The sequence below is a fragment of the Candidatus Pelagibacter sp. HIMB1521 genome, assembly GCF_052047875.1.
Taxonomy (GTDB): Bacteria; Pseudomonadota; Alphaproteobacteria; order Pelagibacterales; family Pelagibacteraceae; genus Pelagibacter.
Genome location: NZ_JBNAIZ010000009.1, coordinates 1 through 87223, shown reverse-complemented (window position 1 = coordinate 87223; position 87223 = coordinate 1). Strand labels below are relative to the sequence as shown.

85 protein-coding genes are annotated in these 87223 nt (G+C 30.9%); 63 read left to right on the top strand and 22 right to left on the bottom strand.

The genetic code is table 11. The features are described from left to right. From ACTTA5_RS04920 to ACTTA5_RS04875, 10 genes are all read left to right on the top strand, one after another. A partial coding sequence (locus tag ACTTA5_RS04920; protein ID WP_440648380.1) for a DsbE family thiol:disulfide interchange protein occupies nt 1–455 on the top strand: 455 nt, incomplete at its 5' end. Beyond that, nucleotides 452–811, top strand: coding sequence for a cytochrome c-type biogenesis protein (locus tag ACTTA5_RS04915; protein ID WP_440648378.1), 360 nt, complete (start codon nt 452–454; stop codon nt 809–811). The genes ACTTA5_RS04920 and ACTTA5_RS04915, both read left to right, overlap by 4 nt. A gap of 6 nt (nt 812–817) precedes the next feature. Then, a complete protein-coding gene (locus ACTTA5_RS04910; protein ID WP_440613658.1) occupies nt 818–1330 on the top strand; it encodes an acyloxyacyl hydrolase in 513 nt (170 codons plus the stop codon). Nucleotides 1331–1339: 9 nt separating this feature from the next. Beyond that, nucleotides 1340–2491 carry an alpha-hydroxy acid oxidase gene (locus ACTTA5_RS04905; RefSeq protein WP_440648376.1) on the top strand — a complete coding sequence of 384 codons (1152 nt, stop codon included), beginning with the start codon at nt 1340–1342 and terminating at the stop codon, nt 2489–2491. Between the two features lie 73 nt (nt 2492–2564). After that, nucleotides 2565–3728: a pyridoxal phosphate-dependent aminotransferase gene (locus ACTTA5_RS04900; protein WP_440648374.1), complete on the top strand. Its 1164-nt coding sequence runs from the start codon at nt 2565–2567 to the stop codon at nt 3726–3728. Between the two features lie 3 nt (nt 3729–3731). Beyond that, nucleotides 3732–5228, top strand: coding sequence for an FAD-linked oxidase C-terminal domain-containing protein (locus tag ACTTA5_RS04895; protein WP_440648372.1), 1497 nt, complete (start codon nt 3732–3734; stop codon nt 5226–5228). Then, nucleotides 5182–6462, top strand: a complete 1281-nt coding sequence (locus ACTTA5_RS04890) for an FAD-binding protein (protein WP_440648370.1) — start codon at nt 5182–5184, stop codon at nt 6460–6462. The genes ACTTA5_RS04895 and ACTTA5_RS04890 overlap by 47 nt, the downstream gene beginning before the upstream one ends. After that, nucleotides 6462–7751: a glycolate oxidase subunit GlcF gene (gene glcF / locus ACTTA5_RS04885; protein WP_440613663.1), complete on the top strand. Its 1290-nt coding sequence runs from the start codon at nt 6462–6464 to the stop codon at nt 7749–7751. The genes ACTTA5_RS04890 and glcF overlap by 1 nt, the downstream gene beginning before the upstream one ends. Nucleotides 7752–7758: 7 nt before the next feature. Continuing rightward, nucleotides 7759–8712: a 2-hydroxyacid dehydrogenase gene (locus ACTTA5_RS04880; protein ID WP_075505843.1), complete on the top strand. Its 954-nt coding sequence runs from the start codon at nt 7759–7761 to the stop codon at nt 8710–8712. A 6-nt stretch (nt 8713–8718) separates the two neighbouring features. Continuing rightward, nucleotides 8719–9924, top strand: a complete 1206-nt coding sequence (locus ACTTA5_RS04875; RefSeq protein ID WP_440648368.1) for an MFS transporter — start codon at nt 8719–8721, stop codon at nt 9922–9924. Between the two features lies 1 nt (nt 9925). Here ACTTA5_RS04875 and ACTTA5_RS04870 read toward each other — a convergent pair whose 3' ends face one another. Then, a complete protein-coding gene (locus ACTTA5_RS04870) occupies nt 9926–10957 on the bottom strand; it encodes a GAF domain-containing protein (protein ID WP_440648366.1) in 1032 nt (343 codons plus the stop codon). A 200-nt stretch (nt 10958–11157) separates the two neighbouring features. Here ACTTA5_RS04870 and ACTTA5_RS04865 point away from each other — a divergent pair, with 200 nt between their 5' ends. From ACTTA5_RS04865 to ACTTA5_RS04800, 14 genes are all read left to right on the top strand, one after another. Further along, complete coding sequence (locus ACTTA5_RS04865) at nt 11158–12219, top strand: NAD(P)-dependent alcohol dehydrogenase (RefSeq protein WP_262589926.1); 1062 nt, start codon at nt 11158–11160, stop codon at nt 12217–12219. Between the two features lie 19 nt (nt 12220–12238). Continuing rightward, nucleotides 12239–13777 carry an extracellular solute-binding protein gene (locus ACTTA5_RS04860; protein ID WP_440635396.1) on the top strand — a complete coding sequence of 513 codons (1539 nt, stop codon included), beginning with the start codon at nt 12239–12241 and terminating at the stop codon, nt 13775–13777. 72 nt (nt 13778–13849) lie between these two features. After that, nucleotides 13850–14713 carry a carbohydrate ABC transporter permease gene (locus ACTTA5_RS04855; RefSeq protein ID WP_075505839.1) on the top strand — a complete coding sequence of 288 codons (864 nt, stop codon included), beginning with the start codon at nt 13850–13852 and terminating at the stop codon, nt 14711–14713. Between the two features lie 3 nt (nt 14714–14716). Continuing rightward, nucleotides 14717–15565 carry a carbohydrate ABC transporter permease gene (locus tag ACTTA5_RS04850; RefSeq protein ID WP_075505838.1) on the top strand — a complete coding sequence of 283 codons (849 nt, stop codon included), beginning with the start codon at nt 14717–14719 and terminating at the stop codon, nt 15563–15565. Next, nucleotides 15565–16644 carry an ABC transporter ATP-binding protein gene (locus ACTTA5_RS04845; protein ID WP_440648364.1) on the top strand — a complete coding sequence of 360 codons (1080 nt, stop codon included), beginning with the start codon at nt 15565–15567 and terminating at the stop codon, nt 16642–16644. The genes ACTTA5_RS04850 and ACTTA5_RS04845 overlap by 1 nt, the downstream gene beginning before the upstream one ends. After that, the gene (locus ACTTA5_RS04840; protein WP_440648362.1) at nt 16637–17710 is read left to right on the top strand and encodes an ABC transporter ATP-binding protein; all 1074 of its coding nucleotides are present in this window, start codon (nt 16637–16639) and stop codon (nt 17708–17710) included. Before ACTTA5_RS04845 ends, ACTTA5_RS04840 begins: the two co-directional genes overlap by 8 nt. Nucleotides 17711–17835: 125 nt before the next feature. Beyond that, nucleotides 17836–18996 carry a TRAP transporter substrate-binding protein gene (locus ACTTA5_RS04835; protein WP_262589921.1) on the top strand — a complete coding sequence of 387 codons (1161 nt, stop codon included), beginning with the start codon at nt 17836–17838 and terminating at the stop codon, nt 18994–18996. 76 nt (nt 18997–19072) lie between these two features. After that, nucleotides 19073–19657: a TRAP transporter small permease subunit gene (locus ACTTA5_RS04830; RefSeq protein WP_440648360.1), complete on the top strand. Its 585-nt coding sequence runs from the start codon at nt 19073–19075 to the stop codon at nt 19655–19657. Next, on the top strand, nt 19647–21008 hold the full coding sequence (locus ACTTA5_RS04825) for a TRAP transporter large permease (protein ID WP_262589918.1): 1362 nt from the start codon (nt 19647–19649) through the stop codon (nt 21006–21008). The genes ACTTA5_RS04830 and ACTTA5_RS04825 overlap by 11 nt, the downstream gene beginning before the upstream one ends. A gap of 6 nt (nt 21009–21014) precedes the next feature. After that, a complete protein-coding gene (locus ACTTA5_RS04820) occupies nt 21015–22343 on the top strand; it encodes an amidase (RefSeq protein ID WP_440648358.1) in 1329 nt (442 codons plus the stop codon). Then, nucleotides 22344–22520 (top strand): hypothetical protein, encoded by a 177-nt coding sequence (locus tag ACTTA5_RS04815; protein ID WP_179850415.1) that lies wholly within the window; start codon nt 22344–22346, stop codon nt 22518–22520. Nucleotides 22521–22537: 17 nt separating this feature from the next. After that, nucleotides 22538–23443 (top strand): DMT family transporter, encoded by a 906-nt coding sequence (locus ACTTA5_RS04810; protein WP_440648356.1) that lies wholly within the window; start codon nt 22538–22540, stop codon nt 23441–23443. An 85-nt stretch (nt 23444–23528) separates the two neighbouring features. Beyond that, nucleotides 23529–24245: an alpha/beta hydrolase gene (locus ACTTA5_RS04805; RefSeq protein ID WP_440648354.1), complete on the top strand. Its 717-nt coding sequence runs from the start codon at nt 23529–23531 to the stop codon at nt 24243–24245. Between the two features lie 49 nt (nt 24246–24294). Next, on the top strand, nt 24295–24858 hold the full coding sequence (locus tag ACTTA5_RS04800) for a hypothetical protein (RefSeq protein WP_440613676.1): 564 nt from the start codon (nt 24295–24297) through the stop codon (nt 24856–24858). Here ACTTA5_RS04800 and ftsY read toward each other — a convergent pair. Together ftsY and dapF are read right to left on the bottom strand one after the other, a co-directional pair. Next, entirely contained in the window at nt 24851–25768 is a 918-nt protein-coding gene (gene ftsY, locus ACTTA5_RS04795; RefSeq protein WP_440648352.1) for a signal recognition particle-docking protein FtsY, read from the bottom strand. The genes ACTTA5_RS04800 and ftsY overlap by 8 nt on opposite strands. Next, nucleotides 25768–26592, bottom strand: coding sequence for a diaminopimelate epimerase (gene dapF / locus ACTTA5_RS04790; protein WP_440648350.1), 825 nt, complete (start codon nt 26590–26592; stop codon nt 25768–25770). Before dapF ends, ftsY begins: the two co-directional genes overlap by 1 nt. A 166-nt stretch (nt 26593–26758) precedes the next feature. Here dapF and ffh point away from each other — a divergent pair, with 166 nt between their 5' ends. From ffh to atpC, 30 genes are all read left to right on the top strand, one after another. Next, on the top strand, nt 26759–28117 hold the full coding sequence (gene ffh, locus ACTTA5_RS04785) for a signal recognition particle protein (protein WP_262589911.1): 1359 nt from the start codon (nt 26759–26761) through the stop codon (nt 28115–28117). Nucleotides 28118–28134: 17 nt separating this feature from the next. After that, the gene (gene rpsP, locus ACTTA5_RS04780) at nt 28135–28623 is read left to right on the top strand and encodes a 30S ribosomal protein S16 (protein WP_440648348.1); all 489 of its coding nucleotides are present in this window, start codon (nt 28135–28137) and stop codon (nt 28621–28623) included. A gap of 14 nt (nt 28624–28637) precedes the next feature. Beyond that, entirely contained in the window at nt 28638–29324 is a 687-nt protein-coding gene (trmD, locus tag ACTTA5_RS04775) for a tRNA (guanosine(37)-N1)-methyltransferase TrmD (RefSeq protein ID WP_440648346.1), read from the top strand. 16 nt (nt 29325–29340) lie between these two features. Further along, nucleotides 29341–29895, top strand: a complete 555-nt coding sequence (gene rplS, locus ACTTA5_RS04770) for a 50S ribosomal protein L19 (protein WP_440648344.1) — start codon at nt 29341–29343, stop codon at nt 29893–29895. 11 nt (nt 29896–29906) lie between these two features. Further along, entirely contained in the window at nt 29907–31310 is a 1404-nt protein-coding gene (gene leuC / locus ACTTA5_RS04765; RefSeq protein ID WP_440648342.1) for a 3-isopropylmalate dehydratase large subunit, read from the top strand. After that, nucleotides 31311–31916, top strand: a complete 606-nt coding sequence (leuD, locus tag ACTTA5_RS04760) for a 3-isopropylmalate dehydratase small subunit (protein WP_440648340.1) — start codon at nt 31311–31313, stop codon at nt 31914–31916. Next, nucleotides 31909–33015: a 3-isopropylmalate dehydrogenase gene (gene leuB / locus ACTTA5_RS04755; protein ID WP_440613683.1), complete on the top strand. Its 1107-nt coding sequence runs from the start codon at nt 31909–31911 to the stop codon at nt 33013–33015. Before leuD ends, leuB begins: the two co-directional genes overlap by 8 nt. A 26-nt stretch (nt 33016–33041) precedes the next feature. Then, nucleotides 33042–34805 carry an acyl-CoA dehydrogenase family protein gene (locus tag ACTTA5_RS04750; protein ID WP_440648338.1) on the top strand — a complete coding sequence of 588 codons (1764 nt, stop codon included), beginning with the start codon at nt 33042–33044 and terminating at the stop codon, nt 34803–34805. 2 nt (nt 34806–34807) lie between these two features. Further along, on the top strand, nt 34808–36424 hold the full coding sequence (locus ACTTA5_RS04745) for an acyl-CoA synthetase (RefSeq protein ID WP_440648336.1): 1617 nt from the start codon (nt 34808–34810) through the stop codon (nt 36422–36424). Between the two features lie 8 nt (nt 36425–36432). Next, a complete protein-coding gene (locus ACTTA5_RS04740; RefSeq protein ID WP_440648334.1) occupies nt 36433–37209 on the top strand; it encodes an alpha/beta fold hydrolase in 777 nt (258 codons plus the stop codon). Then, entirely contained in the window at nt 37206–38315 is a 1110-nt protein-coding gene (locus tag ACTTA5_RS04735) for a dimethylsulfoniopropionate demethylase (protein WP_440648332.1), read from the top strand. Before ACTTA5_RS04740 ends, ACTTA5_RS04735 begins: the two co-directional genes overlap by 4 nt. 15 nt (nt 38316–38330) lie before the next feature. After that, nucleotides 38331–39338, top strand: a complete 1008-nt coding sequence (locus tag ACTTA5_RS04730) for an aspartate-semialdehyde dehydrogenase (RefSeq protein WP_440648330.1) — start codon at nt 38331–38333, stop codon at nt 39336–39338. Continuing rightward, nucleotides 39328–39711 (top strand): succinate dehydrogenase, cytochrome b556 subunit, encoded by a 384-nt coding sequence (gene sdhC / locus ACTTA5_RS04725; protein WP_440635419.1) that lies wholly within the window; start codon nt 39328–39330, stop codon nt 39709–39711. The genes ACTTA5_RS04730 and sdhC overlap by 11 nt, the downstream gene beginning before the upstream one ends. A gap of 1 nt (nt 39712) precedes the next feature. Continuing rightward, on the top strand, nt 39713–40039 hold the full coding sequence (gene sdhD / locus ACTTA5_RS04720) for a succinate dehydrogenase, hydrophobic membrane anchor protein (RefSeq protein ID WP_440633083.1): 327 nt from the start codon (nt 39713–39715) through the stop codon (nt 40037–40039). Further along, entirely contained in the window at nt 40039–41814 is a 1776-nt protein-coding gene (gene sdhA, locus ACTTA5_RS04715) for a succinate dehydrogenase flavoprotein subunit (RefSeq protein ID WP_440613691.1), read from the top strand. Before sdhD ends, sdhA begins: the two co-directional genes overlap by 1 nt. Beyond that, a complete protein-coding gene (locus ACTTA5_RS04710) occupies nt 41814–42593 on the top strand; it encodes a succinate dehydrogenase iron-sulfur subunit (protein WP_262589896.1) in 780 nt (259 codons plus the stop codon). The genes sdhA and ACTTA5_RS04710 overlap by 1 nt, the downstream gene beginning before the upstream one ends. A 39-nt stretch (nt 42594–42632) precedes the next feature. Next, nucleotides 42633–44126, top strand: coding sequence for a CoA-acylating methylmalonate-semialdehyde dehydrogenase (locus tag ACTTA5_RS04705; protein WP_440648328.1), 1494 nt, complete (start codon nt 42633–42635; stop codon nt 44124–44126). A gap of 10 nt (nt 44127–44136) precedes the next feature. After that, nucleotides 44137–45099 (top strand): malate dehydrogenase, encoded by a 963-nt coding sequence (mdh, locus tag ACTTA5_RS04700; RefSeq protein ID WP_440635423.1) that lies wholly within the window; start codon nt 44137–44139, stop codon nt 45097–45099. Nucleotides 45100–45101: 2 nt separating this feature from the next. Then, nucleotides 45102–46262: an ADP-forming succinate--CoA ligase subunit beta gene (sucC, locus tag ACTTA5_RS04695; RefSeq protein ID WP_440648326.1), complete on the top strand. Its 1161-nt coding sequence runs from the start codon at nt 45102–45104 to the stop codon at nt 46260–46262. After that, nucleotides 46263–47138 (top strand): succinate--CoA ligase subunit alpha, encoded by an 876-nt coding sequence (sucD, locus tag ACTTA5_RS04690; RefSeq protein ID WP_440648324.1) that lies wholly within the window; start codon nt 46263–46265, stop codon nt 47136–47138. Between the two features lie 36 nt (nt 47139–47174). Continuing rightward, nucleotides 47175–50093, top strand: coding sequence for a 2-oxoglutarate dehydrogenase E1 component (locus tag ACTTA5_RS04685; protein ID WP_440648322.1), 2919 nt, complete (start codon nt 47175–47177; stop codon nt 50091–50093). 6 nt (nt 50094–50099) lie between these two features. Further along, entirely contained in the window at nt 50100–51401 is a 1302-nt protein-coding gene (gene odhB / locus ACTTA5_RS04680; protein WP_440648320.1) for a 2-oxoglutarate dehydrogenase complex dihydrolipoyllysine-residue succinyltransferase, read from the top strand. Next, nucleotides 51402–52802: a dihydrolipoyl dehydrogenase gene (gene lpdA / locus ACTTA5_RS04675; RefSeq protein WP_440648318.1), complete on the top strand. Its 1401-nt coding sequence runs from the start codon at nt 51402–51404 to the stop codon at nt 52800–52802. A 137-nt stretch (nt 52803–52939) separates the two neighbouring features. Next, nucleotides 52940–53713 carry an L-iditol 2-dehydrogenase gene (locus ACTTA5_RS04670; protein WP_440648316.1) on the top strand — a complete coding sequence of 258 codons (774 nt, stop codon included), beginning with the start codon at nt 52940–52942 and terminating at the stop codon, nt 53711–53713. Nucleotides 53714–53847: 134 nt separating this feature from the next. Next, nucleotides 53848–55803, top strand: a complete 1956-nt coding sequence (gene priA / locus ACTTA5_RS04665) for a replication restart helicase PriA (protein WP_440648314.1) — start codon at nt 53848–53850, stop codon at nt 55801–55803. A gap of 108 nt (nt 55804–55911) precedes the next feature. After that, complete coding sequence (gene atpH / locus ACTTA5_RS04660) at nt 55912–56469, top strand: ATP synthase F1 subunit delta (RefSeq protein WP_440648312.1); 558 nt, start codon at nt 55912–55914, stop codon at nt 56467–56469. Then, a complete protein-coding gene (atpA, locus tag ACTTA5_RS04655) occupies nt 56470–58005 on the top strand; it encodes a F0F1 ATP synthase subunit alpha (RefSeq protein WP_440648310.1) in 1536 nt (511 codons plus the stop codon). A gap of 6 nt (nt 58006–58011) precedes the next feature. Then, on the top strand, nt 58012–58884 hold the full coding sequence (locus ACTTA5_RS04650) for a F0F1 ATP synthase subunit gamma (protein WP_440648308.1): 873 nt from the start codon (nt 58012–58014) through the stop codon (nt 58882–58884). A gap of 2 nt (nt 58885–58886) precedes the next feature. Next, nucleotides 58887–60305, top strand: a complete 1419-nt coding sequence (gene atpD / locus ACTTA5_RS04645) for a F0F1 ATP synthase subunit beta (protein WP_440648306.1) — start codon at nt 58887–58889, stop codon at nt 60303–60305. Then, on the top strand, nt 60305–60697 hold the full coding sequence (gene atpC / locus ACTTA5_RS04640) for an ATP synthase F1 subunit epsilon (protein WP_440648304.1): 393 nt from the start codon (nt 60305–60307) through the stop codon (nt 60695–60697). Before atpD ends, atpC begins: the two co-directional genes overlap by 1 nt. Here atpC and ACTTA5_RS04635 read toward each other — a convergent pair. From ACTTA5_RS04635 to metX, 12 genes are all read right to left on the bottom strand, one after another. Next, entirely contained in the window at nt 60690–61166 is a 477-nt protein-coding gene (locus ACTTA5_RS04635) for an RNA pyrophosphohydrolase (RefSeq protein WP_262589883.1), read from the bottom strand. The genes atpC and ACTTA5_RS04635 overlap by 8 nt on opposite strands. 1 nt (nt 61167) lies before the next feature. Further along, on the bottom strand, nt 61168–62304 hold the full coding sequence (locus ACTTA5_RS04630) for a S41 family peptidase (RefSeq protein ID WP_440648302.1): 1137 nt from the start codon (nt 62302–62304) through the stop codon (nt 61168–61170). Further along, a complete protein-coding gene (gene rsfS / locus ACTTA5_RS04625; protein WP_075506496.1) occupies nt 62301–62651 on the bottom strand; it encodes a ribosome silencing factor in 351 nt (116 codons plus the stop codon). Before rsfS ends, ACTTA5_RS04630 begins: the two co-directional genes overlap by 4 nt. A 17-nt stretch (nt 62652–62668) precedes the next feature. Next, entirely contained in the window at nt 62669–63196 is a 528-nt protein-coding gene (gene nadD, locus ACTTA5_RS04620) for a nicotinate (nicotinamide) nucleotide adenylyltransferase (RefSeq protein WP_440648382.1), read from the bottom strand. After that, on the bottom strand, nt 63192–64442 hold the full coding sequence (locus tag ACTTA5_RS04615; protein WP_440648300.1) for a glutamate-5-semialdehyde dehydrogenase: 1251 nt from the start codon (nt 64440–64442) through the stop codon (nt 63192–63194). Before ACTTA5_RS04615 ends, nadD begins: the two co-directional genes overlap by 5 nt. Then, on the bottom strand, nt 64443–65549 hold the full coding sequence (gene proB / locus ACTTA5_RS04610) for a glutamate 5-kinase (protein WP_440613704.1): 1107 nt from the start codon (nt 65547–65549) through the stop codon (nt 64443–64445). Next, nucleotides 65539–66522, bottom strand: coding sequence for an Obg family GTPase CgtA (gene cgtA / locus ACTTA5_RS04605; protein WP_440613705.1), 984 nt, complete (start codon nt 66520–66522; stop codon nt 65539–65541). Before cgtA ends, proB begins: the two co-directional genes overlap by 11 nt. A gap of 26 nt (nt 66523–66548) precedes the next feature. Continuing rightward, entirely contained in the window at nt 66549–66803 is a 255-nt protein-coding gene (gene rpmA / locus ACTTA5_RS04600) for a 50S ribosomal protein L27 (protein ID WP_075506491.1), read from the bottom strand. A gap of 14 nt (nt 66804–66817) precedes the next feature. Then, complete coding sequence (gene rplU, locus ACTTA5_RS04595) at nt 66818–67216, bottom strand: 50S ribosomal protein L21 (RefSeq protein ID WP_440613706.1); 399 nt, start codon at nt 67214–67216, stop codon at nt 66818–66820. A gap of 66 nt (nt 67217–67282) precedes the next feature. Continuing rightward, nucleotides 67283–68002 (bottom strand): hydroxyacylglutathione hydrolase, encoded by a 720-nt coding sequence (gene gloB, locus ACTTA5_RS04590; RefSeq protein WP_440648298.1) that lies wholly within the window; start codon nt 68000–68002, stop codon nt 67283–67285. Next, nucleotides 68003–68599, bottom strand: coding sequence for a methionine biosynthesis protein MetW (gene metW, locus ACTTA5_RS04585; protein ID WP_440619042.1), 597 nt, complete (start codon nt 68597–68599; stop codon nt 68003–68005). Then, nucleotides 68589–69719, bottom strand: coding sequence for a homoserine O-acetyltransferase MetX (gene metX, locus ACTTA5_RS04580; protein ID WP_440648296.1), 1131 nt, complete (start codon nt 69717–69719; stop codon nt 68589–68591). The genes metW and metX overlap by 11 nt, the downstream gene beginning before the upstream one ends. A gap of 192 nt (nt 69720–69911) precedes the next feature. On the opposite strand from metX, the gene hisC reads away from it, so the two are divergent. Next, the gene (hisC, locus tag ACTTA5_RS04575) at nt 69912–70994 is read left to right on the top strand and encodes a histidinol-phosphate transaminase (protein WP_440648294.1); all 1083 of its coding nucleotides are present in this window, start codon (nt 69912–69914) and stop codon (nt 70992–70994) included. After that, nucleotides 70995–71891, top strand: a complete 897-nt coding sequence (locus ACTTA5_RS04570) for a prephenate dehydrogenase (RefSeq protein ID WP_440648292.1) — start codon at nt 70995–70997, stop codon at nt 71889–71891. On the opposite strand, the gene ACTTA5_RS04565 is transcribed toward ACTTA5_RS04570, so the two are convergent. From ACTTA5_RS04565 to ACTTA5_RS04555, 3 genes are read right to left on the bottom strand one after another with little or no spacing between them, the layout of a single operon-like run. Next, nucleotides 71888–72631, bottom strand: coding sequence for a C40 family peptidase (locus tag ACTTA5_RS04565; RefSeq protein WP_440648290.1), 744 nt, complete (start codon nt 72629–72631; stop codon nt 71888–71890). The genes ACTTA5_RS04570 and ACTTA5_RS04565 overlap by 4 nt on opposite strands. Then, entirely contained in the window at nt 72621–73997 is a 1377-nt protein-coding gene (locus tag ACTTA5_RS04560; RefSeq protein WP_440648288.1) for an AmpG family muropeptide MFS transporter, read from the bottom strand. Before ACTTA5_RS04560 ends, ACTTA5_RS04565 begins: the two co-directional genes overlap by 11 nt. A 2-nt stretch (nt 73998–73999) precedes the next feature. After that, nucleotides 74000–75439: a TrkH family potassium uptake protein gene (locus tag ACTTA5_RS04555; protein WP_440648286.1), complete on the bottom strand. Its 1440-nt coding sequence runs from the start codon at nt 75437–75439 to the stop codon at nt 74000–74002. Between the two features lie 86 nt (nt 75440–75525). Here ACTTA5_RS04555 and ACTTA5_RS04550 point away from each other — a divergent pair, with 86 nt between their 5' ends. Genes ACTTA5_RS04550 through ACTTA5_RS04535 form a run of 4 tightly spaced genes read left to right on the top strand, consistent with a single transcriptional unit; the run spans nt 75526 to nt 79058 of the window. Next, on the top strand, nt 75526–77088 hold the full coding sequence (locus tag ACTTA5_RS04550; protein WP_440633065.1) for a lysine--tRNA ligase: 1563 nt from the start codon (nt 75526–75528) through the stop codon (nt 77086–77088). Then, nucleotides 77088–78140 carry a quinone-dependent dihydroorotate dehydrogenase gene (locus ACTTA5_RS04545; protein WP_440633064.1) on the top strand — a complete coding sequence of 351 codons (1053 nt, stop codon included), beginning with the start codon at nt 77088–77090 and terminating at the stop codon, nt 78138–78140. Before ACTTA5_RS04550 ends, ACTTA5_RS04545 begins: the two co-directional genes overlap by 1 nt. 52 nt (nt 78141–78192) lie before the next feature. Beyond that, nucleotides 78193–78504, top strand: coding sequence for a 50S ribosomal protein L28 (rpmB, locus tag ACTTA5_RS04540; RefSeq protein ID WP_440648284.1), 312 nt, complete (start codon nt 78193–78195; stop codon nt 78502–78504). Then, a complete protein-coding gene (locus ACTTA5_RS04535) occupies nt 78504–79058 on the top strand; it encodes a queuosine precursor transporter (RefSeq protein ID WP_440648282.1) in 555 nt (184 codons plus the stop codon). The genes rpmB and ACTTA5_RS04535 overlap by 1 nt, the downstream gene beginning before the upstream one ends. Here ACTTA5_RS04535 and speB read toward each other — a convergent pair. From speB to ACTTA5_RS04520, 3 genes are read right to left on the bottom strand one after another with little or no spacing between them, the layout of a single operon-like run. Next, nucleotides 79055–79930, bottom strand: a complete 876-nt coding sequence (gene speB, locus ACTTA5_RS04530) for an agmatinase (RefSeq protein WP_440648280.1) — start codon at nt 79928–79930, stop codon at nt 79055–79057. The two genes, ACTTA5_RS04535 and speB, sit on opposite strands and share 4 nt — an antisense overlap. Before the next feature lie 2 nt (nt 79931–79932). Further along, the gene (locus ACTTA5_RS04525; RefSeq protein WP_440648278.1) at nt 79933–80976 is read right to left on the bottom strand and encodes a 1,9-bis(guanidino)-5-aza-nonane synthase; all 1044 of its coding nucleotides are present in this window, start codon (nt 80974–80976) and stop codon (nt 79933–79935) included. Then, nucleotides 80976–82160, bottom strand: coding sequence for a type III PLP-dependent enzyme (locus ACTTA5_RS04520; protein ID WP_440648276.1), 1185 nt, complete (start codon nt 82158–82160; stop codon nt 80976–80978). The genes ACTTA5_RS04525 and ACTTA5_RS04520 overlap by 1 nt, the downstream gene beginning before the upstream one ends. Nucleotides 82161–82324: 164 nt before the next feature. Here ACTTA5_RS04520 and ACTTA5_RS04515 point away from each other — a divergent pair, with 164 nt between their 5' ends. Continuing rightward, complete coding sequence (locus ACTTA5_RS04515) at nt 82325–82888, top strand: ActR/PrrA/RegA family redox response regulator transcription factor (protein WP_440613721.1); 564 nt, start codon at nt 82325–82327, stop codon at nt 82886–82888. Here the strand turns inward: ACTTA5_RS04515 and ACTTA5_RS04510 are convergent. Continuing rightward, nucleotides 82881–83432, bottom strand: a complete 552-nt coding sequence (locus ACTTA5_RS04510) for a biotin transporter BioY (protein ID WP_440613722.1) — start codon at nt 83430–83432, stop codon at nt 82881–82883. The two genes, ACTTA5_RS04515 and ACTTA5_RS04510, sit on opposite strands and share 8 nt — an antisense overlap. A gap of 111 nt (nt 83433–83543) precedes the next feature. Between ACTTA5_RS04510 and polA the strand changes: the two genes are divergently transcribed. Next, nucleotides 83544–86318 carry a DNA polymerase I gene (polA, locus tag ACTTA5_RS04505; RefSeq protein ID WP_440648274.1) on the top strand — a complete coding sequence of 925 codons (2775 nt, stop codon included), beginning with the start codon at nt 83544–83546 and terminating at the stop codon, nt 86316–86318. A 56-nt stretch (nt 86319–86374) separates the two neighbouring features. Next, the gene (locus ACTTA5_RS04500) at nt 86375–87082 is read left to right on the top strand and encodes a response regulator transcription factor (RefSeq protein ID WP_440613724.1); all 708 of its coding nucleotides are present in this window, start codon (nt 86375–86377) and stop codon (nt 87080–87082) included. The last annotated feature ends 141 nt before the right edge of the window (nt 87083–87223 follow it).

Genomic DNA, 87223 nt, shown 5'->3' with positions numbered 1-87223 from the left:
ATAAAGGTTTGCAAAATACAAATATTTATACTCCCAAGTCAGAAATAAAAAAAGATATACCAATTTTTTCTAGTATTAAGTTTAACACTAAAGAAAATGTTAATTCATCAGAAATATTTAATTCAAATAAATTTTATTTATTAAACATATGGGCTTCGTGGTGTGTACCCTGTAGACAAGAACATTCTTATTTAATGAAATTAAGTGAAAACAATAAAGTAACTTTAATTGGATTAAATTATAAAGATAATTTTAATAATGCTCAAAATTTTCTAATAAAATTAGGAAATCCCTACGAAACAATTTTATTAGATGAAGATGGTACAATTTCAATAGAGTGGGGGGCATATGGTGTGCCAGAAACTTTTTTGATCCATAAAAATAAAATAGTTGCAAAATACATTGGACCATTAAATGAAAAATTAATTAACGAAATTAACTCGATAATAAAATGAAAATTTTAAAAATTGCTTTAATTATTTTATTATTAATTCCAAAAATATCATTTGCTAGTGATCAGCTTGAAAGAAATAAGATTACGAAAAATTTAAGATGTTTAATTTGTCAGGGTCAATCTGTGTATGATTCTGATTCAGATTTTGCAAATAGCATGAAAATTTTAGTTGATAAAAAACTTGAGGAAGGATTATCTGAAAACCAAATTTATGATTTTTTTAAAGAAAAATACGGAGAATGGATTTTGTATGATCCTGGTTTAAATAAAAATACTTATATTCTTTGGTTATTGCCAATATTGATATTTTTACTTGGAGGTGCAATAATCTTCAAAAAACTAAAATTTAAAAATTAATCCAAAATGCATTTAAAAAAAATTCTGATTTTACTTATATTTCTAGCGTTTCCGATTTCATCAAATGCAGAGGAAATTAAACAGAGAGATTTAAATACTGAGTTTAACGTTTATACTGGGATGTTTGATTTTAGTGACGATGGAAAAAAATCAGAATTAATTGGCTTTCAGCATCAAAATGAAAACTTAAATAGAGATACTTTTCTTGGAAATTTATCACCTATTACTGGTGCTCTTATAACTGCAGATAGTGCGGCTTATGTTTATACAGGAGTAGAAGCACAATATAAAATAGGTTCTTTAAATTTTAATCCAAGTTTTACTCCAGGATTATATCACGAAGGTGATGGAAAAGACTTAGGTCACGTTTTAGAATTTAAATCTGAGTTACAAATTTCTTTAGATATGTCTGAGAGCAGTCAATTTGGTTTTTCATATAATCATATATCTAATGCAAGTATAGGAGATAAAAATCCTGGGGCAAATAGTTATATGTTTAATTTCTTTAAAAGCTTCTAATACACTTTTATGAATTTAAATGATTGCTATAATTTTGATGACTTTAGAAAATTAGCCAAGAAAAAATTACCAGCACCAATATTTCATTATATTGATGGAGGTGCTGATGATGAAATAACTTTAAACAGAAATACAGATTCGTTTAACGACTGTGATTTAGTTCCTAATATTTTAAACAGTGTTGGAGAGCCAGATTTATCTACAACAGTTTTTGGTAGAAAAATTGATATGCCTCTATTTTTGTCTCCTACAGCGATGCAAAGTTTGTATGACCCAGAAGGTGATAAAGCTTCTGCTAGAGCAGCAGAAAAATTTAATACAATTTATAGTATGTCAACAATGGCATCATTCTCTATAGAAGAAGTTGCGAATGTTTCTAGCGGTCCAAAACTATTTCAACTTTATATCCATAAGGATAAATCAATTACTGATGATTTAATTGATAGATGTAGCAGAGCAAATTTTGACGGTATGTGCATTACTGTTGATACATTAGTTGCAGGAAATAGAGAAAGAGATCATAGAACTGGTTTTACTACTCCACCTAAATTTACATTAGATAGTTTATTAAGTTTTGCCATGAGACCTGGTTGGGTTTTTAAATATTTTACTAATAAAAAATTTGAGTTAGCAAATATTAAAAACAAAACCGACAAAGGAACAAACATATCTAAATCAGTAATGGATTATATTAATGAGCAATATGATCCAGCGATGAATTGGAAAGATGCAGAATACTGTATTAAAAAATGGAATAAACCAATGGCACTAAAAGGTGTAATGTCCGTTGAAGATGCAAAGAGAGCAATTGATATAGGCTGTACAGCGATAATGATATCTAATCATGGGGGAAGACAATTGGATGGATCGAGATCACCTTTTGATCAAGTTAAAGCAATTTCAGATGCAGTAGGTGATAAGTTAGAAATTATTCTAGATGGTGGAGTAAGAAGAGGAACGCATGTTTTAAAAGCTCTTGCAGCCGGCGCAACAGCTTGTAGTTTTGGAAAAGCATTTCTTTTTAGTTTGGGCGCTGGAGGACAACAAGGTGTTGAAAGATTACTAGAGAACATGCAAAAAGAAATTAGAAGAAATATGATTTTGATGGGCTGTAAATCTGTAAAAGATCTTGATGAATCAAAAATAATCTACAGAAATTAAGATAAATTAAGGAAATTCAAATTTTATCTTAATAGACAATTAACTTAATTTATGTATATTTTCCAACTTTATTATGAAACTAGCAGCGTCACTTGATAGACTTGGAACAGAAAGTGCTTTTTCAGTTTTAGCAGAAGCTAAAAAATTAGAAGCACAAGGAAACCCAATGATACATCTTGGGTTGGGTCAGCCAGATTTTAAAACACCTAAACATGTAGTTGAAGCTGCAAAGAAAGCTTTAGATGATGGTCACCATGGGTATGTTCTTTCAAACGGAATTTTAGAGTGCAGACAAGCGGTTACTAGATGGATCAAAAAGAGATATAACGCTGAAGTAGATCCAGAAAGAATTATCATAATGCCAGGTGGAAAACCTACAATGCATTATGCAATACAGTGTTTTGGTGAGCCAGGAGCAGAAATTATTCATCCAACACCAGCTTTTCCTATTTATGAATCTATGATTAATTATACAGGCTCTACTGCTGTACCTTATGATTTAACAGAAGATAAAGATTTAAAATTTAGTGCAGATAAAATTTTATCTTTAATCACTGAAAAGACTAGATTGTTAATTTTAATTAACCCTAACAACCCAACTGGAAGTTTTGTTGAGAAGTCTGAAATTGATAAATTAGCAGAGGGTTTAAAAAAACATCCGCATGTTACAATCCTAAGTGATGAAATTTACAGTAGACAAATATTTGACAATAAAGAAATGCCAACATTCTTTAACTATCCTGAGTTAAGAGAAAGACTAATTGTTTTAGAGGGCTGGAGTAAAGCTTACTCAATGACAGGTTGGAGATTAGGTTGGAGTTTTTGGCCTGAAAATTTAATTGAACATATTAATAAATTACTAATCAATAGTGTTTCTTGTGTTAATGCTGCGGCTCAATTTGCAGGAATAGCAGCGCTTGATGGACCAGACGATTCAATTGATTTGATGATGGAAAAATTTACACAAAGAAGAAAATTAATTCATGAAGGACTGAATAGTCTACCTGGAATAGAATGCAGTTTGCCAGGAGGAGCATTTTATGCATTTCCAAAAGTTATAGGGACTGGAATGGATGGTTCAGAGTTTTGTAAAAGAGCCATGCATGAAGCGGGTGTTGCTATTGTCCCAGGCACGGCATTTGGAAAAACATGCAAAGATTACGTAAGATTTAGCTTTGCTGCATCTCAGGATAACATTTCTAACGCATTGGAAAATATCAAAAAAATGCTAGGTTAAGCTATGTCTGAAATAGCTTTACCAAAAATTGATAGGTCTATTGTATCTAATAAATCTCAAATAGTAAAAAAACTATCAAGTCTAACTAATCCAGAAAATGTTTTAAGCGAAGCCGATGAATTGAGACCTTATGAAACTGATGCTCTTTCAGTTTATACCCAAACACCTCTAGCCGTGGTCTTGCCTGAAAACACTAGAGAGGTTAGCGAAATTCTTAAATATTGTAATGAAGAAAATATCAAAGTAGTTCCAAGAGGAGCTGGTACAGGTTTATCCGGTGGGGCATTACCTTTGCAAGATGCCATCCTTTTGGGTTTAGGAAAATTTAATAAAATTTTAGAAATTGATTATGAGAATAAATGTGTGATCACTCAACCTGGTGTTACTAATTTAGGAATTACTCATGCTGTAGAACATAAGGGTTTTTATTATGCTCCAGATCCATCTAGTCAATTAGCATGCTCAATAGGTGGTAATGTGGCTGAAAATTCAGGAGGTGTTCATTCTTTAAAATATGGAACCACTACAAACAATATTTTAGGTGTAGAAATGGTAATGATGGATGGAACCATTTGTAAAATTGGAGGAAAATCTTTTGATCAAGAAGGGTATGACCTTATGGGATTAATTTGTGGTTCAGAAGGATTATTAGGCGTTGTTACTGAAGTAACTGTTAAGATTCTGAAAAAACCAGAAGTTGTTAAAGCAGCTTTAATTGGTTTTCCATCTATTAAAGAAGGAGGAGATGCAGCGTCTGAAATAATTTCAAGTGGAATAGTTCCAGCTGGAATGGAAATTATGGACAAAGCTCTTATTGAAGCAACAGATAATTTTAGCAAAGCTGGTTATCCAAGAGATGCTGAATTATTATTAATCGTTGAACTTGATGGAACAGAGTCAGAAGTAAATGAGTTGATCAAAAAAGTTGAGATAATTTGTAAAAAAAATAATTGTTCAAGTTTAAAACTAAGCAAAAATGAAAAAGAGAGATTATCTTTCTGGGCTGGGAGAAAAGCTGCGTTTCCAGCATGTGGAGCGATGGCCCCAGATTATTATTGTATGGATGGCTCAATACCTAGAGGTAAACTCGCAGAAGCTTTACTTGAAATAAAAAAACTTTCAGAAAAGTATAATTTACCAGTGGCAAATTGTTTTCATGCAGGTGATGGAAATTTACATCCACTAATTATGTTTGATGGAAATGATAAAGAGCAGTTAAGAAAAACCGAAGAGTTTGGATCAGAAATATTAAAGACTTGCGTAAGACTTGGAGGAGTAATCACAGGAGAGCATGGAGTTGGTATCGAAAAAAGAGAACTTATGTGTGAGATGTTTAATGACGATGATATTCAACAACAGTTAGATATTAAAAAATCATTAGATGAGAAAAATTTATTAAATCCTGGAAAAGTATATCCTATTCTTAGAAAATGCGCGGAGGAAGGAAGGGTTCATGTCCACAAAAGCAAAGATAAATTCCCAGATCTTCCAAGATTCTAATAATATCTATTATCCAAAAAACGAGAGTGAAGTTTCAGAATTAATTAGAGAACTTTATAAAAAAGATTCTCCCACAGAAATAATAGGACATAATTCTAAAAGCTTCATAGGAAACAAAGCTCAATCAGCAAACACAATGTCGCTTTCAAAATTAACAGGCATAATAGATTACAGACCTGAAGAACTATATATTAAAGTAAAGGCTTGTACGCCAATAGAAGAAGTTGAAAAAATACTTGATGAAAATAATCAGGAATTAGCTTTTGAGCCTATTGATTTTGGTTATATAAAAAATGGTGTATCTAACAAAGGAACTATAGCAGGGTATTTATCCTGTAATTATGCAGGCTCAAGAAGGTTTAAAGTTGGAAGTGTTAGAGATCATGTGTTAGGTTTTAAAGGAGTAAATGGTAAAGGGGATATTATCAAATCAGGAGGTACTGTAGTTAAAAATGTTACTGGTTATGATTTGTCAAAACTTATAGCTGGATCCTTTGGCACCTTAGTAGCTTTAACAGAAATCACTTTAAAGGTTCTACCAAAAAAAGATTCTTCAAATACAATTGCAATTTATATTGATAAATCTGAGGAAATTTTTGATTTATTTATTAAATTATCAAGTTCCAGCAGTGAAATATCAGGAGCAGCGTATATTCCTAATAAATCAAAGGATGATGATTTTTTGAAGAAAAAAAATTCTGTATTTAAATTTAATGATTTAAAATCAAATACTTCTTTTCTAGCTTTTAGAGTAGAGGGAGATAAAATTTCAATTAAGGAAAAAATTAAAAATTTAAGTAAAGAGCTTGAACTTGATAAATTTGAAAATTCTACTTTAGATGTTTATCAATCAGAACCATTTTGGAAAAAAATCAATAATTTAGAAATTTTTGAGAATACAAAAAATAATTTAATTAGAATGGTTATTCCTCCAGCAAAAGGATCAAATTTATTAAAATTTTTAGATAATAAATATAAATATTTTGTGGATTGGTGTGGATCATTATTTTGGATAGAAGTTGATGAACATAAAGAAGAAAAAATAAAAGAGCTAAAAAAAATAGCTTTGGAATCTGGTGGTTATTTAACTGTAATAAAAACTTCTGCTGATTATGATTATGGAGAATCAATTTTTACAGTTGATGATATACGTTTGATGATTTCAGAAAAAATTAAGAAAAGTTTTGATCCAAAAAGAATTTTAAACCCTGGAAAAATGTATAGAGGAATTTAATGCAAACAAAATTTACTGAACAGCAACTTAAAGACTCTGATAATTTTGCTACAGAAAAAGTATTTAAAAAGTGTGTTCACTGTGGAATGTGTAATGCTACTTGCCCTACACATCAGCTGTTAGGTGATGAATTGGATGGTCCAAGAGGTAGAATTTATCTTATTAAGGACATGTTGGAAAATAACAGAAAACCAACTGAAAAAGTTGTTAAGCATATCGATCGTTGTCTTTCATGTTATAGCTGCATGACTACTTGTCCTGCTGGTGTGAATTACATGCACATCATAGATCATGGAAAAAAATATATTGAAAAAAATTATCAAAGATCTTTTTTTGATAAACTAATTAGATATTTTTTATCAATCACTTTACCAAATGTTAAAGTATTTAGACTCTCAAGTTTTTTTGTTAAATTGGCAATGCCATTTAAATTCTTAATGCCTACAAAGATTAAAGACATGATTGAATTAATGCCAACAACTTTTCCAAAAAAAACTTTACCTATTAAAGAGATTTACAAAGTTTCGGACAAGAAAAGAATAGCAAGAGTTGCTTTATTAACTGGATGTGTACAAAAAGAAATTTCACCTCAAATAAATGAAGCAACAATCAGATTATTAAATAGACATGGGGTTGAAGTTGTAGTTCCAAAAAAAATTCGTTGCTGTGGATCTTTAAATCACCATCTAGGAAAAGAAGAGGATGCTCACCAAGATTTTAAAAATAATATAAATACTTGGTATGAGGAGCATCAAAAGGGAAATTTAGACGCAATTTTATCTAATACATCAGGTTGTGGTACTACCATGAAGGATTATGGTTTTATTTTTAGAGATGACAAAGAGTTAAGTAAAAAAGCAAAAGTCATATCAGATCTTACAAGAGATATTTCTGAATATATTTTTGAAAGTTTAAAACTAAATATAAAATCTAAAGGAAAGAAATATAAAGTTGCTTATCACTCTGCATGTTCAATGCAGCATGGTCAAAAAGTCCATTCACAACCAATTTCATTACTTGAAAAAACTGACAATGAAATTATGGAAATTCCACAAGGACACATTTGTTGTGGATCAGCTGGAACTTATAATATTTTACAATCAAAAATTGCAAAACAACTACTAAAAAATAAGGTAAATAACATAGAAAGTTTAAACCCTGATTTTATTTCAACAGGAAATATTGGTTGTATTACCCAAATTTCTCATGGTACTAAAGTCCCAATTTTACATACAATTGAAGTTTTGGATTGGTACACAGGCGGTCCCAAACCTGAAATTTTAAAATAGGGGTTTTATGAAAAAAATTTTAATTACAAGAAGACTGATCCGAGAGAGTGAAGATAAAGCATCAAAATTATTTGAAGCTAAATTTAATTCAAATGATGAACTTTATTCACAATCAAAAATTATTGAAATGAGCGAAGGATGTGATGGAATTTTATCATCTTTAACTGAAAAATTAGATGCTGATACAATAAATAAACTTCCAGATAGTATTAAAATAATTTCAAATTTTGCAGTTGGTTTTGGAAATATTGATTTAGATGCTGCTAAAAAAAGAGGTATTGCCGTAACTAATACCCCAGAAGTTTTGTCAGATGCTACAGCTGAGATAGGAATATTGCTTATATTAGGAGCTTGTCGAAGAGCGTCAGAAGGAATTGAATCTGCGCGTGAGGGTGGATGGAAATGGTCCGCAGATTATTTAATTGGAAAACAGTTAACAGGAACAAGACTAGGAATTTTAGGTATGGGTCGTATCGGTCAAAAAATTGCAAATATTGCTAAATCTTTAGGCATGGTTATTCATTATCATAATCGTTCAAAATTAAGTGAAGATAAAGAGCAGGGCGCAATTTATCATGACAGTATAAAAAGTCTTTTTTCAGTTTCAGATGTTTTATCTATCTGTTGCCCAGCTACAAAGGAAACAGAAAACCTAATAAATAAAGAGACAGTTGAGTATTTCCCCAAAGGTGCTGTGATAACAAATGTTGCTCGAGGTGATATAGTTGATGATGAAGCTTTGATTGATGCATTGAATAGAAGAAAAATTTATGCTGCAGGATTAGATGTTTATAAAAATGAACCAAACTTAAATCCTGGTTATTTAAAAATCCCGAGTGTTTTTGTTTTGCCTCATTTAGGAAGCGCTACAAAAGATACTAGAATTGCAATGGGAAATTTAGCAATAGACAATATAGAAGAATTTTTTAGAACTGGTAATTGCGTTAATAAAGTTAACTAAATTTTAATGAATAAACCTGTTCTAGCTAAATCAAAAGCTATTATAATTTTTTTAGTTTTTGCTTTAGGATATTTTATTTCTACTCTCTTAAGAGCAATAACTGCAACAATTTCACCTGAATTAGTAAATGAATTTAATCTTTCTGCGGGAGAGCTTGGATTATTGGGAGGTGGATATTTTCTAGGATTTGCAAGTGTACAAATCCCTTTAGGCTATATGCTAGACATGAGAGGTCCAAGAAAAATTGTTTCATACTTTTTATCATTAACCATTGTTGGTTTATTAATATTTGCTCTCGCTGAGAATTTTTTAACTCTTTTAGTATCTAGAATTATTATAGGAGTTGGTGTTGGAGCTTGTTTAATGGGGCCTTTGACAGCTTATCGGATTTGGTATCAAGATGAAACCCAACAACGTGCAAACTCATGGATGTTAATGGTCGGTGCAATTGGTATGTTGTCATCAAGTTTACCAGTTCAATTTTTCTTACCTATAATTGGTTGGAGAAATATATTTTTGCTTTTAGCTTTCATAACTTTGGTTTGTATAATTTTGATAATTATTTTTATTCCTCAGTGGACTTCAAAAGGTAGTCAGAAAAACGATGATGCAAAATTGAGTATTGTTTGGCAAAATCAATTCTTCAGAAGTGTTATTCCAATGGGCTTTTTTAGCACTGGAGGATTATTTGCTATCCAAACACTATGGGCTGGTCCTTGGATGATAAAAGTATCTGGGTATACACCAGAGGAAAGTGCAAAAGGGTTATTTTTAATTTATTTTTTTATGCTGCTATCATTTTTAATATGGGGCTATTTTGTTCCGAAATTTTCAAAGAATGTTAATGATGCAATCAGATTGTTGAAATATGGTTCACCATTAAGTTTATTGGTATTGGGTGTAATTATTTATCTAGGTCCAAATACAGATTCAATTCATTGGGCATTATTCATAGTTTCAGCTGTATTTTTGTCTTTAATTCAGCCAGCAGTTGGGATGGCTTTTTCTGTTTCTAATGCAGGCAAAGCTCTAACTTCTTATAATTTGTTAATATTTATAGGTGCCTTCTTTCTGCAATGGATAATTGGCCTTATTATAGATTTAGGATTAAGTTTAAATTATTCTGAAATTGCTTCATTTCAATTAGCAATGTCTTTTGTACTAGTTACGTCTTTAACTTCTTATTTATATTTTTTAATAAAAAATAATTAATCTAATTTAGATGCTTATAAATTGTAGTTCTAGACACACCTAATTTTCTTGATACTGCAGAAATATTATTAGTTTCACTAAAAGTAGATCTAATTAAGATACACTTTTCTCTTTTAATTTTTGTATCCTCACAATTTTTACAAGCGTAAGTTTTGTTTTGTTTATCAGTTTCTATAAATTTACTTTCTTTAAAATTTTGACTTTTGACTACAAAAACAGATGAACCTAAATGATCTGTTATCTTTAGAGTTTTATTATTTAAGATATCTGATGCAATTGATGAAAATGAAGTTGTAAAAATTTTGTTAAAATTCTCATTTTTTAAATCAACTAGTCCATTAAGCATAATTTTTGCATTGTTGTTTGCACCTACAATTAATCCATCACCATTTATCGCCAGCATCCCAACACTAGTTGTAGTTAGATATTCTTGTCTTGGATGAAAAGAAATAATTAATTCGTTTTCAAACTTTTTAATAAACAATTTGGTTTCGATACTTCTAGTAGCAAGTCTTACTAAAGCTAGTGTATGTTGTTCTCTGGACATCGAGTCTGTTGAAGCATCTATAATACCAATAATTTTACCATCATAATTTATAATTGGACTTGCAAAGCACGATATATTTTCATGAGCAGTAAAAAAGTGTTCTTTACCTGAAACGATAGTTGGTTTTTTTAGTTCAACAGATAATCCAAGACCGTTTGTTCCACAAATTTTTTCTGCCCAAATTGATCCTGGTATTACTGTTTTACCAACGTCAGTTTGTAAACAAGATTTGTCATAAATTGTATCTAAGACTAATCCTTTCTCATCTGAGTAAGCTACCATAAAATTTGTTCCCGCTATTTGGGAATAAAGAAGTTCTAGTTCAGGAATAATTATTCTTCTGACAGCTTCGTTTCGCTCTTTTATTTCTTTTAGTTCGATTGATGAAATTACACTTTGTTTAGGATCATTAAACGGATCAAGGCCTTCACTGATACATCTCAACCAACTTTCGTTAATATCTTTTCCCATCTCATAAGAGCTCATATTCCTTTTGTGTAGGATATTTTTAAGTTCGCTGTTTGAGTGACTTAAGTTTGACATTTTAAAAGTTTATTTGTTTTTCTAGATACAACAACCAACCACAGGTTGTAATTGTTAACTTTTTGTACATATAAAGATGCCGTTGACTCCATTCTATATCAGAATTTTAATAGTGTTACTTAAATATTAAAGGAGAGATAATAATGAAAGCACAGGTTTTGCATAAATATGACCCTGAAATGAAAGAAAAGGTCTGGGTCACAGGTGAGGAGATGCCAGATCCTAAAATTGAAAAGGCGTCAGACGTTATAGTTAAAATTGGTGCTGCAGGAGTTTGCAGAACTGATTTACATATTATTGAAGGAGTATGGAAACATATCCAAGATCCAGATGGAAAATTATTACCATGTGTAATGGGACATGAAAATGCTGGTTGGGTAGAGGATGTAGGTTCAGACGTTACTGAATTTAAAAAGGGTGATCCTGTAATATTACACCCACTTATTTCTGGAACAGGAGGAACTTGTTTAGATTGTAGAAGAGGTAATGATATGCATGCTGAAGCAGGTGCATTTCCTGGATTAAGTATCAAAGAAGGTGGCTACGCTGAACTATTAAAAACTAGCGTTAGAAATCTAATTAAACTTCCAAAAGTATTAGCGCCTAAAGATGTTGCACCTTTTTCAGATGCAGGTCTTACAGCTTATAGAGTGGTAAAAAAAGCAACAAGACATTTGCTACCTGGTCAGAGCTGTACAATTATTGGCGCAGGAGGTTTAGGTCACATCGCTATTCAATGTTTAAAAGCTATGTGTGCAGCAGATATTATTATTGTTGAAAAATCTGAAGCAGCATTGAAACATGCAATGGAACTTGGTGGTGACCACGGAGTTTTAATTGATGGAAACGAAATTGAAAAAGTTCAAGAACTAACAAAAGGAAAAGGTTCTGAAGCTGTAATTGATTTCGTAGGTGAAAAAGGATCTACTGCCATGGGAATTCAAATGACTTCTAATGGTGGTTTTTACTACATAGTTGGATATGGAGAAGAAATTAAATCACTTGCAGTTGATTTAATTATTTCTGAGAAAACAATTGTAGGTAATTTAGTGGGAACGTGGTCTGAATTATATGAATTAATGGAGTTAGCTGACAGAGGTAAAGTTAAGCTCTCTATGCAGGAGTATAGTTTAGACGATGCTAATAAAGCACTTCATGATCTTAACGATGGTAAGGTTAAGGGACGAGCTGTTTTAGTTCCATAAAAAAAAAAGAGAGGTGATAATGAAAATAATAAAAACCTGCTTAACGGCTGTAATATCAAGTATGATGATATTTAGCCCTATGGCATATGCTGATAAGTGGAGTGATCAATTCCCACATATCAAAGCAACAGGAGATATTCCAGGTGATTGTTCTTATGAGGAAATGTCTAAGAAAAATTACAAAGGAAAAACTCTTAAAATAAATACTCACGCAATTCCAGTAATGGGAGAGCCAACAGCTCTTCATGCTGAACAGTTTGAAAAATTAACTGGAGCTAAAGTTGAAGTTACTCATACACCAGCGGGTGATTTGTATTCTAAAGCAATGGTTCCTTTTCAAGCTGGACAAGCACCTTACGATATTGTGTTTGGATTTTCTAACTTTATCAATGACTGGAAAAGATATTTAGCACCAGTTCCTAAGAAGTATATGAACTCAACAGAGATGAAAGACGTAACTAAATCTCATATGGGTGTATCATCTTGGGATGGAACTATGTACCAGTATCCAGTTGATGGTGACAGACACTATCTAAAATATAGAAAAGACGTCATTGATAATCCTGAAATGCAAAAAAAATATAAAGCAGAAACAGGAAAAGATCTAAAAGTTCCAACAACTTGGAAAGAATATGCTGAGATGGCAAAATTCTTTAATGGTTGGGACTGGGATGGAGATGGTGAGTTAGAATATGGTTCAGCTGAAGTTATGAAAAAAGACGACTTAATGTTCGCAGCTTTTTTCAGCAGATCAGTTGCATATGCTAAAAATCCAAGAACTCCAGGTGGTTTCTTTTTTGATTTAGAAACTATGAAACCAAACATTAATAATCCAGGTTTCGTTGAAGCTTTAACTGATTGGGTTGAAGCTACTAAATATGTTCCTCCAGGGGGAACTAACTTTGGTCTAGGTGACGAAATTGGATCATTTGGTGGTGGACAAACTTTATTTAGTTTTTCATGGGATGATGCGTTTATTGCAGCGATGCAGGATGATAGCCCTATTAAAAATAAAGTAGGTGCAGCTCCTCTTCCAGGTGCTAACAAAGTTTGGAACAGAGTTTCAAATAGCTGGGAAAACCAATACAACCAAGCTCCTTACATTGTTTGGGGTTGGGCAGTTGGTGTTGCTAAGAAAAGTAAAGTAAAAGATATGGCGTTTGATTATCTTTGCTTCTTCTCAAATGGAGCAAACCACCAAGCTGACTTAGCAATTGGTAGATTTGGTGTTAACCCTTTCAAAAACTCTGACTTCGACCCTAATATTTACATTAATAGTATGGGTTGGGATCCAGAGATCGCTAACAGTTACACTCAAACACTTTTAGATATGGAGAAAAGTCAAAATAGAGTTTTCCCTCTAAGAGTTCCAGGTGTATTTGAGTTTACAAGTGCTGTTGCTACAGGAACTTCTAAAGCTTTAGCAGGACAATTGTCTCCTCAAGAAGCATTAGACGAAGTTGCTAAAGAGTGGGAAGCAATTGTAAGCAGAGTAGGTAAAAAAGCAGTAAGAGATGCCTACGCTGTTGGTGTTAAAATGGAAGATAACCAACTATAATAATACTTAATTTATGTGGCCGTTTATTAAAATGGCCACATATAAAAAACATAATATAATCCAATTTTACAAATGAACTTTAAGCATAAATATTTCTTTCTGTTTCCAGGTCTATTTGTGTTGATTGGAATTTTAATCTTTCCAATTATTTTTGTTGTTAGATTAAGTTTATCTGGATGGAATAGTTATAATCCAGGTTTAGATTTTATAGGTATAGAAAACTATATCCGTCTATTTACAGACGACCCAAGATTTTGGGAATCTTTTTTTAGATTAAGTTTTTTATCTGTTACAACAGTAATTCTCCAGTATGTAATTGGATTTGCTCTTGCACATATGGTTTGGAAAGACATCAAATTTAAAAGATTTTTTAGAGTATTATTTTTAGTTCCAATGATGACAACTCCAGTAATTATGACTGTTATTTGGAGAACTTTTTTTCATGAGTCTTTAGGACCTGTTAATGATATTTTATCTAATTTTGGTTTATCTCCGAAATGGTTAACAGACCCAGCTTTAGCTAAATTTACAGTAATTATAGTTGAGGTTTGGCAGTGGACACCGTTTATGTTTCTACTTTTATTAGCAGGTTTATTGTCATTACCTAAAGAACCATTTTTAGCTGCTGCAATTGATGGAGCTAGTCCAGTTAGAAAGTTTATTTATGTAACTTTTCCGCTAATGGCACCTATATCAATTGGGGCAATAATTATAAGATTAATTGAGGCATCTAAAATTATGGATACGGTATATGTCCTAACATCAGGAGGTCCAGGTACCTCAACAGAAACATCAAGTTTTTATATTTTTATTAAGGGATTGAGAGAGTTTCAAATGGGATACGCAGCTTCGATGTCTTTTACTTACTTAATTATTATGATCATAAGTTTAACAATTATTGCAAAGGTTTTAACTAAATTACTTTTAAAAGAATAAATTATGAGCAAGCTTTATACATTTTTAAAATATTTTTTTATTGTCTTTTGGGCAGTTTTTGTTGTTGCTCCTTTTCTTTGGGCCTTAACTACATCGTTTAAAGATTTTCAATCTGTAAATGGGGGAGTTACGTATATACCATGGGTAGATTTTGAACCTAATCTAGAAGGTTGGAAAGTTCTGATAAAATCTCCAGCTAAAGGTGGCGTTGATATAGTAGAACCTTATTTCAATAGTTTGTTTGTAACATGTACAGCAAGTTTAATTAGTATAATTCTCGGAACGTTGTCAGCTTATGCGCTTTCTAGATATACATTTAAAGCAGGCTTTGTAAAAAATAATGACATTACATTTTTCTTTATTTCGCAAAGAATTATGCCACCAATTGTTTTATCAATTCCATTTTTCTTATTTTTAAGTTCAATTAATTTATTAGATAGCCTCGTAGGATTGATTGTAGTTTATATTGTTTTACTGATGCCTATTGCAGTTTGGATTATGGTTGATTTCTTTAATAAAGTTCCAAGAGAAATTGATGAAACAGCTTTGATTGATGGATGTAATCCTTATCAAGCTTTCTTAAAAGTGGTGCTACCAAACTCAATACCAGGATTAATTGTTGCTGGTATGTTTTGTATTATTTTTGGATGGATTGACTTTTTCTTTGCATTTATTTTAACTTTTACAGAAGTACAGTTATTACCAGTTAAAATAGTTGCTCTGAACTCATCTGTTACTCCATGGTGGAGTTTGTCAGCATCTGCTCTGGTTTCAGTTGCACCATTAATTATAGTAGCCTTCATAGTTGAGAGATACCTATCTAAAGGAAATTTATCAGGAGCAATTAAATAATGAATTTAATAGCTAACAATTTAACTTATAAACCAAGCGAGGAATATCACTTAAACGAAGTATCATTTAATTTTAAAGAGGGGAATTTATATACAATTCTTGGAAGAACTTTATCAGGTAAAACAACTTTATTAAAAACTATAGCTGGTCTTTTAACCCCAGACAGTGGTGCTATTGAATTTGATGGTAAGGATTTTTTAAAAGTTCCAGTTTGGAAAAGAAATGTAGCTATGGTGTATCAACAATTTATTAATTATCCTCATTTAAACGTATTTGAAAATATTGCGTTTCCTTTGAGACAAAGAAAAATCGATAATGAAGAAATCAAAAATAAAGTAATGGGGTCTTTAAAATCAGTTGGGTTAATTGGCTATGAAAACAGAAAAATACAGGAGTTGTCTGGTGGTCAGCAACAACGTGTCTCTTTAGCAAGATCATTAGTTAAAAACGCCAAAATATTATTGCTAGATGAACCTCTGGTTAATTTAGATTACAAATTGAGAGAACAGCTTAGAGAGGAATTTAAGAGTTTGTTTTCAAAAGGTTTAGCTGATGAAACTATCTTAATTTATTCTACTACAGACCCAAGAGAAACCATGGAATTAAATGGAGAAGTAATTGTTTTAGACGAGGGGAAAGTGCTACAAGTAGGTCCAGCAAAAGAAATATTTGAGAACCCAAGTTCTTTAAAAGTTGCTGAAATTTCTAACGACCCACCTATGAATATTATTGAAGCAGAAATATCTAATGAGCAAATAAGATTTGAAGGTATTGAAATAAAAGCACCCAATCATCTATCAAAGCTAACAGATAGCGGACTAAAGATTGGTTTAAGATCTTCAGATATTGAACTTAATGAAAATGGTTATGAATTTGAAGTTGAGCTTGCTGAAATTAGTGGTTCTGAAACTTTGCTCCATTTAAGAAGAGGAACTATAAAAATTATTATTTCTATAGAAGAGGTTTTGAATTTTAAAATTCATGACAAGATTAAAATAGATTTTAAAATAGATAGAGCTTATGCTTTTGCTGCTGATGGTAAATTAGCATCCTCACCATTTGGAGGAAACAATGGCTAAAATTGATTTAAGTAATATCTCACATTCTTACAATCCAAATGATCCAAATCCAGTTTATGCATTAAATCCATTTTCGATGACTTGGGAGAATGGAAATAGATATGCAATCTTAGGTCCTTCTGGATGTGGAAAAACAACGATGTTAAATATTGTTTCTGGATTAGTAAGACCATCAGCTGGAAAAATATTATTTGATGATAAGGATGTTACAGATTTAAAAACAGAAGAAAGAAATATTGCTCAAGTTTTTCAGTTTCCAGTAATTTATAACACCATGACAGTTTTTGAAAATCTTGCTTTTCCATTAAAGTGTAGAGATTTTTCAAAAGCCAAAATAGATGAAAGAGTCAACTCTGTTGCAGAAACTTTAAATTTAAAATCTTTTTTAAACTCTCCTGCGCGAAAATTAACAGCAGATCAAAAACAATTAATATCTTTAGGAAGAGGTTTGGTACGAGAAGATGTTGCTGCAGTTTTAATGGATGAGCCTTTAACTGTTATTGATCCTGATCTAAAATTTAGATTAAGAAGAAACCTAAAAGAAATAAACGAACAATACAAAACAACGTTAGTTTATGTAACACATGATCAAAACGAAGCCATGACATTTGCAGATAATATAATTGTGATGAGCGAAGGAGAAGTTGTACAAACAGGTTCGCCCAAAGAATTATTTGAAAGACCTAATACAACTTTTGTTGGTTACTTTATTGGTTCACCTGCTATGAATTTATTTGATAGTGAAGCAACTTCAGAAAATACTGTTAAAATAAATAATACAATAATTAAAACGAATACAAATTTGTCTAATTTAAAAAATAAAAATATAAAATTAGGAATTAGATCTGAGTTTATTAAAATTGCAAAAAATCAAAGTGAAAATCTTGTTGATGTGAATGTTCAAAAGGTTGAAGATTTTGGTAATTACAAATTGATTACTGCGAGAATGGATAATTTTGAAATTAAATCTAAAGTTAATAGAGAAACCGAAATTTCAGGTGAAAAAATTAAACTTCATATTCCAGCTGAAAAGTGCTGTATTTACGAAAATAATAAATTAATTTAAGTTTTAAATTCTACCTATAATTGTAAAAAAACCCTATCTAACCCATTCTAGGTCACTTTTTAGAAAGACTCTAATGTGAAAATATGTTTTAGTGCTCGCCAAGTTAATTAACTAGAGGAGAATAAATGATTAAGAATAAGAAATCTTTGAAGAGTTCTAAAACTCCTTCAAGAAGAAAGTTCTTCAAAGCAGCGGCAGCAACTGGTGCAGCAACAGCAGCAGCAGTGGCTATGCCAAACATTGCTTTAGGTGACGGTCACGTTACTTTAAAAATGCAAGCTGCTTGGCCATCAGGTGCTAACATATTTTTCGAAATGGCTTCAGACTATGCGAAAATGGTTAGTGACATGTCAGGTGGTAAATTAAAAATTGATGTGCAACCAGTTGGAGCAGTTGTAAAAACTTCTGAAATTGGTCAAGCAGTTAGTTCTGGAGTAGTAGATATGGGTCACTGGGTGACAGCATACTGGTACGGAAAAAACCCTGCTGCATCTCTTTTTGGAACAGGTCCCTCATACGGAATGTCGTCTCAAGAAGTTATGGGATGGATGGAGTATGGTGGAGGAAGAGCATTATATGAAGAAGCTGTAAAAAGTGTAGGATTTAATTACACAGGTTTCTTCCATATGCCAATGCCTGCACAGCCTTTTGGTTGGTTCAAAAAGAACGTAACTAAAGTATCTGATGTTAAAGGTATGAAGTATAGAACTGTTGGTCTAGCGACTAACGTTTTAACTGCTATGGGAATGGTTGTAAGACAGTTACCAGGTGGTGAAATCCAACCAGCAATGAAAACTGGTTTGATTGATGCTGCTGAGTTTAACAACCCAACATCAGACTCACAGTTTGGAATGCAAGACGTCTCTAAACACTATCACTTAGGAAGTTTCCACCAATCTCAGGAAATGTTTGAAATTCCTATGAACACTAAGAGACTAAACAGCCTTTCACCTGAACATCAAGCTATCTTGAGAAATGCTGCTTATGCTGCAAACTCAGATAACTACTTTAAAGCATTGGTTAGATATTCAACTGACCTTGCTAAGTTGATGAATGAGCATAAGGTTAATGTTTACCAAACGTCTGATGCTATCCTAGCAGAACAATTAAAAGGTTGGGATAAAGTTGTAGGAGAGTTTTCTGCTAAAGATGCTTTCTTCAAAAAAGTAGTAGACTCACAAAAAGCATACGCTAAGAGAACTATGAAGTATCTGTTGATGAATCAACCGAACTACAAATTAGCTTATGAAAATGAGTTTGGTCCAATCGAAAAAGTTAAAATCTAATTAACTTTAAAATAAATTTAAAAGGGGGTTGAAAAACCCCCTTTTTTTTACACGTATTTTAATATATTTCTTTGATATGAAGCCATTTATACAATTTGCAGATACTCTCAGCACATCAATGGGGAAAGCTTTTTCTTGGTGCATAGTAGTTTTAATGGGAGGAACTGTTTATGAAGTAGTTATGGCCTATGTTTTTAATTCACCTACACTTTGGAACTTTGATTTTAGTATGCAGATGTATGGTGCAATTTTAATGATGTCAGGAGCATATTGTTTAGCAACAGAATCACATGTTAGAGGTGACGTTATTTACAGATTATTTAGTCAAAAAACTCAGGCTTGGATTGATTTAGTTTTATACTTTATTTTCTTTTTTCCAGGTGTGATCGCGTTAGCTTTTTATGGATATGAATATGCTGCGCTTGCTTGGAAAATAAAAGAGACTAGTTGGAGTAGTCCAGCTCAAATCCAAATTTATATGGTTAAATCGATGATACCAGCTGCAGGTGTTTTATTAATTATTCAAGGCATCAGTGAAGTATTTAGATCTATTATATGTATTCAAACAGGACAATGGCCAGCACGAATGGTCGTTGCTGAAGAAACAGAACAAGTTTTAATGAGAACAGCTCAAGAAGAGGACAAAAAAAATGTTATTTAGTTTAACAAATCCAGAAATTGCAATTTTAATGATGGGTATGTTTTTGTTTGCAGTTCTTTTAGGTTTCCCGATTGCTTTCACTTTAATGGCTATGGGAATAGGCTTTGGATATTTTGCTTATTACGATGCAACAATGATGGAGCACATTTTTGATAATCGTATATTCCAATTGTTTGTTCAAAATACTTATACTGTTATGGACAACAACGTTCTTACGGCTGTGCCTTTATTTTTATTCATGGGATATCTAGTTGAAAGAGCAGGGATCGTAGCTAAACTATTTTTTGCAATTAGATTGGCCGCACATAGACTTCCAGCTTCAATGGCGGTGGCTGCATTAATTACGTGTACATTATTTTCGACAGCTACAGGAATTATTGGTGCTGTTGTAACTTTGATGGGACTGTTAGCATGGCCTGCAATGGTTAAAGCAGGTTATGATAAAAAATTTGCGTCAGGAATTATTTGCGCTGGTGGATGTTTAGGAATTTTAATTCCACCGAGTATCATGCTTATTGTTTATTCAGTAATAGCCCAACTATCACCATTAAGACTTTTTGCAGCAGCAATATTTCCAGGTCTACTTTTAGCAGGTCTTTACATTGCATATGCAGTATTTAGAGCATGGTTAAATCCATCTATTGCACCTAGACCTCCAAAAGAAGATATTCCACCAACTGGTGAAATTTTAAAAGAAGTTTTGGTTTCTTTCGTTCCACTGTTTGGTTTAATTATGCTTGTATTAGGTACTATTTTGGCAGGTATTGCAACTCCAGCAGAAGCAGCTGCAGCAGGAGCTTTTGGGGCAATACTTTTATCTTGGTTTTATAAAACACTTAAATGGCAAAACTTTAAAGAGTCTGTTTTTTTAACAGCTAAAACAACTGCAATGATCATGTGGCTGTTTATTGGTTCCTGGACTTTTTCATCGGTGTTTTCTTATTTGGGAGGACACGAGGTTTTTGAACACTTCTTTACTTCTATAAATATTACGACTTGGCAGTTTTTAATTATCACTCAAATAATTATTTTTCTTCTAGGATGGCCTTTAGAATGGACTGAAATTTTAATTATTTTTGTTCCAATATTTTTACCCTTGTTAGAAGTATTTGGTGTTAATCCATATTTCTTTGCAATGTTAATTGCTTTAAATTTACAAACATCGTTTTTAACCCCACCCATGGCTATGTCGGCTTATTATTTAAAAGGAGTTCAAAAATCTAATGTTGAACTTATGGATATATTCAGAGGAATAATGCCATTTTTAGCAATTGTAATATTTGCGATGTTTTTAATGTATATGTTCCCAGGAATAGCGCTTTGGTTACCGGAAACTTTATTTGCACAATAAAAGAAAATGACAGATGTTTTTTCATTAAAAGTTGAAGAACTTGCTGTAAAAATTAAAGAAGCACAAATTACATCAGTAGAGTTATGTAAAATTTATATAGACAGAGTAAATAAATTTGAAAAAGACGTAAAAGCATGGGCGCATTTAGATAAAAAACTTTTATTAGAAAAGGCATCAGAGGCTGATGAACATAGGAAATCAGGCAAACCACTCGGTCCACTTCATGGAATACCTGTTGCGGTAAAAGATATTGTTGGAACTGTCGATATGCCTACAGAATGTGGAACATCAATAAGAAAAGGGAAATCATATTCTCAGAATGCTGAAATAGTTGATCTATTAATATCTGCTGGAGCAATTATAATGGGTAAAACAGCAACATCGGAATTGGCATTTTTAGGTCCTTCAAAAACTACAAATCCTCATGATTATTCCAGAACCCCAGGTGGATCATCTAGTGGATCTGCAGCAGCAGTAGCTTCTTTTATGGCTCCGCTTGCAATTGGATCTCAAACAGGAGGTTCAGTTATAAGACCTGCATCTTATTGTGGAGTTGTTGGTTATAAGCCTAGTTATGGTTTGATTAGTAGAAATGGTGTTCTAAAAACCTCTGAAAAATTAGATCACATTGGTGTTTTTGGAAGATCGGTAGAAGATGTTGCTCTTCTTGCTAAAATTTTAATCAAAAAAGATAATTATGATACAGCAACAGTTCATTACTCTAGTGATGAAATGTTAGCAGAAACAAAAAAAGGACCTTTGTTTGATCCTAAATTTATTTTTTACAAAACTGATCATTGGAAGCTTCTTGGAAAAAAATCAAGAGAAGCATTTGATTACTTTATAAAATCATTCAAAAATAATATCGAAGTTTTTGATACTCCTTCGTACTTTAAAGATATTCATAAATACCATCAAATAATTCATGAGACAGATTTAGCTAATAATTTTTCACTCTATTATAAAAAGTATAAGAAAAAATTATCCAAGTATATGCAAGATGCAATTTCAAAAGGTAACAAACATTCTGCAAAAGAATATGCAGAAGCTATAGATTTTATGAAAAGAAGTTATGAATCTTATAAGGAAGTTTTTGAGGATTATCATGGAGTTTTATCCCCATCTAGCCCTGGAGTAGCACTGAAAGGTTTAAAAAGCACAGGAACGGCAGAATTTAATAAAGTATGGTCTTATTTAGGTACACCTTGTATATCATTACCTATACTTCAAGGTGAAAACAATTTACCTTTAGGTGTACAATTAATTGGCGCAAAATATGATGATCAAAGATTTTTAGGTGTTGCTAATTGGTTAGAAAAGGAATGTAATAATTAAATGCAAAAATTTACAACATTTTTAGGTTCTCTTCTCGCAATTGCTTTTTTAGTAGGACTTGCAACAACGTTGACTAGATCATCGATGATTGGATTTTTTGATGTTCTTCCTGTTTATATTTTAATGGGTGGAGCAATTTTTATGATGGTTTACGAAGCGTTTTTCGATAAAAAATAATTTTTCTTAATATACAATTGTCTAGTCAAAATAAAAATTTATTAGCTTTATCTCTTTTATTTATTCAACCAATATTTATGGCATCTAATTTAATTGTTGCTAGAGGTGGTGTTGAGTTTGTGCCCCCAATTTCATTAGCTTTTTGGAGGTGGACGTTTGTATTTTTACTTCTTTTACCTTTCACATATTCATCATTAAAAAAAAATTTCAAAGTTATTAAAAATGAATATTCAAAATTATTTTTTCTAGGAGCAATGGGATGTGGAGTTTGTGGGGCTTTTCCTTTTTTAGCAGGTAAAACAACGACTGTTACAAATATGGGAATTATTTATACCTCATCTCCTATTTTTATAATTATAATTTCTGCAATATTTTTTAAAGAGAAAATTAATTTATTAAAAATTATTGGTTTGATTTCGTGTTTAGTTGGAGTTTTAGCAATTATTATTAAAGGAGATTTAAATTTACTTTTAAATTTAAATTTCACCATTGGAGATTTATGGATGTTAGCAGCTGCGATTGGCTGGGCCTTATATTCGATTTATTTATTTTACTGGAAATCTCAATTATCGATTTTTACTAGATTTTCTATGATATCGTTTTTTGGTGCAGTAAGTTTATTTCCATTTTATTTGGCGGAAGAAATTTATTTTGAACAAACTATATTTAATTCTGATTTTTTATTGTGGACTATATTTGCAGCCGTTTCACCAGGAATTATAGCATTTACTTTATATACTAAAGCTCAAGAAAGCTTAGGAGCTTCACTTACTGGCTTTACCTTATATGTATTTACTATCTATGCAGCAATTTACGGATTTATATTGTTTGATGAAAATTTAGAAACATTTCATTATATTGGTACTGCACTTGTTTTTGTTGGAGTTTACTTAGCAAAGAAAAATTATGATACCAAAACCTAGGAAATTAATTTTGCAAATTATATTTTGGATCTTAGTTATATATTTTATTTTACTAGCTTATCTTTTTATATTTCAAAGAAATCTAATGTATCATCCCCAGGAAAATAATTATTCAGGAGATAAAATAGAAGTAGAAATAGAAAAAGTTCAAATTCAAACAGCAGATAACATTAGCCTTTTAGGATGGTTTCATGAAAAAGATTTGAAAAAATTTAAGACTGTTGTTTATTTTCATGGAAATGCAGGAAGCCTAGAAAATAGAATTCATAAATTAAATCATTTTAAAAATATGGATGTAAATTTTTTAATAATCGCTTGGCGTGGATTTAGTGGAAATTTAGGAAAACCATCTGAAAATGCTTTATATGAGGATGGAAAAAGTGCAATTAACTGGCTTAAAAATAAAGGTTTGAGTGACAGTGATTTAATCATTTATGGAGAGTCACTTGGCACAGGAATTGCAACTGAAGTTTCTCAAAATAAAAGATATGCTGGTTTAATTTTAGAAACACCTTTCACTTCAATGATTGCTGCAGCTAAGAATTTTTATCCATACATTCCTGTCTCTCTAATATTGAAAGATAAATATAAAAATGATGAAAAAATAAAAAATATTAATATTCCAGTTTTAGTTATGCATGGCGAAAAAGATCAAATTGTTCCTTTTTCAATGGGAAAGAAGATGTTTGATTTAGCAAATGATCCAAAGTCCTCTTATTTTACCAAACATGACGATCATATGATGGAATTTGATAATAATATGGTTTTCCAACTAGGTTCATTTATAAAAAGTTTAAATTAAGCCACAATCAAAACAATTTTATTCCAAAAATTCTAATTAATTTCTAATCATGAAGAAATTATTCATTTATATTTTTTTGACTTTTCTTATTTCAGGAACTTCTTTTTCTAAAGAAAATTTGTCTTCAATTGAAAATTTATTTTTTATTGATCAAATGAACTCGCATGATGAAAATTTTGCTTTGTATTTTAAACCAAGAGAAAAGGCTATATTAGCAAAAGGGGAAGTAAGTAATTACATCAATGATTACCCTAAAGATCTTTATATATATGATTATAAAACAGAAGTATCATCACCATTGATTTCTTATGAATGGTTTCCAAGAAAAGCAAAAAATTTTTTAAAGGAATATAATTTTCCAGTTTTTCCAGATGATTTTGCTTATTATCTATTAAAGGATAACAAAACATTGGTAATGATTAGTGCTGTTAAAAGTTTAAAAGTAAATTTCAAATACGATATTGTTGAAAAGAAATTAGATTTATATCCAACTAATGGAAAGTTTGATTTCATTATTTCCTCTATTGCAAAGGACTGCGGACACTACAAATTTAAGGATAATTACAGATGTAGTTTCTATAAACCTTTAATATCTAGTAATTTAATTAAGTAATTTGTGTAAACGCATCAGCAAATTTTTCAGCTTCAAAAATTTGCAGATCATCTTCCTTTTCACCTAAACCAAGTGCAATAATTGGTATTTTATACTTTTTGGCTACAGCCAGAAGTATTCCTCCCTTAGCTGTTCCATCTAATTTTGTCATCACTAAGCCTGTAATTGGGATAATTTTATTAAATTCTTCAACTTGATTTAAAACGTTTTGACCTGAAGTTGCATCTAAAACTAAAATCACATCATGAGGTGCACTTTCATCTATTTTTTTTGTAACGTTTGCTATTTTTTTATATTCTTCCATTAGGTTTTTTTTATTTTGCAGTCTTCCAGCAGTATCAATTAAAACTTGATTAAAATTGTTTGATATAGAAGTTTCTATTGCCTTATAAGCTACAGATGCAGGATCAGATCCTTGTGAAGATTTTGTAATTTCAACATTAATTTTTTTTGCCCAATTTTCTAATTGCTCTATAGCAGCAGCTCTAAATGTATCTGATGCTGCCAACATAACTTTATTACCATTTTCTTTTAATATTTTACTAATTTTTCCAATAGTTGTTGTTTTACCAACGCCGTTAACTCCAGAAACTAAAATGGCATTAAGTTTTTCTTTATTTTTAAAAAATTCATTATTTTCTAGAGGTTTCATAACTGAGATAATGTACTCTTTAAGAATATTATTTATCTCAGCAGTTAAATCTTTGTTTGGATCTATTTTTGTTTTAGAGATTATTTCTCTAATTTCTGAGGCAGAAGCTACCCCAACATCTGATTGAATTAAATAATCTTCAATTCTGTCTAAAGTTTTGTCATCAATTTCTTTTTTGACAACTATATCTCTTAGGCCCGATGTAAAAGCTGAAGCACTTTTTTTAAATCCTGATTTAAATTTTTCGAAAATTCCCATTAAATTTCTATATCGATTTCTTTTATATCAGAAACAGGACCTTTCATGTGGATACTATTGTTTTCATCTATAGATATCGTCAATCTTCCAGTAGAAAATTCGATGTTAACTTTATCGCTAGCAAGTCCTGCCTGCTTAGCAGCAAAGGCAGTAGCACAAGCTGCAGTTCCACATGCTTTTGTCAAACCAGCTCCTCTTTCCCAAACTTTTACCTTTATTAACTCTTTGTTTACTATTGTGGCTATTGTGACATTACATTTTTCTGGAAACAGTTTGTGGTTTTCTATTTCTGGGCCAACTTTTTCTATTTTGAATTGTTCGTTGTCTTCTACAAAAAAAATTATATGAGGATTTCCCACATTGACGGCCGTTCCTCCAAAAAATTCATTATTATTTGAATCAACAATTTTAATATTTAAGTTTTTAGTTTCTAATTCTTGAGATAATGGAATTTCATTCCATTTAGTTCTGCCCAAACCAATTTCAGTAGATACTAATTTTTCTCCTAAAATATGAGATTTTAAATGGCCAGATAAAGTTGTTAATATAATTGTGTCTTTATTTTTTTCTTTTCCTAATAGCTCAGCCACACACCTTGTACCATTTCCACATGCACCAGAAACCCCGCCATCAGAGTTAAAAAATTCTATTGAAGCATCGTAATCTTGGTCTTTATTAATTAATATAAGTTGGTCGCATCCTATAAAGTTTCTGTCACAAATTTTAATTATTTGGTCTTTGGTAAGATTTGTAACTTTTTCTCTATTATCAATAATTACAAAATCATTGCCTAAACCGTCCATTTTAAATGCTTTAATATTCATAATTAGATATTTAACTTATTTATTGACTTTTTGAACCTCTATTATAGGTTGTTGCCGTTTCCGCAAAAACATTAACTTTGCGGTGTCTTTGGAAACAAAGAGATCGACACTAGTCAGCGAGAGTTCGCCCACTAGTGCGTTACTGCTATGCGTAACAAAAAAATATATGTTTGAAAATTTAACAAATAAATTTGAAGAAATTTTTTCTTCTTTAAAAAAAGCACCCTCTCTGAATGAAGCTCAGGTAGATGAGGGCTTGAGAAGTATTAGGCAAGCATTGCTTGAGGCAGATGTTTCTTTAGATGTTGCAAAAGAATTTGTTGAAAACGTAAAACCTAAAGCTTTAGGACAAGAAATCATAAGATCAACTTCTCCTGGAGACATGGTTGTAAAAATTGTCTACGATGAGCTAGTAAACTTACTAGGTTCTAGCAATGCAGATATAAATTTAAATGCTGTACCACCAGTTCCTATGATGATGGTTGGTTTGCAGGGTTCGGGTAAGACAACTTCTACTGCAAAATTAGCTAAATATTTAGAAGATAACAAAAAGAAAAAAGTGATGATGGTCAGTTTGGATATTTATAGGCCAGCAGCACAAGAACAGCTTAGATCTTTAGGTGAACAGAATAATATTTTGACACTTCCAATTATTGAAGGTCAACAACCAACTGATATTTGCCAAAGAGCCATGAGTGCAGCAAATCTAAATGGAGCAGATATAATTTTGTTTGATACAGCTGGGAGAACTCAAATTGATTTACAAATGATGAGCGAGATCAAACAAATTGAGAGCATTATTAATCCAGCAGAAACTTTTCTTGTAGCGGACTCTCTTACAGGTCAAGTTGCTGCTTCAGTTGCAAAAGAGTTTAAAAACACAGTTAACTTATCTGGAATAATCTTAACTAGAGCTGACGGTGATGCCAGAGGCGGAGCTGCCGTGAGTATGAAATATGTATCAAATGTTCCGATAAAATTTTTGGGTATAGGTGAAAAAATAGAAAATTTTGAGGTATTTCATCCAGATAGAATAGCAAATAGAATTTTAGGAATGGGAGACATTGTTTCTCTTGTAGAAAAAGCTGCACAAGATTTAGGTGAAGAGAACATTAAAAAAGCTGAAGAAAATTTAAAAAAGGGTCAATTCTCTATGGAAGATTACCTTTCTCAATTAAGACAAATGAAAAAAATGGGAGGCATTGAGGGGATCATGTCTTTTATGCCAGGAGTATCTAAAATTAAATCTCAAATGGATTCAGCAGGGATTGACGAAAGTATTATAACAAAAAACGAAGCTATCATTTTATCAATGACAAAAAAAGAGAGAGAGAATCCAAAAGTAATTGATGGTTCAAGAAAAAAAAGAATTGCTAATGGCTCTGGCACAGATCCAGCCACTATCAATAAATTGCTTAAGCAATTTAAAATGATGTCTGAAATGATGAAAAAGATGTCAAAAGGAAATCTGAAAGGTATGTCTGATCAAGGGATACCACCAGAGCTATTTAATAAACTAAAATAATAAAATAAGGAGAACAAATGTTAAAACTTAGATTATCAAGGGGAGGCTCTAAAAAGAGACCAGTTTACAAAGTTGTTGTAGCTGACAGTCGTTTCCCAAGAGATGGAAGATTTATAGAAAAAGTTGGTTTTTTTAACCCACTACTTCCTAAAGATAAAAAAGAAAGAGTAGGTCTTGAAGCTGAAAGAATTAAATATTGGCTAGGTCAAGGCGCTAAACCAACAACAAGAGTTGCAAGAATTTTAGGTGAAAATGATTTAATCCCTATGCCAGCAGCTGGAAATAACCCAAATAAAGCTGTTCCTAAAAAAGAAAGAAATAAAAAAGAGGAAGATGGTGCAGAAGCCCCTAAAGCTCCAGCAGCAGAAGCAGCTCCAGCAGCAGAAGCTCCAAAGGAAGAAGCTCCTAAAGCAGAAGCAGCTCCAGCAGCAGAAGCTCCAAAGGAAGAAGCTCCTAAAGCAGAAGCAGCTCCAGCAGCAGAAGCTCCAGCTGAGGAAAAAAAATAAACTGAGGACAGTATATGTGGCAAGCTCAAGTGTTTACACTTTATCCAGATATTTTTCCTGGTCCTTTGTCTAAAGGTCTATATGGAAAAGCAATGTCTAAAAATATTTGGAATTTAAAAGTAGTAAACATTAGAGATGCTGCTGAGGATAAACACAAAACGGTAGATGATACTCCTTATGGAGGTGGTTCAGGTATGTTGATGAAAGCTGATGTATTAGCAAAATCATTAGATCAAAATAAAAATGAGGGAGAAAAAATATTATATTTATCTCCAAGAGGAAAAAAATTTGATCAAAATTATGCCAAAGAACTATCAAAGAAAAAATCGGTTTCGATAATTTGTGGACACTTCGAAGGAGTTGATGAAAGAGTGTTAAGCACGAGAAATATAGAAGAAGTTAGTATTGGAGACTTTATTTTATCAGGAGGAGAGTCAGCAGCATTTGTGGTGATTGATAGTATTTTGAGACTTTTACCCGGTGTTCTGGGAAATGAGAATTCTACGGTAAACGAAAGTTTTGAAAATGGATTATTAGAGTATCCTCAGTTCACAAAACCTCAAATTTGGGAGGAAAAAGCGGTTCCAGAAGTACTTTTGTCAGGAGATCACAGTAAAATTAAACACTGGCGTTTATCTCAATCTGAGGCTATAACACGCGTCCGAAGACCAGATTTATGGGAAAAATATAAGAAGAATTAATTTGATAAATATAACTATGAAAACAATTGAAGAGATAAATCAACATAACGTTAAAAAAATACTTTCAGAAAAAAAGATACCTGAATTCTACCCTGGAGATGTAGTTAAAGTAGGTGTTAGAATTACAGAGGGAAAAAAAGAGAGAATTCAATATTTTGAAGGCGTTTGTATTGCAAAAAAAAGCAGAGATTTAAACTCGTCTTTCACAGTTAGAAAAATTTCTTTTGGTGAAGGTGTTGAAAGAACATTTCCACTTTATGGAACTCTAATTGACTCAATTAAAGTTATTAGATCAGGAAAAGTAAGAAGAGCAAAATTATACTATCTAAGAGATAGAACAGGTAAATCAGCAAGGATTGCAGAAAAAATCAGAAAAAAAATTGGTATTGATGTTGATGCAAAACCTGAAACAGTTACTGAAGAAAATGTAGCAACACCAACAGAAGCTCCAAAGGAAGAGGCTCCTAAAGCAGAAGCAGCACCAGCTGCAGAAGCTCCAAAAGAAGAAGCCCCTAAGACAGAAGAAGCTACTGCCGAACAATCAACAGAAAGTACTTCAGAAAAAAAATAATTTTTTTTTCAATGTCCACTACTCTTTACGATAAAATTTGGAATGATCATTTAGTAGATCAGCAAGAAGATGGAACAGCTTTATTGTTTGTCGATAGACACTTAATTCATGAAGTTACCAGTCCACAAGCTTTTGAAGGTTTAAGAAATTCAAATAGAAAAGTTCGTCATCCTAATTTAACTTTAGCTGTTGCTGATCATAATGTTCCAACGACAGATAGAACTAAAGGGATATCAGATCAGGAATCAAAAATACAAGTTGATACATTAGAATCAAATTGTAAGGAATTTGGTGTACAGCTTTTTGGTATGGATGATAAACGACAAGGAATTGTTCATATTATTGGACCAGAACAAGGTTTTACTCAACCAGGAACAGTTATTGTGTGTGGAGATAGTCATACCGCAACGCATGGTGCTTTTGGTTCGCTAGCTTTTGGTATTGGAACATCTGAAGTTGAACATGTTTTAGCGACGCAAACACTCGTTCAAAAGAAAGCAAAAAATTTTAGAATTAATGTTAATGGAACACTTCCATTAGGAGTAACATCCAAAGATGTAATTCTTCAAATCATTGGCAAGATTGGTACAGCAGGCGGAACAGGTTGTGTAGTTGAATATGCTGGAGATTTAATAACATCGTTAAGTGTTGAACAGAGAATGACCATTTGCAATATGACTATTGAGGGTGGTGCAAGAGCTGGATTAATTGCTCCAGATGAAAAAATATTTGAATATTTAAAAGGTAAACCCATGTCTCCAAAAGGAGAAAATTGGGAAAACGCATTGGTATATTGGAACAGTTTAAAAACAGATGCTGATGCAAGTTTTGACAAAGAAATAAATCTTAATGCAAATGAGATTTTACCAATGATTACTTGGGGGACATCACCTCAAGACGTAATTACAATTGATGGAAAAGTACCTAATCCTCAAAATGAAAAAGATGAGGATAAAAAGAACTCAATTGAAAGAGCACTAAAATATATGGGATTAACACCTGATATGGCCGCAACTGATATCAAGATAGATAAAGTATTTATTGGAAGCTGTACAAATGGAAGAATTGAAGATTTAAGGGAAGCTGCTAAAATCTTAAAGAACAAAAAAATATCATCCCATGTAAATGCTATTGTAGTTCCCGGGTCAGGATTAGTTAAAGAAAAAGCTGAGCAAGAAGGTTTAGATAAAATATTTGTAAATTCAGGATTTGAATGGAGAGAGCCAGGCTGTTCTATGTGTTTAGCAATGAATGCAGATAAATTAAAACCAGAGGAAAGATGCGCATCTACTTCAAATAGAAACTTTGAAGGAAGACAGGGAAGAGGCGGCAGAACGCATCTAGTAAGCCCTGGGATGGCAGCTGCAGCTGCAATCTCTGGTAATTTAGATGATGTAAGAAAGTATCAAAATTAAATGCAAAAATTTAATACATTAAAAAGTATTCCAGCTTATTTACCAATCGTAAATATCGATACAGATATGATTATTCCTAAGCAATTTTTAAAAACAATAAAAAGAACTGGACTTGGAAAAAATTTGTTTTTTGAAATGAGATATGACGATAATGGAAAAGAAATTAATGATTTTGTATTAAATCAGGAACCATTTAATAACTCAAAAATTTTAATTGCAGGAAACAATTTTGGATGTGGTTCATCAAGAGAGCATGCTCCATGGGCATTGTTAGATTTTGGAATTACTTGTGTGATTAGTTCAAGGTATGCTGATATTTTTTATAGTAATTGTTTTAAAAATGGAATTTTACCAATAATTCTCGAAGAAGAAAAAATAAAAGAACTTTCTGAATACGCAAATAGAAAAGAGGAAATTTCTGTAGACTTAAATGATCAAAAAATTATTTATGGAAACAATGAAATTAAATTTGAAATAGATCCATTTAAGAAAAAATGTTTGCTAGAAGGATTAGATGACATTGCTCTTTCTTTAAAAAAATCTGACAAAATTGAAAATTTTGAAAATCAATTAAAAGATAAAAAACCTTGGATTTTTAATGATTAAAGTTAAAAAAAGAAAAATTCTATTATTACCAGGAGATGGTATTGGACCTGAAGTAATTGGAGAAGTTAAAAAAATAATTAACTGGTTCAATGATAAAAAATCCTTAGACTTTGAAATAGATGAAGATCTTGCTGGTGGATGTTCTTACGATAAACACGGTACACCAATAACAGATGAAGTTTTTTATAAAGCTTTAGAGAGTGAAGTTGTTATGCTTGGTGCAGTGGGAGGACCCAAGTGGGATAATATTGAGTTTTCAAAAAAACCTGAGAGAGCTTTATTAAAATTAAGAAAAGAATTAAAATTATTTGCAAATTTGAGACCTGCAATATGTTTTGAACAATTAGTTGGCGCATCAACACTTAAACCAGAAGTGGTTTCTGGTTTAGATATAATGATTGTAAGAGAATTAACTGGTGGAATTTATTTTGGTGAACCGAGAGGGATTAAACCAATAGAAAATGGTGAAAGAAAAGGAATAAACACTCATACTTATACCACTAGTGAAATTACTAGAGTTGCAAGAGTTGCTTTTGATCTTGCTAGAAAAAGATCAAATAAAGTTACCTCTTGTGAGAAATCTAATGTAATGGAAGCTGGACAACTATGGAAAGAAGAAGTTCAGGAACTTCATGAAAAAGAATACAAAGATGTTGAGCTAAGCCATATGCTTGCAGATAACTGTGCAATGCAATTACTTAGAAATCCAAAACAATTTGACGTAATTGTTACTGATAATTTATTTGGTGATATGCTTTCAGATCAAGCTTCAATGTTAACAGGATCTTTAGGATTATTACCTTCTGCATCTTTAGGTGCAAAAAACAAAGATGGTGAAATGAGAGCAATGTATGAACCCATACATGGTTCAGCTCCGGATATTGCAGGAAAAGGGCTAGCAAATCCAATCGCAACAGTATTAAGTTTTGCAATGGCTTTAAGATATTCTTTAGATCTTGATAATGAAGCTGATGCTTTAGAAAATGCAGTACAAGCTGTGTTAAATGATGGTCTAAGAACGAAAGATATCCTTTCTGAGGGTATGAAAGAAGTATCCACTTCGCAAATGGGCGACGCGATAATTTCAAAATTGCAATAAACCTCTAAGTATTCTAAGCTTTTCAAATGCCAAGTTATTCTGCACCTGTCAAAGATATGATGTTTCTCTATGAAAAATTAAGAGATAACAAAAATTATAATGATCTTGAAAGATATAATGAAGTTAGCTCAGATTTGGTTAAAGATATTTTAGAAGAAGCAGCTAAAATCAATCAAAATTTAATTTTACCACTTGCTAAAGCAGGCGATGAAAATCCAGCAGTTTTAGAAAATGGTGTAGTTAGAACACCACCAGGATACAAAGAAGCTTATCAGAAATATATTGAGGATGGATGGACTTCATTGTCATGCGATCCAAAATATGGTGGTCAAGGAATGCCAAAAACAGTGAGTGCTTTTTTTGACGAAATGCTTTCTTCAGCTAGTTTATCTTTTAAACTTTATAGTGAATTAAGTATTGGAGCATACAATTGTATTAATCATCACGCTACTGATGAGATAAAAGATGAATATTTACCTAAAATTGTAGAAGGTAAATGGAGTGGCACGATGTGTTTAACAGAACCTGTTTGTGGTACCGATTTAGGTTTACTTAAAACAAAAGCAGTTAGTCAATCTGATGGAACTTATAAAATAACTGGCCAAAAAATTTTTATCACATCAGGCGATCATGACTTAACAGAAAATATTGTTCATTTAGTCTTAGCAAGATCTACCGACTCTCCTCCTGGAACAAAAGGAATAAGTTTATTTTTAGTGCCCAAGTTTTTAGTAAATCAAGATGGATCTGTTGGACAAAGAAATGGTATTTCAACAGGATCTATTGAAACAAAAATGGGAATTAAAGGTTCGGCAACTTGTGTCTTAAACTTTGATGATGCAACAGGATACATGATTGGCTCTAAGGACAAAGGGTTAAATGCAATGTTCACTATGATGAATCTTGAGAGAATTGTAGTCGGTATTCAGGGATTGGGTATTTCAGAAATTGCTTACCAAAATTCACTTGCTTATGCAAAAGAGAGAAAACAAGGAAAAACTAATAATTCTAAATCTACAAATGGTGCAGATTTTATTATTGACCATGCAGATATAAGAAGAACTTTATTAAACATGAAATCAATAATTGAAGGAGAAAGAGCCTTATGCTTTTGGTTGTCTCAACAAACTGAAGTTAGTCTTCATCATCCAGATGAAAAAATTAAACAGGAAGCTTCTGATTATGTTTCTTTGATGACACCTGTAGTTAAATCTTTATTTACCGATTTAGCCATGGAGATTACGAGCGATGCTATGCAGATTCATGGAGGGTACGGTTACACTAAAGACCAAGGTATTGAACAGTTATATAGAGATAATAGAATAACACCGATATATGAAGGAACCAATTCAGTTCAAGCCGCTGATTTAGTATTTAGAAAATTAATAAACAGAAATGGTGATGTAATTTCTAAATATTTAGAAATGATAAAATCTGAATGTGAAAACAAACATGAAAAAGTAAAATCTTTTACAAAAGATCTTACATATTATCTTGATATTTTGTCAAAGTTCACTGGTTGGATTGGAGATAAAAGTAAAATCGAAAAAGATGATGTATCAGCAGCTGCAAATGACTATTTAAAAACACTTGGTTATGTTTCAATTGCTTTTTCATGGATAAAAATCTTAGAAATTAGTTTTAAAGATTATGAAGAAAATAAAGAGTTTTATTCAGACAAAATTAATACAGCTACATTCTACTTTGAAAAAGTGTTACCAAGAGCAGAATATCATTATAAATCTGCAGTTTCAGGTAGCTCAAATATAATGAAATTTAAATTTAATTAATAATGAATCATTACGATATTAATCTGGATAGAAATAATGCAAATTATGTTCCATTAACACCTCTAACATTTTTACAAAGAGCTAAAGATGTTTATCCTGATTATGAGGCTATAGTTTATGAGGATAGAAGCTATACTTGGAATGAAGTTTATAAAAGAGCAGTAAAATTTGCCAGTGCACTTTCTAAAATTGGTATTCAAAAAGGAGATACAGTATCTTTTTTAGCTTTTAATACTCCTGAAATTTTTGAGGCACACTACTCAGTTCCAATGACAGGAGCTGTTTTAAACACAATTAATATAAGATTAGACGCTAATACAATTAATTATATTTTAAATCACAGTGATGCGAAGGTATTGGTTGTAGATAGACAATTACATGTAGAAGTAAAAAAAGCTTTAAAAAATTTAAATAAAAAAATAACTGTTATAGATATTAATGACAAACATGCTGATCAATCAAAGTTGGAAAAAATTGGAGATTTAGAATACGAAAGTTTTTTAAATACTGGAGATGAGAATTTTAATTGGAAAATGCCTGATGATGAATGGCAGGCAATATCTTTAAGTTATACTTCAGGTACAACTGGCAATCCTAAAGGTGTTGTTTACCATCATAGAGGTGCGTACTTAATGTCTACGGGAAGTACTGTTGCCTGGAATATGCCTAATCGTTTAAACTTTTTAACAGTTGTACCCATGTTTCATTGTAATGGCTGGTGCTATCCATGGACAGTTCCAATGTTAAATGGAAGAACAATTTGCTTAAGAAATATTGATGTTAAGAAAATTTTTGAGCTTATTGATAAATATGAAATTACTCATTTTGGAGGAGCACCAATAGTTTTAAATATGATAACTGGAGCTCCAGAAAGTGATAGAAAAAAATTAAAGCATAAAGTTTACGTCTTAACTGCTGGAGCACCTCCGCCAAGTATTATTTTTAAAAAAATGAAATCTCTTGGATTTGAAGTTATGCATGTTTATGGTCTTACAGAAACATATGGTCATGTTACACAATGTGCGTGGAATGATGGATGGAATGATTTAGATGAAGATAAACAAAATGAGATTAAAGCAAGACAAGGAGTAAGGTATCCCAATACAGAAGGAGTAACAGTTTTAGATCCAGAGACGATGAAAGAAGTTCCTAAAGATGGAAAAACTATCGGTGAGATCATGATTAGAGGAAACGTAGTAATGAAGGGTTATTTTAAAGATAAAGAAGCTACAGACAAAGCAATGAAAGATGGATGGTTTCATAGTGGTGACTTGGCAGTTATGTTTCCTGATGGGTATGTAAAAATTCAAGATAGATCTAAGGATATTATTATCTCAGGGGGAGAAAATATTTCATCAATAGAAATTGAAAATACTTTATCTAAACATCCTTCGGTTTCAATAGCAGCAGTAGTTGCTAAACCAGATGAAAAATGGGGAGAAGTACCTTGTGCTTTCATCGAGATGGTTCAAGATAAGCCTGTTACTGAAAAAGAATTAATTGATTTTTGTAAAGAAACTTTGGCTGGATTTAAAGTTCCCAAAAAGGTCGTTTTTTGCGAACTACCTAAGACATCAACTGGAAAAATACAGAAGTTTGAACTGAGAAAAAAAGTTTAGGAATCTAATTGATATTTGAAATCGAAAATAAAAATATTTTTGCTTCAGACAATGGCAAAGGTATAGATAAAAACAAAGATACCATTGTTTTTCTTCATGGAAGTGGCTTATCTCATATTGTTTGGTCATTAAGTGAGCAATTTTTTTCAAATAATAATTTCAATGTATTATCTATTGATTTACCAGGACATGGAAATTCTGAGGGGCCATGTTTAAAAACTATTGAGGAGATAGCAGAATGGTTGGAACTTGTATTTGATGCCTTAGATCTTCAAAATTTAATTTTAGTTGGTCATTCACAAGGATGTTTAGAAATACTTGAGTATTCCCATAGATACAAAGATAGACTAAAAAAAATAGTCTTTGTAGGTGGATCTAATAAAATGCCTGTTCATCCTGATTTGATTGAACTTGCGGAAAATGGAGATTCTGATGCAGTAAAGTTAATGATGAAGTGGGGATATGAAGGCTCAAAAAAATTTATAGGTGGAAATCCAGTTGAAAGAATTATTCAATCTCCAAAAGATATTAGAGAAATACTTGCTGTAGATCTTATAGCTTGTAATAATTACAAAAATGGCTCAACCACAGCTGGGTCAATTGAGGTTCCATCAATGTTTGTTTTTGGTTCTCTAGATAAAATGGTTAATTTAGAATCTGGAAAAAAATTCTCTCAATTGATTAAAAATTCAACTATTCATGTAATCGAAGGATGTGGACATATGATTATGATTGAAAAAGCATTTGAAATGCGGGACAAGGTTTTAGAATTTTTAAATAAATGAAAAATTATTCGATAGCAAAATCTAGAAGACTTAGAAGTACACCATATACTTCAAGAATAGAAAAACAAGGTGTAACAGCTTATACAATCTATAATCATATGTTGCTTCCAGCAGCGTTTGGATCTGTAGAAGATTCCTATCATCACTTAAAAGAGCATGTTCAAATTTGGGATGTCGCAGCAGAGAGGCAAGTTGAAATTTCAGGAAAAGACTCAGCTAAATTAGTTCAATTAATGACTTGTAGAGACTTATCTAAATCTAAAGATGGTAGATGTTATTATTGTCCTATTATAGATGACCAGGGTGGATTAATTAATGATCCTGTTGTGCTGAGATTAAGTCAGGAGAAATGGTGGATATCTATTGCAGACTCTGATGTAATTTTATTTGCAAAAGGATTAGCAATTGGAAATAAATTTGATGTTAAAATCTTTGAACCAAATGTAGACATTATGGCTGTTCAAGGTCCAAAATCATTTAAGTTAATGGAAAAAGTATTCGGAGAAAAAATAACTAAATTGAAATTTTTTGGATTTGATTATTTTAATTTTGAAGGAGTTGACCATTTAATTGCACAATCAGGTTGGTCTAAGCAAGGTGGTTATGAAATTTATGTTCAAAACATTGAGTCTGGTCAAAAGTTATATGATCATTTATTTGAAGCTGGTAAAGAATTTAATGTTAAGCCTGGATGCCCTAATTTAATAGAGAGAATTGAAAGTGCTCTTTTATCATTTGGAAACGATATGGATAACAATGATAACCCGTTTGAGTGTGGTTTTGATAAGTATGTTAACTTAGATAGTGATGCAAAGTTTTTGGGTAAGGAAAAATTAATAAAAATAAAAGAAGAAGGAATTACTAAAAAATTGATGGGTATAAAAATTGATATTAATGAAATCAGTGTAACAGGTTCTCTAGATTTGACAGATGAAAACAACAACCTAATTGGAGAATTAAGATCTGCTTGCTATTCACCTCACTTCAAAAAAGTAATTGGTATAGCTATGATGCAAAAAGGATACTGGAATCTTGAGCAAAATGTAAAAGTTGTTGTAAATGGACATAATTGCGCTGGAAAAGTTTGCGATTTACCTTTCATTTAGTATAACAACCCCATCATGAATATAGCTATAGTCGGAGCCACGGGCAATGTTGGAAGAAAAGTACTAGAAGTACTTGAGAGGAAAAATTTGCCTATTTCAGAAATTTTTTTAGTTGCATCTGAAAGAAGTGCGGGTTCAAAAATTAATTTTAAAGGAAAAGACATAGAAGTTGAAAATTTAGAGACTTTTGATTTTTCAAAAGCAAAAATTACTTTTTTTGCGGCAGGTGGAAAAATTTCAGAAGCTTATGCCTCGAAAGCAGCAAGTCACAGTATTGTAATAGATAATTCTAGTTTTTATAGAATGGACCCTGATGTTCCTTTAATTGTACCTCAAGTAAATGCGGATGACTTAAAAAATATAAAAAAAAATATTATTGCTAATCCTAATTGCTCAACTGCACAATTAGTCTTACCATTAAAACCAATCCATGATTTATTTAAAATAAAAAGAGTAGTTGTAGCTACATATCAATCAGTATCTGGTGGTGGTAAAGCACCAATGGATGAATTAGTAGAACAGACTAAGTTAGCATTAGAAAACAAAGCAATTGAATCAAAAAATTTTACAAAACAAATTTCATTTAATTTAATTCCACATATTGATGTATTTGCTGATGACGGATACACAAAAGAGGAATTAAAAATGACCAATGAGACTAAAAAAATTCTAGATCAAAATATTGAATTATCAGCAACTTGTGTAAGAGTACCAGTTTTAGTTTCCCATTCTGAAGCAGTAAATTTAGAATTAGAAAAAGAATTTACAATTGATCAAATTAAAGAATGTCTTGAGAAAATGGAAGGCTGTAAAGTTATTGATCAGAGACAAGATGGTGGATATTCAACACCACTTGAAGCGGCTGGAAAAGATGAGACATTCATTTCAAGAATTAGAGAAGATAAGACTAAAAAGAATTGCTTAAATATGTGGATTGTCTCAGACAATTTACTTAGAGGTGCAGCTTTAAATGCAGTTGAAATTGCCGAAACATTAATAAAAAATAATTTTTATGGAAAGTAAAAGACCTCTTTCTCCTCATATACAAATTTATAGATGGCACATATCCTCACTAGTATCTATTTCTCATAGAATAACTGGAATAATAAATATCTTAGCAATAACTTTAGTTTGCGTCTGGGTTTCTTGGCTAATTTTAGGAGAACCAAAATATGATTTGATAAACTTTTTTTTTAATTCATTTCTTGGAAAATTTGTTGCAATAGGTTTAGCGTGGTCTTTTAGTTTTCAGATACTTAGTGAAATCCGACATATAATAATGGATATGGGTTATGGCTATGAACTGAAGACTACTCGTATAACAGGTTTGATGGTGATCTTTGGTTCATTGATTTTAACTATTTTATTTTACTTAATTGGAAAAAACTTTTTTTAATATGAATTTAGCTACAAAAAAATGGATGTTTTTAAAATTATCATCAATAATTTTAGTCCCTTTAATGTTTTGGTTTATAATTAATTTCATATCAGTTTATGATGGAGACTATTCTGAAGTAGTTAGTTTTTTTTCAAACAAAACAAATAAGTTTTTATTTAGTATATTTTTAATTTTTGCTTATTTTTTTTCTGCCCTAAGTATTAGTGAGGTTTTTGAGGACTATATTTCTAATGAAAAAACCAAATATGTCGCAAACAGACTTCTCTATATTTCTGCTATAATTATTCCATTATTAACAATAATAATTTTACTTAATCTAAAATAATGAGCGCTTATAATATTATAGATCATGAATATGATGTAGTTGTCTTAGGAGCTGGTGGATCTGGCTTGAGAGCTGCTGTTGGATTAAGCGAAGCTGGATTGAAAACAGCCTGTATTTCAAAAGTATTTCCAACTAGAAGCCACACTTCTGCTGCACAAGGAGGTATCTCAGCTGCACTTGGTAACATGGGGGAAGATGACTGGAGATGGCACATGTATGATACGGTTAAAGGTGCAGATTGGTTAGGTGATCAAGATAGCATTGAGTATTTATGTAAAGAAGCTCCAAAAGCTGTTTTAGAATTAGAAAAATATGGAGTTCCATTTAGTAGAACTGAAGAGGGAAAAATATATCAAAGACCTTTTGGTGGAATGACAAAAAATTATGGAAATGGAATTGTACAAAGAACATGTGCTGCTGCGGATAGAACTGGTCATGCAATTCTTCATACGCTTTATGGACAAGCCTTAAAACATAACACTGAGTTTTTTATAGAATATTTTGCATTAGATCTTTTAATGAAAGATGGAGCGTGCAAGGGATTAATTGCATGGAATTTAAATGATGGAACAATCCATAGATTTAGAGCACATACTGTAATTATAGCTACAGGTGGATATGGGAAAGTCTATTATTCAGCTACATCTGCTCATACTTGCACTGGAGATGGAAATGCAATGGTATTAAGAGCTGGATTGCCTCTTCAAGATATGGAGTTTGTTCAATTTCATCCAACAGGAATTTATGGTCATGGCACGTTAATAACAGAAGGTGCTAGAGGTGAGGGTGGTTATCTAACTAACTCTAAGGGCGAAAGATTTATGGAAAGATATGCTCCAAATGCAAAAGATTTAGCATCAAGAGATGTTGTTAGTAGGTCAATGTCTATTGAAATAAATGAAGGAAGAGGAGTTGGAAAAGATCAAGATCATGTTCATTTAAACTTAAGTCATTTAGATAAAGATATCATTGAAAGTAGACTTCCAGGAATTACTGATGCTGCAAGATTATTTGCAAATGTAGATGTAACTAAAGAGCCTATACCTGTTGTCCCAACAGTTCATTATAATATGGGTGGTATTCCAACAAATTACAAAGCAGAAGTTTTAACTGTTAATGGTTCAGAAAAAACTGTTCCAGGTCTGATGGCTATAGGAGAAGCAGCATGTGTATCTGTTCATGGTGCGAATAGACTTGGCTCTAATTCATTAATTGATTTAGTAGTATTCGGAAGAGCAGCAGCAAAAAGGGCAGCAGAATTAGTTAAACCCGGAACTCCTCATGAAGAGCTACCGGAGTCTGAGACACAAAAATGTTTAGATAGATTTGATAAGTTAAGAAATGCAGATGGAAATAATAGTACTGCAGAACTTAGACTTTCAATGCAAAAAACAATGCAATCTAAATGTGCAGTATTTAGAACAGAAAAAAATTTAAAAGAAGGCGTAGATGATATTAGAAAAACTTATGATGGAATGGACTCCATTTCTGTTAAAGACAGATCTTTAGTATTTAATACTGATTTAGTTGAAACTTTAGAATTTGATAATTTAATTAGACAAGCAGTAACAACAGTAGAATCTGCATATCACAGAAAAGAAAGCAGAGGAGCTCATGCAAGAGATGATTATCCAAAAAGAGATGATGATAAATTTATGCAACATACTCTTGCTTGGTGTGATGGAAAAAATACAAAAATTAGTTATAGACCAGTCCACAAGTCAACTTTGACTAATGAAGTTCAATATTTTCCACCACAAGAGCGAGTATACTAATGGTACAATTGAATTTACCAAAAAATTCTGAAGTCAAAAAAGGTAAATATTTTAAAGATAAAACAGGCTCTAAAAATCTTAGAAGAGTAAATGTTTATAGATGGGACCCTTCTACTGAAGAAAATCCAAGAATTGATACTTATGAAGTTGATATGGATAATTGTCCTTCAAAAGTTTTAGATATTTTAAATAAAATTAAAAACGAAATTGACCCAACATTAGCTTATAGAAGATCTTGTGCTCATGGAGTTTGTGGTTCTTGTGCTATGAACATGGGTGGCAAAAATGGTTTAGCGTGCACAACTCCGCATTCGGAAATTGATGGAGATATAGACATATATCCGCTACCGCACTTGAAAGTTAAAAGAGATTTAATTGGAGATTTGGATGGTTTGTATAAACAGTATCAATCTATTGAACCTTGGTTAAAAAATAATTCAAAAAAAGAAACAACAGAAATTTATCAATCTCAAGAAGATAGAGCAAAACTTGATGGCGCTTATGAATGTATTATGTGTGCATGTTGTTCAACATCTTGCCCAAGTTATTGGTGGAATGGAGATAAATACTTAGGTCCAGCAGTCCTTCTACAAGCTTACAGATGGATCGTTGATAGTAGAGATGAAGAAAGAAAAGCAAGATTAAAAAAAGTTGCTGATGAATTAAAACTTTACAGATGTCATACTATTTTAAATTGTACAAATGCTTGTCCCAAAGGCCTAAATCCAGCAAAAGCAATTGCAGAAATTAAAAAAATGTTAGCTACGGCCAATGTTTAAATAGACTATTAAGTTTTTTTGATTTAAAAGACCGTATTCATGAAATTAATAGAGCACTTCGTTAATGGAAAAATAATTCCAGGTTCATCTGATAGAAAAGGAAAAGTATTTAATCCTGCAACTGGAGAACAAGAATCTGAGGTTAGACTTGCAAGTAAATCTGATTTAGATCAAGCTGTAGAAGCAGCCAAAAAAGCATTTGAAACTTGGTCTGCGAAACCTCCCTTACAAAGAGCAAGGATAATATTTAAATTTAAAGAATTAATAGAAAAAAACTCTGATGAATTAACAAAGCTAATAGTATCAGAACATGGAAAAGTTTTTGAGGATGCTAGAGGATCTTTAACAAGAGGGCTTGAGGTAGTAGAGTTTGCTTGTGGAATTCCTCATTTATTAAAAGGTGAATACTCAGAAAACGTTGGAACAAATGTTGATAGTTGGTCAATGAGACAACCTCTAGGGGTAGTAGCTGGAATTACTCCATTTAATTTTCCAGCAATGGTACCAATGTGGATGTTTCCAATAGCAATTGCTTGTGGAAATACATTTATATTAAAACCTTCAGAAAAAGATCCTTCATGTCCACTTAGATTAGCAGAGTTACTTAGTGAAGCTGGATTGCCTGACGGAGTATTTAACGTAGTTAATGGCGACAAAGAAGCTGTTGATGCAATTTTAGAAAATAAAGACATTAAAGCTGTAAGCTTTGTTGGATCCACTCCAATCGCAAAATATATCTACGAAAATTCAGCTAAAAATGAAAAAAGAGTACAAGCACTTGGAGGCGCAAAAAATCACTTAGTAGTTATGCCAGATTGTGACTTGGATGGTGCAGTAAATGGATTGATGGGTGCAGCTTACGGATCTGCAGGTGAGAGATGTATGGCTCAATCTGTTGCTGTTGCTGTTGGAGATATTGGTGATGAACTAGTTTCAAGACTTTCAAAAAAAGCAGAGGCTTTAAAAGTAGGACCCGGTATGGATAAAACTTCAGAGATGGGACCTCTGGTTACAAAAGAGCATTTAGAAAAAGTAAAAAGTTATGTTGATTTAGGAGTTGAAGAAGGTGCTAAATTAGTTGTCGATGGAAGAAACTTAAAACTTCAAGGTTATGAAAACGGGTTTTATATAGGTGGTTGTTTATTTGATCACGTTAATAAAGACATGAGAATTTATAAAGAAGAAATTTTTGGCCCAGTTCTATCTGTAGTTAGAGTTAAAACTTTTGAAGAGGCTGCAAAACTAATCAATGATCATGAATACGGAAATGGAGTAAGCATTTATACCAGAGATGGTGATGCAGGCAGAACATTTGCTAGTAAAATTCAAGTAGGAATGGTTGGTATCAATGTTCCAATTCCAGTTCCTATGGCCTTTCATAGTTTTGGTGGTTGGAAAAGATCATTATTTGGAGATAGTGGTATGCATGGCATGGAAGGAATAAAATTCTATACTAAACTTAAAACTGTAACATCACGATGGCCTTCAGGTGTGCGTACAAACGCAGAATTTGTAATGCCAACAATGAAATAAAAGGAAATAAATGAAAAAAATATCTTTAATTGGCGCAGGCCAAATAGGCGGAACACTAGCACATTTAATTGGAATAAAGGAGCTTGTTGATGAAGTTGTTTTATTTGATGTTGCAAGTGGAATAGCTAAAGGAAAGGCTTTAGATATAGCTCAATCATCATCAGTTGATGGATTTAATGTAAAATTATCAGGTACAGACGATTATAAAGATATTAAAGATTCTGATGTTATCATAATAACAGCAGGAGTTCCAAGAAAGCCAGGAATGAGTAGAGATGACCTTCTTGGTATAAATTTAAAAATTATTAAACAGGTAGCTCAAGGAGTAAAAGAAAACGCACCGAACGCCTTTGTAATTTGTATCACCAACCCTTTAGATGTGATGGTTATGGCGTTTCAAAAGTTTTCAGGTTTGCCTGCAAATAAAGTTGTCGGCATGGCAGGAATTTTAGATAGCTCAAGATTTAAACTGTTTTTATCATTAGAGTTTGGTGTGCCTGTAAGAGAGATTGAAGCAATGGTTATGGGTGGTCATGGAGATACTATGGTTCCAATGCCAAGATTTACAAAAGTATCTGGCAAACCTTTATTGGATCTTGTGAAAGAGGGAAAGATTTCTCAAGAGAGAGTTGAAGAAATTAATCAAAGAACTAGAGACGGTGGAGCAGAAATCGTCAAGTATTTAGAAAAAGGTTCTGCTTTTTATGCACCTGCAGCATCGGGAGTTCAAATGGCTGAATCATATTTAAAAGATGAAAAAAAATTATTACCTTGCGCAGTGCAGTTAAATGGTGAGTACGGAGTAGAAAATGTTTATGCTGGAGTACCAGTTGTAATTGGTAAAGATGGAGTTGAGAAAATTGAAGTAGTGGATTTAGATGAAAAAGAAAATAAAGAGTTTATGCACTCTATTGATGCTGTAAAAGCTCTTTGGGAAGCTGCCTCTAAAATAGATCCAGATCTTTCAAAATAATAATGAATATTCACGAGCACCAAGCAAAAGAAATTTTAAAGAAATATGGCGCAATAGTTCCAGCAGGATTTTTTTCAACAAGTGTTGATGACTTGATTGAAAAAGCAAAAAATTTAAAAACTGAAAAGTATGTTTTAAAAGCTCAAATTCACGCTGGTGGTAGAGGTAAAGCTGGAGGAGTTAAAATTCTTAATACACTTGAGGAATTAAAAAATTCAGCAAATGAATTACTTGGAAAAACACTTGTAACTCATCAAACTGGACCAGAAGGAAGAGAGGTTAAGCGATTATATGTTGAAGAATCCTCCAATATAGAAAAAGAATTCTATTTATCATGTTTGGTTGATAGAGCTAGTTCAAAGATTGCATTTATTTCAAGTGATCAAGGTGGAATGGATATTGAAGAAGTAGCAAGCTCAAATCCAGAAAAAATTATTACAACTAAAGTTGATATGGCTGAAGAAATATCAGATGCAGATTGTGAGTCAGTAATTAAAATTTTTGATTTGAACAATGATGCAAAAGATCAGGCAATTTCATTAATCAAATCAATTTATAAAATGTTTATTAGCACAGATGCAAATATGGTTGAGGTAAATCCTTTAATTTTAACAAAAGAGGGAAAGATTGTTTGTTTAGATGCGAAAGTTAATTTCGACTCTAATGCATTATTTAGACACCCTGAAATTCTAGAATTAAGAGATCTAAATGAAGAAGATCCAACTGAAATTGAAGCTAGCAAACATGATTTAGCTTATATCAAGTTAGATGGAAGTATTGGATGTATGGTTAATGGCGCAGGTCTAGCAATGGCAACTATGGATATCATAAAATTATATGGTAAAGAGCCAGCTAATTTTTTAGATGTAGGAGGTGGAGCCTCAAAAGAAAAAGTTTCTGCAGCATTTAAAATTATTCTTTCAGATAAAAATGTGAAGGGAATTTTGATAAATATTTTTGGGGGAATAATGAGATGTGATGTGCTTGCACAAGGAGTAGTGAACGCTGCAAAAGAAATTAATATTAGTGTACCTTTGGTAGTTCGACTTGCAGGGACAAATTTTAAAGAGGGAAAAGAAATTTTAGATAATTCAGGTTTAAAATTAATTTCAGCAGAGAACTTAGATGATGCTGCTAAGAAAATTGTTGAGGCTATTAAATAAATGTCAGTTTTAGTTAATAAAGAAACTAAAGTAATTTGTCAGGGTTTTACAGGTGCACATGGAACTTTTCATTCAGAGCAAGCAATAAAATATGGAACAAATTTAGTAGGAGGTGTTACTCCTAAAAAGGGAGGTCAAAAGCATTTAGACAGACCTGTATTTAATTCTGTAGCTGAAGCTAAAGATGCAGTTGGGGCAGATGCCACTATGATTTATGTGCCTGCAAAATTTGCTGCCGCAGCAATTATAGAAGCTATCGATGCATCTGTTGAATTAATTGTTTGCATTACTGAAGGTATCCCAATTCAAGATATGCTTAGGGTTAGAAAAAAATTAGATGGGTCTAATAGCAGACTTATAGGTCCAAATTGTCCAGGAATTATAACTCCTGATGAATGTAAAATTGGAATTATGCCTGGCAATATTCATAAAAGAGGTTCAGTTGGAATTGTATCTAGATCTGGAACTTTAACCTACGAAGCGGTTGCTCAAACAACTGAAAATGGATTGGGGCAATCAACATGCATTGGAATTGGAGGAGATCCTATAAATGGTACAAATTTTATAGATTGTTTAGATCTGTTTTTAAATGATGAAGAGACACAATCAATTTTAATGATTGGAGAGATAGGAGGTTCTGCAGAAGAGGAAGCAGCAGAGTTTTTGAAAAACCATAAGATTAAAAAACCAACAGTTGGATTTATAGCTGGAATTACTGCGCCACCAGGTAGAAGAATGGGGCACGCAGGTGCAATTATTTCTGGAGGCAAAGGTGGTGCAGAAGATAAAATAAAAAAAATGGAAGAATGTGGAATTACAGTCGCAAAATCACCATCAATAATTGGTAAAACTTTATTTGATAAACTGTCTAATTGAAAAATATTTTTTAGAGGGATATATTAAATAAAAAAGATGTCATCATCAAAAAATCTCGATTTCGAAAAAAATTCGTTTTTACATAAATCAAATAGTGCATTTATTGAACAAATGTACTTAAAATTCATCAACAAAGATAAAGATCTCCCTGAAAGTTGGTTAAATTACTTTGAAGGAATTGGTGATGAAATAAAAGTTATTGCTAATGAAATAAATGGACCATCATGGGGACCAGAAAAAACAAAAATAAATATTGATGAGCTTCAAAAGAAAATAGATGAAAATGAAATTACTAATTTAAATAATGAAAAAATAGATACTTCAGAAAAATTTAATTTTCAATTACTTGCAGACTCTAACAAAGATTCAATAAGTGCTGTTGCGTTAATCAGAGCCTACAGATTAAGGGGGCATTTGTTAGCTGATCTTGATCCTTTGGGAATGAGAGAGTCTGAATATTTAGATGAACTTCATCCAGAGTTTTATGGTTTTAAGAAAGAAAACTATGAAAGAAAAATTTTCTTAAACGGCGTGATTAATAAAAAGTATGCCAGTATTAAAGAAATTTTAAAATTTATGAAAAAAACCTATTGTGGAAAAATAGGTTATGAGTTTATGCATATTTCTAATCCTGACGAAAGAAAATGGTTTAGAGATAGAATTGAGCAAGATGATAAAGCTCTTCAGTTTACCAAAAATGGAAAGGAAGCAATTTTAAATAAATTAGTTCAAGCCGAAGGTTTTGAAAAATTTTTAGCAACTAAGTATGTTGGTACAAAAAGATTTGGATTAGATGGAGGAGAAAGTTTAATTCCTGCACTTGAACAAATAATTAAAATTGGTGGTCAACAACAAATCAAAGAAGTTAAAATTGGAATGTCTCATAGAGGCAGATTAAATGTTTTGGCTAACGTTTTACAAAAATCTTATAAAAGAATATTTAATGAATTTGCTGGTGAATATAGTGATGACTCTGAGGATAGTGCTGGAGATGTAAAATATCATCTTGGTGCATCTTCTGACAGACAATTTGATGGAAATTCTGTTCATGTTAGTTTGACAGATAATCCATCTCACCTTGAAGCAGTAAATCCTGTCGTTTTAGGACAAACTAGAGCAAAACAATTTTTTCATAAAGATAAAGACAGAAACAAAGTTATCCCAATACTAATTCATGGTGATGCAGCATTTGCTGGACAGGGTGTGGTAGCAGAATGTTTTGCCATGTCAGGACTACCTGGACATAACACTGGTGGAACTATTCATATAATTGTAAATAATCAAATTGGTTTTACAACGAGTCCTCGATTCGCAAGATCGTCACCTTATCCTTCTGATGTTGCTAAAATGGTTGAGGCTCCAATTTTGCATGTTAATGGAGACGACCCAGAAGCAGTTGTTTATGCGACTAGAATAGCAACAGAATTCAGATTAAAGTTTAATAGAGATGTTGTAGTTGATTTAATTTGTTACAGAAGGTTTGGTCATAATGAGGGAGATGAGCCATCGTTTACTCAGCCTTTGATGTATCAAAAAATCAAATCTCATCCAAGTGTATATAAAATTTATGGGAATAAACTTGTTAATGAAAAATCAATTACTCAAGAATTATTAAACCAAAATGTTAAATCATTTAAAGATTTATTAGATGATCAATACAAAAGTGCAAAAGACTACAATCCTAAAATAGAATGGTTTGAGGGTACATGGTCAAGATATAAACCTGAGAAAGGAAAAGATAAAAGAGGAATATCAGGTTTTGATGAGGAGAAATTGAAAATAATTTCAAAAAAAATAAATACAGTACCATCAGAAAAAAATATTCATAAAACTATTAGTAAAATATTAAATGCCAGAAGAGACTCGATTGAAAAAGGAGTGGGAATTGATTGGTCTTCAGCAGAAGCTCTTGCGTTTGGATCTTTGTTAGTTGAAGGATATCCAGTTCGTTTAGTTGGACAAGACTCTGGTAGAGGAACTTTTAGTCAAAGACATTCTGTACTAAGAAATCAAATTGATAATTCGAGATATATTCCACTAAATAATATTGTCAAAGGTCAAAAACAATTTGAAGTAGTAGATAGTTTTTTATCTGAACTTGCTGTTTTAGGTTTTGAATATGGTTACAGTTTAGTTGAACCAAATACACTAACAATTTGGGAAGCTCAATTTGGAGATTTTGCAAATGGAGCTCAAGTTGTGATTGATCAGTTTATAGCTTCAGGTGAAAGAAAGTGGAACAGAGCCTCAGGGCTTGTAATGTTGTTGCCTCATGGATATGAAGGTCAAGGTCCTGAACATTCATCTGCTAGATTAGAAAGATTTTTACAGTTATGTTCAAACGATAATATGCAAGTCATGAATTGCACAACTCCAGCCAATTATTATCATGCATTAAGACGTCAAATGCATAGAGATTTTAGAAAACCATTGGTTGTAATGACACCAAAATCATTGCTTAGAAATAAATACTGTGTTTCTAACTTAGAAGATTTTAATAAACAAAATACTTTCCATAGAATTTTGTGGGACCATGCGATTGACCCAAAATCAAATGGTTTTATTAAACTTAAAGAAAGTTCTGAGATTAAAAAAGTTATTTTGTGCTCAGGCAAAGTTTACTTTGACTTACTTGATGCTAGAGAAAAATTAAAAAGAGATGATGTAATCATGTTTAGAATAGAACAACTTTATCCTTTCCCAGCAAAAGCTTTAGTAAACGAACTTAAACCATATGCCAAAAATGCTGAATTTTTTTGGTGCCAAGAAGAACCAAAGAATATGGGAGCATGGTTTTCAGTGAGAGATTATATTCAATGGACATTAGATACTTTAAAGGCTAAATATAATAAAATTTCTTATATAGGAAGAAGCCCTGATGCAACTCCAGCAACTGGATATGCAAAGAGGCATAATTCTCAGCAACAAGAAATAATTAGTAAGGTGTTTGGTTAAATTATAATGAGTGAAAAAATAGTAGTTCCAGTACTTGGTGAAAGTATTACAGAAGCAACAGTTGCAAAATGGTTAAAAAAAGCTGGAGATACGGTTGAAGCTGATGAACCAATTGTAGAACTTGAAACTGATAAAGTTAATTTAGAAGTTCCATCACCAATAACTGGTGTTTTAACAGAAATTAATTCACAAGATGGTTCTACAGTAGAAGTTGGAGCATTATTAGGTTCTGTTTCAGAAAATGGCGCAGCAAAAGTGATACCAACTGAAAAGAAAGAGGAACCTAAAAAAGTAGAAGAAACTCCTCCTGAAAATAATGTAATAAAATTAGATACAAATAAAAAAGAACCAGAAATTTTTGAAGATAAAAAAACAGAAATTCAAAAACCTAAGCCCTTAGTTTTGACTGAGGAAGTAGCACCAAAACCAGCACCAGTAATAGATAATAAAAATGATACTTTGTCTCCTGCTGTCAGAAAAATTGTTACTGAAAATAATATTGATGTTAATTCAGTTCAAGGTTCAGGAAAAAATGGTCAGGTTTTAAAAGGAGATTTAATTGGTCTAATGGGAGCAAATCCAAAACCATCAGAGAGAAAAATTCAATATGGTCAAGAAGAACGAATTAAAATGACCAGACTAAGACAGACAATTGCTAAGAGATTAAAACAAGCTCAAGAAAATGCTGCATTACTTACAACTTTTAATGAAGTTGACATGACAAATATAATGGAAATGAGAAAAGAAAATCAACAAGACTTTCAAAGTAGATATGGAATTAAATTAGGCTTCATGTCATTCTTTGTTAAAGCATGTGTAGTGGCCTTGAAACATTTCCCTGCTGTTAATGCTGAAATTGATGGCGATGAAATTATATATAAAAACTATTATAATATTAGTTTTGCTGTAGGTACTGATAAAGGTTTAGTTGTTCCAGTTTTAAGAAATGCAGATGAGCTTTCATTTGCAGATATTGAAAAAAATATCAAAGATATTTCTGAAAAAGCTAGAGATGGAAAATTAACAATTGAAGATCTACAAGGAGGAACATTTACTATCAGTAATGGTGGAGTATATGGATCAATGTTATCAACTCCAATTCTAAACTTACCTCAATCAGGTGTTCTAGGTATGCACAACATTGTAGAGCGCCCTGTGGTAGTAGAAGGTGAAATAAAAATAAGACCTATCATGTATTTAGCTCTTTCTTATGATCACAGAATTATTGATGGCAAAGAATCTGTTTCTTTCTTAAAAATGATTAAAGAAAATCTAGAAGATCCTAGAAGATTATTTTTGGATATTTAAATGTCAGAAAAATTTCAAGCTGTAGTTATTGGAGGAGGGCCTGGTGGTTATGTTTGTGCAATTAGGCTTGCACAATTAGGTTTAAAAACAGCATGTATAGAGTCTAGGGGTTCACTAGGAGGAACTTGCTTAAATGTTGGCTGCATACCCTCAAAAAGTTTATTAAATCTTTCTGAAGAATTTCATAAAGTAAAAAATTTATCTAATAAGGGTATCGAGATAGGTGAGGTGAAACTTAATCTTGAAAAGATGATGAAAAGCAAAGATAAAGCTGTAACAATATTGACCAAAGGTGTTGAATTTCTATTAAAAAAAAACAAAGTTACTTATTTTAAAGGTCACGGAAGTTTTAAATCAAAAAACCAAATCTCAATTAAAGATGACAAGAATAATGAGACAATCATTGAGTCAGAAAAAACAGTAATAGCAACCGGATCTGTGCCAGTTTCATTACCTGGAATTGATATTGATGAAAAAGTAATTGTTTCCTCTACAGGGGCCTTAAAATTAGAAAAAGTACCAAATAAAATGGTCGTGGTTGGAGGTGGCTACATTGGTTTAGAGATGGGTTCAGTTTGGTCAAGATTAGGTTCGGAAGTTCAGGTTGTAGAATTCTTAGATCATATTACACCTGGAATGGATAAAGAAATTTCATCTGAGTTTATGAAAATTTTAAAAAAACAGGGCATTAAATTTAATATGCAAAACAAAGTTGAAACAATTCAGAAGAATAACAACGGAGCAGTTGTTTCAACAGTAGATAAAGATGGCAATAAAAACAATTTTGAATGTGATGTGGTGTTAATTTCTGTTGGTAGAAAGCCAAATACGGATGGACTAAATTTAGATGCAGTAGGAATTGATTTAGATGAAAGAAAAAGAATAAAAACTGACAAAACTTTTAAAACAAATGTCGAAAATATTTTTGCTATTGGTGATGTAATAGTAGGGCCAATGCTTGCTCATAAAGCTGAAGATGAAGGAGTCGCAGTTGCAGAAAATATTGCAGGTCAATCTGGACATGTTAATTATGATACAATACCTGGCGTTGTGTATACTACTCCAGAAGTTGCATCTATAGGAAAAACAGAAGAACAATTAAAAGAATTTAATCAAAAGTATAAAGTTGGTAAATTTTCATTTATGGCAAATTCTAGAGCCAAAGCAATTGATGATGCTGAGGGATTTGTAAAGATATTAGCAGATGAGCAAACAGACAAAGTATTAGGAGCTCATATTATAGGTCCTCATGCTGGAGAATTAATCGCTGAAATAGGTGTAGCTATGGAATTTGGCGCAAGTTCAGAAGATATAGCGAGAACATGTCATGCACACCCAACTTTTTCAGAAGCAGTTAAAGAAGCTGCATTATCAGTAGACAAAAGAGCAATACACTCTTAAACCATAGGACAATTTGTTTAAAACCTAAATTGTCTTTTAGCATCAAAGTAAATAATTATATTAAATAAACTTTAAATAAATTTTATCTTTTTTATCTTCCTTGAGTGAAAGTTCAGGATTTGTTAGTCTTGGTTAATATGAAAAGACTAGAAGGCAAATCAGCTATAATTACAGGAGCTGCACGGGGTATTGGTCGTGGTTTCGCAGAGAGATATATTGCTGAAGGAGCTCGTGTTGCAATCGCAGATATAAACTTTGCTGGAGCACAAAAAACAGCCAAGGAGCTTGGTGATGCAGCTTACGCAGTAATGCTTGACGTTTGTGATCAGTCCAGCATTGACGATGCGGTGACACAAGTCGTGAAGACAGCAGGCAAAATTGATGTCCTAATTAATAATGCGGCTCTTTTTGATGCTGCTGAAACAGTCGATATCACTCGCTCCAGCTACGAAAAGCTTTATGCAGTTAATGTTTCAGGAACCTTGTTTACCATGCAAGCAGTCGCAAAACAGATGATCACTCAAGGTCATGGTGGAAAGATTATAAATATGGCTTCACAAGCGGGTCGTCGTGGCGAAAGTCTTGTACTGGTTTATTGTTCAACAAAAGCTGCTGTTATTTCAATGACCCAATCGGCAGGTTTGAATTTGATCAAACATGGCATTAATGTTAACGCCATTGCTCCTGGTGTAGTAGATGGTGAACATTGGGAACATGTAGATTCTATGTTCGCAAAACTTGAGGGTAAAGCAATTGGCCAAAAGAAAGCTGAAGTTGCTTCAAATGTTCCCTTAGGACGTTTTGCAGTACCAACGGACCTGACTGGTATGGCAGTCTTTCTCGCTTCTTCAGATGCTGATTACATTGTATCACAGACTTATAATGTCGATGGTGGCCAATGGATGAGCTGATGAATTTTGTCACGTCAGCTCTTGATAATGAAAGAAAAACTAAACTTTGAATTTAAAAATTTTGATTGATAAAAGTTGTAGAGAGCTCTTAAAAAGAGCAATACACTCTTAATTTTTTTTCATATTATAAAAATATGAAATTTCCGATTCTTTTACCTAATATTTTTAATCATCCATTTACTTATGAAAGTAGTATTGATCTTAAATTAGGAGACTATGTGGAAGTTCCTTTTGGCAAATCAAAAATTACAGGTGTAGTTTGGGATGAATTTGAAAAAAATAACAACAAAACATTCAAAATAAAAAAAGTTTTGAGGAAGTTAGATGTGACTCCTCTAAAAAAAAATACTATTAAATTTTTAAACTGGTTTTCAGAGTACAATATTATTCCAAAAGGAATGGCATTAAAGCTTATTTTATTAAGCAGTCATGCAATAGAAAATAAGGAGCTCAGTTCTTATGATAATTTTAAAAGTGAAATCAAAAATACATCTATAAAATTAACTAAAGATCAAATCAAAGCTTATGAGGAAATGATAAGTAATAATCAGAATTTTAGAGTGCACGTGTTACAAGGAACAACAGGATCAGGTAAAACTCTTGTATATTTTGAAGCTTTGAAAAACCTTATAAAACAAGGGTATCAGGGCTTAATTTTGTTACCTGAGATAGGTTTAACAGGTCAATTTGAAAAAAAATTTAATGAATATTTTGGCTTTAATGCAGCAGTGTGGCACTCAGGCGTTTCAAAAAAAAAGAAAGAATTAATTTGGAGTGGAATATCAAATGGAGAAGTTAAAGTAATTATAGGAGCAAGATCATCATTATTTTTACCTTTTAAAAATCTAGGTATGATAATTGTAGACGAAGAACATGATCAATCTTTTAAACAAGATGAAGGTGTAACTTATAATGCAAGAGATATGGCAATATCTAGAGCTTCATTTGAAAATATACCAGTTAATTTAGTTACAGCTGTTCCATCAATTGAAACTTTTGAAAATATTCAAAAAGGAAAATATTTCTTATCAAGACTTACTGAGAGATATAAAAATGCTTCATTACCAAATTATGAAATTATAGATCTTAATAAAACTAAACTTGAAAAACAATCTTGGCTATCAGATAAAATAATTGAAAAAGTAAATTTTCACCTTGAGAGAAAAGATCAGGTTTTATTTTTTTTAAATAGAAGAGGTTTTTCACCTCATGCGTTGTGCAAAAATTGTTTAACTAGCTATTCTTGTCCAAATTGTACTATCAACCTTGTTTATCATAAAAATAAAAATAATTTATTATGTCATTATTGTGGTTTTAAAACTGATTTAAAAAGAGATTGCTCAAAAGAGGGTGAATGTAATTTTGTCTTTAGTGGACCTGGTGTAGAGAGGATATCTGAGGAAGTTAAAAAAAAATTTCCTAATAAGGAAGTTGAAATTTTTTCAAGTGATACAATGAATAAAAAAGACTCATCAAGCAAATTAGAAAGAATTATAAATAATCAAACCGAGATATTAGTTGGTACACAATTAATTTCTAAAGGATTTCACTTTCCAAGTTTAAATTGTATTATTGTTGTTGATATTGATTTATCAGCTAATGGGAATGATTTGAGAGGTGCAGAAAAAAATTTGCAGTTATATCATCAGCTATCAGGACGGGCTGGAAGAACAGGAAAACCTGCAACAGTATATTTTCAAACCTATAACAATAATAAGAATATGATTTTAGAAATTACAAATAAAAATCCTGATATATTTTTAAAAAGAGAACTAGAAATTAGAAAAAAAAATAAACTTCCACCTTATCAAAGATTTATTTCCTTGATCATGACTGGTGAAAATCAAAAAAAATTAGAAAAAGAGGCTTATGACTTTAAAAATTATTTAGAAAATAAAATTGAGGGAAATATATTGGGTCCAGTTGAAGCCCCTATATTTAGGCTAAAAAGAAACTTTAGGGTCAGATTTTTAATTAGAGGTTCAAAATCTATGAAACTACAAAATGCTATTGCAAAATCAGTTCCAAAATACAAATTTTCTAAAGGAATAAAACTTTCAGTTGATGTTGATCCAATTAACTTCAATTAGGCCCAAAAAAGAGGACTTTTTCGTCAATCAGTCACTTGAAGACATAAAGGTCATATGCTAATTAGAGCGTGATTTTAAAATAATCTTCAACATTTTAGAGGTATCAAGTTGAGCAAAGACACAGGATTTTCAATTACTTCAGCAGAAAGGTATTCACTTGCGCTTTATGAATTATCTACTGAAAGCAATGTTACATCCCAAATAGAGGAGCAATCACTTTCAATTCTAAAATTATTAGAACAAAGTCAAGATTTTTCAAATTTAATAAAAGACCCAACTACTAGCCAAGATGATTTATTAAAAGTAGTTAATACAATTTCAGAAAATTATAAATTTGATCAATTATTAAAAAATTTTTTAAGTTTTTTAATTCAAAAAAGGAGGTTCTTTTTTGTAGAAAGAATTCTTAAAAGTTTCATTGAAATTTGTTCAGAAAAAAGAGGTGAGTTAAAAGCAGAATTAAAGTCAGCTAAAGAGTTGTCTAATGAAGAAATTACAAAAATTACAGAGGAATTAACTAAAAATTTTAGTTCAAAAATAAAATTAAACTACAAGCATGATGAAAGTTTAATAGGAGGTTTGGTAGTACAGGTAGGGAGTACTATGGTGGATACCTCAATTAAAAGTAAATTACAACAAATCGAAAATAGAATGATAGAGGCATAAATGGAAATAAATCCTTCAGAAGTTACAAAGATATTAAAAGAACAAATTAAAAATTTTGGAGATAAAGCAGAGGTTACTGAAGTTGGTCAAGTTTTATCAGTTGGTGACGGTATCGCTAGAATTTATGGTCTTGACAATGTTGAGGCTGGAGAGATGGTTGAATTTTCTGATGGCTCTAAAGGTATGGCCCTAAACTTAGAGAGCGAAAACGTTGGTGTTGTAATTTTTGGTGATGACAGAAATATTAAAGAGGGTGATGTTGTAAAAAGAACTGGAAATATTGTTGATACGCCAGTTGGAAAAGAATTATTAGGTAGAGTAGTAGATGGTTTGGGAAATCCAATTGATGGCAAAGGTGCATTAGATAAAAGTGTACAAAAGAGCAGAGTAGAGGTTAAGGCTCCTGGAATTATCCCAAGACAATCAGTTAACGAACCAATGCAAACGGGATTGAAATCAATTGATAGTTTGGTTCCAATTGGAAGAGGTCAAAGGGAATTAATTATTGGTGATAGACAAACAGGAAAAACTGCTGTTGCAGTTGACGCGATCATAAACCAAAAAAAGATCAATGAATCAGGTGACGAAAAACAAAAATTATATTGTATTTATGTTGCTGTAGGTCAGAAAAGATCAACTGTTAGACAAATTCAAAAAACTTTAGAAGAAGCTGGTGCAATGGAATATACAACGATTGTTGCAGCAACAGCATCAGACTCAGCACCACTTCAGTTTTTAGCTCCATACACTGGTTGTGCTATGGGTGAATATTTTAGAGATAATGGAATGCACGCATTAATTATCTACGATGATTTATCAAAACAAGCAGTCGCTTATAGACAAATGTCTCTTTTATTAAGAAGACCTCCTGGACGTGAGGCTTACCCGGGAGATGTATTCTACTTACATAGTAGATTGTTAGAGAGAGCTGCGAAATTGAGTGATGAACATGGTGGAGGATCTTTAACAGCACTTCCAATTATTGAAACTCAAGGTGGAGACGTATCTGCGTTTATTCCAACAAATGTAATTTCAATTACAGATGGTCAGATTTTCTTAGAAACTGAATTATTCAACCAAGGAATAAGACCTGCAATTAACGTTGGTTTGTCAGTTTCAAGGGTAGGTTCATCTGCACAAACTAAAGCGATGAAAAAAGTTTCAGGTTCAATGAAACTTGAGCTTGCTCAATATAGAGAAATGGCGGCGTTTGCTCAATTTGGTTCAGATTTGGATGCCTCTACTCAACAGTTACTGAATAGAGGATCAAAATTAACTGAACTTCTAAAACAAAAGCAATATTCTCCAATGACAGTTGCAGAACAGGTAATTTCGGTTTTCTGTGGTGTTAAAGGATATCTTGATGATATTGATTTAAAAGATGTTGCAGGTTTTGAAAGTAAAATCATAGAAAAATGCAAATCAGAAAAACCTGAGATTATTGAATCGATACAAAGTTCAGGAAAGCTTGAAGAAGATAAAGAAAAATTATTAGTTGAACTGATTACTCAATTAAAGGAAACTCTTAAATCTTAATTAGATATGGCAAGTTTAGACGACTTAAAAAAGAGAATAGCCAGTGTAAAGTCTACACAAAAGATTACAAAAGCTATGAAAATGGTTGCGGCTGCAAAATTAAGAAAAGCACAAGAAAGTGCTGAAAAAGGAAGACCTTATTCAGAAAAAATGAACAATGTAATTTTAAACCTTTCTAGTGGAATTTCAGATAAAGAAAATGCACCAAAGTTGTTAGCTGGCACTGGACAAGACAAAGTTCATCTTTGCGTTGTTATGACATCAGATAGAGGTTTATGTGGTGGATTTAACTCAAATATAATTAAGAAAGCAAAAAGTTATTTTTCTAAAATTTTAGATGAGAATAAAGAACTTAAAATTATTACTGTAGGTTCAAAAGGTAATGACCAACTTAAGAGAACTTATGGTGATAAAATAATTGAAAACATCTCATTTAAAGAGTCAAAGAATGCTAATTATTTTGATGCAGACAAAGTAGGAAAAATTATTATTGAAAAATTTGAAGCAGGTGAGTTTGATGTATGTACAATTTTTTATAATAAATTTAAAAATGTAATTACACAAATCCCACAAGCTCAACAAATAATTCCTTTAAATGACGAAGGAAATCAAAATAGTTCAGATGAAAGTTATGAATTTGAACCAGACGAGGATGAAATTTTAAGCAATTTGTTGCCAAAAAATATTTCAACACAAATATTTAAGGCAATGTTAGAGAATTCAGCTAGCGAACAAGGATCCAGAATGAGTGCAATGGATAATGCAACCCGAAACGCAGGTGAAATGGTTGACAAACTTACTATCGAGTATAATAGAAGTCGTCAGGCAGCAATTACTAAAGAACTAATAGAAATCATATCAGGAGCAGAAAGTTTATAATTATGAGCAAAGGAATAATTACACAAGTTATTGGAGCGGTAGTAGACGTAAAATTTGAAGGAGAACTACCAGAAATTTTAACAGCATTAGAATGTAAAAACGGTGATAACAGATTAGTTTTAGAGGTTGCTCAGCACTTAGGAGAATCTACAGTAAGAACTATTGCAATGGATGCTACTGAAGGATTAAAAAGAGGAGATGAAGTTGTAAATACAAATGCTCCTATTCAAGTTCCTGTTGGACCAGAAACTTTAGGTAGAATTATTAATGTAATTGGTGAGCCAATTGATGAAAGAGGTGAGGTTAAAACTAAAGAAACCTGGCCTATTCACAGAGCTGCACCTGAATTTAATGATCAATCAACTGAAACTGAAATATTAGTTACTGGTATTAAAGTTATCGACTTATTAGCACCATATGCCAAAGGAGGAAAAATTGGACTATTTGGAGGTGCCGGTGTTGGTAAAACAGTTTTAATTATGGAATTGATTAACAACGTTGCAAAAGCACATGGTGGATTTTCAGTTTTTGCTGGAGTTGGAGAAAGAACTAGAGAAGGAAATGATCTTTACCATGAGATGATGGAATCTGGAGTAATCAAGCAAGATGGCCCTGGTTCTAAAGCTGCATTAGTTTATGGACAAATGAATGAACCTCCAGGAGCAAGAGCAAGAGTTGCTTTAACAGGATTAACAGTAGCAGAATATTTTAGAGACCAAGAAGGACAAGATGTTTTATTCTTCGTTGATAATATTTTTAGATTTACTCAAGCTGGTTCAGAGGTATCTGCTTTATTAGGTAGAATTCCTTCAGCTGTAGGATATCAGCCTACATTAGCTACTGATATGGGTAATCTTCAAGAAAGAATTACAACTACAAATAAAGGATCAATTACTTCTGTGCAAGCGATTTATGTTCCAGCTGATGACTTAACTGATCCAGCACCCGCAACATCATTTGCTCACTTGGATGCTACTACAGTACTTTCAAGACAAATAGCTGAAATTGGTATCTATCCTGCAGTAGACCCATTAGATTCTACTTCAAGAATTTTGGACCCAAGAGTAGTAGGTGACGAACATTATAGAGTTGCAAGAGATGTCCAAAGAATTTTACAATCTTATAAATCACTTCAGGATATTATTGCTATCCTTGGTATGGATGAATTATCTGAGGAAGATAAATTAGTTGTAGCAAGAGCAAGAAAGATTCAAAGATTTTTATCTCAACCATTCTTTGTTGCGGAAGTATTTACAGGTTCACCAGGAAAATTAGTTGATCTAGAATCTACAATCAAAGGATTTGATGCAATCTGTAAGGGTGAATATGATCACTTGCCAGAAGCAGCTTTTTACATGGTAGGTACAATTGAAGAGGCTATTGAAAAAGCTCAAAAAATGGAAAAAGAAGCTGCAGCTTAATGAGCGAAGAATTTAAAATTGAGATAGTAAATCCCGATAAATCTTTTTTGGTCAAAGAAGATGTATCGGAAGTAGTAGTACCTGCTTTTGAGGGAGAAATGGGGATATTAAAAGATCACATTTCAATTATCTCATTTTTAAAACCAGGTATTATCAAAGTAAGTTCAAAATCTGGTGATGAAAATTATTATGTTGAGGATGGTATAGTAGAGTTTAAAAATAATAATTTATCTATTCTAACAAGCTCAATTTATAATTTGTCTGATATGGATAAATCTGTTCAACAGGATTTACTGAAAAAAGCTGAAGAAGAGGCAGGAAAGTCAGATATTAATGATCAAGCTAAATATTTAGTAGATCAAAAAATTGAAGTTTTAAAAACTCTTAATTAAGAATTTTTTTTACTTTATCTTTAACTTCTTTGTACACGTGTAGTTTAAAATCAACCACTAAGTCTGTGATTTTGTCTAGCTCTACCCATTTCCACTCTAAAAACTCAGGGTGTTTAGTTTTGATATTTATTTCACTATCTGACCCAACAAATCTCATTAAAAACCATTTTTGTTTTTGACCTCTGTACTTTCCTTTCCAAATCAAACCAAGCAATCTATCTGGAAGTTCATAAGTTATGGTTCCATCTAATTCTTTTACTAATTCAACATTTTTAATACTAGTCTCTTCCTCAAGTTCTCTGTAAGCAGCTTTTAAAAAATCCTCACCTTCATCTACACCGCCTTGCGGCATTTGCCAAAAATTTTTGGGGTTATCTATTCTTTTGGCAACAAACACTTTGTTCTCTTTATTTAACACAACAATTCCTACTCCACTTCTTAGTGGAAGATTATGTAAATCTTTTTTCATTTTATCCGTTGAGTAATTTAATTGCGTAATTTAGTTGATTATCAGTGTCAGTTCTTATTTTAAAATTATCACCTTCTTCATTCACTTCAATGTCTGGACGTACACCAACCTCAGATATAGATTTTCCAGATGGAAGATAATATTTTGCAACAGTTAAACGTATTGCACCTCTATTTTTAAGAGGAATAATAGATTGAACTGAACCTTTGCCATAACTGTTCTCACCTACAACAATTGCTCTTTTGTGGTCTTTTAAAGCTCCTGCAACAATTTCTGATGCTGAAGCTGATCCATAATTTATCAGTACTAATAATGTTTTTCCGTCAGTTATGTCTCCTTTTTTTGCAAACCATTTTCTATTATCAGATTTTTTTCTACTTTTAGTGGAGACAATTTCACCATTTTCTAAAAAGAAATCAGATATTCTTATTGCTTGGTTTAGTAATCCACCTGGATTATTTCTTAAATCCAAAATAAATGAATTAAGATTTTTATTTTTTTTTAATTTCTTTATTTGTTTTTCTATTTGATCACTACTGTTTTCATTAAATGAAGTTAATCTAATATAGCCAATATTTTCTTCTAATAACTCTGACTTAACTGATTGAATTTCAATTATTTCTCTAGTGATATTAAATGTTAATGCTTTTTTTTCTCCTCTTCGTCTAACTGTTAATTCTATACTTGAACCTACCGGGCCTCGCATTAAATCAACAGCTTCACTAAGAGATTTCCCTTGTACTTGGATATCGTTAATTTTTACAATGTAGTCACCAGCTTTTAATCCAGCTTTTGACGCTGGTGTGTCGTCAATAGGTGAAATAACTTTAACAACTCCTGCTTCCATACTTACCTCAATTCCAAGGCCGCCAAATTCACCACTAGTTTCAGTTTGCATTTCCTCCAGAATTTCAGGAGACATATAAGAGGAATAAGGGTCTAAAGATTGAAGTAAGCCATTGATAGCAGAGTCCATGCTTTCAGATTGATTGATCTCATCAATATATTCTCTATTTATTTTTTCTAAAACCTCGCCAAATAAATCTATCTTTTTGTAAATATCTACTTCAGAAGAGTTTGCTGAACTTAAATAAAAAAATGATAAAAAAATAATTGAGTAATATTTAATTATTTTCATATCATTACTTTTTCTTTAGGAATAAATTCTGACCAGATTTTTTCTAATTCATAAAATTTTCTTTTCTCTGGATGAAAAATATGAACGATTAGATCTATACCGTCTACCAATTTCCATTCACCACTTTCTTTACCCTCAATTTTAGAGTCTTTAATTCCATTATCTTTAAGCTTTTCTAATACTTGTTCAGATAAAGATTGTATATGTCTAGATGATGTACCGCTTGCTATTATCATATAATCTGCCATCGAACTTTTATCTTTAAGATCAATAGTCACTATGTCCTCAGCTTTGTTAAGATCTAATGTGGTAATTACAATTTCTTTGAGATCTGAAATTTTATCCATTAATTAAATTTAGACTATCAAATTTTTCTTAATTGAGAAGATGAAATGTTGACTTTATTAAATTCTATAAATTTGAGGGTGGTATTACTGAGAGCCTTAAATGTCTTTGATTTTAATGAGTTTTTTTTATAGCCATGTCTATCGAAAACTAAAATATTACACTTTTGTGAAATAGATTTTGATTTATACCATTTGTGAAAATTTATTAAGTTATCTGCTCCCATTAAAAAATAGATTTCAATATTTTTATTTTTTTTCAAATGATTAATTAAATCGATTGTTTTATTTGAGTTAATTTTATTTTCGTAAAATCTCACTTTTATAAATGAATTTTTACCAATAATTTTTTTGCAGAATTTTATTCTTTCAGTAACTGAGGTTTTGCTCTGGTTTTTAAATGGATTTTTTTTTGTGATTGCCCAAATAATGTTTTTAAGCTCAAATCTTTTTTTTGCTTCTTTTGAAATTGCTAGATGACCTTTATGAGCAGGATCAAATGATCCTCCTAAAATTCCTATTTTTGTCTTATTTGATTTCAAATTAATTTCTTATTTTACCGTTACTTGTAATTTGATATTTGTATGAAACAAGTTGATTAAGTCCTACAGGCCCTCTTGGTGGTAGTACATTGGTAGAAATTCCAACTTCTCCTCCGAACCCAAATTCACCTCCATCTGCAAATTGAGTTGAAGTGTTATGCATGGCAATAGAGCTTTTGACTTCTTTTAGAAATTGATCAGCTGTTTTTTTGTTTTTTGTAATTATCGAGTCTGTATGCATTGTTCCATACTTATTAATATGACTTATAGCTTCATTGAGGTTGTTTACTATTTTAACAGAAACTGCTGAGCTTAAATATTCTGTGGACCAATCTTTTTCAGTAGCTTTAAAAATTTTACCCTTATAAAATTTAGCCAAAGTCTTTTCTCCATAAATTTTACAACCATTTTTTTCTAAATTACCCAGGATTGTATTGCTAAATTTTTTAACAATATTTTTATGTAGAATAATGGTTTCAGTCGCCCCACATATGCTGGTGTTTCTTAATTTTGCGTTAGTAACAACTCTATTTGCCATCTTTAATTCAGCGTCTTTGTCGACATATGTATGACAAATACCCTCAAGATGACCAATTATAGGAACCTTAGAAAGTTCTTGAACTTTTCTTACAAGATTTTTTCCACCACGTGGGATTATAACATCAATATATTCTTTCATTTTGGAAAGCATTACATCAACCATCTTTCTGTTTTTAGAGTCTATAAATTGTATAAAGTTTTCATCTACTTTATTTTTTTTGAGCGCTTTTCTAAAAAGTTTTGATAAAATTCTATTTGAATTGATTGCCTCAGAACCTCCTCTTAAGATTACTGCATTACCTGATTTGAAACATAAACCCGCAACATCTGATGTAACATTTGGCCTACTTTCATAAATTACACCAATAACTCCTATTGGAATTGATACTCTACTAATATTTAATCCATTAGGTCTTTTCCACTTTTCTAGAACATGATTAATGGGATCTTTAAATCTAATAATACTAATAATAGAATTTCTGATGTCGTTTATTTTTTTCTCATTTAAATGAAGTCTATTAATTAAATTTTCTTTTAATCCTATTTTTTTTGCATAATTAATATCTTTAGTATTTTCTTTAATTATTAAACCTTTGTTTTCGTCAAGCATTTTAGCATAGGAGGCTAAAACACTATTTTTAACTTTTGTGTCTATTTTATATTGACTTGCTTTTCTTGCTCTTTTACCGATTAAATTCATATAATTATTCATTTATACCTCTACCATATCATCTTTATGAATAACTTCAGATTTTGCAACATAACCAAGTAATTTTTGAATTTCATTCGAATGGTGTCCCATAATTTTTTTTACTTCATCAGAAGAAAAAGAACTTAAACCCCTAGCACATTCGTTATTTTTTTTATCTAAAACTTTTATATGATCACCTTTGTTAAATCTTCCTGATACATTTTTAATACCTGCAGCTAGTAAACTTTTTCCAAGCTTTAACGCTTTTTTGGCTCCATCATCAATTACAATATTTCCTTTAGGTGCAATTGAGCTAATTATCCATTTTTTTCTAGCATGAAGTTTAGAGACCTTTGGGCTGAACCATGTACAATTATTTTTTTCAATAATTTTTGAAATAGGATTTGAATACAGTCCGTTTGCAATAATCATACTGCTGCCAGCTAATTGACAAATTTTAGCAGCTTCAATTTTTGTTTGCATTCCTCCACTTCCATATTCATTAATTCCTTTGATATTAATTTCTTTTAAGTCTTTGTTTATATCATTTACTATTTTTATTAGTTTAGCGTCTTTATTTACTTTTGGATTTTTTGTAAAAAGGCCATCTACATCTGAAAGTAAAATTAATGTATCGGCGTTTGTAATTTGAGCTACTCTAGATGCCAATCTATCATTATCTCCATATTTTATTTCAGTTGTTGCAATTGTATCATTCTCATTAACAACTGGGATAAATCCAAGTTCGAATAAATTTTCGAATGTTCTTTTGGCATTTAAGGATCTTCTTCGTTCCTCCGTATCTTCTAGAGTTAACAAAATTTGTGAAATATTTAATTTGAATTTTGAGAAGGTCTGAGAGAATAAATTCATTAGTTCAATTTGGCCAATAGAGGCAATTGCTTGACTTTTATCTAACTTAATATTTTTTTTGTTAAAATTCATTTTTTTACATCCAAGAGCGATAGCACCTGAACTAACAATGACTATTTTTTGATTTTTATCTTTTAGTTTTTTGATGTCCCTCGCAAAGCTTGAAAGCCATTTTTTTCTAATTTTTTTATTTTCATCAACTAATAAAGATGAACCAATTTTAATAACAATAATTTTCGAATTTTTAAGATACATAGGATAATAATTTTGCCTTAATTTTTGAAACCGACTCTTTATTTAAAGTTGTCATAGTCATTATCTCACAATTTTTATCTTTAGAGAAATCATCAATTACATCTTTAGCTGTGTCTTCATCAATTAAATCTATTTTGTTAAACACAATTAACTCTCTCTTTTCAAGCATTTTAGAACTGTAATTTTTAAGTTCATTTTTAACCTGATCATAAGATTCCTTAAGATCAAGATTAGTAATATCAATTAAATGTAATAAAGATTTGCATCTTTCTATATGTTTTAAAAACTGTATCCCAAGTCCAACACCTTCATGGGCACCTTCTACTAATCCTGGTATATCGGCTATTGTGATTTCTTTATCATCATAGCTAGCAACACCTAAGTTAGGATTAAGTGTTGTAAATTTATAATTAGCAATTTTAGGATTTGCGTTTGTAAGTGCTGCCAACAAACTTGATTTTCCTGCGTTAGGTAATCCAATAATTCCGATATCAGCTATTGTTTTAAGTTGTAACCAAATTGTAAACTCTTCTCCCAAAGTTCCTTTCGTAAATTTTCTTGGAGCTCTGTTTGTAGAGCTTTTAAATCTAGTATTTCCCAAACCACCTTTGCCACCATTAGCTGCAATGTACTCTTCTCCTTTTTTGTTAAAATCAAATAATAGAGTTTTGTTATCTTCTTCAAATACTTGGGTTCCAAGAGGAACTTTTAAAACCAAATCCTCACCACTTTTACCTGTTCGATTTTGACCAGAACCATTCTCTCCACGTTGAGCTTTATGATGTTGTTGATATCTGTAATCAATTAAAGTGTTTAAGTTTTCTTCTGATTTTAAAATGATAGAGCCACCCCTGCCTCCATCGCCTCCATCAGGTCCTCCAAACTCAACATACTTTTCTCTTCTAAAACTTGGTGAGCCGTCACCGCCGTTTCCAGCCTTAATATAAATTTTAACTTGATCGAGAAATTTCATAATACAACATTTTCTTGGTTGTACTATTAATTGGGTTTTACTGAAACGTAAGTTCTATCTAATTTAGATTTTTTGAATACAACTTTACCTTTGATAACAGAAAAAATTGAATGATCTTTTCCCATTCCAACATTTTCGCCAGGAAAAATTTTTGTTCCTCTTTGTCTAACAATTATATTTCCAGGTATTACAGTTTCTCCACCGTATTTTTTAACACCAAGTCTTCGACCAGCACTATCTCGTCCGTTTCTCGATGATCCACCTGCTTTTTTTGTTGCCATAATTTACCTAATAACTATTTACTTGCAGCTTCCTTAACTTCTTCTTTTTTGGAAGCTGGTTTAATTTTTTCAGCTTCAGATAATACTTTACCATCTTTTGAAAAAATTTTGTTAATTCTTATCAAAGAAAATTGTTGTCTGTGCCCATTTTTTCTTCTTGAATTTTGTCTTCTTCTTTTTTTGAAAATTAGAATTGTTCTATTTTTACTATTTTTAATTAAATCTGCCTCTACCTTAGCACCTTCAATATTAGGAGTTCCAACCTCAATATTTTTATCATCTCCATATGCTAGGATTTCATTAAATTCTATTTTAGTTTCAGGCTTTGAATCTGGGAGTTTTTCGATTTTTAATATTTCACCAGATTTAACTTTGTACTGTTTACCACCTGTTTTTATTACTGCGTATGACATAGTATGAATATTAAATTTAAGTAACCGCAATATAGTTACCGGAAGCTTATAGTCAAGCTGAATTAGTTAAAAATTATCCTTTAAATCCCTTAATTTTGAAAAGGTTTTTAGGTCATTTGCTCTTAAAAAAATATTACAATCAATTTCATCCTGTAAGGTTGATGGAATAGTAGGCAAATTATTATTTCTTTGTTGTTTTATAAATTCTATTTTCTTTAACAAAGAAGAGTTTTCAGAATCATGTTCCAAGCAAAATTTTGAATTGTTTAAAGTATATTCATGGCCACAATAGATTTTTGTTTCTTTAGGTAAAGATTTTAATTTATTTAAAGAGTTATACATTTGTTCGTATGTACCCTCAAAAATTCTACCACATCCAAGTGAGAAGAGAGTATCTCCGGTGAATAGTAAGTTTTCTTCAAAAAAATAAAAACAAATATGTCCCGTTGTGTGTCCAGGGATGTGAATAATTTTAGCTTTGAAATTTCCACTATTCCAAATTTCATTGTCTTTTAACAAGATATCAATCTCTGGTATTCTTTTTGCATCTCCATTAAATCCTAAAACAACAGTTCCAAATTTTTTTTTTAATTCAGTATTACCACCAATATGATCATAATGATGATGAGTATTTAAGATGTATTTTAAATTAATATTTTTATCGCTTAAGTAATTGATTATTGGTTTAGCTTCACTTGGATCAACAACACAAGCTTCCAGTTTATCTTCATCTATAATTAAATAACTATAATTATCTTGGAGGCAGGGTATAATTTCAACTTTCATTTATTTTTCTATTAAAAATATTCCAAGGTCAGCAAATAAATTTTTAGTTCCCAAATTATTAGTTGTTATATTTGAAGTGTTGTTGCTATTTAAAGCTAAAGTTTTTATCATTTTAATTTCTTTAAATTTTATAAAATTTACAAAATCTTTGATTGTGCACATATGCAAATTAGGCGTACTGTGCCATTGTTCTGGTAAAGATTTTGTTATTGGCATTGTCCCCTTAAATAGTAGATGCAATCTAACTTGCCAATTACCAAAATTTGGTATTGTTACAATTGCTTTTTTTCCAACTCTTAAAAGTTCATCTAAAACAAGTTCAGGGCTCAAAAATGCTTGGAGTGTTTGACTCAATACTACATAGTCAAACGATTTATCAGGAAATTGTTTTAAGTCTTTCTCTGCATTACCTTCTATTACAGTTAATCCTTTTGCAATACATTCTTGTACTTTTTCCTTAGAAATTTCTAGTCCCCTTACATTTATATTTTTATTTTCTTTTAAAAATTGCATCAAAGTTCCATCTGCACAACCTACATCTAGAACTTTTTTATTATCTTCAATTAAATCTGATATTACTTTAAATTCATTTTTCATTGTTTAACTCTGTATAAGATTTGTCTAAGAAATTCTTTAGTGCGTTTAAAAAATCAGGAACATCTAATAAAAAAGAGTCGTGACCTTTATCAGATACAATTTCTACAAAACCAACATCTGCTCCAATAGAATTTAAAGCTATAACAATATCTTTATTTTCTTGGGTTGGATAAAGCCAATCAGAAGTAAAAGAAATAACAAAAAATTTAGCTTTTGTATTTTTAAATGCATCAGACAAATTTCCATTAAATTGTTTAACTAAATCAAAATAATCCATAGCCCTAGTTATGTAGAGGTAGCTGTTTGCATCAAATCTATCTACAAATACAGATCCTTGGTATCTCAAATAACTCTCAATTTGAAAATCCGCATCAAAACCGAATTTCAAATCTTCTCTTTCTTGCAATTTTCTTCCAAACTTTTCCTGCAAACCTTTTTTAGAGAGATAAGTTATATGAGCTGCCATTCTTGCAACAGCAAGCCCTTTACCTGGGTTTGTGTTATTAGCTTCATAATTTCCATCTTTCCAATTGCTATCAGCAGTGATTGCTTGTCTTCCTAGTTCATTGAAAGCAATATTCTGTGCCGAATGACTTGAAGTTGTAGCAATGGGTATAACAGTTTTAGCTTTATCAGGAAAGTTGGTGATAAATTGAAGAACTTGCATACCTCCCATAGAACCTCCGGTAATTGCAAATAGTTTATTAATTCCAAAGTGATCAAGTAAATTATATTGTGCATTCACCATGTCATTAATTGTAATAACTGGAAAATCAGTTCCAAAAGTTTTCTGTGTTTCAGGATCTTTATGGCTTGGTCCAAAAGATCCCATACATCCACCAATTACATTTGAACAAATAACAAAATATTTATTGGTATCTATTGCTTTGTCTGGGCCTACAGCAAAACTCCACCAACCATCTTTTTTAGTAACAGGATTTAAACCAGTTACAAATTGATCTCCAGTTAGTGCATGAAATACTAATATAGCATTGTCTTTATTCTCATTTAAAGAACCATAAGTTTCGAATGCAATTGGAAAATTGTTTATAGTTTTACCGCAATCTAATTTAAGAGGTTTTTTTATAATTAATGTCTTAATATTTTTTTCTGTATTCATTTTAAAGCCTTTAGATGAATTGTGAGAAAAAAAACTATTTTAGCGGTTTTTTTTAAGCGCTCGCAATTCAGTTAAATCAGCGCATAAATTTTGTACAAGAACTTGTAATTTATGTCAATTTTTTAAAATAAGATCATATTCTCTATAAATATTTGTTTTTTTATCTATAAAGAGCTCATAAAAATAAAAAAAATGAGCACGCCTAAATTTAAAAAATTTAACATAGAAGCTTATAAGCCTGGCAAATCTAAAATTAACAAAATTAGAAAGATCATTAAATTGTCAGCTAATGAGTCTGCTTTAGGGATGAGCCCATTAGCAAAAAAAACAATATCTCAAAAAAATTTAGTATTAGATAAATATCCAGATGGAAAGTCTACCAATCTTAAAATGGCAATATCTAAAGCGTATAAATGCAATTTCGATAAAATAATATGTGGAGCAGGTTCTGACGAGGTAATTCAAATGTTATGTCAATTATATCTACATCCAAAGGATGAAGTGATTGTTCCTCAATATAGTTTTTTAATGTACAGGATTTATGCAAAAATTGTTGGTGCAAAAGTTGTATTTGCAAAAGAAAATCATTTTAAAGTTTCAATTGAAGAAATATTGAAAAAAGTATCTAGGAAAACCAAAATAGTTTTTATTGCAAATCCAAACAATCCAACAGGAACATATTTAACTAAAAAAGAGACATTAGAACTTAGAAGAAAATTGAATAGAAATATTTTATTAGTAATTGATGATGCGTACTCAGAATATATGAAAAATGATGATTACAGCTCTGGTTTAGAATTATTTAAAAATAAAGATAATGTATTTATATTGAGAACATTTTCTAAAATGTTTGGTTTAGCCTCATTAAGAATTGGCTGGGGATATGGATCGAAACAGATAATTAGAGCGTTAAATGTTATTAAACCACCTTTTAATGTAAATGGTTTGGCTCAAGTTGCGGCCGCAGAGTCTTTGAAGGATAAGCAATTTATTCAGAAGTCTATTAGACATAATTTAAACTATGCAAATAGATTAAAAAAATTTCTTGAAAAATATAATATTTTTTCAAACGCTGTATCAGCAAATTTTTTACTATTAAATTTTGATGACTGTAAATATTCAGCAAATTTTCTTTACCAAAAATTAAAAAATAAAGGAATTATATTAAGATCTACTGAAGATGGTTATCATATTAAAAACAAATTGAGATTAACTATTGGCTCATCAAGAGAAAATTTAATATTCATGAATGCAGTGAGAAAGATTTTTAATTAAATGAAAAATATTTTAATCATAGGGTGTGGTTTACTTGGATCTTCAGTTTTAAGATCTATAAACAAAAATAAACTAGCAGATAAGATATATATTTATGAAAAGTCAAAAAAGAATATATCGAGAATTAAAAATCTTAAATTACCTGGAAAAGTAGTTAGTTCATTAAAAGAAGCTGTAACAAAATCTAATTTTATTATTTTTTGTACACCTATGAGTGAATACAAAAATATAATTATGAAAATAAATAATTATATTTCACCTAACACATTAATTACTGATGTTGGTTCTTCAAAAATTGAATCATCAAAAATAATAAAAAAATTTTTAAAAAAAGGAATTGCATGGACTTCCAGTCATCCAATTGCTGGTTCTGAAGTAAGTGGACCACAGCATGGAAAGAGTAATATGTTCGAGGGTAGATGGTGTATTTTAATTAAAGAAAAGAATACAATTAAAAAAAATTTAAATTTTCTAAAAAAATTTTGGGAGAAAATTGGATCAAAAGTAACAATTATGTCACCTGAAAAACATGATAAAATTTTTTCAATAACTAGTCATTTGCCTCACTTAATTGCATATAATTTAGTTAAGTCAGCTCAAGATTTTGAGAAAAAACAAAGCTATGATTTAATTAAATATAGCGCAGGAGGACTAAGAGATTTTTCAAGAATAGCAGCTTCTAATGAGATTATGTGGCGAGATATTTTTTTCAACAACAATAAAAATATTTCAAATGCTATTGATTTATTTATTAAAAATTTGAAATCATTTAAATCTGATATTAATTCAAAAAATAATAAATCTATTATTAACAAGCTTATTGAAACTAAAAAAGTCAGATCAAAAATAATCAAACTCAAACAAGATATTAATAAGCCAGATTTTGGAAGAAGCTAAATTTTAATTTTAGCTATTTTTTTTACTTTAAGTTTTGCCGTGTTTTCAATTCTTTTAATTGTCTTAATTATAGGCATGATCAATACCTTCTTTTCAGGTCCATATGCATGTATTAATTGCTTGGAATTTAAACACATAGCGACATGTCCTTTCCAAAAAATGATATCTCCCTTTTGATAATTTCTTTTTATGTTTCCTTTTAAATATTTGATTTGATCTTTAGTATCTCGAGGAAAAAACCTATTATTATAATAGTAAAATATTTGTAATAAGGCTGAGCAATCTATTCCCCTGTAACTTTTTCCACCCCAGATATATTTTATATTCAAAAATTTTTTAAAAATTTTAATGAAGTTTTTTTCTTTATAATTTATTTTTTTTATATCTTTTTTTTTAATCCATTTATTTTTATCAATTCTAGCATAATTTTTATTTGTTTCTTTAACTGATAACTTTGATCCAAGAGATAGATAAATATTAGTTTTTAAATTTGGTTTTTTATAGATATTTGCTTTTAAGCTATTTACTTTATAATTAGCTTTAAATTCTTTTGAATAATTTTTATTTAGAATATACCCAGAATAATTATCAAAATTAGATTTTATTTTTATCCAATTTCTAGTTTTAGATAAAATTTTAAATTTTTCTCCATATAATATTTGTGAGGTTACTTCTGAAAATTTAGAAGGTTTTTTATAAATATTAGAAAAACTACCTTTGAAATAAAATTTATTTTGCACCAATTTTAATTTTATTTTTTATCATCCATAGACATATTAGTGAAGGAATTACCATAATAGTTGTTAAGACAAAAAATGTTCCCCAATCTCCATTTAACCAATCTACCAAAGCTCCTGATGATGATGCTAAAGTTGTTCTTCCAGCAGTTCCTATTGATGCAAGTAATGCATATTGTGTTGCTGTATATGTTCGATCAACAAGTAAAGATATAAAAGCTACAAAAGCAACGGTTGCAAAAGCTGCAGTAATATCGTCAGCAATAACTGCTATTGCAAATAATAGTTCAGATTTACCAGTCCATGCCAAGACAGCAAATAACAAATTTGTAATCGCCATTAATCCTCCAGCAAAGAACATAGTTTTTATAGTTCCGGCCCTCATGGCCATTACACCACCAATTAAAGTAAATACGACAGTTGTTATCCAACCTAATCCTTTTGAATAGATTGCTATTTGTCCTTTTGAAAAGCCTATTTCTTTATAAAATACAATCGACATTCTACCCATGAATGCTTCTCCAATTTTAAACAAAAAGACAAACCCTAAAATTCCTGCAGCTATGGCAAAACCATTTTTTTTAAAGAAGCTAATAATGGGCCCACCAATTGTTCCAGTTATATAAGCAACAAAAGTTGTGATAATATTGTTAGATCCTAGTTTACCTTTAATTAAATTATCAGTTTCCTTTTGCTTTGATTGTCTGTCAGTTTCTACTGGCTCATGAACAAACATCAGAGCAATATTCATTAAAATAATTAGAACACCTAATATTAAAAAAGTTGCTTGCCAGTAATCTTGGATACCAATATTTTCAAAAAACTCTGCAGTAAATAAAGCAACTACACCACCTAATTTGTAACCTGTCCACCAACCAACTACAGCCATTGCAGCACCTGCTGCCATTGATTTTCCCTCATTTTCATTAATTTGTTCAATTCTTAATGCATCTACCGTTATATCTTGAGTTGCTGATGCTATAGCGATGATTAATCCTACTGTAATTATCAACGCTAAATTTTCTGTAGGATTTATAATACTCCAAACTAGTAAACTTAATAGAATTACTAATTGCATTAAAACAATCCAACCTCTTCGGTGACCTAATTTTTTAGTTAGGAAAGGAATTTGAATTCTATCTATAATTGGTGCCCAAAGATAATTAAAAGCATAAACCCCAAAAATAAGTCCTGCCCATCCAATAGTAGATCTACTTAATCCTTCTTCTTTTAACCAAAGACTTAAACTACTAGCAATCAAGACCCATGGAAATCCACTGATTGCACCAAGTAATAAAATTCTTAACATTCGAATATCTTTGTAAACTGAAATCGATTCTAACCAGGATGTTTTATTTATTTCAGACATAATTAATTTTTCCAAAATGATGGTAAAAATAATACTAATATTGCAAATAGCTCAAGTCTACCCAAAATCATACCAACTGTTAAAATCCATTTAGAAAGATCTGGTAATGAAGAAAAATCTCCATTGGGGCCAATTATTGGACCAAGACCAGGTCCAACATTTGAAATAGATGTAGCGGCACCCGAGATAGCTGTAATAAAATCTAAACCAGTTAATGATAACAATGCAGTAAGAATAAAAAATATTACGATATAAAAATAAATAAATGAAATAATTGAAGCTATAAACTTTTCATCAACTGCACTTTGATCATACTTAATTACAAATACCCCTTTAGGATAAATTATTTTTTTTAATTGGTTTAGAATAAATAGATAAAGAATTTGAATTCTAAATATTTTTACACCACAAGCTGTAGAACCTGCGCATCCACCTATAAACATCAGTGCAAGAAACAGGGTTATAGGAAAACTACCCCATTTATCAAATTCTGCGTTTACATAACCAGTACCACTCAGGATTGATATAGTATTAAAAAATATTGATCTTAAACTAAAGTTTTCTTGGTTAGAAAATAATAAGTAAATAGATAAAATTATAACAGTGAATATTATAATTTTTAAAAAGGTTTTGATTTGAATATCATTTAAAAAAATTTTTTTGTTTCCACTTATAAATTTAATGTAAACAATAAAAGGAATACTTCCCAATATAATAAAAAACATTGATGAAATCTCAATTGGTAAACTATTAAAGTATCCAATTGACTTGTTGTAGTTAGAAAAGCCTCCAGTAGCAATTGTAGTCATTGAGTGGGTTAAGCTGTCAAATTTACCCATACCAAATATCCAATAAGTGATTGCACAAAGGCTTGTTAATCCTGAGTAAATATAAATTAATCTAAGTGCTATTTCTTTTGACTTAGGGAGTATTTTTTCTGAAGAGTCATTACTTGAAATTTTAAATAATTGCATACCTCCAACATTCATTATAGGCATTAAAGTAATCGCCATTACAATTATTCCAATTCCACCTAGCCATTGTAAAATAGCTCTCCATAAAAGAAGACTCTTTGGTGCGTTCTCTAAATCTGAAATTATTGTAGATCCAGTTGTAGTAATTCCTGACATACTTTCAAAAAAAGAGTCTGTAATTGAAAGTTCAATACTAGAGAATACAAACGGTAAGGATCCAAATACTGCAATACTAATCCAAGATAGTGCAGTTAATAAGAAAGCTTGTTGTAGATTAAGTTTTTTATCGTGATCTAAATTTGATAAAAAAAATAAAGTTCCAAAGATTATGGTCACAATAGATGAGCCAAAGAAAGAAGAGTCTATCTCTGAGTAAAAGAATTGTACTATAATTGGGATGAACATTGATACACCCAATATTATTTGCAGAATTCCAAGCGTAAAAAAAACAGTTTTGTAATTAGACATTTTGAAAGAACAATATTTTATGGTAAATAAATTTCAACTCTATAAGAATTAATATAATCACTAGTTTAAGGTTAAAAAGAGCAATCATGATTAAAAAAGATGTCCTAGAAAAGACAAGTGCTTGGCCTTTTGTTGAAGCTAAAAAAATGCTTCGTGAAAGAAAAGCTTTTATTGAAAAAAAAGGTAAGATTACTCTCCAAACTGGATATGGTCCAAGTGGATTACCTCACATAGGAACTTTTGGAGAAGTTGCACGAACTTCAATGATGGTAAATGCACTTAATCAACTCACAGATTTACCAACAGAAATTATTACATTTTCAGATGACATGGATGGCTTAAGAAAAGTTCCAGATAATGTTCCTAACCAAGAATTATTGCAACAAAACCTTCACAAACCTTTAACGCAAGTACCTGATCCTTTTCAAAAATTTAATAGTTTTGGAGAACATAATAATGAAATGCTGAAGGATTTTTTAAACAGTTTTAATTTTAAATATAATTTTAAAAGTTCCACATCTTTGTACAAGGCAGGATTTTTTAATCCTACTTTGAAAATCATTTTAGAAAATTATGAAGGAATAATGAATATTATTTTACCAACACTTGGGAAAGAAAGGCAAAAAACATACAGTCCCTTTTTACCAGTATGTCCTGACTCAGGTCATGTTTTGGAGATACCTGTTTTAGAAATTGATCAGTCTAATTCTAAAATAATATTCGATAATAAAGGTAAAAAATTAGAGAGTAGTATTTTAGATGGTAATTGTAAATTACAGTGGAAAGTAGATTGGGCAATGAGATGGTTTGCTTTAGATGTTGATTTTGAAATGTATGGTAAGGATTTGATTGAAAGTGCAATTTTATCTACAAAAATCATTAATTTATTGGGTAAAAAGAATCCATCAGGATTTGCATATGAACTTTTTCTAGATGAAAAAGGTGAGAAAATTTCAAAATCTAAAGGTAATGGAATAACTATTGATCAATGGTTGAAGTATGCTTCACCAGAAAGTTTATCTTTATATATGTATCAAAATCCAAAAAGAGCTAAAAAACTTTATAAAGAAATAGTTCCAAAAGCAGTAGATGAATATTTGGATAACATTGAAAAATCTAAAAAGCAGACAGAGCAGCAATTAGTGATGAATCCAGTGTGGCATGTCCACAATGGGAGTATTCCAAAAGAAGACATGATTATGAGTTTTTCAATGTTATTGAATTTAGTCGAAACAAGTAATGCAGATAGTAAAGATTTATTATGGAAATTTGTAAAAAAATACAAACCCAATATTCAAGAAACTAACTTTCCTATTTTTGATGGATTAGTAGGTTACGCAATTAGATATTTTAATGATGTAATTAAGTCTCAAAAAAAATACAAAACACCTTCTGAAGATGAAAAAAAAGCTCTTGTGGCTTTAATTTCAACTTTAGAAAAATGTAATGATCAGATGCCACCAGAGGAAATTCAAACTTTGATTTATTCTACTGGAAAAGAAAATGGTTATGCTGAAAATTTAAGAGATTGGTTTAAACTTATTTATGAGGTGGTTTTTGGTGATGAAAATGGACCAAGAATGGGATTTTTTATAAGTTTTTTTGGTGTTAATGAAACAAAAGACCTTATAATGAGTAAACTCAAATAATGTATTCAAATTTAAGATCTTTAATTTTCAAATTAGATCCAGAAAAAGCCCATACTCTAGCAATTCAATCTTTAAAATTTAATTTGGTATCAAATGTATTTGATGAAAATAAAAATAATCCTATTTTTAAAACACAAATATTTGGCAAAGATTTAAGCAACCCAATAGGAATAGCAGCTGGTTTTGATAAAAATGCAGAGGTTTACAATCCTTTGTTTAAATTAGGATTTGGTTTTGTTGAAGTTGGAACTGTTACTCCTTTAAAACAATATGGTAATGAAAAGCCAAGAGTATTTAGATTAGTTGAAGATCAAGCATTAATTAATAGATTGGGATTTAACAATCAAGGATCTGAAACTATTTTAAATAGAATAAAATCAAATAAAAAAAATGGAATACTTGGGGTAAATGTTGGACCAAATAAAGATTCTGATAATCGATTGAATGATTATTTAATTGGATTAGAAAAATTTCATGAAGTTGCTGATTATATTACAATTAATATTTCATCTCCAAATACTGAAAATCTAAGAAATTTTCATGATGAAAATAAATTAAAAGAATTATTAAAATCAATTAAAGATAAAAAAAATGAATTGAAAACCAAAATTCCAATTGTAGTTAAAATTTCTCCAGATATTGATTTAAAGCAAATAGAATTAATATCAGAGATCCTTTTGGAAAATGATATATCTGCAATAATTATTTCAAATACATCAGAAAGTACTAGAGATGATTTAAAAAATATTCAACGACACCAAAAAGGAGGGTTGTCAGGAAAGCCAATTGAACAAAAATCAAATTTACTTATTAATAAATTCTTTAAATTGTTAAATGGTAGAATTAAAATAATTGGGGTAGGAGGTATTGATTCCGGAAAGTCTGCACATGATAAATTTTTGTCAGGGGCAGATTATATTCAGTTATATACAGGGATGGTATTTCAAGGACCAAACATTGCTGCAAACATTAAAAAAGAGCTAAAAGAATTACTTCTTAGAGATGGAGTGAAAAATATTTCAGAAATCGTTGGAAATAAAACTCTTTCTTGATTTTAATAAACTTGACGCCCTTAATATCTCCCCTTATATAGGCACTGAAATTATGTCAAAAAAATGCGAACTAACTGGTAAAATTCCTATGAAGGGTCATAATGTTAGTCATGCTAACAATAAGACTAAAAGAAGATTTTTACCCAATTTAAAAAAAGTAAAATTTACAAGTGAGCTTGCTGGAAGAAGTTTAAAACTAACAGTTAGTAATTCAGGAGTAAGATCAGTTGATAAAAAAGGAAGTTTTGACGAATTCTTAAAAACTGTAAAAAATAAAAATATATCACCAAGATTAAAAAAACTTAAAAAAGTTATTTTATTTAAATCACCATATAAAAAAAAGCCAGTAGCTAAATCTGCTTAATGAATAAATTTTTTATCAGCCTATCTTTAATGATGGGTGTGGTTGTTTTATCCTCAAACTATCTTGTTCAATTTCCAATAAATTATTATGCATTAAATGAAATTCTTACTTATGGAGCTTTTAGTTATCCAATAGCTTTTTTGATAACTGATTTAGCAAATAGATCTTATGGAAAGATAATTGCGAGAAAAATAGTTTATTTTGGTTTTTTTATAGGAATTATTTTTACTTTATTTTTTTCAACAAACTTCGATGATTTAATATCCATTAGAATTGCAGTTGGATCTGGAGTTGCTTTCCTTACAGCCCAATTGCTAGATATTCAAATATTTGATCGTTTAAGAAAAAAACAGTGGTTTGTTGCACCTCTGACTTCATCATTAATTGGTTCAACTATTGATACTTTTTTATTTTTCTCAATATCATTTTATGGAACAGGAGTTCCTTGGGTAACTTTGTCCTTAGGTGATTTAGCCGTTAAGTTGCTAGTAGCACTAATAATGTTAATACCATTTAGAATGTTATTAAAAATATTTAAGCCAATTAAAGTCTAATAAAAAAATTTATAAGATAAAATTTTATAAGCTAATTTAGCAACAAGAAAATTATAGGAGTTGAATCCTTTAATTGGAGAAAGTTCATTAATGTCAGCTCCAACTATATTTGAATTTTTTGCTGCAATTCTAATTATCTCTAATGTCTCGTCCCACAACAATCCACCTGGTTCAGGTGTTCCGGTAGCAGGCATAATACTTGAATCTAATCCGTCGACATCAAACGTTAAGTAAACAGTCTTATTTTTTATTAATTTTTTAAATTTATTTAAATTCCATTTCTTTTTATCTTTTGCCCAGAAGATATCTATTCTATTTGAATTTTTTTTTAAAAATGGAATCTCACTTTCTGATATATTTCTAATTCCAAAAGAAATTAAAGATACATTTTTATAATCTAAACATCTTCTTATTGCTGATGCATGTGAAAATTTTTCACCATTATAACTTTCACGTAAATCTGCGTGCGCATCGAAATGTAAAAGACAAATATTTTTATATTTTTTTGTAAAAGGAACAATGCATCCTGGTGTAATTGAATGTTCACCACCAAAAGTCATTGGAAATAGTTTTTTATCTAAAATTTCACCATTGATTTTAGAAATTTTATTTAATGCTACTTTGATATTTTTATCAATTTTAAATGGTTTTAATGTCTTGATACCTATTTTTTTGTAAGGTTCACAATTTAGTTCCTCATCATAAAGTTCAACTTGGTGAGAAGCTTTGATAATTTCTTTTGGTCCATTTTTTGTTCCACCCCCATAACTAACTGTTTTTTCAAGTCCAAATGGAACGACTACTACTTTTTCTTTGAAGTTGAATGTATTATCAATTCCTAAGAAACCATGTTTGTTTGATAAGTATTTCAATTTTATATAAATATTTTTGAGAAGTTTTTTCGTTCTCTATTTTTCCACTCACCTTTATGGTAAGCATCGCTAGCTATTAATGGCAATACACTTGTTGCTTCAGCAAATACCATTTGTTCTTTAGTGATATCCACTTTACCCCAAGAACTTGCTTCTTTTAAAGTAGAACTACTACACGCACCATCTCTACTATCAGCAACTGTAATTTGTACAGCATATTTATGCATATCTACATTTTTACCAAGAAGCTCAGCACAAATAACAGTGTCTTGAATAAAATTTTTAGGAACTCCTCCACCAATCATAAATAAACCAGAACCTTTTGATTTGATTTTAATTTCTGTTAGTTCTCTAAATTCTCTAACTGAGTCTATAGTCATATGTTTTTTAGGATTTTTTTCTTGATGCATTACAAGACCAAAACCTGCACTTGAATCTGTGAAAGCTGGACAAAAAATTGGAACATTATTATCGTAAGCTGTTTCAATTAAAGAGTCTTTCTTTTTTGAATTTTTTTTTAAATATTTTCCCATTTCTAAAATAAACTCTCTCGAAGTATAACTTCTTGGTTCTAAAGTATCTGCAATTTCACAAATAATTTTATCACACATTTGAAGCTCTTCTTCATCGATATACGTGTCGTAAATTCTATCAATATAGTTGTCTCTTAATTCTGTATCATCTTGAAATTGAGATCCCTGATAATGTTTAAATCCAAGAGCTTCAAAAAAATCCATATCTACAATTGATGCCCCTGTTGCTACAATTGCATCAACCATATTGTATTTAACAAGATCTTTATAAATATTCATACATCCTGCTGCAGATGTTGATCCTGCTAAAGTAAGAAAAATTGTACACTCCTTATCTTTAAGCATTTCGTTGTAAATGTTTGCTGCATTTGCAGTCTCTCTAGATACAAATGACATTTTCTCCATTGAAGAAATAATTGTTCTAGAGTCAAACGAAGTAATATCTATATGTTCGACAGGATTTTTTAAAAAATCTCTTTTACTATTATGTCCTGGATTTTTTTGGTCTGACATTAAGCAACCATATGAGCGCTGTTAACGTCTTTTTCATACATTGACATTATTGGTTTATCTTCAACTTCATAAATTTCATCTGAATAGTAACCATTGAATTGTGTTCTAAAAGTTAATCCATATGCTCCAAGTTGACCAAGCTCTATGTAATCATTTTCTTTAATATTATTTGGTAATAAAAAAGGTCCTTTCATATAATCCATGCTATCGCAAGTAGGACCAAAGAAATCAAAAGCAGTCAATTTTTTTGAAATTATTTTATTTGAATTTTCTTTAATCATTTTAGATGGATAAACTATGTTAGGTGTTCCTGCATCAAATAGGGTTCCATATGTTCCATCGTTTATATAAAGTTTTTGTTTTTTTCTTAAATTAACTTTAACAATTGTTGAACCACTTTCTGCAACCAATGCTCTTCCTGGTTCACAAATTATCTCTGGCAACTTCTCTAATTTTAAATTAGACAAACTTTTTTTAATTTCATTGAAGTATTCATCTAATGATTGCGGAATTAAATCTGGATAAATTGTTGGAAATCCTCCACCAACATTTATTGTATCAGGGATTATTTTTGTTTTTTTAATTATATTTCCAATCTCATTTATACCTTTAGCATATGAAATTGGATGCATACACTGCGATCCAACATGGAAACTTAATCCAATTTTTTTTGCATATTGTTTTACTAATCTTAGTAATCCTACAGCTTCAGATGTTAGTGCTCCAAATTTTTTAGATAAATCAATTTCAGCATGCTCATTTGAAACAGCAACTCTTACAAATAATTCTAAATCTTTTGCATTATTTGTACTTTCAATAATTTTGATTAACTCTTCTTTTGTGTCTAATGAGAAAGTTTTTACACCATAATTAAAATAGGCCTCTTTGATACTTTCTCTACTTTTTACAGTATGCATATAAGAACATTTTGTATTTTGAGTAAGTTTTCTTATAGCTTTAATTTCTTCAATTGAGGCAACATCAAATTGGTTTACACCTGTGTTTAAAATTGTTTGAATAACTTCGGGATGTGGGTTTGTTTTAACTGCATATAAAATTTTTCCAGGGAACTTATCTAAGAAAAATTTAACCGAAGACTCTATGGATTTCTTCCTAATACAATAAACAGGCTTTTCAGGTTTCAGTTGATTTATAAGTTCTTCAACTGACTTAAATTTTTGCATTTCATATGCCTCCAAAAAAAATTTAATAAAAAAAAGTTTTTAATAAAACTTTAATAATTTGAGCCATATAATGTAAACACAGGCAATGTAAAGCAAATAATTCAAGGCTGATTTGCGCAATTTTCATATATTGTAATATTAGATTTTGACCCCATATAAGGCTGATGAAAAACGAAGCCAAATTACAAAATCTAAGCGATTTCGAAAATAAGTCGCTTTTAATAGTAGATGATGACAATCCTTTTAGAGAAAGATTGGCAAGAGCTATGGAAAAAAAAGGTTTTGAAGTTTTTCAAGCTGAGAGTGTACAAAAGGGAGTTGAATCCGTTAAAAGTAAAAAACCAGGTTTCGCAGTTGTGGACTTAAGACTTGGAGACGGTAATGGCCTTGAGGTCGTTAAGGAGATTCAATCTTCTAATAATGATAGTAGAATTATAATGCTCACAGGTTATGGAAATATTCCCACTGCAGTTGCAGCTATTAAAGAAGGTGCAATTGATTACTTAGCAAAACCAGCAGATGCAGAAGATGTAGAAAAAGCATTGTTGGCAGATCCAGCTAAAAAGGCTGCACCACCAGAAAATCCAATGTCAGCAGATAGAGTTAAATGGGAACATATTCATAGAGTATTTGAATTATGTAATAGAAATGTTTCTGAAACAGCTCGAAGATTGAAGATGCACAGAAGAACTCTTCAAAGAATTCTATCTAAAAGATCCCCTAGATAATATTTCTTATTTTAATTATTTGTTTAGCGGCTAAAGCTAAAATAATAATTTTAAATAGTTCTGCTAATAAAAATGGTTTTGCACCAAGTGAAAATATCGGTTTATCCCAACCAATCAGAGTACCCAGCCATATTAAACCCAAGATATAGATTGTAGATGTTGCAATAACTAATTTAGTTAGAATAATTATAAAACTATCTTTTGTATTAATTTTTGAGGCTAAATAACAAGCAGTTAAAAAACCAATTAAATAGCCCATCGTTGGGCCAGTAAAATAGACTATACCAATTCCTTTTTCTGGGGAGTTTGAAAATACAGGTAATCCCGCAATCCCCTCTAATAAATATAAACCTACAGAAGCTAAACCAATTTTATAACCTAGGCTTACACCTAAGAATAAAACAACAAATGTCTGCATTGTCATTGGAACTGGATAAAATGGAATTTTAATTTTTGCAGAGATAGTTAAAGCAATTGAACCCAGAATCACAGCTAACAAAGATTTTATGATTTTTGTTTGTGTTAAGTTTTTTGTAAGTTCCATAATAAAATAATACTCAAAATATAAAAAATAATCTAGCTATATTAGCCTAAAGGTTTAATTTTATTTTTTTATATACAGAAATTGTTAGCAATGTAATATTTGTTAATCTTCATGAATAAAATACAAAAAACAGATCATTTTTATTTAATTGATGGCTCTGGTTATATTTTTAGAGCTTATTATGCTTTACCACCATTAACTAGAAAAAGTGATGGACTACCTACAGGGGCTGTAAGTGGATTTTGCAGTATGTTGTTTAAATTATTAGAGGATTCAAAATCTGATCAAAATCTACAGAAACCAACTCATTTTGCAGTAATTTTCGACTCGGCTAGAAAAACCTTTAGAAATGAAATTTATAGTGATTATAAAGCTAATAGATCTGAAGCCCCTGATGATTTGGCACCTCAGTTTGAGTATATTAGAAAATCAGTTTTAGCGTTTAATTTACCTTCTGTAGATTTGCCAAACTATGAAGCTGACGATCTCATAGCCACATATGTTGATCAAATACTCAAAAAAGGGGCTAAAGTTACAATCGTTTCATCAGATAAAGATTTAATGCAACTTTATAAAAAAGGTGTTCGAATTTTTGACCCTATGAAAAATAAATTTATCACAGAGGACGATGTGATTAAAAAGTTTGGTGTTGATGCTTCAAAAGTTATAGATGTTCAATCTTTAGCAGGCGATAGTAGTGACAACGTACCTGGTGTTCCAGGAATAGGAGTTAAAACAGCCGCAGAATTAATTAATAAATATGGTACTCTAGAAAAATTATTAGACTCTGCCCATGAAATTAAACAGAACAAAAGAAGAGAAACTTTAATAGAGAATAAAGATAAAGCTTTAATTAGTAAAAAACTTGTAACTCTAGATAATAAGTCTCCAGTAAATAAAAACTTAACAGAATTTAAACTCAAAGAGGTTGATAAAGATAAACTTTATAAATTTTTAAGAGAAATGGAATTTAATAGATTGTTAAGTTCTGCAATTTCAGCTTATGGGGAACCAAAGTTATCTGGATCTGAAAATAATTTCAAATCTACTGAAAAACAAAAACCAATAAGCAATAAAGATTATCATCTAATTACAGATATTAATGAAATTGATGAGTGGATAGAAGAAGCTGAGGAAGCAGGGGAAGTTGCTGTCGATACAGAGACAAGTTCTTTGGACCCCCATCAGGCTGATTTAGTTGGAATTTCACTTTGTTCAAAAATTGGAAAAGCTTGTTACATCCCAGTTGGTCATAAATCTAAGGATTGTTTAAATAAAGATAGCGTTATCAATAAATTAAAAAATTTATTAGAGGACCCAAGTGTTAAAAAAATTGGTCAAAATATTAAATTTGATTTTATAGTTTTCTACAAACTTGGCATTTCACTTTCGTCAATGGAAGATACTATGCTTATGTCTTATGTATTAGATGCTGGAAAGAACAGACATAACATGGACACCCTTTCGGATATCCATCTTGGACATAAAACAATTTCATTTAAAGAAATTGTTGGTACTGGCAAAAAAGAAATAAATTTTAGTGAGGTAGAATTAGAAACAGCAAAAAATTATGCAGCAGAAGATGCAGACGTTACTTTCAGGTTATATAAAAAATTTATCAAAAGTTTAAAATCTGAAAAATTATTTAATATCTATGAGATTTTTGAAAAACCACTAATTAAAATACTTGCATTTATGGAAATCGAAGGTGTTGAAGTAGATAGTAAATTTTTAAATTCTCTTTCCTCTAAATTTGATAAAAAAATTAAAAAAATTGAAAAAGAAGTTTTCAAGATTTCTAAGAAAGAATTTAACATTGCTTCACCAAAACAATTAGGAGAAATTATTTATAATGATCTTAAGATTGTAGGGACAAAAAAAACAAAAAAGGGAAGTTTTGCAACAAGTGCAAGTGTTTTAGAAGATTTAGCCTTCAAAGGTCATGAATTTCCAAAATTAGTATTAGATTGGAGACAGGTTTCAAAATTAAAAAATACTTACACCGACGCTTTGCCAGAGCATATTAATCCAAATACAAAGAGGGTTCACACATCTTTTTTATTGGCAGCAACAACAACAGGCAGATTAGCTTCAAGTGATCCAAATTTGCAAAATATTCCAATTAAATCTGAAGATGGAAAAGATATAAGAAAAGCGTTTAAGGCTAAAAAAGATCATCTATTAATATCCGCAGATTATAATCAAATTGAGATGAGAATTTTAGCAGATCTTGCAGATGTTAGAGAACTTAAAAAAGCTTTTAACAATAACGAGGATATTCACTCATTAACAGCTAGCCAAATATTTAATATTGATATCAAAAAGGTAAATCAAGACCACAGAAGGAAGGCTAAAGCAATAAACTTTGGAATAATTTATGGAATTTCTCAATATGGTTTAGCCAAACAAATAAATGTTTCTAATTATGAAGCAGAAGAATTTCTTAATGCTTATTTTGCTAAATTTCCTGAAATTAAAGTTTATATGGATAGCACAATTAAGTTTTGTAGAAAAAGTGGCTATGTAAATAACATATTCGGAAGAAGATCTCATTTTAATGGAATAAATGATAAAAATTTTAATGTAAGAAATTTTCAAGAGAGAGCAGCAATTAATGCTCCAATACAAGGGTCAGCATCTGAAGTTATGAGGTTAGCAATGATCAGATTATACAAAAAATTGAATGAAGAAAAAAATTTGAAATCAAAAATACTTCTTCAAATACACGACGAGCTTATTTTTGAAGTCCCAAAAAAAGAGGAAAAGGCAATGGTCAAGTTAATACAGAATGAGATGACCAGTGTTACTCAAAGTGATTATCATTCCTTTTCTACCCCTTTAACAGTTGATGTAAATGTTGGTGATAATTGGGGAATGCTTCACTAATTATATTCAATTGCCTAATTTAGAACAATTTAATATTTTTATATGTAAAAATAAAAATGCAAACACAAACTATAGCTCTAATTGATGATGACAGAAACATATTAACTAGTCTTAGTATTGCCTTAGAAAAAGAGGGTTTCAAAGTTCAAACATATATTGATGGAGAGAGTGCATTAATCGGTCTTACTAGAATGCCACCTGACTTAGCAGTTATTGATATTAAAATGCCTAAAATGGATGGCGAAGAATTGCTTAAAAAATTAAGAAAAAAAACTTCTCTTCCGGTAATATTTTTAACATCCAAAGATGATGAAATTGATGAGTTGCTAGGATTAAAATTAGGTGCAGATGATTTTGTAAAAAAATCTGGAGGATTTTCAATTAAAGTTTTGATTGAAAGAATAAGAGTTCAATTAAGAAAAAAAGACTCAAATAATACATTAGAGGAAAATAAAAGCTTAATATCACATGGTAGATTAAAACTTGATCCATCTCAGCTTGAGTGTGAGTGGAATGGCAAACAATTGCCAGATAAATTAACAACTACTGAATTTTTGATTGTTAAAGAATTGGCAAAAAGACCTGGGATTATTAAAGAAAGAGCTCAACTAATGGACATTGCTTACAGAGAAGATACAGATATTGAAGATAGAACTATTGATAGTCACGTCAAAAGAATAAGAAAAAAATTCAAAAAAGTAGATCCTGATTTTTCAGCTATTGAAACTAGATATGGTAGTGGATATAGATGGAATGTTAGCTGATGTTTAGTAAATACTTAAAGACTCTTTCTATTCTTAAAAAATTTCTATTTATAAACTTTGTAATATTTACAATTATTGGTTTATTTACACTTATTTATCTTACTAATATTGAACCAAGTTTATTAAAAAAAAAATCCGAAG

Excerpts from the sequence above, each read along its gene's own strand:
- ACTTA5_RS04915 (WP_440648378.1), top strand. The coding sequence starts at position 452 with ATGAAAATTTTAAAAATTGCTTTAATTATTTTATTATTAATTCCAAAA.
- ACTTA5_RS04840 (WP_440648362.1), top strand. The coding sequence starts at position 16,637 with ATGGCTAAAATTGATTTAAGTAATATCTCACATTCTTACAATCCAAAT.
- rpmA (WP_075506491.1), bottom strand. The coding sequence starts at position 66,803 with ATGGCAACAAAAAAAGCAGGTGGATCATCGAGAAACGGACGAGATAGT.
- leuB (WP_440613683.1), top strand. The coding sequence starts at position 31,909 with ATGATTAAAGTTAAAAAAAGAAAAATTCTATTATTACCAGGAGATGGT.
- rsfS (WP_075506496.1), bottom strand. The coding sequence starts at position 62,651 with ATGGATAAAATTTCAGATCTCAAAGAAATTGTAATTACCACATTAGAT.
- ACTTA5_RS04910 (WP_440613658.1), top strand. The coding sequence starts at position 818 with ATGCATTTAAAAAAAATTCTGATTTTACTTATATTTCTAGCGTTTCCG.
- ACTTA5_RS04850 (WP_075505838.1), top strand. The coding sequence starts at position 14,717 with ATGAGCAAGCTTTATACATTTTTAAAATATTTTTTTATTGTCTTTTGG.
- ACTTA5_RS04750 (WP_440648338.1), top strand. The coding sequence starts at position 33,042 with ATGCCAAGTTATTCTGCACCTGTCAAAGATATGATGTTTCTCTATGAA.
- ACTTA5_RS04555 (WP_440648286.1), bottom strand. The coding sequence starts at position 75,439 with ATGTCTAATTACAAAACTGTTTTTTTTACGCTTGGAATTCTGCAAATA.
- atpD (WP_440648306.1), top strand. The coding sequence starts at position 58,887 with ATGAGCAAAGGAATAATTACACAAGTTATTGGAGCGGTAGTAGACGTA.
- sdhD (WP_440633083.1), top strand. The coding sequence starts at position 39,713 with ATGAATTTAGCTACAAAAAAATGGATGTTTTTAAAATTATCATCAATA.
- glcF (WP_440613663.1), top strand. The coding sequence starts at position 6,462 with ATGCAAACAAAATTTACTGAACAGCAACTTAAAGACTCTGATAATTTT.
- ACTTA5_RS04510 (WP_440613722.1), bottom strand. The coding sequence starts at position 83,432 with ATGGAACTTACAAAAAACTTAACACAAACAAAAATCATAAAATCTTTG.
- odhB (WP_440648320.1), top strand. The coding sequence starts at position 50,100 with ATGAGTGAAAAAATAGTAGTTCCAGTACTTGGTGAAAGTATTACAGAA.
- ACTTA5_RS04525 (WP_440648278.1), bottom strand. The coding sequence starts at position 80,976 with ATGTCAGACCAAAAAAATCCAGGACATAATAGTAAAAGAGATTTTTTA.
- ACTTA5_RS04520 (WP_440648276.1), bottom strand. The coding sequence starts at position 82,160 with ATGCAAAAATTTAAGTCAGTTGAAGAACTTATAAATCAACTGAAACCT.
- ACTTA5_RS04545 (WP_440633064.1), top strand. The coding sequence starts at position 77,088 with ATGTATTCAAATTTAAGATCTTTAATTTTCAAATTAGATCCAGAAAAA.
- ACTTA5_RS04635 (WP_262589883.1), bottom strand. The coding sequence starts at position 61,166 with ATGAAAAAAGATTTACATAATCTTCCACTAAGAAGTGGAGTAGGAATT.
- ACTTA5_RS04875 (WP_440648368.1), top strand. The coding sequence starts at position 8,719 with ATGAATAAACCTGTTCTAGCTAAATCAAAAGCTATTATAATTTTTTTA.
- atpA (WP_440648310.1), top strand. The coding sequence starts at position 56,470 with ATGGAAATAAATCCTTCAGAAGTTACAAAGATATTAAAAGAACAAATT.
- rplU (WP_440613706.1), bottom strand. The coding sequence starts at position 67,216 with ATGTCATACGCAGTAATAAAAACAGGTGGTAAACAGTACAAAGTTAAA.
- ACTTA5_RS04805 (WP_440648354.1), top strand. The coding sequence starts at position 23,529 with ATGTATCATCCCCAGGAAAATAATTATTCAGGAGATAAAATAGAAGTA.
- cgtA (WP_440613705.1), bottom strand. The coding sequence starts at position 66,522 with ATGAAATTTCTCGATCAAGTTAAAATTTATATTAAGGCTGGAAACGGC.
- rplS (WP_440648344.1), top strand. The coding sequence starts at position 29,341 with ATGAAAACAATTGAAGAGATAAATCAACATAACGTTAAAAAAATACTT.
- mdh (WP_440635423.1), top strand. The coding sequence starts at position 44,137 with ATGAAAAAAATATCTTTAATTGGCGCAGGCCAAATAGGCGGAACACTA.
- ACTTA5_RS04905 (WP_440648376.1), top strand. The coding sequence starts at position 1,340 with ATGAATTTAAATGATTGCTATAATTTTGATGACTTTAGAAAATTAGCC.
- sdhA (WP_440613691.1), top strand. The coding sequence starts at position 40,039 with ATGAGCGCTTATAATATTATAGATCATGAATATGATGTAGTTGTCTTA.
- ACTTA5_RS04735 (WP_440648332.1), top strand. The coding sequence starts at position 37,206 with ATGAAAAATTATTCGATAGCAAAATCTAGAAGACTTAGAAGTACACCA.
- metX (WP_440648296.1), bottom strand. The coding sequence starts at position 69,719 with ATGAATACAGAAAAAAATATTAAGACATTAATTATAAAAAAACCTCTT.
- ACTTA5_RS04630 (WP_440648302.1), bottom strand. The coding sequence starts at position 62,304 with ATGAAAATAATTAAATATTACTCAATTATTTTTTTATCATTTTTTTAT.
- ACTTA5_RS04800 (WP_440613676.1), top strand. The coding sequence starts at position 24,295 with ATGAAGAAATTATTCATTTATATTTTTTTGACTTTTCTTATTTCAGGA.
- atpC (WP_440648304.1), top strand. The coding sequence starts at position 60,305 with ATGAGCGAAGAATTTAAAATTGAGATAGTAAATCCCGATAAATCTTTT.
- ACTTA5_RS04900 (WP_440648374.1), top strand. The coding sequence starts at position 2,565 with ATGAAACTAGCAGCGTCACTTGATAGACTTGGAACAGAAAGTGCTTTT.
- rpmB (WP_440648284.1), top strand. The coding sequence starts at position 78,193 with ATGTCAAAAAAATGCGAACTAACTGGTAAAATTCCTATGAAGGGTCAT.
- ACTTA5_RS04615 (WP_440648300.1), bottom strand. The coding sequence starts at position 64,442 with ATGAATAATTATATGAATTTAATCGGTAAAAGAGCAAGAAAAGCAAGT.
- rpsP (WP_440648348.1), top strand. The coding sequence starts at position 28,135 with ATGTTAAAACTTAGATTATCAAGGGGAGGCTCTAAAAAGAGACCAGTT.
- trmD (WP_440648346.1), top strand. The coding sequence starts at position 28,638 with ATGTGGCAAGCTCAAGTGTTTACACTTTATCCAGATATTTTTCCTGGT.
- gloB (WP_440648298.1), bottom strand. The coding sequence starts at position 68,002 with ATGAAAGTTGAAATTATACCCTGCCTCCAAGATAATTATAGTTATTTA.
- ACTTA5_RS04895 (WP_440648372.1), top strand. The coding sequence starts at position 3,732 with ATGTCTGAAATAGCTTTACCAAAAATTGATAGGTCTATTGTATCTAAT.
- ACTTA5_RS04830 (WP_440648360.1), top strand. The coding sequence starts at position 19,073 with ATGAAGCCATTTATACAATTTGCAGATACTCTCAGCACATCAATGGGG.
- ACTTA5_RS04890 (WP_440648370.1), top strand. The coding sequence starts at position 5,182 with ATGTCCACAAAAGCAAAGATAAATTCCCAGATCTTCCAAGATTCTAAT.
- ACTTA5_RS04560 (WP_440648288.1), bottom strand. The coding sequence starts at position 73,997 with ATGTCTGAAATAAATAAAACATCCTGGTTAGAATCGATTTCAGTTTAC.
- ACTTA5_RS04825 (WP_262589918.1), top strand. The coding sequence starts at position 19,647 with ATGTTATTTAGTTTAACAAATCCAGAAATTGCAATTTTAATGATGGGT.
- leuD (WP_440648340.1), top strand. The coding sequence starts at position 31,311 with ATGCAAAAATTTAATACATTAAAAAGTATTCCAGCTTATTTACCAATC.
- ACTTA5_RS04865 (WP_262589926.1), top strand. The coding sequence starts at position 11,158 with ATGAAAGCACAGGTTTTGCATAAATATGACCCTGAAATGAAAGAAAAG.
- ACTTA5_RS04710 (WP_262589896.1), top strand. The coding sequence starts at position 41,814 with ATGGTACAATTGAATTTACCAAAAAATTCTGAAGTCAAAAAAGGTAAA.
- proB (WP_440613704.1), bottom strand. The coding sequence starts at position 65,549 with ATGTATCTTAAAAATTCGAAAATTATTGTTATTAAAATTGGTTCATCT.
- polA (WP_440648274.1), top strand. The coding sequence starts at position 83,544 with ATGAATAAAATACAAAAAACAGATCATTTTTATTTAATTGATGGCTCT.
- ACTTA5_RS04570 (WP_440648292.1), top strand. The coding sequence starts at position 70,995 with ATGAAAAATATTTTAATCATAGGGTGTGGTTTACTTGGATCTTCAGTT.
- ACTTA5_RS04880 (WP_075505843.1), top strand. The coding sequence starts at position 7,759 with ATGAAAAAAATTTTAATTACAAGAAGACTGATCCGAGAGAGTGAAGAT.
- dapF (WP_440648350.1), bottom strand. The coding sequence starts at position 26,592 with ATGAATATTAAAGCATTTAAAATGGACGGTTTAGGCAATGATTTTGTA.
- ACTTA5_RS04705 (WP_440648328.1), top strand. The coding sequence starts at position 42,633 with ATGAAATTAATAGAGCACTTCGTTAATGGAAAAATAATTCCAGGTTCA.
- hisC (WP_440648294.1), top strand. The coding sequence starts at position 69,912 with ATGAGCACGCCTAAATTTAAAAAATTTAACATAGAAGCTTATAAGCCT.
- ACTTA5_RS04745 (WP_440648336.1), top strand. The coding sequence starts at position 34,808 with ATGAATCATTACGATATTAATCTGGATAGAAATAATGCAAATTATGTT.
- ACTTA5_RS04860 (WP_440635396.1), top strand. The coding sequence starts at position 12,239 with ATGAAAATAATAAAAACCTGCTTAACGGCTGTAATATCAAGTATGATG.
- ACTTA5_RS04855 (WP_075505839.1), top strand. The coding sequence starts at position 13,850 with ATGAACTTTAAGCATAAATATTTCTTTCTGTTTCCAGGTCTATTTGTG.
- sucD (WP_440648324.1), top strand. The coding sequence starts at position 46,263 with ATGTCAGTTTTAGTTAATAAAGAAACTAAAGTAATTTGTCAGGGTTTT.
- ACTTA5_RS04650 (WP_440648308.1), top strand. The coding sequence starts at position 58,012 with ATGGCAAGTTTAGACGACTTAAAAAAGAGAATAGCCAGTGTAAAGTCT.
- priA (WP_440648314.1), top strand. The coding sequence starts at position 53,848 with ATGAAATTTCCGATTCTTTTACCTAATATTTTTAATCATCCATTTACT.
- ACTTA5_RS04820 (WP_440648358.1), top strand. The coding sequence starts at position 21,015 with ATGACAGATGTTTTTTCATTAAAAGTTGAAGAACTTGCTGTAAAAATT.
- ACTTA5_RS04515 (WP_440613721.1), top strand. The coding sequence starts at position 82,325 with ATGAAAAACGAAGCCAAATTACAAAATCTAAGCGATTTCGAAAATAAG.
- ACTTA5_RS04730 (WP_440648330.1), top strand. The coding sequence starts at position 38,331 with ATGAATATAGCTATAGTCGGAGCCACGGGCAATGTTGGAAGAAAAGTA.
- ACTTA5_RS04535 (WP_440648282.1), top strand. The coding sequence starts at position 78,504 with ATGAATAAATTTTTTATCAGCCTATCTTTAATGATGGGTGTGGTTGTT.
- metW (WP_440619042.1), bottom strand. The coding sequence starts at position 68,599 with ATGAAAAATGAATTTAAAGTAATATCAGATTTAATTGAAGATAATAAA.
- ACTTA5_RS04815 (WP_179850415.1), top strand. The coding sequence starts at position 22,344 with ATGCAAAAATTTACAACATTTTTAGGTTCTCTTCTCGCAATTGCTTTT.
- ACTTA5_RS04685 (WP_440648322.1), top strand. The coding sequence starts at position 47,175 with ATGTCATCATCAAAAAATCTCGATTTCGAAAAAAATTCGTTTTTACAT.
- ACTTA5_RS04845 (WP_440648364.1), top strand. The coding sequence starts at position 15,565 with ATGAATTTAATAGCTAACAATTTAACTTATAAACCAAGCGAGGAATAT.
- ftsY (WP_440648352.1), bottom strand. The coding sequence starts at position 25,768 with ATGGGAATTTTCGAAAAATTTAAATCAGGATTTAAAAAAAGTGCTTCA.
- ACTTA5_RS04500 (WP_440613724.1), top strand. The coding sequence starts at position 86,375 with ATGCAAACACAAACTATAGCTCTAATTGATGATGACAGAAACATATTA.
- ACTTA5_RS04870 (WP_440648366.1), bottom strand. The coding sequence starts at position 10,957 with ATGAGCTCTTATGAGATGGGAAAAGATATTAACGAAAGTTGGTTGAGA.
- ACTTA5_RS04550 (WP_440633065.1), top strand. The coding sequence starts at position 75,526 with ATGATTAAAAAAGATGTCCTAGAAAAGACAAGTGCTTGGCCTTTTGTT.
- ACTTA5_RS04670 (WP_440648316.1), top strand. The coding sequence starts at position 52,940 with ATGAAAAGACTAGAAGGCAAATCAGCTATAATTACAGGAGCTGCACGG.
- ffh (WP_262589911.1), top strand. The coding sequence starts at position 26,759 with ATGTTTGAAAATTTAACAAATAAATTTGAAGAAATTTTTTCTTCTTTA.
- lpdA (WP_440648318.1), top strand. The coding sequence starts at position 51,402 with ATGTCAGAAAAATTTCAAGCTGTAGTTATTGGAGGAGGGCCTGGTGGT.
- sdhC (WP_440635419.1), top strand. The coding sequence starts at position 39,328 with ATGGAAAGTAAAAGACCTCTTTCTCCTCATATACAAATTTATAGATGG.
- ACTTA5_RS04835 (WP_262589921.1), top strand. The coding sequence starts at position 17,836 with ATGATTAAGAATAAGAAATCTTTGAAGAGTTCTAAAACTCCTTCAAGA.
- leuC (WP_440648342.1), top strand. The coding sequence starts at position 29,907 with ATGTCCACTACTCTTTACGATAAAATTTGGAATGATCATTTAGTAGAT.
- sucC (WP_440648326.1), top strand. The coding sequence starts at position 45,102 with ATGAATATTCACGAGCACCAAGCAAAAGAAATTTTAAAGAAATATGGC.